Below are 84,247 nucleotides of genomic sequence, written 5' to 3' on the forward strand. Positions count from 1 at the left end.
CGACGTGACCGGCCCGGGCGAGGCCACCGGCAGGTTCCTGCCCGGCCACACCAGCTTCATGATCGCCCGCCCCCACGACCGGCCGCCCCGTCCGGCTCTTGCCCTGCTCCCCGGCGAGGAGCGCGCGAGCCGCATCGACCCCGCGAAGCTCGACACCTGGACCGGAAGCTGGGTCGCGCAGCTCGCGGCACCCTCAGCGGAACGGATGGGGGCGGGCGGTCGGCAGATCCTCTCGGACGTGGCCACCGGATCGCAGGCCCGGACCGTACCCGATCCGGCAGGCGGCTGGACCGTCGTCCAGCGCGGACCGCTCCACCTGTGGGACCAGGTGGAGACCGCCATCGAGGCTTGGCAGAGCGCGGGCGAGCCGCCCCAGGACGCCTTCGGCCTTACGGTCTCGGCAGCCGGCCAACGCGTCTGGCTCGGCAGCCACGACGGCCCGGGCTGGAACCTGCCGATCTGACCCGACCCCTTCGGATCGGACGCAGCCCGCCGCCCCAACCCGTGCGCGGGTTGGGGCGGTCCGCGCCGCCCGCTGTCACGGGGTGCGCTGCGGCCCCTGGGTGGACGCGCTGCCCGCGGTGACGAGGACGGGGCCGGCGGCGGTCCGCGGCGCCGGGGCCCCGGCGCCAGGACGGCCGGGCGCGGCGGGCGCGGCCGGGCGCAGGAGGACGGCGCAGGCGAGGGCCGCCAGCAGGGCGAGCGAGGCCGACACGACCAGGCAGAGCTGGAGGCCGTCGAGGAAGGAGCCGCTGAGCGCGCTCAGGGCCGGCCTGGTGGCGGGGCCGAGGTCGAGCCCGGCGACGGCGCCGAGGCCCTGTTCCCGGGCGACGGCGAGGACGTGGCCGCCGGTCTCCGTGGGCACGCCGGCGTCGGCGAGCCGGCCGGGCAGGGCGTCGAGGGCGCGGGTGGTGAGCAGGGTGCCGAGGACGGCGGGGCCGAGGGCGCCGCCGAGCTGGCGGAAGGCGTTGTTGCCCGCCGCGGCCATGCCGGCCAGGTGGTGCGGTACGGAGGAGACGGCGGAGGCCGTCATCGGGGTGAGGACGGCGCCGATGCCGAGGCCGAGCAGGACCAGGCGCCAGGCGAGCGACCCGTACGAGGTGGCCGCGTCGACGCCGGTCAGCGACAGCAGCGAGCCCGCCATCACCACCAGACCGGTGGTGATCATGACCCGGGGGGACACCCGGTGCATCAGCCGTCCGACGGGGATGCCCGCGACCAGGGACGTCCCGGACACCAGGACCATCCGCAGTCCGGCCTCCCACGTGCTCAGGTGCTGCACCAGGCCGAAGTACAGGCTCAGGACGAAGAAGAAGCCGATCAGCCCCAGGAAGCTGATCATGGCGACCAGTGACGTGGCGGCGAAGGCGGGGCTGCGGAACAGGGCCAGGTCGAGCATCGGGCTGTCGCTGCGGCGCTCCACGAGGACGAACGCGACGGCGCTCACGGCGCCGATCACCAGGGCCGCCACCACGGAGGGCGTGCCGAAGCCGTCGGCGCCGCCCTCGATCACGCCGTAGACGACGGCGGTGACCGTGACGGCCGCGCTGATCTGCCCGGGCCAGTCGAGCCGCCGGCCGTGCGGCGCCCGGGAGTCGGGCAGCAGGAAGGCCGCGACGACCAGTACGACCAGGGACACCGGGATCGGCAGGAGGAAGATCCAGCGCACCGCGACGTGCTGCTGCAGCAGCCCGGCGATCAGCGGTCCCATGGCCAGCGAGGCCAGCATGGACATCGCCCACAGGCCGATGAACCTCCCGCGCTCCCGATGGTCGGGGACGGCGTGGCTGATCAGGGCCAGCGTGGTGGGCAGCAGGGCCGCCGCACCCAGTCCGGAGGCCGCCTGCCCGACCCACAGCGACTGCACCGAGTCCGCGGTCAGCGAGACGGCCGCGCCCAGGGCGCAGAAGGCCATGCCCGCCTGGAACACCCGCTTGCGGCCGTGGACGTCGCCCCACACCCCGGTGGTCAGGATCAGCGCGGCCATCGGCAGCACGAACGCGTCCGAGACCCAGGACAGTTGGGAGGTCGAGGCGCCCAGCACCCGCTGGAGCGCCGGCAGGCTCACGGACACGGTGGTCACGGGGAGGTAGGCGACGAAGACGCCCAGGCAGGCCATGACGAGCGTGACGCCTCGTCCGGCCACGGGGCGCTGCACCGTTGCGGAGTTCACGGGGTGGTTCCTTCGACTGCGGGATGCCGCGCGGGCACCGGTTGCTGGGGGCACCGCAAAGCTTCGGCCCCACGGGCGGAGAATCCCCAAGCGATCCCGGCAGACGTACCGGAACCTCCGTTCCGGCCCGCTCCTGTGTCAGGATTCCTCCGTGCCTGACGATCTGGACCGCAAAATCATCCACGGGCTCTACAGTGCCCCCCGGGTCTCCTTCCGCCGCCTCGGCGAGGTCGTGGGGGTGTCCGAACAGACCGTGGCCCGCCGCTACAACGCGCTGCGGCGCGGCGGGATCCTGCGCGTCATCGGGCAGCGGAGCCCGTCCGCCCACGGGCAGGCGGAGTGGGTCGCGCGGCTGCGCTGCCGCCCGGAGGCCGTGGGGCCCGTCGCCGACTCCCTCGCCCGCAGGCCCGAGGTCGGCTACGCCAGCATCGCCTCCGGCGGGTCGGAGATCATCTGCACCATCCGCTCGGCCGCCGGCACCGGGCGCGACGACGTCCTGCTGCGGCAGCTCCCGCGCGCCGCCTCGGTCCTCGACATGAGCGTCGACCTCCTCCTGCACGCGTTCGGCGCCCCGGACGCGGTCGGCTGGGCCGGCGGGGAGCGCTCCCTGACCGACGAGCAGGTGCGGCTGCTGACGGCGGAGCGCCCCGTGGCCGCCGGGCCGCCGCTCGCCCCGGCCGACGAGGACCTCCCGCTCTTCGAGGCCCTGGCGGAGGACGGCCGCGCCTCCCACACCCGCCTGGCGGAGGTCACCGGCTGGTCCACGCCCCGGGTCGCCCGCCGGCTGGAGGCCCTGGAGGCCTCCGGCTCCCTCGCCTACGGCATCGACATCCTGCCGGAGCGCCTCGGCTACGAGCTCAACGCCGTCCTCTGGCTCCAGGTCGACCTGCCCGGACTCGACCGGATCGGCGAGGAGCTCGGCCGGCACGAGGAATGCGCCTTCGTCGCGGCGACCAGTGGCAGGCACAACCTCATGGCCGTCGTCATCTGCCGGGACACCCCCGACTTCTACCGCTACCTCAGCGGCCGCCTGGCCCGCATCGAGGGCATCAGGGGCTACGAGATCAGCATCCGCGTCCGCCGCCTCAAGCAGTCCGTGTCCCTGATCCACCACGGACGGCTGATCCACCCCCCGCTGGGCTGACGCGGGCGCACCGGAGAACGGGCCCGGACGCCTCGCGCGCCCGGACCCGCCCGAAGGCCACCCGTCAGTGCGCGGCTGCCTCCCAGTTCGGGCCGACACCGACCGAGACGTCCAGCGGGGCGCGCAGCGGGTAGGCGCCCGCCATCTGCTCGCGGACGACGGCCTCGACCCGCTCGCGCTCGCCGGGGGCCAGCTCCAGCACGATTTCGTCGTGCACCTGGAGCAGCATCCGGGAGGTGAGGCCGGCCGCGCGCAGCGCCTCGTCGACCCGGAGCATGGCGATCTTGACGATGTCGGCGGCCGAGCCCTGGATGGGGGCGTTGAGGGCCATCCGCTCGGCCATCTCGCGGCGCTGGCGGTTGTCGCTGTTGAGGTCCGGCAGGTAGCGGCGGCGGCCGAGGAGGGTCTCGGTGTAGCCGGTGGCCCGGGCCTCGTCGACGACCCGGCGCAGGTAGTCCCGGACGCCGCCGAAGCGCTCGAAGTAGGTGTCCATCAGGCCCTGGGCCTCGGTCGGCTTGATGCCGAGCTGCTGCGAGAGCCCGTACGCGGACAGCCCGTACGCCAGGCCGTAGGACATCGCCTTGATCTTGCGGCGCATCTCGGCGTCCACCGCGGCGCCCGGCACCTCGAAGACCTGGGAGGCGACGGTGGTGTGCAGGTCCTCGCCGGAGGCGAAGGCCTCCAGCAGCGCCTCGTCCTCGGACAGGTGCGCCATGATCCGCAGTTCGATCTGCGAGTAGTCGGCGGTGAGCAGCGACTCGTAGCCCTCGCCGACGATGAAGGCGCGGCGGATCGCCCGGCCCTCCTCGGTGCGGACCGGGATGTTCTGCAGGTTCGGGTCCTGCGAGGAGAGCCGGCCGGTGGCGGCGACCATCTGGTTGAAGGTGGTGTGGATCCGGCCCTTGGGCGAGACGGTCTTGAGCAGGCCCTCGACGGTGGTGCGCAGCTTGGCCTGGTCGCGGTGGCGCAGCAGGATGACCGGCAGTTCGTTGTCGGTCTGGGTGGCCAGCCAGGTGAGCGCGTCGGCGTCGGTGGTGTAGCCGGTCTTGATCTTCTTGGTCTTGGGGAGCGCGAGCTCGCCGAAGAGGATCTCCTGGAGCTGCTTGGGCGAGCCGAGATTGAACTCGCGGCCGGCGGCGGCGTGCGCCTCCTCCACCACGCGCTGGATCTCGGCGGCGAACTGCGCCTCCAGCCGGGTGAGCCAGTCGCGGTCGGCGGCGATGCCGTAGCGCTCCATGCGGGCGAGCAGGGCGGCGATGGGCAGTTCCATGTCGCGCGTCAGCTCGACGGCGCCGACCTCGGCGAGGCGGGTGTCGAAGAGCGCGGCGAGGTCGAGCACGGCGCGGGCCTGGAGCATCAGCGACCGGGCGGCGGCCGTCTCGTCCTCCTCCGGCGCGTCGAAGGAGAGTTGGCCGCTCTCGGTGGCGGGGGCCGGGGTGAGCGAGCGGCCCAGGTACTCCTCGGCGAGCACCTCCAGGGTGAAGGTGCGGCGGCCGGGCTTGATCAGGTAGGCGGCGAGCGCGGTGTCGGCGACGACGCCGTCGATCGTCCAGCCGCGCTCGGCGAAGGCGCGCATGACGTGCTTGGCGATGTGCAGGGCCTTGGGGGCGGCGGCGTCGGCGAGCCAGCCGGCGAAGGCCCGCTCGTCCTCCTCGGCGAGCAGCGCCGGGTCGAACCAGGCGGCCGTCTCCCCCGCGGCGAGGGCGACTTCGGTGACCTCGCCGGTGCCGAGCGCCCACTGGTAGACGGCGGCGAGGGCGACGGTGGTCTTGCCGTCGGAGGCGTGCTCGGCCAGCCAGGCGGCCAGGGTGCCCGGGTCGGTGAGGAGTTCGCCGTCCACCTCGATGCCGGGGGCGAGCTCGGCCTCGGCGGTGTCCGATCCGGTGGACGGGTCGATGCCGAAGACGCGGTCGCGGAAGTTGGCGTTGCGGAACTCCAGCGACTCCATCAGGGTGCCGACGGCGTCCTTGTCGAACGGCTTGCGGTCCAGGTCGGTGACGCCGAGCGGGAGTTCGACGTCGCGGACCAGCTCGGTGAGCACCCGGTTGCGCTTGACCGAGTCGAGGTGGTCGCGCAGCTTCTCGCCGATCTTGCCCTTGACCTCGTCGGCGCGGGCGACGAGTTCGTCGAAGGAGCCGAACTGGTTGACCCACTTGGCGGCCGTCTTCTCGCCGACGCCGGGGATGCCGGGCAGGTTGTCGGACGGGTCGCCGCGCAGGGCGGCGAGGTCCGGGTACTGGCGCGGGGTGACGCCGTACTTCTCGGCGACCTTCTCCGGGGTGTAACGGGTGAGCTCGGAGACGCCCTTGGTCGGGTAGAGCACGGTGACGTGGTCGGTGACCAGCTGGAGCGAGTCGCGGTCGCCGGTGACGATGTCGACGTCGTAGCCGGCCGCCTCGGCGGCGGTGGCCAGGGTGGCGATGATGTCGTCGGCCTCGAAGCCCTCGGCCGTCAGCCGGGGGACGTGCATGGCGTCGAGCAGTTCGCCGATCAGGCCGACCTGGCTCTTGAACTCGTCCGGCGTCTTGGCGCGGTTGGCCTTGTAGTCGGGGAACTCGACGGAGCGGAACGTCTGCCGGGAGAGGTCGAAGGCGACGGCGAGGTGGGTGGGCTGCTCGTCCCGGACGGTGTTGGCGAGCATCGAGGCGAAGCCGTAGACCGCGTTGGTGGGCTGGCCGGTGGAGGTGTTGAAGTTCTCCACGGGCAGGGCGTAGAAGGCCCGGTAGGCCATCGAGTGCCCGTCGAGCAGCATCAGCCGGGGCCGCGGGCCGGCCCCGCCGCCACCCGTCGCGCCCTTGTCCGTACTCTGCGTAGCCACGTCAACGTCCGTTCCTGCCGATTCCACTACCGGCCACCGATCCTATGGCCCGGCACCGACAAAAAGGACGCCGCGCCGGTCCGGCCACCGCTGCTACCTATGAGTAGGACGGTCGTACGATCACAGGCGGCACACCCCCGAGCGGCAGGAGTTCCCCCATGACCGACGCGGTCCCCGACACCGTCCCCGACACCGCCCCCGAGACCGTCCCCGACACCGCCCCCGACAGCGCGCACGACGGCACGCCCGTCCTGAACGTCCCGCAGGACGTGCTGGACCACTTCGCCAAGCTCGGCGTGAACGCGCAGACCTTCTCCGGCGGCCACCTCGGCGAGAAGCTCGGCATCCGGATCGTCGAGGCCTCCGGCGACCGCGTGGTCGGCACCATGCCGGTGGAGGGCAACCAGCAGCCGTACGGGCTGCTGCACGGCGGCGCGTCGGCGGCGCTGGCCGAGACGCTGGGCTCGATCGGGGCGATGCTGCACGCCGGTCCCGGCCGCTACGCGGTCGGCGTGGACCTCAACGCCACCCACCACCGCTCGGCCACCTCCGGGCTGGTGACCGGGGTGGCGACGGCCGTGTTCAAGGGCCGCACCGCCGCCACCTACGAGATCGCGATCACCGACGACACCGGCCGGCGGATCACCAGCTGCCGGCTGACCTGCATGCTGCGCGACCTCTGACCGAACTCCGAGGCGTGACAACGTCCGCACAGCGGACCGGAGTTCACTCCGGACAACATCAAGTCCCTTTTCCGCCCCCTTGTTTGACCTTCCGCCACCTTGGGCAGGCGTTGGTCTGGACAAGGGGGCGTTCACATGTCCGGGCGCGGTCGGCACACATCCCGCGCTCATAACGCTGCGTAACAAGTAGGAAATCCGATCAATTGCCGGTCCCGAGGCCTTCAGGCGCCCCGGGACCACTCGGCCGCGCCCCCGTTGTCCGTAATGCGGACGCTCAAGGTCGGAAGCAGGGCATCGGACACGAGCGTCCGATAATCGGCACTGCCAGCTGCAACCCCCATTTCTGGGCCTTACATCGCCCTACCAGCGCGTAAACGCCCGCCATCTCGGGATCGATCGAACCGGAACGACCACATGGTGAGACAAATACTCCGTGTGCTCATAACAAGAGAATCACAGCCTGCGCCCAGTACTGCCCGAGTCGCCCAAGGGCATCTAGAGTCACGGCCAGTCACCGCGCCATTCGATTGGGCCAGGCCCTCCGCGCACTCCGGCTCCCGCCACTCCGGCGCGGGCGCCTCCTGAACCGAAGGGGACCCTCGTGCGTCACCGTTCAGCAGTTGTCGTGAGCATTGCCGTTATCGGTGCCCTCAGCCTCAGCGCCTGCGGCTCCCGCGGAGAGAAGAAGGCCGACGGCGGCAACTCCAACTCCGGCTCCACCACCGTCGTCATCGGCGTCGACTCCCCGCTCACCGGCGACCTCTCCGCCCTCGGCCTCGGCATCCGCAACTCCGCCGACCTCGCGATCAAGAAGGCCAACGAGACCAACGAGGTCCCCGGCGTCAAGTTCGAGATCAAGGCCCTCGACGACACCGGCAAGCCCGCCCCCGGCCAGCAGAACGCCACCCAGCTGGTCGGCGACCCCAAGGTCCTCGGCGTCGTCGGCCCGCTCAACTCCAGTGTGTCGCAGTCGATGCAGCAGATCTTCGACGACGCCAGCCTGGTCCAGGTCTCCCCCGCCAACACCGGCGTCGCCCTCAGCCAGGGCGAGAAGTGGGCCAGCGGCGAGAAGAAGCGCCCGTTCACGTCCTACTTCCGCACCGCCACCACCGACGCCGTCCAGGGCCCGTTCGCCGCCCAGTTCCTCTACAACGACGCCAAGAAGACCAAGGTCTTCCTGATCGACGACCAGAAGACCTACGGCGCGGGCCTGGCCGGCACCTTCAAGGGCGAGTTCACCAAGCTCGGCGGCCAGCTCGTCGGCGAGGAGCACGTCAACCCCGACGACCGCGACTTCGCCGCCATCGTCACCAAGGTCAAGAGCTCCGGAGCCGAAGCCGTCTACTACGGCGGCGAGTACCCCGCGGCCGGCCCGCTCTCCCTCCAGCTCAAGGAGGCCAACGTCAACATCCCGCTGATGGGCGGCGACGGCATCCAGAGCGGCGACTTCATCAAGCTCAACCCCAAGAGCCAGGGCGACTACGCCACCGCCGTCGGCCTGCCGGTCGAGAGCCTGGACACCGCCAAGAAGTTCATCGCCGACTACAAGGCGGCCGGCTACAAGGACGCCTACGAGACCTACGGCGGCTACTCGTACGACAGCGCCTGGGCCATCATCCAGGGCGTCAAGCAGGCCGTGAAGGACAACAACGGCAAGGTCCCCGACCGCAAGGCCGTCCGCGACGCCGTCCAGAAGGTCAGCTTCGCCGGCGTGACCGGCACCGTCTCCTTCGACGAGTTCGGCGACACCACCAACAAGCAGCTCACCGTCTACACCGTCAAGGACGGCAAGTGGGCCGTGGAGAAGTCCGGCACCTTCAAGGGCTGATCCAGGGCCGGTTCAGGGACTGGCCGAAGAACCGCCCTACTGACTGACGCCCAGTCACCACCGGTACCGCCGACGCCACTTCACCACCACCACGCGCGGGGGCGCCACGAGTGCCCCCGCGCGCACCCACATCCACCACCCACGCGGACACCCCGAACGCACTACGGAGGCCCAGCGGTGCACGACCTACCGCAGCAGCTGGCCAACGGCCTGATCCTCGGAGCCCTCTACGGGCTCGTCGCGATCGGCTACACGATGGTCTACGGCATCGTCCAGCTCATCAACTTCGCCCACGGCGAGATCGTCATGGTCGGCGGCTTCGGCGCCCTGACCGCCTACCTCGCCCTCCCCGGCGGCACCACCCTGTGGCTGGCCCTGCCGCTCATGCTGATCGCCGGCATCCTGGTCTCCACCCTCACCGCCGTCGCCGCCGAGCGCTTCGCCTACCGCCCGCTGCGCAACGCCCCACGGCTCGCCCCGCTGATCACCGCGATCGGGCTGTCCATCCTGCTCCAGCAGCTCGTCTTCTCCTTCTACCCGGACGCCAAGAAGGCCCGGGTCTTCCCCAAGATCCCCGGCGACCCGTTCAGCCTCGGCTCCGTCACCATCCAGCGCAGCGACCTCTTCCTGATCATCGCCGCCCCGCTGTGCATGCTCGCCCTCGGCTGGTTCGTCACCCGCACCCGCTCCGGGCGCGCCATGCAGGCCACCAGCCAGGACCCGGACACCGCCAAGCTGATGGGCATCGACACCGACCGCATCATCGTCATGGCCTTCGCCATCGGCGCCGCGTTCGCCGCCGTCGCCGCCGTCGCCTACGGGCTGCGCAGCGGCCAGGTCGACTTCCGGATGGGCTTCATCCTCGGCCTCAAGGCCTTCACCGCCGCCGTCCTCGGCGGCATCGGCAACATCTACGGCGCCATGCTCGGCGGCCTCGCCCTCGGCCTCGCCGAAGCCCTCGCCACCGGCTACATTCAGCACCTGCCCGGCATGCACCTCTTCGGGGGCGGCGCCTGGAAGGACGTCTGGGCCTTCGTTCTCCTCATCCTCGTCCTCCTGATCCGGCCCCAGGGCCTGCTCGGCGAGCGCGTCGCGGACAGGGCGTGACCACCATGACCACCACCCACACCGAGACGACCCCGGTCATCCCGCTGCCGGCCCGCGCCGCCGCCGCCGTCACCGGACTCGGCGCCCTCGCCACCGCCGCCTCCGCCGCCATGTCCTGGACCTGGACCTCCGACTTCCCCGGCGACCTCACCTACTACGGCTCCCCGGCCGGCCTCCAGTGGCTCGCCCTCGCCGCCGGCCTGCTCACCCTGGTCCTGCTGCTCGCCGCCCAGGGCGTCCCCGGCCTGCGCTGGGCCGCCCCCACCCGCAGCAACAACGCCGTCCTGTACGCCGCCACCGGCGCCCTCACCGTCGCCGTCTACGCGGTCGCCGCCATCTCCTCCGAGCTCGGCGGCACCACCAACCTCGAACCCGGCGGCTGGGTGCTCGCCGCGGGCGGCCTGCTCGCCGTCCTCGGCGCCCTCGGCCTGCCCCTCGACCGCCGCACCGCCGTACCGCTGCGGATCCTCGACAGGCGCCTCTTCCTGCTCGTCCCGGTCGCCCCCGCCGCCTGGTTCGGCGCCCACGCCATCCCCGGCGACAAGCCGGTGGCCCCGGTCATGACCGCCCTGTCCGGCGGCCTCGCCATCGCGGCCGGCGTCGTCCTGCTGCTCCAGCTCGGCCACCTCGCCAACAGCGGGCTGCGGCTGGGCCGGATCGACCGCCCGCTGGCCGCGCCGCGGGCCCTCCCCTCCTGGGTCGAGGTGCTGCTGATCGTCCTCGCCTTCGGGACCGGACTGTTCGCGATCACCTTCGGCATCGACACCGAGTACGGCGAACTCTTCACCGGCTACCTGCTGTTCGTCGCCCTCGCCGTCCCCGCCCTGACCAGGTCCGGCCTGCTCGCCCGGCTGCGCGCGCTGACCGTCAAGCACCGCCCGGTCACCACCGGCGCCGCCTTCGCCGCCGCCGCCGGCTTCCCGTTCACCCAGACCAGCGACCAGTACACCTCGGTCGCCACCAACATCCTGATCTTCGCCACCGTCGCCCTCGGCCTCAACATCGTCGTCGGCCTGGCCGGCCTGCTCGACCTCGGGTACGTCGCCTTCCTCGGCGTCGGCGCCTACGCCGCCGCCTTGGTCTCCGGCTCCCCCGCCTCGCCCATCCACGTCCAGTTCCCGTTCTGGGCCGCGATGCTCACCGGCGCCGTCGTCTCGATGGTCTTCGGCGTCCTGATCGGCGCCCCCACCCTGCGGCTGCGCGGCGACTACCTCGCCATCGTCACCCTCGGGTTCGGCGAGATCTTCCGCATCACCATGCTCAACCTCAACGGCACCACCGGCCCCAAGGTCACCAACGGCTCCAACGGCATCCCGCGCATCCCGGACCTGCAGATCCTCGGCTTCGACCTCGGCAAACCGCACACCGTGGCCGGCGTCGAACTCGGCCGCTTCTCCAACTACTACCTGCTGATGCTGCTGGTCACCGCCCTGGTCGTGCTGGTCTTCGCCCGGGTCGGCAACTCCCGCATCGGCCGCGCCTGGGTCGCCATCCGCGAGGACGAGACCGCCGCCGAGGCCATGGGCATCAACGGCTTCCGGCTCAAGCTGCTCGCCTTCGCCCTCGGCGCCCTGCTGGCCGGCCTGGCCGGCACCGTCCAGGCCCACGTCAGCTACACCGTCACCCCCGACCAGTACACCTTCGCCGAGGCCCTCCCGCCGAACTCCGCCTTCCTGCTCGCCGCCGTCATCCTCGGCGGCATGGGCACCATCAGCGGCCCGCTGGCCGGCGCCACCCTGCTCTTCCTCATCCCGAAGAAGCTCGAGTTCCTCGCCGACTACCAGCTCCTCGCCTTCGGCGCCGCCCTCATCGTCCTGATGCGGGTCCGCCCCGAGGGCCTCATCCCCAACCGGCGCCGCCAGCTGGAGTTCCACGAGGCCGCCGTCCCGGCCCAGGCCTCCGGCGAGCCGACCGCACTCACCAAGTCAGGGGCGTGACCGACCCGATGACCACCACCACCGCCGCACCCCTGCTCGAAGTCACCGGCGTCACCATGCGCTTCGGCGGCCTCACCGCGGTCAACGACGTCTCCCTGACCGTCGGCGAGGGCGAGATCATCGGTCTGATCGGCCCCAACGGCGCCGGCAAGACCACCTTCTTCAACTGCCTCACCGGCCTGTACGTGCCTACCGAGGGCGCCGTCCGCTACCGCGACACCCTGCTGCCGCCCAAGCCCCACCTCGTCACCCAGGCCGGCATCGCCCGCACCTTCCAGAACATCCGGCTGTTCGCCAACATGACCGTCCTGGAGAACGTCCTGGTCGGCCGGCACACCCGCACCAAGGAGGGCATCTTCTCCGCCATCCTGCGCGGCCCCGGCTACCACCGCGCCGAGGCCGAGAGCCGCGAGAAGGCCATGGAACTCCTGATGTTCACCGGCCTCGCCGAGAAGGCCGACCACCTCGCCCGCAACCTCCCGTACGGCGAGCAGCGCAAGCTGGAGATCGCCCGCGCCCTCGCCTCCGAACCCGGCCTGCTGCTGCTCGACGAACCCACCGCCGGCATGAACCCCCAGGAGACCCGGGCCGCCGAGGAACTCGTCTTCGCGATCCGCGACAAGGGGATCTCCGTCCTCGTCATCGAGCACGACATGCGCTTCATCTTCAACCTCTGCGACCGCACCGCGGTGCTCGTCCAGGGCCAGAAGATCGTCGAGGGCGACCGCGAGACCGTCCAGAACGACGAACGCGTCATCACCGCCTACCTGGGCGCCCCGCTCGAAGGCACCACCCCCGCCGTTACGGAGTCCGACCAGTGACCGCACTTCTCGAGGTCGAGGACCTCCGCGTCGCCTACGGCAAGATCGAAGCCGTCAAGGGCATCAGCTTCACCGTCGAACAGGGCGAGGTCACCACCCTCATCGGCACCAACGGCGCCGGCAAGACCACCACCCTGCGCACCCTGTCCGGCCTGCTCAAGCCCACCGCCGGACGGATCACCTTCGACGGCCAGGACCTCTCGGCCGTCCCCGCCCACAGGATCGTCGCCCTCGGCCTCGCCCACTCCCCCGAGGGACGGCACATCTTCCCCCGGATGACCATCGAGGAGAACCTCCTCCTCGGCGCCTTCCTGCGCACCGACGCGGCCGGCATCACCGCGGACGTCGAACGGGCCTACACCCTGTTCCCGATCCTCGGCGAACGCCGCCGCCAGGCCGCCGGCACGCTCTCCGGCGGCGAGCAGCAGATGCTCGCGATGGGGCGGGCCCTGATGTCCCGGCCCAAGCTGCTCATGCTGGACGAGCCCTCCATGGGGCTCTCCCCGCTGATGATGCAGAAGATCATGTCCACCATCGTGGAACTGAAGTCCTCCGGTACGACCATCCTCCTGGTCGAGCAGAACGCCCAGGCGGCCCTCTCCCTCTCCGACCGCGGCTACGTCATGGAGACCGGCCGCATCGTCCTCTCCGGGACGGGCGCCGACCTCCTGCACGACGAGTCCGTCCGCAAGGCCTACCTCGGCGAGGACTGAGCCCCTGCACGCGAAAGGGCCCGGCAGAAACGTTCTTCTGCCGGGCCCTTCCCGCACGCCTACTCGGGCTTGGCCTCTTCCGCCTTCTTGCGGTCCTGGGCCTCGCCCTCCTCGATGACCGCCTCGGCCACCGCCGCCATCGTCATCCGACGGTCCATCGACGTCTTCTGGATCCACCGGAAGGCCGCCGGCTCGTTCAGCCCGAACTTGGTCTGCAGCACGCCCTTCGCCCGGTCCACCAGCTTCCGGGTCTCCAACCGCTGGCTGAGATCCCCGATCTCCTTCTCCAGCGCCCGCATCTCGGCGTACCGGGACACCGCCATCTCGATCGCCGGCACCAGGTCCGACTTCGAGAACGGCTTGACGATGTACGCCATCGCCCCCGCGTCCCGCGCCCGGTCCACCAGCTCCCGCTGCGAGAACGCCGTCAGCATCAGCACCGGCGCCAGGTGCTTGTCGTGGATCTGCTCGGCCGCGGACAACCCGTCCAGCACCGGCATCTTCACGTCGAAGATCGCCAGATCCGGCTTCAGCTCCTCCACGAGGCGCACCGCCGTCTCCCCGTCGCCGGCCTCACCGACGACGGTGTACCCCTCCTCCTCCAGCATCTCCTTCAGATCGAGACGGATCAGCGCCTCGTCCTCGGCGATCACGATCCGGGTGATCTGGGGCGTATCGGTCTCAAGCGGCTGCGCCTGCTCGTCGGCGGTGCTCACGGGGCTCCTAGTTCCGGCGGGGTACTGCATGCACGAGGGTACCTAGACACGGTATGTTTAGGGCATTCAGGGTCGGGGGCAACCTTCGATTCTGCGGTTGGCCCCGATAGCCCAGCGGTAGAGGCAGTGGTCTCAAACACCATCCAGCGTGGGTTCGAATCCCACTCGGGGTACCTCTCCTTCATTTCGAAGGATCGTCGACATGGCATGCCTTCACCAACTGTGGATGAAGAGCAGCTGATGTGACTCAGCTCGCCTTGTCCAACGGCTCCAGCTCGACAGTGAGCCTCATGCCGAGTGCTTCGGCGAACCTCTCCAGGACCACGATCGTGGGCATCGTCCCACCCGCCTCGAAGCGGGCCACGGCCGGCTGCTGCATGCCGAGGGCCGCCGCCAACTGAACCTGCGTCATTCCGAGGGCCTCGCGGCGCAGGCGGACGGCCTCACCGAGCTCGAAGCGGATCCGGGCAGCCTCGTACGCGGCACCGGCTCCGGGACGGTTCATGATCTCCTCGCGCATGGCCCGCCAGGACGTGCGTTCGCTCATCCCACCCACTCCTCGTCCTCGTCCACGGTGTGCTGCTCGACGACGCACCGACGCATCGCCCGCCTCGCCCGCTCGACCTCGCCGACCTCCCGCATACGCGTCTTGCGGAACACCGTCAGCAGGATGATCCTCCTACCGGTTGCGATCCAGTAGGTGATGCGCATCTCCAGTTCGTTCAAATGGAAGCGCAGTTCCCTCAGCTTTCCGTCCAACTGCCGGGTGTGCGGCTCTCCGAGCAGCGGCCCGCGGACGGCGAGCAGTTCGATGTAGAAGGCGACCGTTTCCTGGTCGTCCTGGCCCATCCCGAGGATCCAGTCCCGGACCTCCGGTTCGAGTTCCACCTCTCCCCAAGTCATAACACGAATGTTATGGACGCACCAGGCGCCTCCCCCGCCGTTCCGACGGCGGGCGGGCGACGTCCCGTCGAATGGGGGACGCCGCCCGCGGACAGCCGTACGAGGATCGCTCAGGCGTCCAACGTCCCCACGTGGTGGACGCGGACGAGGTTGGTGGAGCCGGCCAGGCCGGGGGGTGAGCCGGCGGTGATGACGACGATGTCGCCCTTCTGGCAGCGGCCGAGGGAGAGGAGGGCCGCGTCGACCTGTTCGACCATCTGGTCGGTGGTCGGGGCGAACGGGCCGAGGAAGGTCTCCACGCCCCAGGTGAGGGCGAGTTGGCTGCGTACGGCCGGTTCGTAGGTGAAGGCGAGGACGGGGATGGGCGAGCGGTAGCGGGTGAGCCGGCGGGCGGTGTCGCCGGACTGGGTGAAGGCGATCAGGTACTTGGCGTGCAGGAAGTCGCCGATCTCGGCGGCCGCGCGGGCGACGGCGCCGCCCTGGGTGCGCGGCTTGTTGCCGGTGGTGAGCGGCGGGAGGCCGGCGGCCAGGATGTCGTTCTCGGCGGCCTCGACGATCCGGGCCATGGTCTTGACCGTCTCGACGGGGTACTTGCCGACGGAGGTCTCGCCGGAGAGCATCACCGCGTCCGTCCCGTCGAGGACGGCGTTGGCGACGTCGGAGGCCTCGGCGCGGGTCGGCCGGGAGGTGTTGATCATCGAGTCGAGCATCTGGGTCGCGACGATGACCGGCTTGGCGTTGCGGCGGGCGAGCTTGATGGCGCGCTTCTGGACCAGCGGGACCTGTTCGAGGGGCATCTCCACGCCCAGGTCGCCGCGGGCCACCATGATCCCGTCGAAGGCGTCGACGACGGACTCCAGGTTGTCCACCGCCTGCGGCTTCTCGATCTTGGCGATGACCGGGACGTGCCGCCCCTCCTCCGCCATGATCCGGTGGACGTCCTCGATGTCCCGTCCGCTGCGGACGAACGAGAGCGCGATGAGGTCGGCCCCGGTCCGCAGTGCCCACCGCAGGTCGGCGACGTCCTTGTCGCTGAGTGCGGGGACGGAGACGGAGACGCCGGGGAGGTTGAGGCCCTTGTGGTCGGAGACCAGGCCGCCCTCGATGACGAGGCACCGTACGTGCGGCCCGTCGACGGCGACGACCTCCAGGGTGACCCGGCCGTCGTCGACCAGGATGCGCTCCCCGCGGCCGACGTCCCCGGCGAGCCCGGAGTAGGTGGTTCCGCAGCGGTCCTTGTCCCCCACGACGTCCTTGTCGGTGGAGATGGTGAACTCGTCGCCGCGTTCGAGAAGTACCGGCCCGTGGGCGAAGGTGTCGAGCCGGATCTTCGGGCCTTGAAGGTCGACGAGGACGCCGACGCTGCGGCCGGTCTCGTCGGCGGCCTTGCGGACGCGGCGGTAGCGTTCCTCGTGCTCGGCGTGCAGGCCGTGGCTGAGGTTCAGTCGGGCGATGTCCATCCCGGCGTCGACCAGGGATTTGATCTGGTCGTACGAGTCGGTGGCGGGCCCGAGGGTACAGACGATTTTTGCTCGGCGCATAGTGCTGAGACTAGGCATTACCGACGCGTAACCTCGACGCGGGTCCGGACTGCGGGATGACCGTTGCCGTAAGGGTAGTTGAACAATCTGACACATCCTCGGACCGCTGTGCGAGCGCCCCGCTCGACGCCGATCCCGCACGCCTCCCGCGCCGCCCCCGCGCCGCCCTTCGTCGGGATGCCGCCGCGATGCCGATGCGATTCCGTGAAGGCCTGTTCACCCCTGGTTCATCGCCGCTTCCGCCCCCGCTCCCCGCTCGGCGGGACGCTCGTCACCCCCGGGTCGCGGCCCGGGCGTCCGGGCCACCACCCGGACGAAGGAGCGGGCGAGGGGGAGGCGTTCGGTATGCGACGCGCACTGGGGGTGGTCGCGGCCCTGGTCCTGCTGGGCGGGGTCGGCTACGCGCTGATCGACCACAACGGACCGGACACCAAGACGGTCACCGTCACCGGCCTGATCGGCTCGGAGAAGCGCGCCTTCTTCGAGAACGACGAGGTCAAGGCCGAGTTGGCGAAGCAGGGCCTGCTGGTCCGGGCGGACTCGACCGGCTCCTGGACGATGAGCGACCAGGCGGCCAAGACCCCGGGGCTGGACTTCGCCTTCCCGGCGAGCGCGGCACCGGCCCGGGAGATCCAGCGCATCTGGAAGCTGCAGGACTCCCCGCTGGTGCCGTTCTACTCGCCGCTGGTGATCGTGGCCCACCCGTCGGTGGCCGAGGTCCTGCAGAACAACAAGCTGGCCGAGCTGGACCCCGTCAGCGGCGTCTGGACCTTCCGGATGGACGAGTACGTCAACGCCCTGAAGGGCGGCCGCAGATGGGAGGGCCTGTCCGGCGCCGACAAGCACCCCGAGCTGTCCGGCCAGCTCTTCGTGACCACCACCGACCCGGAAAGTTCGTCCTCCGGCGCGATGTACCTCGCGCTGCTCTCCTACGTCGCCAACAACCACCAGGTGGTGTCGGACGACGCCGGCGTCGCCGCCGTCAAGGACGTCCTGCACACCGCGAACGCGCTGCAGGGCATCCAGAAGAGCAGCAGCGACGAGCCGTTCCGGGACTTCGGCGCGGGGATCGGCAACCCGCTGATCTTCGCGTACGAGTCGCAGGCCGCCACCCTGGCGCTGCAGAACAAGCCGACCGGGGACATGGTGGTGCTGTACCCGGACACCACGGTCTACTCGGACCACACCCTCGTGGCCCACACCGACAGCGGCCGCAAGCTCGCCGACGTCCTCCAGAACGACGAGGTGCTGCGCAACCTGGAGGCCCGGTTCGGCCTGCGGCCGCAGGCCAAGCCGGAGGCCTTCGCGAACCTGATGCGGGAGAAGAAACCGACCTTCGCACCCGATCTGACCGCCGCCAGGATCAAGCAGGCGACCCTGCCCTCGCTGGACAACCTGCAGAAGCTGACCGCCGCGGCGAAGGGGACCAAGTGACCAACCCGACGAAACGCCGCGGCTGGCTCACGGCCGCGCTGGCCGCCGTGCTCGCCGCGGCCACCGCCTGCACCTCCACCGGCGGCGGCGACCCCGCCCCGAAGCCCACCGACCCGCCCGCCGAGACGGCCCGCCCCGGGGTGCTGCGCGTCCTGGCCGGCAGTGAACTCCAGGACCTGGCACCGGTCCTGGAGGACGCCCGGAAGGCCACCGGGGTGACGGTGCAGTTCTCCTGGACGGGCACCCTGGACGGCGCGGACACCGTCGCCTCGGGCCGGGCCGACGGCAAGTACGACGCCGTGTGGTTCCCGTCCAACCAGTACCTGCGGCTCGATCCGGCCGGGAAGTCCAAGCTGGTCTCGGAGACCCCGGTGATGGTGTCGCCGGTGGCGATCGGCGTGCGCTCCTCGGCGCTCGGCGAACTCGGCTGGGGCGACGGCTCGAAGGTCACCTGGGCGCAGGTCGGCGCCGCGGCCTCGGCCGGCAAGCTGCCGTACGGGATGGCCGACCCGTCCCGCTCCAACTCGGGCTTCTCCACCCTCGTCGCGGTGGCCTCGGCCTTCTCCGGCGCGGGCGCGGCGCTGACCGACGCGGACGTGCAGAAGGCCGCCCCGCAGCTGAAGGAGTTCTTCAAGGGCCAGAAGCTGACCTCGGGTTCGTCCGGCTGGCTGGCGCAGGCGTACACCCGGGCCGAGTCGGGCGTGGTGGGCGCGCTGGTGAACTACGAGTCGGTGCTGCTGTCGCTGAACCGGACGCTGTCGCCGCAGCAGCAGCTGACCGTGGTGCGGCCGGTGGACGGCGTGGTGTCGGCGGACTACCCGCTCTCGCTGATGTCCTCCGCCGCGCAGGAGCAGCGCGACTCCTTCCAGCGGCTGACCGCGTACCTGCTCAAGGAGGACGTGCAGAAGCGCATCTCCGAGCTGACGCTGCGCCGCCCGGTGACGGCGGGCGCGGCCCCGGCCGCCGGGCTGCCCGCGGACCGCCGCCGGGAGCTGCCGTTCCCGGGCACCAGGGCGGTCGCGGACGGCCTGCTGGCCTCGTACCAGAACGAGCTGCGCCGCCCGTCCCGGACGGTGTACGTGCTGGACACCTCGGGCTCGATGGAGGGCTCGCGGATCGCCGCGCTGAAGAGCGCGCTGGGCCGGCTGACCGGGTCGGACGACACCCGCGGGGTGCGCCGCTTCCGGGACCGCGAGGAGATCACGCTGCTCTCCTTCGCCTCCGCGGTGAAGTGGACCAGGACCCACGTGGTGCCGGCCACCGGCGGGACTCCGGGCCCGGAGGCGGAGCTGGCCTCGATCGACGCGGACGTGCAGTCGCTGGCCGCCTCCGGCGGGACGGCGGTGTACTCCTCGCTGGAGGAGGCGTACCGGGTGATCGAGCGCCAGCAGGCCGCGGCCGGCGACGACCGGTTCACCTCGATCGTGCTGATGACCGACGGGGAGAGCAACGCCGGTGCGACGGACGGCGACTTCAAGCGCTTCCACGACGCGCTGCCGGCCGGGGAGAAGGCGATCCCGGTGTTCCCGATCAGGTTCGGGGAGGCGGCGGTGAACCAGCTCCAGGGGATCGCGGACCTGAGCGGCGGCAAGCTGTTCGACGGGACGGGCTCACTGGACGGGGTGTTCGAGGAGATCCGTGGCTACCAGTAACGGGTTCGGCCCCCGGGCGCTGCGCTACCTGGAGTCGGCCCGCAACCTGGTCGGCTGCGCGGGCGGCGCGGTCGGCCTGGGGCTGCACTTCGCCGGGCTGGGCGGGGTCTGGTGGCCGGGGGTCGTGGCGGGGCTGTACGGGGTGGGCGCGCTGCTGACGCCCGCCCCGAAGCCCCGGCCGCCGCTCCCGCCGCGGCCGGAGCCGCAGCCGCTGCCGCCCGAGGTCTCCGCTCCTCCGGCCCCCAAGCCGGAGCCGGTCCCCGTACCGGAGCCCGCCCCCGCGCCCGACCCGGAGCTGGTGGCGCTGGCCGCCTACCTGGACACCGTGCCGCTGCCGCCCTCCGCCGGGGTGGACGGCCTGCTGGCGGCGCTGCGCGCGGCCGGCCCGGGCCCGGTGGCGGAGCGGATCGTCCGGCACCGGCTGCCGGTCGCGGTGGCCGGCTACCTGCGGGCGCGGACCTGGCAGCCCTGGGCGGGGCCGGACGATCCGGACCCGGCGGTCCAGCTGGGCCGCGAGGTCGACCGGTTGGCGGGCGAGCTGGCCTGACCCGGCATCGGCCGGCCCGCGCCGGCCACCCCGCACCTCCGTACCACCCCGCACCTCCGTACCACTCCGCACCTCCGTACCACCCCACGTCTCCCCCACGCCCGTCACGAACGAGTCGCCAAGATCTCACCTCCTGGACAGGTCAGGGGGCTATTCAGCACCCCGGCTCGCACGGCACACTTCTACGCGCGTCCCTCTACGCGCGTCGACGCGTGCACGCACACTTTTGTTCACGAACACCAGTTGACGGTCCATCCGCCGTCGTCCCACTCGGGAGAGTCGTCCATGACCCTGAACCGCCGTGACTTCGTCACCCGGTCCGCCGCCACCGCCGCCGGCGCAGCCCTGGCCGGCGGTGCCGCCCTGGCCGCCGCCCCCTCCGCCGCGGCCGCCCAGCCGGACGCGGCGGCCGCCAAGGGCCAGCAGCGCAAGCCGCGCACGCAGGCCTTCACCGTCATGGGCACCACCGACCTGCACGGCCGGGTGCTCAACTGGGACTACTTCACCGACGCCGAGTACACCGACAAGGCCCACAACGCGGTCGGCCTCGCCAAGATCTCCACGCTGGCCAACCAGGTGCGCGAGGAGAAGGGCTGGGACCGCTGCCTGCTCATCGACTCCGGCGACACCATCCAGGGCACCCAGCTGTCCTACTACTACGCCCGGATCGAGTCGATCGACACCGAGGCCAACACCGTGCCGGACCACCCGATGGCCGTCGCCATGAACCTCATGGAGTACGACGCCGCCGCGCTCGGCAACCACGAGTTCAACTACGGCATCCCGCTCCTGAAGGCCTACGAGGAGCAGCTGGAGTTCCCGCTGCTGGGCGCCAACGCGCTGAACGCGAAGAACGAGAAGCCGGCCTTCAAGCCGTACGTGATCAAGGAGCTGCGCCTGGGCGGCGGCCGTCCGGTGCGGGTCGGCATCCTCGGCCTGACCAACCCGGGCATCGCGATCTGGGACAAGGCCAACGTCAGCGGCAAGATGGTCTTCCCGGGCATCGTGGAGACCGCCGCCACCTGGGTGCCGAAGATGAAGGCCGCGGGCGCGGACGTCATCGTGGTCTCGGCGCACTCCGGCTGCGACGAGGCGACCACCTGGGGCGACCAGCTGCCGTGGGCCGAGAACGTCTCGGTCGCGCTGGCGGAGACCGTCCCGGACATCGACGCGGTGCTGGTGGGCCACGCCCACAAGGAGGTCCCGCAGCGCCTGGTCGTCAACAAGAAGACCGGCCGCACGGTCGTCCTCTCCGAGCCGCTCTGCTACGGCCAGCGGCTGACCTGCTTCGACTTCGAGGTCGAGTTCACCGGCGGCGCCTGGAAGGTCGCCTCGGTCTCCTCCCGGCTGCTGAACTCCAACACCGTGCCGGAGAACCCGGAGATCACCGAGGCGATCGCCGGGCAGCACAAGAAGGTCGTCGCGTACGTCAACCAGAACATCGGCACCAGCAAGATCGCGCTGTCGATCGCCGACGCCCCCTTCAAGGCCACCCCGATCATCGACCTGATCGGCCGGGTCCAGGCCGACGCCGTCAAGGCCGCGCTGGCGGGCGGGCAGTACGCCAACCTCCCGGTGCTGGCCCAGGCCGCCCCGTTCAACCGCACCGCCCTGATCCCGTCCGGCCAGGTGAAGCTGCGCGACGCCGCGGGCCTCTACATCTACGAGAACACCCTGGAGGCCCGCATCCTGACGGGCGCCCAGCTCAAGGACTACCTGGAGTACTCGGTCAAGTACTACAACCAGCTCGCCCCGGGCGCCCCGGTCGACAAGGACAAGCTGACCGGCGCCGAGGCCACCCCGGACTACAACTACGACTCGCTCTACGGCCTGAGCTACGACATCGACATCGCCCAGCCGAAGGGCTCGCGGATCGTCAACCTGTCCTTCCAGGGCAAGCCGATCGACCCGGCCGCGGAGTTCGTCCTGGCCGTCAACAACTACCGTGCCAACGGCGGCGGCAACTTCCCGCACGTCGCCAAGGCCAAGATGGTCTGGTCGAACTCCGACGAGATCCGCAACACCATGATCGCCTGGGTGAAGGCCAAGGGCGTCATCGACCCCGCCGACTTCTTCACCGACTCCTGGCGCCTGGTCCGCGCCGGCCAGCCGGTCTTCTGATCCGCACTCCCCGAGCGAAAGGCCGTCGCCCCGTCCGGCGACGGCCTTTCGGCCTGTCCGGTGGAAGAATGGCGCCATGAGCGAGTTCCAGATCCCCGAGCGCCACGCGAGGCTGCTGGCCTACGCGGAGAGCCTGACGCCTCCGGCCGGGTGGAAGATCGAGATCTCCGGCGACGAGATCATCATGACGGCCGGCCCCTCGGTGATCCACCAGCGCAACCTGCTGCTCGTCCGCGAGCAGTTCGACGCCCACCGCCCCGCCGAAACGATGCCGAGCGAGAACACCGACCTCGCCTCCCCGAACGTCGGCAAGCTCCGCAACCCCGACCTGACCTACATCCCCCTCTCGGCGCTGGAGGAGGGCGGCAACCAGGTCCCCGCCGAGCAGGCGGCCATCGCGGTGGAGATCGTCTCCCCGTCGAACCCGGAGAACGACCTGGTCGGCAAGGTCCGCGACTACCCACTGATGGCCATCCCGCTGTACCTGCTGATCGACCCGCGCGAGGGCGACCTGACGCTCTACGCCGAGCCGTCCGACAGCGGCTACCGCTGGCGCTGGAACGGCAAGTTCGGCGACCCGGTCCCGCTCCCGGCCCCCTTCGGCTTCGAGCTCGCCACCGACGCCCTGCTCCGCTACCCCGCCTGACGCCACGGGCCTCCCGGCGGCAGCCGCCGGGAGGCCCTCGCGTCCGAACCGCGGGTCAGAAGGGGAAGACCGCGCGCTCGTGCTGGACGGATATCCACTTCAGGGTGGTGAAGGCGTCCACCGTGGACTCGCCGTTGAGGCGGCCGACGCCGGAGTTCTTCTCGCCGCCGAAGGGCACGCCCGGCTCGTCGGCGATGGTGCCGCCGTTGACGTGGATCATGCCGGTCTCGATCCGCTGGGCGAGCTTCACGCCGCGCTCGGTGTTCCCGGTGTGCACCGCGCCGCTGAGTCCGAAGGGCGTGGCGTTGGCGAGCCGGACGGCCTCGTCCTCGCCGTCGAAGGGCACCAGCAGGACGACCGGGCCGAAGAGTTCGGTCCGCAGGATCGGCGCGTCCTCGGCCAGGCCGGTGAGGACCACCGGCTCCATCAGGCTGCCGACCGTGTCGCCGCGCAGCAGCGCGGTGGCGCCGGCCGCGACGGCCTGGTCGACCTGGGCGCGCAGGCCGTCGGCCTGGACGGGGTTGATCAGCGGGCCGATGTGGGTGGCCGGGTCCCGCGGGTCGCCGACGGTGAGCGAGGCGACCTTGGCGACGAACTTCTCGGTGAACTCGGCCTCGACGGACCGGTCCACCAGCACCCGGTTGGCGGCCATGCAGACCTGTCCCTGGTGGACGAAGCGGCTGAACACCGCGGCGTCGACGGCGTGGTCCACGTCGGCGTCGTCCAGCACGATCAGCGCGCTGTTGCCGCCGAGTTCCAGGACGGTGCGCTTGAAGTGCCCGGCGGCGACGGTGGCGACGTGCCGGCCGACCTTGTCGGAGCCGGTGAAGGAGATCACCTTGGGCACCGGGTGCTCCAGGAAGCTGTCGCCGATCTCGGCGATGTCGGTGATCACCACGTTCAGCAGGCCGGGCGGGAGCCCCGCGTCCTCGAAGAGCTTGGCGATCAGCCCGCCGCCGACCACCGGGGTCTCCTGGTGCGGCTTGAGGACGACGCCGTTGCCGAGCGCGAGCGCCGGGGCGACGGCCTTGAGCGCCAGGAACAGCGGGAAGTTGAACGGGCTGATCACGCCGACCACGCCGACCGGCAGCCGGTAGAGGCGGTTCTCCCGGCCCTGGGCGGGCGAGGTCAGCAGCCGGCCCTCGGGGGCCACCGACAGGTGCAGGCACTCCCGCAGCACGTCCTTGACCAGCGACAGTTCGAAGCCCGCCTTCAGCGCGGTGCCGCCGAGTTCCGCCATGACCGCCTGGACGATCTCCGGCTCGCGCTCCTCCAGCAGCCGCAGCGCGCGCTCGAAGACCAGCCGCCGCTGGTAGGGGTTGGTGGCGGCCCACTGCTTCTGGGCGCGCTCGGCGGCGCGGTAGGCCAGGTCGACCTCGGCGACGGTGGCGACGGTGATGGTGGCGAGCTTGTCACCGGTGTAGGGGTCGACGTCGACGATGTCCCAGGAGCCGCTGCCGCTGCGCCACTCACCATCGATGTACTGCAGGGCCAACTCGGAGAAGTACGACATCTGATCCCTCTCATGCACCCGACCTGATGGGGAATCATCGTACTGACGTATTACAGTTCCTGGCGCACGGAATGCAGCAGGTCGCGGGTCAGTGCCGGGCTCAGGCTGTCGGCGACCAGGTCGTCCATCGCGTGCCGGTACTCGGCCACCTCGGCGGGCTTGTCCAGGTAGAGCGCGGTGGTGAACTGCTCCAGGTACACCACGTCCGACAGTTCGGCCTCGGCGAAGCCCAGGACGGTGAACGCGCCGCTCTCGGCGCTCAGCCCGGCGTTGCCCAGCGGCAGCACCTGGAGCCGGACATTGGGCAGTTCGCTCAGCTCCAGCAGCCGGTCCAGCTGGCCGCGCATCAGCTCCGCGCCGCCCCAGGGCCGGCGCAGCGCGGCCTCGTCCAGTACCGCGACCAGCCGCGGCGCCCGCTCGCCGGTCAGCACCGCCTGCCGCTTGAGCCGTACGTCGACCCGGCGCTCGATCTCCTCCGGCCCGGTGGTGTGGCAGCCGGCGGTGACCACGGCCCGGGCGTAGTCGGCGGTCTGGAGCAGCCCGTGGACGAACTGGACCTCGTAGCTGCGGATCTCGGCCGCGGCCTCCTCCAGTCCCAGGTAGTTCTGGAACCAGCCGGGCAGGACGTCCCCGTACTCGTGCCACCAGGAGCTGGCGTTGGCGTCGCGCAGCAGTCCGAGGACGGTGGCCCGCTCCTGTTCGACCTCGACCCCGTACAGGGTGAGCAGGTCGGCGACGTCCCGTTCCTTGAAGCCGACCCGGCCGAGCTCCATCCGGCTGATCTTGGACTCGGAGGCCCGGATCGAGTACCCGGCCTCCTCCCGGCTGACGCCTCTGGCCTCGCGGAGCTTGCGCAGCTGGGTACCGAGCAGCAGGCGCCGTACCGTGGCGCCCCCGCCTGCCTGAGTCGTGCCCATCGACGTCATCCTCCGCGCTCGCCCAGCCCCCCGGCCGTCGGCCGCAGTCTGCCACCTGGCACCGACGAACAACAGCCCACTGTCCCGGAACCCGCCGGGCGCCGAACAACTCCGGCCGTTTGTCCGAGAGTTGCCGCGGCCCGGGGAGGGGTCAGGGGCCGCCGCGGGGGTACGCGACGGCGCCCGCCCTCCAACTGGTCGGGGAAGAGGGCAGGCGCCAGGAGACCGCGTTGGCCCGGCGACTCTGACGGGGGCAGCGGGTTGAGCTCCCGGCGATGCGGCGCCGGGGGTTCGGGGTGGGCCGGTCGGAGCGTCCGGGGCCCGTCAGACCACCAGGGGGCGGTCGGTGGGCCGGATCGGCGCGGGAAGCGGGGTCTTGCCGCCGAGGTACTTGTCCACCGCCGCGGCGGCCGAGCGGCCTTCCGCGATGGCCCAGACGATCAGCGACTGGCCACGGCCGGCGTCTCCGCAGACGTACACGCCATCGACATTGGTGGCGAACCGGCCATCGCGGGCAATGTTACCGCGCGCGTCGAGGTCCGCTCCCAGCTGCTCGACCAGCCCGTTGCGCACGTCCGTCCCGGTGAAGCCCATGGCCAGGGTGACCAGCTGGGCCGGGATGGCCCGCTCGGTGCCGGGGACCTGCTCGAAGCGGCCGTCCCTGAACTCGACCTCGACGAGGCGCAGCTCCTGGACGTTGCCGTCCTCGTCGCCGCTGAAGTGGGTGGTGCTGACCGAGTAGATCCGCTCGCCGCCCTCCTCGTGCGCGGAGGTGACCTTGTACGTCATCGGCATGGTCGGCCACGGCTGGTGCCCGGGCCGGTCCTCGCCGGGCCGCGGCATGATCTCCAGCTGGGTGACGGAGGCCGCCCCCTGCCGGTGGGCGGTGCCGACGCAGTCCGCGCCGGTGTCGCCGCCGCCGATCACGACCACGTGCTTGCCCTTGGCGCTGATCGGGGACTCCACGAAGTCGCCCTCCTGCACCTTGTTGGCCAGCGGCAGGTACTCCATGGCCTGGTGGACGCCCTTGAGCTCGCGCCCGGGCACCGGCAGGTCGCGGGCGGTGGTGGCGCCGGCCGCGACGACCACGGCGTCGAAGCGCTCGCGCAGCTGCTGCCCGGTGATGTCCTCGCCGACGTGCACGCCGGTGCGGAACCGGGTGCCCTCCGCCCGCATCTGCTCGATGCGGCGGTTGATGTGGCGCTTCTCCATCTTGAACTCGGGGATGCCGTAGCGCAGCAGTCCGCCGATCCGGTCGGCCCGCTCGTACACGACGACGGTGTGCCCGGCGCGGGTGAGCTGCTGGGCGGCGGCGAGGCCGGCCGGGCCGGAGCCGACGACGGCGACGGTCTTGCCGGAGAGCCGCTCCGGGACCTGCGGGGTGACCCCGCCGCGGTCCCAGGCCTTGTCGATGATGGTGACCTCGACGTTCTTGATGGTCACCGCGTCCTGGTTGATGCCGAGGACGCACGCGGACTCGCACGGGGCCGGGCACAGGCGGCCGGTGAACTCCGGGAAGTTGTTGGTGGCGTGCAGCCGCTCGATCGCGCCGACGAAGTCGTCCCGGTAGGCCAGGTCGTTCCACTCGGGGATGAGGTTCCCGAGCGGGCAGCCGTTGTGGCAGAACGGGATGCCGCAGTCCATGCAGCGGCCGGCCTGCTTGGTGATGATCGGCAGGAGGCTGCGCTCGACGTAGACCTCGTTCCAGTCCCGCAGACGGACGTCCACGGGGCGGCGCTCGGCCAGCTGCTTGGGCGTGGTCAGGAAGCCCTTGGGGTCAGCCATTAGCCGCCTCCATCATCTTGCGAGTGGTCTCGGCCTCGGAGAGGCCATCGCGCTCAGCGGCGTCCTTGGCGGCGAGCACTGCCTTGTAGTCGGTCGGCATGATCTTGGAGAAGCGGGAGACCCCGCTGCCCCAGTCCGCCAGGAGTTCGGCGGCGACGGTGGAGCCGGTCTCCTCGTAGTGCTGCTGCACGGTCTCGCGCAGCCAGTCGCGGTCGGCGGCGGTGGGGGCCTCGATGCCCACCATGCCGTCGTTGACGTTCGCGGGGCGCAGGTCCAGGACGTACGCGATGCCGCCGGACATGCCCGCCGCGAGGTTGCGCCCGGTCTCGCCGAGGACGACGACCCGGCCGCCGGTCATGTACTCCAGGCCGTGGTCGCCGACGCCCTCGACCACCAGGGTGGCCCCGGAGTTGCGGACGGCGAAGCGCTCGCCGGCCTTGCCGCGCAGGTGGACGCGGCCCGCGGTGGCGCCGTAGCCGATGGTGTTGCCGGCGATGACGTGGTTCTGCGCGTCGTTGCCGATGGCGGCCGCCTCGCGGGCCGGGCGGACGATCACCACGCCGCCGGAGAGGCCCTTGCCGACGTAGTCGTTGGCGTCGCCCTCCAGCCGCAGGGTCACGCCGCGCGGCAGGAACGCGCCGAAGGACTGCCCGGCGGAGCCGGTGAAGGTGACGTCGATGGTCCCCTCCGGCAGGCCCTCGCCGCGGTACCGCTTGGTCACCTCGTGGCCGAGCATGGTGCCGACGGTGCGGTTGACGTTGCGGATCGGCAGCTGGATCCGGACGGTCTCGCCGCGCTCCAGCGCGTCCTCGGCGAGGGCGATCAGCTGGTTGTCCAGGGCCTTGTCCAGCGCGTGGTCCTGGGTGGTGGTGCGGTGGCGGGCGGCCCCCTCGGGCAGCGCCGGCACGTGGAACAGCGGGGCGAGGTCCAGCCCGGCGGCCTTCCAGTGGTCGATCGCGGCCCGGGCGTCGATGTGCTCGGCGCGGCCGACGGCCTCCTCGATCGAGCGGAAGCCCAGCGAGGCCAGGATCTCCCGGACCTCCTCGGCGATGAACTCGAAGAAGTTGACCACGAACTCGGGCTTGCCGGAGAACCGCTCGCGCAGCACCGGGTTCTGGGTGGCGACGCCGACCGGGCAGGTGTCCAGGTGGCAGACCCGCATCATGATGCAGCCGGAGACCACCAGCGGGGCGGTCGCGAAGCCGAACTCCTCGGCGCCGAGCAGCGCGGCGATGACCACGTCGCGGCCGGTCTTCAGCTGGCCGTCGGTCTGGACGACGATGCGGTCGCGGAGCCCGTTGAGCAGCAGGGTCTGCTGGGTCTCGGCGAGGCCGAGCTCCCAGGGGCCGCCCGCGTGCTTCAGCGAGGTGAGCGGCGAGGCGCCCGTCCCGCCGTCGTGCCCGGAGACCAGGACGACGTCGGCGTGCGCCTTGGACACGCCGGCCGCGACCGTGCCGACGCCGACCTCGGAGACCAGCTTCACGTGGATGCGGGCCGCCGGGTTGGCGTTCTTGAGGTCGTGGATCAGCTGCGCCAGGTCCTCGATCGAGTAGATGTCGTGGTGCGGCGGCGGCGAGATCAGGCCGACGCCCGGGGTGGAGTGCCGGGTCCTGGCGACCCACGGGTAGACCTTGTGGCCGGGCAGCTGGCCGCCCTCGCCGGGCTTGGCGCCCTGGGCCATCTTGATCTGGATGTCGTCGGCGTTGACGAGGTACTCGGAGGTGACGCCGAACCGGCCGGAGGCGACCTGCTTGATCGCCGAGCGGCGCTCCGGGTCGTACAGGCGGTCCGGGTCCTCGCCGCCCTCGCCGGTGTTGGACTTGCCGCCGAGGCGGTTCATCGCGATGGCCAGGGTCTCGTGCGCCTCGCGGGAGATCGAGCCGTACGACATGGCGCCGGTGGAGAAGCGCCGGACGATCGCGGAGACCGGCTCGACCTCCTCGACCGGGATCGGCTCCCGCTCCAGGCCGTTCAGCCGGAACAGGCCGCGCAGCGTCATCAGCCGCTCGGACTGCTCGTTCACCCGGTCCGTGTACTGCTTGAAGATGTCGTACCGGCGGTTGCGGGTGGCGTGCTGGAGGCGGAAGACGGTGTCCGGGTCGAACAGGTGCGGCTCGCCCTCGCGGCGCCACTGGTACTCGCCGCCGATCTCCAGCGCGCGGTGCGCGGCCGGGATGCCGGAGGCCGGGTACGCCTTGGCGTGCCGGGCGGCGGTCTCGCGGGCGATCTCCTCCAGGCCGATGCCGCCGAGCTTGGTGGTGGTGCCGGAGAAGTAGCCGTCGACGAGGCCCTGGGAGAGGCCGATGGCCTCGAAGACCTGGGCGCCGCGGTAGGAGGCGACGGTCGAGATGCCCATCTTGGACATGACCTTGAGCACGCCCTTGCCGAGCGCCTTGATCAGGTTGCGGATCGCCTTCTCGGGCTCGACGCCCTCGATGAACACGCCCTGGGCGACCAGGTCCTCGACGGACTCCATCGCCAGGTACGGGTTGACTGCCCCGGCGCCGTAGCCGATCAGCAGCGCGACGTGGTGCACCTCGCGGACGTCGCCCGCCTCGACCAGCAGCGACACCCGGGTGCGCTGCTTGGTGCGGATCAGGTGGTGGTGCACGGCCGAGGTGAGCAGCAGCGAGGGGATCGGCGCGTGCTCGGCGTCGGAGTGCCGGTCGGAGAGCACGACGATCCGGGCGCCGTCGGCGATCGCCGCGTCGACCTCGGCGGCGATCTCGGCGAGCCGGGAGGCCAGGCCCTCGCCGCCGGAGGCGACCTTGTAGAGGCCGGAGAGCGTGACGGCCTTCAGGCCGGGCTGGTCGCCGTCGGCGTTGATGTGGACGAGCTTGGCGAGCTCGTCGTTGTCGATCACGGGGAAGGTGATCCCGACCGAGCGGCAGGACGCGGCCTCGGCGGCCAGCAGGTTGCCCTCCGGGCCGAGGTTGGACAGCAGCGAGGTGACGAGCTCCTCGCGGATGGCGTCCAGCGGCGGGTTGGTGACCTGCGCGAAGAGCTGCACGAAGTAGTCGAACAGCAGGCGCGGCTTCTCGCTCAGCGCGGCGATCGGCGAGTCGGTGCCCATCGAGCCGAGCGCCTCGGCGCCGGTGCGCGCCATCGGCGCGAGGATGACCCGCAGCTCCTCCTCGGTGTAGCCGAAGGTCTGCTGGCGGCGGGTGACGGAGGCGTGGGTGTGGAAGATGTGCTCGCGCTCGGGCAGCTTGGCGAGCTGGATCTGCCCGCCGTCGACCCACTCCTGGTAGGGGTGCTCGGCGGCGAGGGCGGACTTGACCTCCTCGTCCGGGACGATCCGGCCCTCGGCGGTGTCCACCAGGAACATCCGGCCGGGCTGGAGGCGGCCCTTCCGGACGACCTTCTCCTGCTCGATGTCGAGGACGCCGACCTCGGAGGAGAGGACGACCAGGCCGTCCTCGGTGATCCAGTACCGGGCCGGGCGCAGGCCGTTGCGGTCGAGCACGGCGCCGATCTGGTTGCCGTCGGTGAAGGTGACGCAGGCCGGGCCGTCCCAGGGCTCCATCAGGTTGGAGTGGTACTGGTAGAAGGCGCGGCGGTCCGGGCTCATGGTGGCGTGGTTCTCCCACGCCTCCGGGATCATCATCAGCACCGAGTGCGGCAGCGAGCGGCCGCCGAGGTGGAGCAGCTCCAGGACCTCGTCGAAGGAGGCGGAGTCGGAGTGCTCCGGCGTGCAGATCGGGAAGATCCGCTCCAGGCCCTGGCCCTTGCTGTTGGCGGGGATGAGGTCGGTCGCGAGCTGCGACTCCCGGGCGTGCATCCAGTTGCGGTTGCCCTTGACCGTGTTGATCTCGCCGTTGTGCGCGACGAAGCGGTACGGGTGGGCGAGCGGCCAGCTCGGGAAGGTGTTGGTGGAGAACCGCGAGTGCACCAGGCCGATCGCGGACGCGTAGCCGCGGTCCGACAGGTCGGGGAAGAAGGGCTCCAGCTGGCCGGTGGTCAGCATGCCCTTGTAGACGATGGTGCGCGCGGACAGCGACGGGAAGTACACCCCGGCCTCGCGCTCGGCCCGCTTGCGGACCACGAAGGCGGTCCGGTCGAGCTCGATGCCGGCCGTGCCGTCCTTCGCCAGGAAGAGCTGCCGGAACCGCGGCATCACGCTGCGCGCGGTGGCGCCGAGCAGGTCCGGGGTGACGGGGACGTCGCGCCAGCCGAGGACGGTCGTGCCCTCCTCGGCGGCGATGGCCTCGATCCGCGCGACGGCGGCGGCGTCCTTCTCGTCGTCCTCGGGGAGGAAGGCGATGCCGACGGCGTAGGAGCCGGCCGCCGGGAGCTCGAAGGGGACCTTCCCGCGCAGGAAGGCGTCCGGGACCTGGGTCAGGATGCCGGCGCCGTCGCCGGAGTCCGGCTCGGCGCCGGTGGCGCCGCGGTGCTCCAGGTTGCGCAGGACGTTCAGCGCCTGCTCGACGATGGTGTGGTCGGCGATGCCCGTCAGCGTGGCGACGAAACCGACGCCACAGGCGTCGTGCTCGTTCCGCGGGTCGTACAGGCCCTGGGCAGCAGGTCGCGCATCCGGCACGAGCGCGTACGGCTGGCGGGCGGCGCCGGCCTGGGGCTCGTTGGCGGAGTGCATGGATGCAGACAGCATCGGCTCTCCCGTCGTCGTCTTTCGGCAAGGTGGTGCAAGGAGGGACGACGTTGGCCCTGATGCGATGGTGCGGTGTCGTGCGAGTTACATGATGCCCACGATCCCGAGAAGCGGAATATCCCGTCCACATGGCGGGACGGCGCGCAGGTCGGGGGGCGTGTGAGAGGACGTGCCACAGTGCACGTCCCGACGATTGTGCCCAACCGTCCACCGCCTGAAACAGAGGCGAAACCGGGCCGCCACAGAAGCCGATCATGGACGCCTGGGAATCCATCCCGGGAGCCCGTCCGCGGATGCGAATCCGCGGCTCGGAGGCCCGAATGCTGAGACACTGCCAGGCGCCGCCCGAGGCCCATGTGTGAAACGTCACCCACTCACCAGCATAACCATGCACTCCATGGTCACCCCAGATGGCCGCCGATCAGCCACCCGAGCAGGTAGGTCACCCCGGCCGCCGCACCGCCCAGCACCAGCTGCCGCAGCCCGCTGAACCACCAGCTGCGCGCCGTCACCCGGGCCACCACCGCGCCGCACAGGAACAGCCCGGCCCCCGCCAGCAGCATCGCCGGCAGCAGCGCGGTCGCCCCCAGCAGGTACGGCAGCAGCGGCAGCAGCGCACCGAGCGCGAAGCACAGGAACGACGAGCCGGCCGCCACCAGCGGCGAGGGCAGGTCGGTCGGGTCGACGCCCAGCTCCTCGCGGGCGTGCACCTCCAGGGCCAGCTCCGGGTCCGCGGACAGCTGCCGGGCCACCTCGTGGGCCAGCTCCGGGTCCACCCCGCGCGAGACGTACAGCTGGGCCAGCTCGGCCAGCTCCCCGTGCGGGTTGCGGCTCAGCTCCAGCCGCTCGGCCTCGATCTCGGCCTGCACCAGCTCCCGCTGCGAGGCCACCGAGGTGTACTCCCCCGCCGCCATCGAGCAGGCACCGGCCGCCAGGCCCGCCAGCCCGGTCAGGATCACCGTCCCGTTGGACGCCGCCCCGCCGACCACGCCGGTCATCAGCGCGAAGTTGGACACCAGCCCGTCCACCGCGCCGAACACGGCCGGCCGCAGCCAGCCGCCGTTGACGTCCCGGTGGTGGTCCGCCGCGGGTATCCGGGGCTGGTGCCCGGCGTCGGCCTCCATCATGGTCGCACTCATCGTCGTTCCCCTCCGTCGTCGTTCGTCAGCCCTGAACGTAGCCCGTCTGACCTGGGCATTTCCAGCAAAGTAAGGCTGTCCGAACACCACTGAGGCCACCCTTCGCGAGCCTCGCGAAGGGTGGCCTCAGCCGGGGGAACTCCCAGGTCAGATCGGGTTCTTGACGTCCTCGCCGGCCGTCTCGGCGGCCGGCTTCCCGTCCACGGGCCCGGCCGGCTTCCGCAGAACCGGCTTCCCGTCGGCCTTTTCCTCGGCCTTCCCGGCCTTCTCCTCGGACTTCTCGGCCTTCTTGCCGCCCTTGCCCTCGCCCCGGGCGGCCTCCGTCGCGGCACCGCCCGTCGCGGCGGCCTCCGCCGCGGCGTCCCGCTCCTCCTGCGCGGCCGGATCGATGCTCGCCGGGTCCTCCCGCCCGGGCCGCTTCCTGCCCACGATCACGAAGTACGCCACCGCGCCCACGAACACCGCGATGGACACCCAGTCGTTCAGCCGCAGGCCGAAGTAGACGTGCGCGTCGTCGATCCGCAGCCACTCGATCCAGAACCGGCCCACCGTGTACGCGGCCACGTACAGCGCGAACGCCCGGCCGTGGCCCAGCGTGAAGCGGCGGTCCGCCCAGATCACCAGCAGCGCGACACCGACGCACCACAGCGACTCGTACAGGAAGGTCGGCTGGTAGACGCCCTTCACGACCTCGCCGTTGGGCAGCGTCTTGTCGATCTCCAGGCCCCACGGCAGGGTGGTCGACCGGCCGTACAGCTCCTGGTTGAAGTAGTTGCCCCAGCGGCCCAGCGCCTGCGCGAGGGCGATGCCCGGCGCGATGGCGTCGGCGTACGCGGGCAGCGGCACGCCCCGGCGGCGGGCGCCGATCCAGGCGCCGACCGCGCCCAGCGCGACCGCGCCCCAGATGCCGAGGCCGCCCTCCCAGATCTTGAGGGCGTCCCAGGGGTTCTTCCCCTCGGCGAAGTACAGGCGGCCGCCGTCGGTGATCACGTGGTAGAGGCGGCCGCCGACCAGGCCGAACGGCACGGCCCACACGGCGATGTCGCCGACGGTGTGCTTGGCACCGCCCCGGGCGACCCAGCGCTTGCTGCCGAGCCAGACGGCCACGACGACACCGAGGATGATGCAGAAGGCGTAGGCGCGCAGCGGGATCGGTCCGAGGTACAGGACGCCCCGCGACGGGCTGGGAATGTAGGCGATATCCATGGCAGTTCCGACGCTACAGGGTCCGAAGGCCCGCTCGGACACCCTTGGGGTCACAGAAACCGAACAACGGGCCGCGCCGCCGCCTCCGGACGGGGAGGGGCGGCGCGGCCCGGCGGGCTCAGCCGGCCGTCGGCGACGGGTTGTTGGCCTCCGAGGCGGTGCTGGTCGGCGCCGGGGTCTGCCCGTGCGAACCCGCCGTGCCCAGCTGCTTGCCCTGGTTCGCGGCGTCCACCCACTTCGCCAGGTTCGCCGGGGTGATCTCCTCGCTGCCGTTCTTCGGGTAGACCGGCTGGCCGTTGAGCAGCACCGTCGGCGTGGACTTGAAGCTGGACTTGTCGAAGTCCTGCTGCACCGCGGACACCCAGCCGCCGAACCTGCTGTCCTTGACGCAGGACTGGAACGCGGGCGTGTCCAGGCCGTTGACCTGCTTGGCCAGGCCGAACAGCACGGCCTTGTCGCCGAAGGCGTCGTTGGTCTCGTCCGGCTGGTTGCGGTACAGCACGTCGTGGAAGTCCCGGAAGTGCCCGGCGTCCTGGGCGCAGCCCAGCGCGTTGGCGCCGTTCCGGGAGCCCTTGCCCGCCACGGCCCGGTCGATGAACGACACGATGTGGTAGTTCGTGTAGATCTTCCCGGCGTCCTCCAGCTGGTCGATGGTCGACGAGAACTCGCGCTCGAAGGTGCCGCAGGCGGGGCAGCGCGGGTCCTCGTAGACGGTGAGGACGGAGGGCGCGTTGTCGGCGCCGACCGGGATGACCAGGTTCTTGTCGCCGATCGTCCCGGCCGGGGCGGCGACCGGCGTCTCCGGCTTGGAGCGCTGGTTCTGCACCACGACGCCGACGATCACCGCGGCGGCGATCACCGCGAGCACGGAGCCGCCCACGATCAGCTTCTTCTTGCGCCGGGAGGAGGCCTCGTCGGCCGCCCGCTGCTCCAGCATCCGCTCACGGGCGGTGCGCTTGCCTTCTCGGTTCTTCTCGCTCATTGCGTTGACATCCACGGTCGGGGCCTTCGTCGGGGTGCAGGGATGTGGGGGTCAGCTCGCCAGCCAGCCGTCCGCCGACAGCCGGGTGCGGGGCCGCCACAGCAGCCACCCGGCCAGCAGCAGGAACCCGGTGTCGCGCAGGATCTCCTGGAGGTACTCCGTCTGGGACGCGTCGACGTGCCCGCCGCCGCCGAAGCAGCCGCAGTCGATCGAGATGCCGCGCGCCCAGGCGGAGGCGATCCCGGCGATGAAGGCCAGCAGCAGGAGCGCGGAGACCCCGGCCACCAGCCGGACGCCGAGGCCCACCACCAGCAGCAGGGCCAGCGCCAGCTCCAGGAACGGCAGGCCGTAGCCGATCGGCTTGACCAGGCCCTCGGGGAGGATCTCGTAGGCCCGGACGGCCTGCGCGGCCTCCGCCGGGTCGGAGATCTTCGCCAGCCCGGCCCACCCCCAGACCACCGCGAGGCCGAGCCGGACGACCGTGCCGAGCCACTCGCTCCAGGCCGGCACCGGCCGTCCCGCCGTCGGCGTGGGCGCGGAGCCACCGGGCTGCGCGGTCATCAGGGAACCCCCCTCGGGAAACTCGTTCACTCCCTGAGGAACCGTCGGGGGCGGAGGGGGGTTTCTCGGCGGTCGGGAATGACGCCGGATGAGTGACGTTCCGTCCGAACAGTCCGAACACCCGAGCGTCAGCGGCACCCCGCCAACCACCCTGCCTCGAACAGGTCGGGGTGCCGGGCCGCCTCCGCGCACGCCACCGCCTCCCGCTCCGCCCGCTCGGCGCCCCGCTTCGCCAACGCGTGGCCCACCTCGACGTGCACCCCGACCGCGCCGACGAGCACCACCACGGCCGCCGCCGCCCGCAGCAGGACGGCCCGCTGGACACTCCGCACCGGCTCACCCCTTCCCGCTCGCCCCGGCAACCGTTCGTGCACTCCTCCCTCCACTCAACGTCCGCCAACCCCGCCTGATGCGTGTCCCCACCCCTTGTTCACCCGTTCGGGTCCGCACTCCGGTCGGCGCGCACGGCAAATGCCGCGCGCCCGGGGCCGCGCCCCTCAGGAGCGCGGCCCCGGAAACACACCCACGAAAGACCGGCGGCCCCCCACTCCCGAGGAGTGGAGGGCCGCCGGCCTGATGGTCCTACCGCGCGTCAGCTCCGCCGCACGCCCGAGGCCAGTTCCCCGGCCAGGGCCCGCACCGCGTCCAGCGCCGCTTCCTCGTCCTCGCCCGCGGCCAGGATCCGCTTCACGAACGCGGACCCCACGATGACCCCGTCCGCGAACCGGGCGACCTCCGCCGCCTGCACCGCGTCCGAGACCCCGAGCCCGACGCAGACCGGCAGGTCGGTGGTGGCCCGGGTCCGGGCGACCAGGTCCTCGGCCATCGAGCCGACGGCCGACCGCGTGCCGGTCACGCCCATCACCGCGGCCGCGTACACGAACCCGCTGCCCGCCGCCGTGACCTCCGCCAGCCGCGCGTCCTTGCTGCTGGGGGCGACCACGAACACGGTGTCCAGACCGTGCTCGTCCGCCGCCTTGCGCCACTCCTCGGACTCCTCCACCGGCAGGTCCGGCAGGATGCAGCCGGCCCCGCCCGCGGCCGCCAGGTCGGCGGCGAACCGCGCCACCCCGTAGCGGTCGACCGGGTTCCAGTACGTCATCACCAGCACCGCCGCCGCGGGGTGCGCGGAGGCGACCTCCTGGACGGTGCGCAGCACGTCCTTGATCCGCACGCCGCCCCGCAGCGCGATGTCGTCGGCGGTCTGGATGACGGCGCCGTCCAGCACCGGGTCGGAGTGCGGCAGCCCGACCTCGACCACGTCGCAGCCGCCCTCGATCAGCGCGTTGACCGCCCGGATGCCGCCGTCCACGGTCGGGAACCCGGCCGGCAGGTAGCCGATCAGCGCGGCCCGGTCCTCGGCCTTGGCCGCGGCCAGGATGTCGCTCAGCTTGGAAGCCATGATCACTTACCCCCCTCGGCGGAGTCGGCCGGCCCGGCGGACCCGGCCCCCGGCTCGTCGTACAGCCCGAAGTACTCGGCCGCGGTGTGCATGTCCTTGTCCCCGCGTCCCGACAGCGAGACCAGGATGGTCGCCTCCGGCCCGAGCTCGCGCCCCAGCTCCAGCGCCCCGGCGAGCGCGTGGGCGCTCTCGATGGCCGGGATGATCCCCTCGGTGCGGGACAGCAGCCGCAGCGCCTGCATCGCGGCGTCGTCGGTGACCGGACGGTACTCGGCCCGCCCGGTGTCCTTCAGCCAGGCGTGCTCCGGCCCGACGCCCGGGTAGTCCAGCCCGGCCGAGATCGAGTGCGACTCGATGGTCTGCCCGTCCTCGTCCTGGAGGACGTACGTCCGGGAGCCGTGCAGCACGCCCGGGTCCCCCTTGGTGAGGGTGGCCGCGTGCCGGGGCGTCTCGGCGCCCTCGCCGGCCGCCTCGCAGCCGATCAGCCGCACCCCGGCGTCCGGGATGAACTCGTGGAAGATCCCCATCGCGTTTGAGCCGCCGCCGACGCAGGCCACGACGGCGTCGGGCAGCCGGCCGGTCCGGTCGAGCACCTGCTGCCGCGCCTCGACGCCGATGACCCGGTGGAAGTCCCGGACCATCATCGGGAAGGGGTGCGGCCCGGCGACGGTGCCGAACAGGTAGTGGGTGGAGTCGACGTTGGCGACCCAGTCCCGGAACGCCTCGTTGATGGCGTCCTTGAGCGTCCGGCTGCCGGACTTGACGGCCACCACCTCGGCGCCGAGCATCCGCATCCGGGCGACGTTGAGCGCCTGGCGCTGGGTGTCGACCTCGCCCATGTAGATGGTGCAGTCGAAGCCGAACAGGGCGCAGGCGGTCGCGGTGGCCACGCCGTGCTGGCCGGCGCCGGTCTCGGCGATGATCCGGGTCTTGCCCATCCGCTTGGTGAGCAGCGCCTGGCCCAGCACGTTGTTGATCTTGTGCGAGCCGGTGTGGTTGAGGTCCTCGCGCTTGAGCAGGATGCGCGCGCCGCCCGCCTCGGCGGAGAAGCGGTGCACGTCGGTCAGCGGGCTCGGGCGCCCGGTGTAGTCCTTGAGCAGCGCGTCGAGCTCGGCGGTGAAGGCCGGGTCGGTCTTGGCCTTCTCGTACTCCTCGGCGACCTGCTCGACCGCGGCGACCAGCGCCTCGGGGATGAAGCGGCCGCCGTACGCGCCGAAGTAGCCGCGCGCGTCCGGCACCTGGGCGCCGGGCAGGTAGTCCTTTTCGGACATGGTGGTTTCCCTTGAACGGAGATGGACGACAACGACGTCTTCCCGGCTGGGCTTCAGCCGGACGTCACGCGCCATCGCCGTCCCGGCACCTGCCCGGGCTCGCACCCGATGACGTACCGCACCCGACGCCCCAGCACCCGGCGTGCGGGCGCGCGGCAGCCGCGCGGGCGGCAACCGGGGGCGAGTCGGGCGGCGATCTTCATGGGGTGGGGGTCAGTCCTTGTGCCGGACGGCGGGGTGGGCCCCGGCGGCGACCAGGTCGGCGACCGCGGCGCGCGGGTCCTTGCCGGTCACCAGGGACTCGCCGACCAGCACCGCGTCGGCGCCGAGGTTGGCGTAGTTGATCACGTCCAGCGGGCCGCGCACACCGGACTCGGCGATCTTGACGATGCCGTCCGGGATGGCGTGGGCGACGTTCTCGAAGGTGTTGCGGTCCACCTCGAGCGTCTTCAGGTTGCGGGCGTTGACGCCGATGATCCGGGCGCCGGCGTCCACCGCGCGCTTGATCTCCTCCTCGTCGTGCACCTCGACCAGCGGGGTGAGGCCGATCGACTCGGCGCGCTCGATCAGCGACACCAGGGCCGGCTGGTCGAGGGCCGCGACGATCAGCAGCGCGAGGTCGGCGCCGTGCGCACGGGCCTCCCACAGCTGGTAGGCGGTGACGATGAAGTCCTTGCGCAGCAGCGGGGTGTCCACCGCGGCGCGGACGGCGTCCAGGTCGGCCAGCGAACCGCCGAAGCGGCGCTGCTCGGTCAGCACGCTGATCGCGGCGGCACCGCCGGCCGCGTAGTCCACCGCCAGGGCGGCCGGATCGGCGATCGAGGCCAGGGCGCCCTTGGACGGGCTGGAGCGCTTCACCTCGCAGATCACCCGGACCCCGTCGCCCCGGAGGGCGGCGACGCCGTCCTTGGCCTCCGGAGCCTTGGCGGCCAGCGCCTTGAGCTCGTCCAGGGAGACCCGGGCCTGCCGCTCGGCGAGGTCCTCGCGGACCCCTTCGATGATCGAGTCGAGCACACTCACTCAGGAGCCCCCATCTTTTCTGCCAGTTGGCCGGCGTGAGCCGGCGGGCGACAGCCCACCGACTCTTCGATGGTATCGGCACCCGGGGGCGGGGGGCGCACCGGTTCGAACCGCGTCTCGCGGACCGGACTCCCGCTCCGGCGGTCCCCAGCTGCGGCTTCACCGGGCGTGCACCGGTTTTCGGACGGTCTTCGCACCGGTTTTCGGACGCTCTCCGAGCCGGCCTCGACCGGTGGCCGGGACGTGGCGTCAGGGCGTACGGGAAGCGGCGGCCGCGCGGTCGAGGACCACGGTCAGGGGCCGCGGTACGGCAGCAGGGACGCGGCGGTCGCGCGGCCCGGTCAGACCAGCGGCGGCGCCAGCCCGGCACCGACCCCCGAGTTGCGCACCACGGTGAACACCAGAACCAGCAGGGCGATCAGCGCCCACCGCCGGCCCCCGACGGTGATCCTGGGCGGCGGCCCGCCGGTCAGCGCGGCCCAGCCCCAGCGCAGCCACAGCACCGCCAGCACGCCGAACAGCAGGACCACGACGGCGTTGTCGTGCAGGGCGCCGGTGAGGTCCCCGTGGCTCAGCGCGTGGACGCAGCGCAGCCCCCCGCAGCCGGGGCACCACCAGCCGGTGGCGGTCAGGAACGGGCACTCGGGGTAGTGCCCGGGGGTGTTCGGGTCCACCACGGCGACGTACGCGGCGGGGACGGCCACCGCCGCCAGCGCGGTCAGCGGCGGGCTCAGCCGGCGCCGCACGGGCGGCGGGGCGGAGGCGGTGGAAGCGGTGGGGGCGGCGTTCACGCCCCGATTCTGCCCGGGTCGGGCCCGGACACGACGAAACGGCGGGCGTGGCGCGCCCGCCGTTCCGATGTACGACAAACGTGTGGTCGTGTGGTGCGACGAGCCCGTCGTCAGGCGGCGACGGCGGCGCGGGCCTCACGGGCCGCGAGCTGCTCCTCGGCCGACTTGTAGACGTTGGCGCTGGGCTGCTTGCCCATGCCCGCGAGGGACATGGCCTTGCCGACCACGCCACCGGCCAGGATGACCGCCAGGCCGACCCAGACGAGCAGAACCGACGGCAGGATCATGGCGACGCCCGCGACGCCGAAGCCGACGAAGGAGATGACGACGCCGGTCCAGGCGGCGGTGGTGTGGCCGTGTGCTGCTGCTGCCATCTGAGTGGTGCTCCTTGGCTCTCGGGGCCCGGCCGGGCCTGCGGGGCCGCCGGCGGGTTGACGGGTTCCATTGTGCCGGGCCACACACCGACGGCCCAAAGCGGGTGGCGGGTCTATCGCGTCACATGCGCGCGGGCCGCGTCACGTGCGCGCGGCTCACACCGCGGTCGGGTCCTCGCCCCGGTCCAGGGCCTTCCACAGGTCGCCCGGCGTCTCGGTCCGCGCCGGGGCCTTGCGGGTCGGCGCCTCGTAGCGGCTGCCCATGGCCGGCCAGCCCCGGCCGTAGCGCAGGGTGAGCAGTCCGGCCAGGGCCAGCAGGACCCCGCCGACCAGCGCGACCCAGGGCCAGGCGGTGTGCGAGACCTCGGTGGCCGCCGAACCGGTCAGCGCCAGCTTGCGGGCGGCCTCGGCGTCCAGCGCGGCGGTGTCGCCGGCCCCGGCCACCGAGGCGGCGGCCGCGCCGAGCCCGGCCAACAGGGTCAGCGCGCCGACCGCCAACCGGCCGGCGCCGCGCACCGCGAACACCGCGACGGCCGCGGCGAGGCCCACCAGGGCCAGCCCGCCGGGCAGTTCGGAGATCCTGCCGCCGGTGACGGACACGTCCAGGGTGCCGGCCCGGCCCTCGGCCCAGGTCCGCCCGACCGCGGTCAGCACCAGCACGGCGCTCAGCACGGTCAGCAGCAGCATGATGCCGAGGGTGCGGCGGCTGGGGGCGGCGGGGGCGGGGGTCTGCTCAGCGGTCACCCGTCCACTATCCCCCGACCGACGCCGGGGTCCGTACCCGGGGTGGGGAACGGGCCGTCGGGCGAGCCGTCGGGCGGGCGGCGGGCGGGGCGGGTTACGGCGTGGGGAGGCCGTCCGTCCGCAGCACCACCGTGCGGCCGCCGAGCGGCAGGAACAGGTCGTTGCCGAACGGCACCCGCTCCGCCTCCCGGTACACCCCCTCGGGGGACGGCGCGGTGTGCACGGTGCAGACCGCCGCCGCCGGATCGACCACCACGTACAGCGGCACGCCGCTCTCCGCGCAGGCCCGCGCGAAGACGTGGTCACGGCCCGGGTGCGCCACCTCCAGCACCGCCTCGGCGTCCGCGGCCCCGTACCGGCCCCGGGCGGTACGGGCGGCGCCGGGGGCGACCACCACCAGGTCCGGGGCGAGCGGGCCGTGCGCGGCCGGGAAGTCGATCAGGACCCCGGACAGCACCCGCCCCGCGCCCGCGAGCCCTTCCCGGATCTGGGAGGCCGTCCCGAAAACGGCCTCCCAGCGCAGCTCGTCGTACGGCGCCTCGGGCATCCCGGCCGCCTCCTCACACGTCAGGACAGTTCCGGCGTCCGCAGCGTATTGGCGGTGGCGACCGCCCGCAGCACGGCGGCCGCCTTGTTGCGGCACTCGGTGTCCTCGCCGTGCGGGTCGGAGTCGGCGACCACGCCCGCGCCGGCCTGCACGTACGCGGTGCCGTCGCGCAGCACCGCGGTGCGGATCGCGATCGCGGTGTCCGAGTCCCCGGCGAAGTCCAGGTAGCCGACGCAGCCGCCGTACAGGCCGCGGCGGGTGGGCTCCAGCTCCTCGATGATCCGCATCGCCCGCGGCTTGGGCGCGCCGGAGAGGGTGCCGGCCGGGAAGCAGGCGGTCAGCACGTCGAAGGCGGTCCGCCCCGGGGCGACCGTGCCGGTCACCGTCGACACGATGTGCATCACGTGGCTGTAGCGCTCGATGTGCATGAAGTCGACCACCTCGACGCTGCCCGGCTCGCAGACCCGGCCGAGGTCGTTGCGGCCGAGGTCCACCAGCATCAGGTGCTCGGCCCGCTCCTTGGGGTCGGCGAGCAGCTCGGCGGCCAGCTCCGCGTCCTCCTGCGGGGTGTCGCCGCGGTGCCGGGTGCCGGCGATCGGGTGCAGCATCGCCTCGCCGTCGGTGACCTTGACCAGCGCCTCCGGGCTGGAGCCGACCACGTCGAAGCCGCCCTCGGCCCCGCCGTCCGGCCCGGGGAAGCGGAACAGGTACATGTACGGGCTGGGGTTGGTGGTGCGCAGCACCCGGTAGACGTCCAGCGCGGAGGCGGGGCAGGGCGCCTCGAAGCGCTGCGAGGGCACCACCTGGAAGGCCTCGCCGGCCCGGATCCGCTCCTTGATCGTCTCCACCGCGGCCCGGTACGGCTCGCCGCCGAACGGCGAGTGCACCTCGCCCGGGCCGGCCGGGGTGAAGGTGGCCAGGCCCGGGTCGACCGGCTTGGACAGCTCGGCCTCCATCGCGTCCAGCCGGGCCACCGCGTCCGCCCAGGCCTCGTCCGCGCCGCTGGCCAGGTCGTTGTGGTTGACGGCGTTGGCGATCAGCAGCACCGTGCCGTCGACGTGGTCGAGCACCGCGAGGTCGGTGGCGAGCAGCATGGTCAGCTCGGGCAGGCCCAGGTCGTCCGGGTTGAGGTCGGGCAGCTTCTCCAGCCGGCGGACGATGTCGTAGCCGAGGTAGCCGACCAGGCCGCCGGTGAGCGGGGGCAGGCCGTCGTCCTCCAGCCGCGGGGTGTGCAGCGCCTGGAGGGTGGCGCGCAGCACCTCCAGCGGGTCGCCCGCGGTGGGGATGCCGACCGGCGGGGTGCCGAGCCAGCGGGCCCCGCCGTCCGGGCCGACGGTCAGCGCGGCGGCGCTGCGCACCCCGACGAAGGAGTAGCGCGACCAGCTGCGGCCCTGCTCGGCGGACTCCAGCAGGAAGGTGCCGGGCCGCTCCTCGGCGAGGGTGCGGTAGAGGCCGATCGGGGTGAGACCGTCCGCGAGGAGCCTGCGGGTGACCGGGATGACCCGGGTGTCGACGGCGAGCTTGCGGAAGGCTTCGAGATCCATGACGGGCGGCACCTTCTTGAGTTCTTGAGTTCTTCGAGTGGACTGGGGTCAGGAGAGCGGGAGCACGTCGGCGTCGAAGCAGGTGCGGTCGCCGGTGTGGCAGGCCGCGCCGCTCTGGTCGACCCTGACCAGCAGGGTGTCGCCGTCGCAGTCCAGGGCCACCGACTTGACCGCCTGGACGTGGCCCGAGGTGTCGCCCTTCACCCAGTACTCACGGCGGCTGCGGCTCCAGTAGGTGCAGCGGCCCGTGGTGAGGGTGCGGTGCAGCGCCTCGTCGTCCATCCACCCGAGCATCAGCACCTCGCCGGTGTCGTACTGCTGGGCGATGGCCGGGACCAGCCCGTCCTCGGAGCGCTTGAGCCGCGCGGCGATCTCGGGGGCGAGGGCGGTGCTGCCGGGAGCGGCGGGTGTGGTGGACATGCGCCCCATTGTGTCAGCCCGCCCCGCCGCACCCGCCTCGCTCCCCCGCCGGAGCCGCTACGGGTGCAGCTGCCCGGTGAGCTTGGGGCCGCCCTGCTTGTTGCTGGCGGCCAGGGTGCAGGTGTAGTCGCGCCAGCCCTGCTGGTAGTTGGCCATCGCCGGGCCGAACTGGCGGCCGTAGTAGGTCTTTCCGTCGCCCTGGCGGGCCTTGGCGGCGGCTTCGACCTCCTTGCAGCCGTCGCGCATGGCGAGCGCCAGCGGGATGTCGCCGGTGATCCCGTCCGCGAGCTTGAGGTCGGCGATCACCTCGCCGTCGTGGTCCCCGGCGCAGGGACGCTCCTCGGGCTTGGTGATCACCGGGCTCAGCTGCGGGTGATCGAAGCAGGCGCCGACCGGGAAGAACGCGTACGGCGGCTGCGGCGTGGGCGTGGGGGTGGGTGTCGGCGTCTGGGTGGCCGTGGGAGTCGGCGTGGGCGGCGGCGGCGCGGCGGCCGGCTTCTTGTCGTCCGGCCACAGCACCGCGGTGGCCACCACCGCGAGCAGGACGACCAGCACGGCGGCAACGGTGAGGACCAGGCCGCGGGACGGGCGGGAGCCGACTGCGGACGGCGGCTGCTCGGAGGTCATGGCCACGAGGATGGCCCACCCGGCCCCCACCTGGCAGCCGCTTCGCCAAACTCGCCCCGTACGGGCGGCCCGCCGGGACCTGAAGGTCGGTAGACCCGCCATCCGAGACGGGCTCACCAACCGGCTGCACCCTGAAGTGACGCCGCAGGAAACCTATCCTGGATAGAGAAAATTCAAATAAAAGAAAATTGTTTCTTCCGCCTCCTTCCCACACAGGGGAAGGAGGCGGAAGAAACAAAGAATCCCCGAGAGAAAAGCTTCCCGCGCCTCGCTGCCTCGCCCGGACGGCGAGGCGGCGAGGCCCTTGCCCCACGCGGCCGGATGGAGGGCGAACCCGATGGTCGCGGCCTGTTGTGGCTCGGTGGCCAGCCGCGCGTAGCCGATCAGCCGCTGTTCACCGCGCCGGGTGACGGCGAGGCAGTACTCGGTGCGCGGGGTGGCGCGCGCGGAGTCGATGGAGCGGGCGGTGATCGCTTCGACCTGTTCACGGGTGCGGGGTTCGAAGCTGAGGTGCCGGGTGGCCCCAGGTTGGGGGCAACCCCTCACGAGTTCGAATCTCGTATCCTCCGCCTTCACGAAGGCCCCGACCGGTTCGCCGGCCGGGGCCTTCGTCGTTCCGCGATTGCCGTGCCGGGGCCCGGGGTCACGCCTCCGCGACGGCTTCGAGCGGCTTCAGGGCGGCTGCCCGGCGGGCCGGTACGGCGGCGGCGAGAGCGCCGACCGCGAGGGACAGCAGGCAGACGAGGAGCAGGGTCCCCCAGGGCAGCGCCAGGGAGTACTGCCTCACCGCGCCGTTGGCCAACGCTCCGACGGCCCAAGCGCCGAACAGGCCGCCGGCCAGGCCGAGCAGGGTGCCGAAGCCCGCGACGGTCACCGCTTCCAGGCGGATCATCCGCCGGACGCCCGCGCGGTCCATGCCGATGGCGCGCAGTACACCGATCTCGCGGGTTCGTTCGGCGACCGAGATGGCCAGGGTGTTCACGATGCCGAGCCCCGCGATCACGACGCCGATGGCGAGCAGCCCGTACATCAGGGTGAGCAGGTTGCCCATGGTGCCCGCGGCCTCGCGGACGAGTGCGGGCCGGTCCTGCACCTTCAGCAGCGGGTTGTTGCCGACGGCGGCACGCAACCGGTCCTCGGTGGCGGGGGAGACCGAGCCGGGGTCGGTGCGGACCAGGATCCGCTGGACGGAGTCCGGCAGGAAGCCGTCCTGCTGCACCTCGGCGCGGGCGCCGAGGGCGTCGTGGGCGGTGGGATTGTCCTGGTAGACGCCCACGACGGTGTACTTGGCGAAGGTCCGGCTCCGGCCGATGGTGGCGTCGACCTGGCTGCCGGTGCTCAGGCCGCTCTCCCGGGCGATGGTGCTGGAGACGGCGATCCGGCCGGGCCCGAGGTCCTTCGCGGAGCCGCTGAGGAAGTCGAGCCTCATGACGTCGTCCACGGAGTCGGGGTCGACACCGGAGATGTCACGGACCCGGCCGCCGATGAACAGGACGGAGTCCGCGACGGCGCTCGCGGCCCGCACCCCGGCGGTGTGGGCGACTCGCTGGACGGCGGCCGGGTCGACGCCGGTCGTGGTGGTGCGGGTGCTGATCACGTATTCGGCGCCGAGGCCGGCCGCGGCCTGACGGTCGAGCGCCTGCCCGGTGGAGTTGCCGATGACGGCGAGGCCGGTCACCAGCGCGGTGCTGACCAGCAGGGTGGCGGCGGTGGCGGCGGTGCGCCGCGGGTCGCGCAGCGCGTTCTGCTGTGCGAGGTGACCGGTGATCCCGGAACGGCCGGTCAGGCGGCCGATCAGCCGGATCGCCGGGACCACGAGTAGCGGCGCCAGCACGATCAGGGCGAGGACGAGGACGCCGCAGCCGAGCATCGCGCCGCGCAGGTTCCCCTCCGAGGCGTCCTTCGCGCCGGTGAGCGGGACGAGCAGGCCGACGCCCAGGGCGAGGAGGGCGAGCCCCGCGACGGCGCGGACGCGGAACCGGCCGGCGGGCGGCTGCTGCGCCGTACGCAACGCCTCGACGGGCGCGACGCGTGCGGCCTTGCGAGCAGGCAGCCAGGCGGCGAGCACGGTGACCCCCACCCCGACGCCGAGCGCCGCCAGGACGGGGCGCGGGCCGATGACCAGCGGGCCGTCGGGCAGCAGGTCCCCGCCGGTGCTCAGCAGGCCGGGCAGGACGGCGGCGATGCCGAGGCCGAGGACGAACCCGGCCGCCGAGGCGGCGAGCCCGACCAGGACGGCCTCCACGAGGACGGAGCGGACCACCTGGCGGCGTGAGGCTCCGATCGCCCGGAGCAACGCGATCTCCCGGGTGCGCCGGGTGACGAGCATGGTGAAGGTGTTGATGACCAGGAAGGACCCGATGAACAGCGCGATTCCGGCGAAGACCGTCGGCATCTTCTGGTAGCCCCGCGTCAGGGTGCCGACGTAGACCGCCTGCTGGGCGGCCCGGGCGGCGGCGGTGGTGACCTCGGCCCTGTCGGGCGGGAGCACGGTGGCGACCCGCCGGGCGAGTTCGGACTGGCCGGTGCCGGCCGCGGCGGACAGGTCGATCGCGGTGTAGTGGCCCGAAGTGGCGAACAGCCGCTGGGCGGTCGCCCGGTCGAACAGGACCAGGGTGCCGCCCGCGAGCACCCGGGTGTCCGTGGTGGTGACGATGCCGACGAGCCGCATGGTCATGGCCGGGCCGTCGGTGGCCAGCGTGACCGAGTCACCGATGTGCAGGTGCCCGGCGGCAGCGGTGCCGCTGTCCACGGCGATCTCGTCGCCGCCCCCCGGGGCACGGCCTGCGGCGAGGGGGTGGCGGCGGTCCTCGCCGTCGGGGCCGGGTACGTAGGCGGCGGCCGGGTTCGCGCCCGGCCTGACCCGCAACGGGGTACCGTCCGCCGCGTTCAGGGCGGCCCGGCCGTCGACGGACGGCCGCACGGCGGCGACACCGGGGACGGCGGCCAGTCGCCGGGCGAGCGCGTCGTCGAGGACGCTGTCCGGCTGGTCCGCGGCGGCCCCGGCCGGGGCCTGTCGTGCGGTGACGGTGACCGCGATGTCGGCGAAGTTCCTCGACGCGGCGGCGCGGTAGGCGGCCGCGGCCGAGTCCGCGAAGACGAGGGTGCCGCTGGCGAATGCGACACCCAGGCAGACCGCGAGGACGGTCATGGCCAGTCGGGCCTTGTGCGCCAGGACGTTGCGCACGGCTGTTCTCAGCATGGGTTCGGCTTCCGGGGGCGTGGGAGGGACGGGGCATGGGAGCGGCGGGGCGTGGGAGCGGCGGGGCGTGGGAGCGACGGGGATGTGCGGGCGCGGGTCAGCTGGTGCGGGCGCGGGTGTCGAAGCGCTTCATGACGTCGAGGACCCGGTCCGGGGTGGGGCGGGTCATCTCGTCGACAAGCCGTCCGTCGGAGAGGAACACCACGCGGTCGGCGTAGCCGGCGGCGACGGGGTCGTGGGTGACCATGACCACGGTCTGGCCGAGTTCGCGCACCGAGTCGCGCAGGAAGCCGAGGACCTCGGCGCCGGAGCGGGAGTCGAGGTTGCCGGTGGGCTCGTCGCCGAAGACGATCGCGGGCCGCGAAGCGAGGGCGCGGGCGACCGCGACGCGCTGCTGCTGACCGCCGGACAGCTGCGCGGGCCGGTGGTCGAGGCGCCCGGAGAGGCCGACCATGGAGACCACGCGGTCCAGCCACTGCCGGTCGGGGTGGCGGCCGGCGATGCTCAGCGGCAGCGTGATGTTCTCCAGCGCGGTCAGCGTCGGCAGCAGGTTGAACGCCTGGAAGACGAAGCCGATCCGGTCGCGGCGCAGCCGGGTCAGCGGCCGGTCGCGCAAGGAGCCCAGCTCGGTGGTGCCGATGCGGACGCCGCCGGAGGTGGGGGTGTCGAGCCCGGCGGCGCAGTGCATCAGAGTGGACTTGCCGCAGCCGGAGGGGCCCATGATCGCGGTGAACTCGCTCTCCCGGAAGCCGATGCTGACCCGGTCCAGGGCCACGACCCGGGTGTCGCCGCTGCCGTAGACCTTCGTCAGGTCGGTGGTGGCGGCCGCGATCCCGGGGGCCGGGTTCGGCGGGTACGGGGTGAGGGGGACGGTGGTCACGGGGGACTCCTCTTCGGTGCGGACGGTGCACTTCGAAGGGTGTCCGGGCGACGTATCGGGACCCGCGCCGGCGTGTATCGGCGTCCGCTCCGCTTCGTAGCGGTTCCGCGGAGCCGGGCGGTCAGGCCGGCAGGCGCAGAGTGGCGACGGCCCCACCGTCCGGGGCGTTGTCCAGGTGAAGCTCGGCACCGAGCAGCCGAGCCTGTCCGAGGGCAATGGTCAGGCCCAGGCCGTGGCCCGAACCGCGCCCGGCGGCGCCGGTGTGAAAGCGACGCGGGCCGTGGAGCAGCAGGTCCGCCGGGAAGCCGAGGCCGTGGTCGCGCACCACGACGGTGCGGCCCTCGACGGTGACCCGCACCGGGGCCCGTCCGTGGCGGTGGGCGTTGACGACGAGGTTGCTGACGATCCGTTCCAGGCGGCGCGGGTCGGTCTCCACGGTCGTCGCGTCCTCCGAGCGGTGCGCGTCCTCCGGGCCGTGCGCGGCGGCCGGGCCGTGCGCGGCGGCGACGGTGACCTCGGCGTCGAGGCCGGTGCGCGCCACGGCATCGGCGACGACCTCGCCGAGCGGAACCCTGGCGCGGACCGGCTGCTCGGCCCCGGCGTCCAGGCGGGAGATCTCGAGGAGGTCCTCGACCAGGGCGCACAGGTCGCGCACCCTGGCGCGGAGCAGGTCCTCGGTCTCGCCGGGCGGCAGCAGGTCGACGGTGGCCAGCAGGCCGCCGACGGGTGTGCGCAGCTCGTGGGCCACGTCCGCGGTGAACTGGCGCTCGGTGCGCAGCCGCCGTCCGAGGCTGTCGGCCATGAGGTCGACGGTGGCCGCGATGTCGGCGACCTCGTCGTTGCCCCCGGTGGGCCCGGTCCGGGCATCGAGGTCACCGGCGGAGATCCGGACCGCGGTTTCGGAGACCTGCCGCAGCCGACGGGCGACCAGCCCGGCGCCGTAGACGGCCAGAGGCGTGGCCGCCGCGAGCGCGACCAGCGACGCGACGGTCATGGTCAGGTCGAGCCGGTGCAGTCCGTAGAGTTGCGGGCCCGTGTTGACCCGGACGGCGAGGACCGGGCTGCCGGGGCCGGCGGTTCGCTGGGCGGCCCAGACGCTCGGCCCGAGGGGTCCGTAGACCCGCCCGTCGTGGACCGTGTGCCGGGCGTCGTCGGCCGGGTGGCGCAGCTCGGCGGGCAGCTCAGCCGGGTCGAGTTCGGCTCCGTCCGCCAGAGTTCCGGTGCGTCGGTAGACGTCCATGGCCGAGTACACGGCGTTGAAGGCCTGCGCCTCGGCCCGGCTCCGGATGTCGCGGGCGGTCCACAGGTGCACGAGCACGCCCACCGCCGCCACGACCAGGCAGGCCGTGGCCGCCGCCAGCGCGGCGATCTTCCACCGCAGGGACGCCCGGGCCGGCCGCGGCCGGCGGAACCCGCGCACCGGGCTCAGCGCCTGAACTTGTAGCCGAAGCCGCGGACCGTCTCGATCCGCTCCCGCCCCAGCTTCCTGCGCAGCCGCTGCACGCACAGGTCCACGACCCGGCTGTCGCCGTCCCAGCCGTAGTCCCAGACGTTGCGCAGCAGGGTGTGCCGCTCCAGAACCACGCCCGGGTGTGCGGCGAACTCCAGGAGCAGCTTCAGCTCGGTCGGGGTGAGCGCCACCGGTTCTCCGGCGACGGCCACCTCCAGTCCGGCGGTGTCGAGGCGCAGGTCCCCGAACACCAGCACCTCCCCGTCGGCGGGCGGCGCCCCGGCAGTGACGCGCTCGGGCTGAGAGGCGGCGGACGGCGTGTAGGTGGCCCGCCGCAGCAACGAGCGGATGCGTGCGACCAGCACGTAGGTGTCCACGGGCTTGACCACGTAGTCGTCCGCCCCGGCCTCCAGGCCGGCGACGACGTCGAGCCCGTCGCCACGGGCGGACATCATCAGGACGGGTACCAGGCTGGTCTCCCGGACTCTCCTGCACAGGCCGATCCCGTCCAGCCCAGGCAACATCACGTCGAGGATCAGCAGGTCGAAACTCCCGTCACGGAAGATCTCCAGCCCGCTCAGACCGTCGGCGGCGGCCGCCATCTCGTAGCCGTAACGTTCCAGCGCGACCGTGAAGGACCGGCGCATCAGATCGTCGTCCTCCACCAGCAGCACGCGGACCGGGCGCGAGGAAGCCCCAGCCGGGGCGGAAGATGACACGGGCGGATGGCTCCTGTTCGAACGGTCCGGTGACCAGCCGACTGCCCACGGGACGGCAGCCACAAGGGGACGATACGGCAGGCACCGAACACGCCCCCGGCGCGCGGCAGGGCCTGCGACGCCATTCCCACCCCCTCTCCTACGCGAAACCCCAGGTCATCCCAGGTGCAATCGGCCCGACCACCGAGGGGGCCGCCGTATTCCCGCACCCTGTCCGCCCCTTCGCAGGGACCGGCGCGCCCATTCGATGGACAACCAAGCGCTCCCTGATACCCACCCGATACAGAACCCCCGTCGGCCCCGGCGACACTCTCCCGACCACTACCCGGGAGGAGTCGGCCGGCTGCCCGACCGACGGCTCCGTGGTCTCGGTTGGGGCTTCCGTCCCGTCAGGGCTTTGATCCGCCCCACTTGCGCGGGGCGGCCGCACGCGTGGTGTCGGGCCCGTCGCGGTTGCGGGGCCGGGCCCGGGGTGCCTCAATGGCCGCGGCGGCGACCGCCGCCTGCGGGCGAGGAGGGCGGACATGCCACGGGTCGCGGTGAACGGGGTCGAGCTCTTCTACGAGGTGGGCGGGGACGGTGAGCCGCTGGTCCTGGTGCACGGCTCGTGGGGCGACCACGGCAGCTGGGCGCCGGTCCTGCCCGCCCTCGCGCAGAAGTTCCGGGTCCTCGCGGGCGGAGCCGGCGGTACCAGGAGCACAGCGAGACCTGCTCCAAGCGGTTTTCGGAGGGCCCGCATCCGAACGGGTCGGCGCTGCGCCGCAACCGACCGGGCCCGGTGGGCAGATGAGCCCATAGGCTTCCACCATGTCGAACCATGCCCTCGCCGAACGCCACCGGCTCGCCCAACTCCTCACCGCTGCCGGGCCGGACGCCCCCACCCTCTGTGAGGGGTGGACGACCCGGGATCTGGCCGCGCATCTGGTGGTCCGGGAGCGGCGGCCCGATGCGGCGGCGGGGATCCGGGTCGGGGCGCTGGCCGGCTGGACGCAGCGGGTGCAGGACGGGTACGCCGAGCGGCCGTACGAGGAGCTGGTGCGGCTGTTCCGGGCCGGGCCTCCGGTCTACTCGCCGTTCGCCCTGCCCGGCGCCGACGAGGCGGCGAACACCGTCGAGTACTTCGTCCACGCCGAGGACGTGCTGCGCGCGGCCGACGACTGGACCCCGCAGCCGGTCCCACCCGGCCGCGCCGAGGCCCTCTGGCGCCGTCTCCCCATGATCGCCCGCCTGGAGGCCGGCCGCCGCTCCCCCGTCCGGCTGGCGCTCGTCCACCCCGACGGCCGTTCCCTCACCGTCGGCCCCGCCGGCTCCCCCACCGTCCGCCTCACCGGCGAACCCGCCGAACTCGTGCTCTTCACCTACGGCCGCGGCGCCCTGACCACCCTCACCGTCGACGGCGACCCCGACGCCCTCGAAGCCCTCCGCCACGTCCTGCCGCTGCCTCCGAAGTAGCAGAGCAGCGGAAGCCGGTGTGGCCTCTCGGCATGCCGAGGGGCGACGCTCGCGGGCGGGACCGCGGGCGCGGGCGGTCAGCTTCCGGGGCGGCCCTTGGAGATGAAGAGCTGGACGGGGGTGTCCGTCGCCGTGGTGTGCCCGGGCAGGGGCGCGGAGTTGATGACCGAGCCGGCGGGCAGCTTCCAGTCGGTGAGTTCGTGGACCTCGTAGTGCAGTCCGGCCGCGTCGAGCAGCCGGGTGGCGGCGTCCCGGGTCAGGCCGGCGACCGGGGGGACGGTCACGGTCGTGGCGCCGGGTGCGGGCGGGGCGACGGGGGACGGGGTGCCTTTGGTCGCGGAAAGGGAGGAAGGGGAGGCGGAGGGGGACGGGGGCGCGGAGTGGACGGCCGGGGCCGGCGCGGTCCCGGCCGGGCGGTCGCCGCCGCCCGGCGATCCGGGCAGGAGCAGGGCCGCGCCCGTGGCGATGGCGGCCACCGCCGCCACGGCCGCGGCCCCGGTGAGGGCGGTGCGCCGGCGGACCGTGCGCCGGATTCCGGCGGCGTCGATCACGGGGGTGGCGGTGGTGTCGGCGAACGCGGTCATGGCGGCGAGGAGTTCCTTGTCGAAGTCGGAGTCGGGGTCGGGGCCTGGGGTGGGGACGGGGTCCTGGGGCGGGAAGCGGATCATCACGCACCTTCACGCGGGGTCGACGACGCGGACGGGGCGTCCTGCCGGGGCAGCGCGGCCCGCAGTTTCGCGAGCCCGCGGGAGAGTTGCGAGCGCACGGCGCCCGGGGAGATGTCGAGGGTCTGCGCGATCTCCCGGTCCCCCAGGTCGTGGAGGTAGTACAGGACGACCACGGTGCGCATCCCCATCGGCAGGGTGTGCAGCGCCGCGACGAGTTCGGCGCGCAGTTCCACCGACCGGTAGGCGTCGCGGGGATCGGGGTGTTCGACGGCGGGCTCCGGCGCGGGGCGTTCGCCCAAGCGGTGCAGGCGCCGCCAGCGGTCGTTGGCCAGGTTCACGAGGATCCGGCGCACGTACGCCTCGGGCACCTCGGCGCGCGCGACCCGCCGCCAGTGCCGGCAGGCCCGTTCCAGGGCCTCCTGTACGAGGTCCTCCGCGGTGTGGGCGTCCCCGGTGAGCACGTACGCCGTGCGGAACAGCGCGCCCGAACGCTGTTCCACGAACTCGACGAAGTCGATCCCGGGACTGCCCCTGCGCAGCCTCACCCGTGGCCTCACTCTCTGCCGCCGTCTTTTCCACCCTCTTGACGGCGCCCGCCCGCCGACTGCTGCACGGCGGGCGGGGAAGTGACGCGGCTCACAGCGGGCCCCGGCGGCCTCCCCCGGCTGCGGATGTCAGACCCCGGGTGCAGACTCGCAGGTGGCCGGGGTCCGACCCGGGCACGCCCGGCCGTCCCTCCGTCGAAGGGCACCCCGCACATGCTCACCACCGACTTCCCCATCGGCTCGCCCTGCTGGATCGACCTGGGCAGCCCGGACATCCCCGCCACCGCCGGGTTCTACAACCAGGTGTTCGGCTGGACGTTCCTGGAGATCCCCGGGACCGGCGGCTACGGGTTCGTCCAGCTGGACGGCAGGACCGTCGGCGCCATCGGCCACCTCGACCAGGGCGCGCGGTCCGCGTGGACGACGTACTTCCGCACCGCCGACGCGGACGCCACCGCCAAGGCGGCCGAGCAGGCCGGCGCCGGCGTCCGGGTGCCGCCGTCGGACGTCATGCAGGAGGGTCGGTTCGCCGCGCTCACCGACCCGCAGGGCGCCGATTTCGCCGTCTGGCAGGCGGGGAGCACCAAGGGGCTGGACGCGGTGTCCGAGGAGGGCGCCCTGGTCTGGGCCGAGCTGCACACCTCCGCCCCGGACGTCGCCTTCGCCTTCTACGAGAAGCTGTTCGGCTGGCGGGTGGAGAACTTCGAGCCGTCGCCGGGCATGAGCTACCGGGTGGTCTCCACCGCCGAGGGCGACCAGCAGGCGACCAGCTTCGGCGGCATCGCGCCGACCATGGCCCCGGCGCAGCCGTCCGCCTGGACGCCGTACTTCGCGACCGCGGACGTGGACGCGCGGGTGGCCAAGGCGACGGCGGCCGGTGGCTCGGTGCTGATGGGGCCCGAGAACGTGAAGAACGTCGGCCGGATCGCGTGGGTCGCGGACCCGAACGGCGCCCCCTTCGCGCTGATCAAGGGCGACCCGAACCAGGCCTGAGCGAAGGAACAACGGACACGGTGCCTGTTCGCGTTCGCAAAACGCGCTCGCGAACAAGCACCGCGAAGAACTCACCGCACCGGGTGCCCGGCCTCCCGCAGCGCGCCCTTGACCTCGCCGATCCGCAGGTCCCCGAAGTGGAACACGCTGGCGGCCAGCACCGCGTCCGCGCCCGCGTCGACGGCCGGCGCGAAGTCCGCGAGCTTGCCCGCGCCGCCGGAGGCGATCACCGGCACCGAGACGCTCTTGCGCACGGCCCGGATCAGCTCCAGGTCGTAGCCGTCCTTGGTGCCGTCCGCGTCCATCGAGTTGAGCAGGATCTCGCCCGCGCCCAGCTCGGCGGCGCGGCCCGCCCAGGCGACGGCGTCGAGCCCGGTGCCCTGCCGCCCGCCGTGGGTGGTGACCTCGAAGCCGGACTCGGTCTCCGTCCCGGGCGGGCAGCGCCGGGCGTCCACCGAGAGCACCAGGACCTGCCGCCCGAACCGCTGGGCGATCTCGCGGACCAGCTCCGGCCGGGCGATGGCCGCGGTGTTGACGCCGACCTTGTCGGCGCCGGCCCGCAGCAGCTTGTCGACGTCCTCGACGGCACGGATGCCGCCGCCCACCGTGAGCGGGATGAAGACCTGTTCGGCGGTGCGGCGGACCACGTCGTAGGTGGTCTCCCGGTCGCCGGAGGAGGCGGTGATGTCGAGGAAGGTCAGCTCGTCGGCGCCTTCGGCGTCGTAGAGCTTGGCCATCTCGACCGGGTCGCCGGCGTCGCGCAGGTTCTGGAAGTTGACGCCCTTGACCACCCGCCCGGCGTCCACGTCCAGGCAGGGGATGACACGTACTGCGAGGGTCACGGCTGTTCGCCTTCCACAACTTCCAGGGCTTCCGAGGCTTCCGGGACGTCCGAAACTTCCGGGGCGTCCGGGATTTCCGGGGCTTCCAGGGTCTTTGCCAGTCCGGACCGGTACGCGTCGAGTTCGACCTCGACCAGCATCCGGGAGTCGATCAGCCCGTCGACCACCACCATGGTGGCCACCGGGCGTGCGGCGTCGAAGAGTTCGCGGTGGGCGCGGCCCACCTCCTCGGCGTCGCGGACGTGGGTGATGTACATCCGGGTGCGGACCACGTCGTCGGTGGTCAGACCGTACGCGGCCAGGGCGGTGAGCCCGACGCCGAACGCGGCGAGGGTCTGCCGGTACGGGTCGCCCTCGTGCTCGATCCGGCCGTCCACCCAGGCGGTGGAGCCGGCCACGTGCACGTGGTCGCCCGCGGCGACGGCCCGGGAGTAGCCGAACTCGTCCTCCCAGGGGGAGAATCCGCCGACCCGACCGGCGACGACCCGACCGGCCACGACCTGCCCGGTCTCGCCCCGACCGGCTACGACCTGCCCGCGTACGATCCGACCGTCCGTCATCCTGAAACCGCCTCCAGGGCCTCTTCGAGGGTGAACTTCTGCTCGTAGAGTGCCTTGCCCACGATGGCGCCCTCGACACCCTCGCCCACGAGCGAGGCGATCGCGCGCAGGTCGTCGAGCGAGGAGACGCCGCCGGAGGCGACCACGGGCCGGTCGGTCGCGGCGCAGACGTCGCGCAGCAGCTGGAGGTTGGGGCCGGTCAGGGTGCCGTCCCGGTTGACGTCGGTGACGACGTAGCGGGCGCAGCCCTCCGCGTTCAGCCGGGCCAGCACGTCGAAGAGCTGGCCGCCGTCGCGGGTCCAGCCGCGGCCGCGCAGGGTGGTGCCGACCACGTCCAGGCCGACGGCGATCTTGTCGCCGTGCTCGGCGATGGCCTTGGCGACCCACTCGGGGGCCTCCAGGGCGGCGGTGCCGAGGTTGACCCGGGTGCAGCCGGTGGCGAGCGCGCGGGCGAGCGACTCGTCGTCGCGGATGCCGCCGGACAGCTCGACCTTGACGTCCAGCTGTCCGGTGACCTCGCGCAGCAGCTCGTAGTTGCTGCCGGTGCCGAAGGCGGCGTCGAGGTCGACCAGGTGCAGCCACTCGGCGCCGGCGTTCTGCCAGGCGAGGGCGGCGGCGAGCGGCTCGCCGAAGGAGGTCTCGGTGCCGGAGGCGCCCTTGACCAGGCGGACGGCCTGGCCGTCACGGACGTCGACGGCGGGCAGCAGTTCGAGGCTCATCAGAGATCCAACTCTCAGAAAGTCAGAGGGTGTTGACCCAGTTGGTCAGCAGGGCGGCGCCGGCGTCGCCGGACTTCTCGGGGTGGAACTGGGTGGCCCACAGCGGGCCGTTCTCGACGGCCGCGACGAACGGCTGCCCGTGGGTGGCCCAGGTGACCAGCGGCGGGTTGATCCGCGCGCTGTGGGTCTCCAGCTCCCAGTGCCGCACCCCGTAGGAGTGCACGAAGTAGAAGCGGGTCTCCGGGTCGAGGCCGGCGAACATCCGGCTGCCCTCGGGGACGTCCACGGTGTTCCAGCCCATGTGCGGGACGACGGGGGCCTCCAGCGGCTCGACGACGCCCGGCCACTCGTCGCAGCCGGCCGTCTCCACGCCGTGCTCGACCCCCTTCTCGAAGAGGATCTGCATGCCGACGCAGATGCCCATGACCGGTCGGCCCCCGGCGAGCCGGCGGCCGATGATCCAGTCCCCGCGGACGGACTTGAGCCCGCGCATGCAGGCCTCGTAGGCGCCCACGCCGGGGACGAGCAGGCCGTCCGCGGCCATCGCGGTGTCGTAGTCGGAGCTGACCGTGACGTCCGCCCCGGTCCGCTCCAGGGCGCGCTGCGCGGAGCGGAGGTTGCCGGAGCCGTAGTCGAGGACGACGACGTTCTTGCCCATGTTCAGGTGTCCAGTCTCTCTACGGCGGGTGTTACAGGCGCATGAGGCCGGAGGCCAGGCACATCACGGCGCCGAAGGCCAGCACCAGGATGACGCTCTTCGACTGCTTCTGCTTCCAGAAGGAGATGACTCCGCCGGCCAGGAAGAGGCCGACGAAGATGAGGATCATCGCAGTATTGCTCACAGCGCACCCTTGGTGGACGGGAGGATTCCGGCCGCGCGCGGGTCGCGCTCGGCGGCGTAGCGCAGCGCCCGGGCCAGCGCCTTGAACTGGCACTCCACGATGTGGTGCGCGTTGCGCCCGTACGGCACGTGGACGTGCAGCGCGATCTGCGCCTGGGCCACGAAGGACTCCAGGATGTGCCGGGTCATCGTGGTGTCGTACGAGCCGATCATCGGGGCGATGCCCTCGGGCTCGGTGTGCACCAGGTACGGCCGGCCGGAGAGGTCCACGGTGACCTGGGCGAGCGACTCGTCCAGCGGCACCGTGCAGTTGCCGAAGCGGTAGATGCCCACCTTGTCGCCGAGCGCCTGCTTGAAGGCGGCGCCGAGCGCGAGGGCGGTGTCCTCGATGGTGTGGTGGGTGTCGATGTGCAGGTCGCCGTCGGTCTTGACGGTGAGGTCGAACAGGCCGTGCCGGCCGAGCTGGTCGAGCATGTGGTCGTAGAAGCCGACGCCGGTGGAGATGTCGGTCCTCCCGGTGCCGTCGAGGTCTATCTCGACCAGGACCGAGGTCTCCTTGGTGGTGCGCTCGACGCGTCCGATGCGGGACATGGGGTTAGAGCTCCTTGATCACAGAACGGACGGCGTCCAGGAAGGCGTCGTTCTCGGCGGGCGTGCCAGCGGTGACGCGCAGCCACCCGGGGACACCGTTGTCACGGACCAGGACGCCCTGGTCGAGGATGGCCTGCCACACCGCGTGGGTGTCGGCGAAGCGGCCGAACTGGACGAAGTTGGCGTCCGAGTCGGTGACCTCCAGGCCCATCCCCCGCAGCGCGTCGACCAGCCGGTCGCGCTCCTGCTTGAGCCGCCCGACGTACCCGAGCAGGGTGTCGGTGTGCTCCAGGCAGGCCAGCGCGGTGGCCTGGGTGACGGCCGACAGGTGGTACGGCAGGCGCACCAGCTGGACGGCGTCCACCACGGCCGGGTCGGCGGCCAGGTAGCCCAGGCGCAGCCCGGCCGCGCCGAAGGCCTTGGACATGGTGCGGCTGACCACCAGGTTGGGGCGGCCCTCGATCAGCGGCAGCAGCGAGGCGCGGTGCGAGAACTCGACGTACGCCTCGTCCACCACCACCAGGCTGGGCCGGGCGGCCTGCGCGGCCTCGTACAGCCGCAGCACGGTGTCGGCGTCCACGGCGGTGCCGGTCGGGTTGTTGGGCGAGCAGATGAACACCACGTTCGGCCGGTGCTCCGCGATGGCGGTGACGGCGGCGTCCACGTCGATGGTGAAGTCGTCGTTGCGCGGGCCGGAGATCCAGGCGGTGCCGGTGCCCCGGGAGATCAGCGCGTGCATCGAGTACGAGGGCTCGAAGCCGAGCGCGCTGCGGCCGGGGCCGCCGAAGGTCTGCAGCAGCTGCTGGAGCACCTCGTTGGAGCCGTTGGCGGCCCAGACCTGCTCCCGGGCGACCGGGAAGCCGGTGGTCTTCCCGAGGTACGCGGCGAGGCCCTCGCGCAGCTCGACCGCGTCCCGGTCGGGGTAGCGGTTCAGCCCGCGGGCGGCCTCGGCGACGCGCTCGGCGATCCGGGCGACCAGCTCCTCGGGCAGCGGGTACGGGTTCTCGTTGGTGTTCAGCTGGACGGGCACGTCCAGCTGCGGCGCGCCGTACGGGGACTGGCCGCGCAGCTCGTCCCGGATCGGGAGGTCGTCGATACGAGTCATGGCGGTCACGCTCCCGGCACCGTCCAATCGCTGTGCCAGTTCTGTTCGTCTCCGACAAAACGTGCCTTGATGGCGTCCCCGTGCCCCGGCAGGTCCTCGGCGTTCGCCAGGTTGACCACGTGCGCGGCGACGTCCGCCAGCGCCTCCCGGTCGTACTCGACGACCTGGACGCCGCGCAGGAAGGTCTGCACCGACAGCCCGGAGGAGTGGCAGGCGCAGCCGCCGGTCGGCAGCACGTGGTTGGAGCCGGCCGCGTAGTCGCCCAGCGAGACCGGGGTCCAGCGGCCGATGAAGATGGCGCCGGCGTTGACCACCCGGGCGGCCACCGCGTGGGCGTCGCGGGTCTGGATCTCCAGGTGCTCGGCCGCGTACGCGTTGACCACGGCGAGGCCCTGCTCCAGGTCGTCGACCAGGATGATGCCGGACTGCCGGCCGCCGAGCGCCTCGGCCACCCGCTCGCCGTGCTTGGTCCGCGCGACCTGTACGGCCAGCTCGGCCTCGACCGCGTCGGCGAGCGCCGGGGAGTCGGTGACCAGCACCGAGCCGGAGGTCGGGCCGTGCTCGGCCTGGCTGATCAGGTCGGCGGCGACGTCGGACGGCAGCGCGCTGTCGTCGGCGAGGACGGCGATCTCGGTCGGGCCGGCCTCGGAGTCGATGCCGATCCGGCCGGCGAAGTAGCGCTTGGCGGCGGCGACGTAGATGTTGCCGGGGCCGGTGACCACGTTCACCGGCGCGCACTCCTCGGTGCCGAGGGCGAACATCGCGACCGCCTGGGCGCCGCCGACGGAGTAGACCTCGTCCACGCCGAGCAGCGCGCAGGCCGCCAGGATGGCCGGGTGGACGCTCCCCCCGAACTCCTTCTGCGGCGGCGAGGTGACGGCGATGCCCCGGACGCCCGCCTCCTGGGCCGGCACCACGTTCATCACCACGGAGGACGGGTAGACCGCCAGCCCGCCCGGCACGTACAGGCCGACCCGCTCGACCGGCACCCAGCGCTGGGTGACCGTGCCGCCCGGCACCACCTGGGTGGTGTGCCCGGTGCGGCGCTGGTCGGCGTGCACGGCGCGGGCCCGGCGGATCGACTCCTCCAGGGCGGCCCGGACCTTCGGGTCCAGCGTCTCCAGGGCCTCGGTCAGCTGCTCGGCCGGGACCCGGGTCGACTCCAGCCGGACGCCGTCGAAGCGTTCGGTGATCTCGATCAGCGCCGCGACCCCGCGATGGCGTACGTCCTCGGCGATCGGCCGCACCTTCTCCAGGGCGGCCGCGACGTCGAACTCGGCACGGGGCAGCAGGTCACGCGGGTCGTCCAGCGAGCCGCGGAGGTCGATTCGAGAGATCACGCCACCCAGTGTAAGGAGTGGCCGGAACCGCTGGTCCCGCATTTCAGTCCGTGATACGAAAGGCGAGACGACCGGGGGGGACGGGGAAAACCATGGCGGAGCGCGCTCCAGAGGGCTGGACGGACACGGAACGCGCGCTCTGGGAGGCCTACCGCCAGGGCGAGATCCTGGACCTCCGCAGTGGCGAAGCCAACACCGACGACCCCTTCGGCGACGCCCCCTGGGGCCCCGACCGCACCGTCCGCGCCGAGGTGCTCGCCCACCTGCTGCTGGTAGGACCGGAGCCCGCCCCCGGGCGGGTCGCCTCGCTGCGGTTCAGCGGCGTCCTGGTCACCGGCGCGCTCAACCTGGCCGGGGGCGCCATCGACGACTACGTCGAGCTGCACGACTGCCGCTTCGCGCACAAGATCCTCATCTCCGAGGCGGCGGCCTCCACGCTGCGCTTCGTGAACTGCCTGATCCCCCGGCTGGAGGCCTCCCGGCTCTCCACCACCGGCGACCTCCACCTCGCCCGCTGCCGCGTCCCCGACGGCATCCGGCTCACCGACGCCCGGATCGGCACCGACCTGCTGCTCAACCAGACCGTCGTCGGCGGCGACCGCCACGGCCGTGCCGTCTCCGCCGACGGGATCACCGTCAACCAGGACTTCGAGGCCGAACGCCTGGAGACCCGGGGCGAGCTGAGCGTGCGCACCGCCCGGATAGGCGGCCGGCTCTCGCTGCGCGGCGCCCAGCTGCGCGCCGACCGGCGGCACAACCCCACCTGCCTCAACGCCGTGCGGGTCACCGTCGGCCACACCCTCTACCTGACCGGCTCCGCCGACCTCGGCTGGGTCGGCTCCCGCGGCTACTACGGCTCCGGCTACGGCGAGAACCCGCCGCCCGACGGGCCCGTCACCCCGTTCCGCGCCTTCGGCCGGGTACGGCTGTCCGACAGCCGCTTCGACGGCGCCTGCCTGGTCTCCGGCGAGTTCCACCTGGAGGACGAGGACGAGCTCTCACTGCGCCGCATCCACACCCCGGAGCTGCGCTTCACCTGCAAGGTCCGCCCGACCGGCACCGTCTCGCTCTCCCGGGCCCGGGTCGGCAACCTGGTCGACACCCCGGAGGCCTGGCCGCTCGGCAAGCACCTGGGCCTCACCGGCTTCGTCTACGAGAACCTGCGCCCGGTCGGCGCCTTCCCCGTCCAGCAGCGGATCGCCTGGCTGGAGGGCTCCTCGGTGGACTTCCAGCCCGAGTCCTACGAGCAGCTCGCGGCCGCCCTGCGCCGCGACGGCGCCGACGACGACGCCCGCGAGGTGCTGTACGCCAAGCAGCGCCGGCGCCGCCGCACCCTGCCGCTGCCGGCCCGGGTCTGGGGCGCCGTCCAGGACGCGACCGTCGGCTACGGCTACCGCCCGGGCCGGGCGGGCCTGTGGCTGCTGCTCGCCTGGATCCTCGGCAGCCTCTGGTTCGCCACCCACCCGCTGGATCCGCTCAAGGCCGACGAGCGCCCGCACTGGAACCCGGTGCTGTACACCCTCAACCAGCTGCTGCCGATCGTGGACCTCAACCAGGGCGGCTGGAACCCCGGCGGCCTCACCCAGTGGATCTCCGCCGGGCTGGTCGTGGTCGGCTGGCTGCTCGCCTCCACGGTCGTGGCCGGCGCCACGCGGATGCTCCAGCGCGGTTGAGCCCTCCGGTGGACGGGCCCGGCGAGCGGCTGGGCCCGTCAACCGTGCGACAAGGCCCCCGTCCGGGGAACTACGCTGTCCGCCGTGACAGAACGGCTGCCGCTCTTCCCGCTGAACACCGTGCTCTACCCGGGCCTGGTGCTGCCCCTGAACGTCTTCGAGGAGCGCTACCGCCGTCTCGTCGCCGATCTGCTCGAACAGCCCGAGGACACCCCCCGGCGGTTCGGCGTGCTCGCGATCAGGGACGGCCGGGAGGTCGCCCGGGTCAGGCCCGAGGAGGGCCCGGCCGGTCCGCTGGACGGCCTCGGCACCGTCACCGGGGACCCGCTGGAGGCGGTCTTCCAGGTCGGCTGCGTCGCCGACATCGCCTCCGTCCAGCACCAGCCGGACGGCCGCTACGAGCTGCTGGTCACCGGCACCACCCGGTTCCGGCTGCGCTCGGTGGACGTCTCCGGCCCGTACCTGACCGGGGAGACGGAGCTGATCGAGGAGCGCCCGGGCGAGGGCTCGGGCGCGCTGGCCTCCGAGGTCGAGCGGGCGTTCCGGGTCTACCAGAAGCGCCTGGCCGGCGCCCGCGAGGCGAGCACCGTCGGCCACCAGGAGCTCCCGGACGACCCCCAGGTGCTCTCCTACCTGGTCGCCGCCGCCTCGGTGTTCGAGACCCCGGTCAAGCAGCAGCTGCTCGCCTGCCCGGACACCGCCCAACGGCTGCGCGCCGAGCTCGACCTGCTGCGCCGCGAGTCGGCCGTCCTCAGCTGGCTGCCGTCGCTGCCCGCCGTCGACCTCACCCGCCAGTCCTTCAGCCCGAACTGACCGAGGACCCCAAGGACCTCAAGGACCCCGAGGACCCCGCATGGCCAAGAAGACCAGGAAGGGCGGCCAGGGCACACCCGCCACCGTCGCCCTGGAAACCGCAGCCGTCCCGTTCACCGTGCACGCCTACGACCACGACCCGGCCGCCGCCTCCTACGGCGGCGAGGCCGCCGAGGTCCTCGGCATCGCCCCCGAGCGGGTCTTCAAGACCCTCGTCGCCGACGTGGACGGCACCCTCACCGTCGGCGTGGTCCCGGTCTCCGGCCAGCTCGACCTCAAGGCCCTGGCGGCGGCCGTCGGCGGCAAGCGCGCCGCCATGGCCGACCCGGCCGCCGCCGAGCGCAGCAGCGGCTACGTCCTCGGCGGCATCTCCCCGCTGGGCCAGCGCCGGCCGCTGCGCACCGTCGTCGACGTCAGCGCGCTCGGCCACCCCACCGTCTACGTCTCGGCGGGCCGCCGCGGCCTCGAAGTCGAACTGGCCCCCACCGACCTCGTCGCCCTCACGAGGGCCGACACCGCCCCCATCGCCCGCTGAAGCACCGTCCCTGGGGGAAAGCCCGGGGGAAAAGCGAGGGCGCGGGGCCGGCGCGGGACGACCCGCACCACCCCGCGCCCGACCACGCTCAGCGCTCCGTACCGCTCCCCGGACCGTTTCCGGCGCCGCTCCCCGCACCCGGCCCGGCCCACGGCCCGGCCGGCGCCTCCGCGGAGGGCCCCACCGGAGGCACCACCGGGGGCCCCGCCAGCGGAGCCTGCGCCACCGGCGCCCAGTACGGCGGCGGGTCCTCCTCCCGCTTCCCGAACGCGGCCGAGAGCAGGAGCAGCACCACCATCGCCGTCATCGGCCAGACCAACAGCGCCCCCAGCGCCCCCAGATCGATGCCCGCGTCGAAGTGCCCGCCGTTGCCGACCCGCCGGGCCTCGCCGATCAGGTCGCCGCTCGGCCCGAGCCACCGCCCGATCCGCCAGGCCCCGATCGATCCGAGCAGCCCGCCGACGGCCAGTCCCAGCGCGACCGCGATGCCGCCGCCGCGCCGCCGGGTCACCAGGAAGGCGCCGAGCGCGGTCAGGATCCCGGCCCCCAGGCCGATCAGCACGAACACCGCGTCGGCCCCGGCCCGCTGCTCGCCCTCGGGGTCGGCGTAGAGGATGCGGTCGCCGTCCACCAGCAGCGGCACCTTCGGCGCCAGCCAGGCCCACAGCCCGGCCATCACCAGACCGGCCACCAGGCAGGCGACCACGACGCCCGCCCCGACCCGGACCTCCGGCAGCAGCCGCCGCCCCAGCGGAATCGTCCCCTGCCCGAGGGCGGTGGCCCCGTACGGCGGCGCGAACGGGTCGGGCGCTGCGTCCGGCACCGCCTGCACATCGGCGGGCGCGGGATCCGGAGGTGTGTTCGGTACGGTCACGCGCCCCATCGTTTCACGACGGCCACCCGGACGACCCACCCGTACCCGCCACCGTGCCCACCGGTCGTGGGCCCGCTACGCGACGCCCGGCCGCGGGACGCCCTACCGCGAGACCGCCCGCCGGTACGCCCAGGTGGCGACGGCCAGCGACACCACGCCCACCCCCGCGCAGACCGCCAGGTCCACGAGCACCAGCGCCCAGTCCGGGTCCGGCGCGAAGGTCCGCGCGAAGGCGTCCACCCCGTACGTGGACGGCAGCAGGTCCCGCAGCCACTGCACCGGCTGCGGCAGGTGGTCCACCGGCAGCACGCCCAGCAGCAGGGCGGCCGACATCCCGAGCTGCCCGAGCATCGTCGCGATCTCCTGCCGCGGCGCCAGCAGCCCGCAGGCCGCCCCCAGCCCCGACAGCGCGGCCCCGGCCAGCGGCACGACCGCCAGCAGCACCCACAGCTGCCCGAGCGGCAGCCCGAACATCACCGCCCCGAACGCCGCCGTGGCGAGCGTCCCGGGCAGCGTGAAGGAGGCGTACGCGGCGGCCGTCCCCAGCACCACCGAGGCGGCCGGCACCGGCAGCGTCGCGTAGTGGTCGAGCCCGCCGGTGGCCCGCAGCTTCCCGAAGTACTGGGCGAGCAGGTTCAGCGCGACGAACGCCACCACCAGCACGCTGGACCCGGCGACCACCGACCGCGCCGCCGAGGACTGCCCGGCGTCCACCACACCCCGCATCATCACCAGGATGCCGACGGACTGGAAGGTGGCCACGAACAGCAGCGGGATGCGCGCCACCCGCGCCCGGGCGAGCTGCGCCCGGTACACGGCCGCGAGCGCCGGCAGCAGCCTGGCCGCGGGGGCGAGCGGGGCGGGGGCGGCCGTGGACCGGTCGGTCCGCGGCGGCACCGAGAGCAGCGTCACTTGGCCAGTCCTCCGTGGCGGCCGCCCAGCTTGAGGTAGGCGTCCTCAAGGCTCGGGGTGGCGAGGGTGAAGTCGTCGAGCGCGGCGAAGGCCGGGCCGGTGGTGACGGCGGCGACCAGTTCGCGGGCCTGCTCGGGGGTGGTGCGGACGGTCCAGCGGCGCCCGGTGCACTCGGCCCGTTCGCGCAGCGCGGCGACGGCGGGCACGCCGAGCGGCGCCTCGTCCCGCCAGACCAGGTCGAGCCGGACGTCGCCGTCCACCAGCGCCTTGAGCCCGCCGGGCGTGTCGCAGGCGATCACCCGGCCGTCGTCGACCACGGCGACCCGGTCGAGCACCGTCTCGGCCTCGATCACGTTGTGGGTGACCAGCAGCACCGTCGTCCCGTGCTCGGCGCGCCGCCGGTCCACGGCGCTCCACACGGCCCGCCGGGCGACGGGGTCCATGCCGGTGGTGGGCTCGTCCAGGACGAGCAGCGGGCGCTCCCCCACCAGGGTGGCCGCGAAGCAGGCGAGCCGCCGCTGTCCGCCGGACAGCTTGGCGAGCGGCCGGGTGGCGATCGGCTCCAGCCCGAGTTCGGTCAGCACGTCGGCGGCAGCGCCGCGGGCCTGCGCCCTGGTGAGTCCGCGCAGCCGTCCGGTGGTCTCGGCGGCGAGCGCGACCGTCAGCTCGTCCAGCGCGGTGGATTCCTGCCCGAGGTAGCCGAGCAGCCGGGCGGCCCGCTCGGGGTGCCGCACGATGTCGTGGCCGAGGAGTTCGACGGAGCCCGAGTCGGGGCGCAGCAGTCCGGTGAGCTGGCGCACCAGCGTCGACTTGCCGGCTCCGTTCGGCCCGAGCAGCCCGAAGACCTCGCCCTGGCGGACGGTGAGGCTGATCCCGTCGTTGGCCCGGATCTCGGTGGCGGCCGCGCCGCGTCCGCTGCGGTAGGTCCTGACCAGGTCGCGCACGGCCACGCACGGCAGGGGTTCCTCGGGTGCTCGCCCCGCCGTCTCGCTCACGACCGAAGACTCTACGCGCTCATACGGGCGAACCGGACAACGGGGCCCCGCCCGCGCCCGGGCCGCCGACCTGGCGGGTCGTCCGCCGGGCCGCCGCGGCCCTCGGACCCCCTCGGTCGTCGCGCCGCCCCGGCCGTCGGGCCCGCTCGGTCCGCCGCCCGGCTCAGTCGTCGACGACCATCGACCCGCCCGGCACCCGCGCCGCCAGTTCCTTCCAGAACCCGGCCCGGATGGCGTAGCGGTCGTGCTCGTCGATCTGGTCGTCCTTGTGCGCCAGCAGCCCGAAGCGGGCGGCGTAGCGCAGCAGCTCGCCATCCACCCGGTGCGGGATGCGCGGGTAGTCGGGCCAGAGCATGGTCAGTCTTTCCGCGTCGCCGACGCGTTCGCTCCAGCGGCGGGCGAAGACCTGCCCGACCTCGTGGGCGTCGCCGCCGATGGAGGTGATGTCCTCCTCGCGGTCGGCCCAGCGCTGCTCGGCGGTGGTGAGCTGGGCGAGGGTGGGCAGGCTGTCGCCGGCGGTGACGGCGGGCTCCGGGACGGGCCGGTCCACCCAGCCGCGGTCGGAGGACCAGCGCAGCACCGGCCCGGTCTGCGCGACGGCCCCGTTCCCGTTCACGCCGTGGCCGTTGCTGCCGTTCGCCACCGGGGTGAGCGCCGTGACCGGGGTGACGGAGGAGGCCCGCCCGGCCAGGTCCTTCGGTGTCGGTACGACCTTGAGCGCGGCCGCGGCCGGCTGCGGCTGTCCGTCGGTGGCGGGGGCGTCCGCCGGGGCCGCGGCCGTGGCCGCCGGGCGGACCACCGGCGGCACCACGGTGGGCAGCGGGGCGGCCGGCGGGGCGGCGAGGATCTTGGCGATCTCCTGCCGGGCCCCCGGGGCCGGGAACATGCTGGAGTGCTCCCGCAGGGAGAAGGACCCCTCGATCCACTCCCGGTCGAGCACCCGCCGCTCGTCCGCCTCGCCGACCAGGTCCTCGGACTGGTTGAAGTCGCCGTCGGCGGCCTGGAGGGCCCACAGGTGGACGGCCACCCCGTGCTCCTTGGCGGTCATCATGCCGGGCAGCAGGTCCCCGTCGCCGGTGATCAGCACGACGTCGGCGCAGGCCCGGTTGCGGGCGAGCTCGGAGAGTTCGGCGTGCATCGCGGCGTCCACGCCCTTCTGCACCCAGCGCCCCTCGGCCCGGGTGAGGGCGCCGAGCCGTACGGTGACCCGGGGCAGTACCCGCAGCCGCCGGTGCTCGGGCATCGGGCGCCGGTCGGGCGCGGCGTCGAACCAGTAGATCCGCAGCAGCGGCAGGCCTGTCTCGGCCTCGGCGCGTTCGCGCAGTGCGGCGATCAGGGCCGTGTGGTTCACGGTGACCTTGGAGCGGGACGGATCCCCCGCGAGCAGGCTGGCGGCGGCGCCCAGCAGATATCCGGCGTCCACCAGGACGACACAGCGGTCCATCGCGCACCTCTTTTCGCTCGCCCTCGGAATCAGTCGGGTGGGTCGATTCGGGAATGGGCGGTCCGCCCGCCGTCCGGGCGTGCCGAGGTGAGGGGCCCCCGTCGTCGCCCGATCGTTGGGTCACCTTTTACCCGCGGTTCGCCTGCCGAACCTCGCCGGTTGTCCCGGTAGCGCAACGGCCGTCCCAACGAGGAGCAAACAAAAGCGAAGGCGGGCCCCGTACAACGACGGGGCCCGCCCGAGGTCACGCGGCGGTGGTCCGGCCAATGTCCCGGCCGGTGGTTCACCCCGGTGGCGCTCAGCCGATGGGGTTCACCCGGAGGTGCTCAGCCCTTGAGCTCAGGGGCGCTCAGCCCTTGAGCTCGGCGGCGACCAGCTCGGCCAGCTGGACGGCGTTCAGCGCGGCGCCCTTGCGCAGGTTGTCGTTCGAGACGAACAGCGACAGGCCGTTGTCCACCGTCTCGTCCACCCGGATGCGGCCGACGTAGCTCGGGTCCTGGCCGGCGGCCTGGAGCGGGGTGGGGATGTCGGACAGCTCGACGCCGGGGGCGGCGGCGAGCAGCTCGACGGCCCGCTCGGGGCTGATCGGGCGCTCGAAGCGGGCGTTGATCTGCAGCGAGTGGCCGGAGAAGACCGGGACGCGCACGCAGGTGCCGGAGACCTTCAGCTCCGGGATGCCGAGGATCTTGCGGCTCTCGTGGCGGAGCTTCTGCTCCTCGTCGGTCTCGTTGGAGCCGTCGTCCACGAGGGAGCCGGCCAGCGGCACCACGTTGAAGGCGATCGGCCGCTGGTAGACCTTGGGCTCCGGGAACTCGACGGCGGCGCCGTCGTGGGCGAGCGCGGCGGCGCCGAGCTCCACGACCTTGGCGGCCTGGTCCTGGAGCTCCGCGACGCCGGCCACACCGCTGCCGGAGACGGCCTGGTAGGTGGAGACGACGAGCGCGGCCAGGCCGGCCTCCTCGTGCAGCGGGCGCAGCACGGGCATGGCGGCCATGGTGGTGCAGTTCGGGTTGGCGATGATGCCCTTGGGGCGGTCCGCGATGGCCTCCGGGTTGACCTCGGAGACGACCAGCGGGACCTCGGGGTCGCGGCGCCAGGCGGAGGAGTTGTCGATCACGACGGCACCGGCCGCGGCGACCTTGGGGGCCAGGGCCTTGGAGGTCGAGCCGCCCGCCGAGAAGATCACGATGTCCAGGCCGGTGTAGTCGGCCGTGGCCGCGTCCTCGACGGTGACCTCGGTGCCCTGCCAGGGCAGCGTGCGCCCGGCCGAGCGGGCCGAGGCGAACAGCCGCAGCTGCTCCACCGGAACGTTGCGCTCCGCCAGGATCTCGCGGACCACGCCGCCGACCTGGCCGGTGGCACCGACAATGCCGATCTTCATCTCCGACTACTCCTCTGAAAGGTGCTGTTCACAGCCGCACTCCGCCCATCATGCCTTGTCACGGGCGTCGTACGACCTGGCGTTCCACGACGTGAGAGTGCGCTAGTGGTCCAGACCACTGGCGAGGGCCAGTGCCGCCTCCACCTCGGCCCGCCCGGCCGGCAGCAGCGGCAGCCGCACGTCCGGGGTCGGGATCCGGCCCTGGGCGTGCAGCACGCCCTTGGTCACCGTCGGGTTCGGCGCCGTGAAGGCGGACAGCGCCAGCCCGGTCAGCCGGTGCCCGAGCGCCCGGGCCCGCGCCACGTCCCCGGCCTGCCAGGCCTCCGTCAGCTCGACGAACCGGGCGGTCGCCAGGTGCGCGGAGGCGAGGATGCCGCCGGCCGCGCCGAGCGCCAGCATCGGCGAGAGGAAGGCGTCCTCGCCGGTGAGGAAGGCGAACCCCTCGGGGGCGTCGGCGAGCAGCTCGGCGGCCGTCTGGTCCAGCCCGCCGGTCGCGTACTTGACGCCCACCACGCCCTCGATCGCGGCGAGTTCGCGCAGCGCGGCGGTGGAGAGCTGCTGCCCGGTGCGGTACGGGATGTGGTAGACGACCAGCGGCAGCGGGCTGCTCGCGGCCAGTGCCCGGAAGTGCGCGACCGTCCCGGCCTCGCCGGCCCGGACGAAGGACGGCGTGGTGACCAGCGCCGCCGCCCCCGGCACCCGCGCGCCGAGCGCGGCCAGCGCCTCGCCGACGGTCCGGGTGTCGCCGCCGGAGGCGCCGACGGTCAGCTGCGCCCCCCGCGCGGCGCAGGCGGCCGCGGCGACGTCGACCACCGCGTCCCGCTCCCCCGCGGTCAGCGCGGCCGGCTCGCCGGTGGTGCCGAGGGCGACCAGCCCGGCCGCACCGGCGTCCAGGACCTCGTGCGCGAGCTTCTCCAGCGCGTCGAGGGCGACGGAGCCGTCGGCGGCGAACGGGGTGATCAGGGGGACGTGGATGCCCTTGAGTTCCATGCCCACGATCCTGCGGCCCCCTGATCGCCCAGGTCCAGTTCACATTTCCGACGCTTCTCGTAAGCTCAGCCGATGCTCGGCTAGCCTGGACGGATGCTGGACGTCCGACGCCTGCGCCTGCTGCGCGAACTCGCCCACCTCGGCACCATCGCGGCCGTCGCCGAGGCGCTCTCCTTCAGCCCCTCGGCGGTGTCCCAGCAGCTGTCCGTCCTGGAGAAGGAGGCGGGCGTCCCGCTGCTGGAGCGCACCGGGCGGCGGGTCACCCTCACCCCGGCGGGGCGCAACCTCGTCCGGCACGCCGAGGCGGTGCTCGCCCTGCTGGAGCAGGCCGGTGCCGAACTCGCCCACGCCAAGCGGGGGTTGGCCGGTCCGCTGCGGATCGGCACCTACCCCTCGGCGGCCCGGGCGATCATCCCGGCGGTGCTCGCGGAGCTGGCCGGCTGGCACCCGGGGCTGGAGCCGATGGTCACCGAGGTGGACCCGGCGGCCGTCGGCGCGGCGCTGCGGGCGGGCGAGCTGGACGTGGCGCTGGTGCACGAGTACGACCTCGTCCCGACCGACCCGGAGCCGGGCCTCGCGGTGACCCGCCCGGTCTTCACCGAGCCCATGTACCTGGCCGCCCGCGTCCCCGGCACCGTCGCCGAGCAGCGCGGCGCGCCGTGGATCATGTCCTCGCCCGGCACGCTCTGCCACACCATGGCCGTCCGCGCCTGCGAGGCGGCGGGCTTCGCACCCCGCATCCGGCACCAGATCGACGACTTCACCACCGTGCTGGCCCTGGTGGCGGCCGGCCAGGGCGTCGCCCTGGTCCCCCAGCTGGGCACGGCCGGCCTCCCGCCCGGCGTCGTCCTCACCCGCCTGCCGATGTACCGCCGCACCCGCGCCGCGTTCCGCGCCGGCGCCGGCTCCCACCCGGCCATCTCCGCCTTCGTCTCGGCGCTGCACACGGCGGTCCCCCCGGGCCTCGGCGGCGGCACCTGACGGGCCCTCCCCCCGGTACGCGAAAGGCCCGGGTGTCCTCCCGGGCCTTCCGTCTCCGTCCTAGCCCGCCAGGCAGCTCGGCCCGAGCAGCTGCTTCAGGTCCCCGAACAGCGCCGGGTCGGACTTCACCCGGTGCCGGTCGAGCCGCAGCACCGTGGTCTTGTCGCGGCCCTCCAGCCGTACCCGCACCTCGGTGGTGCCCCGGTGGCTCCCGAGCACCTCGCCGAGCCGGGCCACCAGCGGCGGGGTGACCTTGGCGCTCGGGATGAGGATGGTGATCGGCGCCTCGGCGTGCGCGTTCGACAGGTCGGGGACGGACAGCTCCATCCCCATCAGCCGCGGCACGTCCTCCCGCTTGTCCAGCTTGCCGCGCACGAAGACGACGGCGTCCTCGGCCAGCTGCGAGGAGACCAGCTGGTAGCTGGCCGGGAAGAACATGCAGTCGATGGAGCCGGCCAGGTCCTCGACGGTCGCGATCGCCCAGGCGTTGCCCTGCTTGGTCATCTTCCGCTGGAGGCCCGAGATGATGCCGCCGATGGTGACGATCGTCCCGTCCGGCCGCTCCGCGAGGTCGGCCACCGCGCAGTCCGCCTTGTCGGCGAGCACGTGCTCGATGCCGTGCAGCGGGTGCGAGGAGACGTACAGGCCGAGCATCTCCCGCTCCTGGGTGAGCAGGAAGGACTTCTCCCACTCCTCCTCGGAGAAGACGACGTCCAGTCCGAAGCTCGGCTCCTCGGAGGCGGTGTCGCCGCCGAAGAGGTCGTACTGTCCGACCGCCTGCTTGCGCTTCACGTCGACGACGTTGTCGATCATCGGCTCGAACTGGGCGCTCAGGCCCTTGCGGGTGTGGCCGAGCGAGTCGAAGGCGCCGGCCTTGATCAGCGATTCGACGGTCCGCTTGTTGCAGACCACCGACTCCACCTTGTCCAGGAAGTCGGGGAAGGACGCGAACTTCCCCTTCGCCTTCCGGGTCCGGATCATCGAGTCGACGACCGGCCCGCCGACGTTGCGGATGGCGGTCAGGCCGAACCGGACCAGGGTGTCACCGTGCGGGGTGAAGTCCGAGTCCGACTCGTTGACGTCCGGCGGCAGCACCTGGATGCCCATCTTGCGGCACTCGTTGAGGTAGACCGCGGACTTGTCCTTGTCGTCCTTGACGGAGGTGAGCAGCCCGGACATGTACTCGGCCGGGTAGTTGGCCTTGAGGTAGGCGGTCCAGTACGAGACCAGCCCGTAGCCGGCGGTGTGCGCTTTGTTGAACGCGTAGCCGGAGAAGGGGACGAGGACGTCCCACACGGCCTGGATGGCCGCGTCGGAGTAGCCGCGCTCGCGGCAGCCCTTCTGGAAGGGGACGAACTCCGCCTCCAGGATCTCCTTCTTCTTCTTGCCCATGGCGCGGCGCAGCAGGTCGGCCTGGCCGAGCGAGTAGCCGGCCAGGATCTGCGCGGCCTTCTGCACCTGCTCCTGGTAGACGATCAGGCCGTACGTCGGCCGGAGCACCTCCTCCAGGGGCTTCTCCAGCTCCGGGTGGATCGGGGTGATCTCCTGCTGGCCGTTCTTGCGCAGCGCGTAGTTGGTGTGGGAGTTGACGCCCATCGGGCCGGGCCGGTACAGCGCCAGGACGGCGGAGATGTCCTCGAAGTTGTCGGGCTTCATCAGGCGCAGCAGCGAGCGCATGGGGCCGCCGTCGAGCTGGAAGACGCCGAGCGTGTCGCCGCGGGCGAGGAGTTCGTAGGTCGGCTTGTCGTCCAGGGGCAGATCAAGCAGGTTGATCTTGACGCCCTTGTTCTTCTCGATCGCCTTGACGGCGTCGTCCATGATCGTCAGGTTGCGCAGGCCGAGGAAGTCCATCTTGAGGAGGCCGAGGCCCTCACAAGTCGGATAGTCGAACTGCGTGATGGTGACGCCGTCGGTGTGCCGGGTCCAGACCGGGATGTGGTCGGTCAGCGGCTCGGCGGACATGATGACGCCGGCGGCGTGCACGCCGGGCTGACGGATCAGGCCCTCGATGCCACGCGCGGTGTCGATGACCTTCCGGACGTCCGGGTCGTTCTCGTACAGCCCGCGGATCTCGCCGGCCTCGCTGTAGCGGGGGTGCGAGGAGTCGGTGATGCCGGAGAGCGGGATGCCCTTGCCCATCACGTCCGGCGGCATCGCCTTGGTGATCCGGTCGCCCATCGCGTACGGGTAGCCGAGGACCCGCGAGGAGTCCTTGATGGCGGCCTTCGCCTTGATGGTGCCGTACGTGACGATCATGGCGACCTTGTCGGATCCCCACTTCTCGGTCACGTAGCGGATCACGTCACCGCGCCGGCGCTCGTCGAAGTCGATGTCGACATCGGGCATCGAGATGCGCTCGGGGTTGAGGAAGCGCTCGAAGATCAGGCCGTGCGGGATCGGGTCGAGGTCGGTGATGCCCATCGCGTACGCGACCAGCGAACCGGCCGCCGAACCACGGCCCGGGCCGACCGCGATGCCCTGGCTCTTGGCCCACATGATGAAGTCGGCGACCACGAGGAAGTACGCCGGGAACCCCATCTGGATGATGGTGTCCATCTCGTACTCGGCGAGCTTCTTGTGCTCCTCGTCGTACCCGTTCGGGAAGCGCCAGTCCATGCCCTTCCACACCTGGGACTTGAAGAAGTCCGCCTCGGACTCGAAGCCCTCCGGGATCGGGAAGCGCGGCATGAGGTTCTTGAACTTGAACATGCCCTCGGTGTCGACCCGGGAGGCGACGAGGAGTTGGCTGTTGCGGCAGCCCTCCTGCCAGGCGTCCGAGGAGTCGAGGGCGTACATCTCGGCGGCCGACTTGATGTAGTAGCCGGTGCCGTCGAAGCGGAAGCGGTCCGGGTCCGAGAGGTTCTTGCCGGTCTGGACGCAGAGCAGCAGGTCGTGCGCCCCGGCGTCGGCCTCGGTGGTGTAGTGCGAGTCGTTGGTGACGACCGGCGGGATGCCCAGCTTCCTGCTGATCTCCAGCAGCCCGTCGCGGACCCGCTTCTCGATGTCGAGGCCGTGGTCCATCAGCTCCAGGAAGTAGTTCTCCTTGCCGAAGATGTCCTGGTAGTCGGCGGCGGACTTCAGCGCCTCGTCGAACTGGCCCAGGCGCAGCCGGGTCTGCACCTCGCCGGAGGGGCAGCCGGTGGTGGCCATCAGGCCGCCGGACAGCTCGGCGATCAGCTCCTTGTCCATCCGGGGCCACTTCACCAGCCAGCCCTCGGAGTACGAGCGCGAGGTCAGCTTGAAGAGGTTGTGCAGGCCCTCCTTGTTCCGGGCCCAGATGGTCTTGTGGGTGTACGCGCCGGACGCGGAGACGTCGTCCCGCTTCTGGTGCGGCTGGCCCCACAGGATGCGCTTGGTGTTCGAGCGGGACTCCGGGGCGACGTACGCCTCGATGCCGATGACGGGGGTGATGCCCGCGTCGGTCGCCTGCCGGTGGAACTCGGCGGCGCCGTACATGTTGCCGTGGTCGGTCATGGCCACATGGGTCTGACCGAGGCGCTCGACCTCCTTGAACATCTGCTTCAGCCGGGCGGCACCGTCCAGCATCGAGTACTCGGTGTGGACGTGCAGATGCGCGAACGGCTGGTCGCTCAAGGCGGGGCCTCCGGAGGCTCTGGTGCTGATCTGGCTGGCCGGTGAACGCGCAGGTCACAGGGGGTTCCCCTGGAAATGGATGTGGCCCGGAGCGCCTCGCGGGGCCCGGGCCATCACTCACACGTTCACGCGTCCACTCTAGCCCTCTTCGAACGGCTTCCCGGTCTCTGGCGAAGGTGCCTAGGCCGGCCCGGCGAGTCGCGCCCCGGCGGCCTCGCGGACCTCCGGCTCCTCCATCGGATCGTCCCGCAGACGGGCGAGACGGTCGCGCACCTCGGGCCGGTCGGGGGCGTACTCGACGGCGAGGAGCCGGGCTCGCGCCTCGCAGTCCCACAGCGACTCGGTGTACGCCTCGGCCATGCCGGCGGCCCCCATCGCCGCCAGCGCCTCCAGGTAGTCGGCACGCTCGTACGAGTGCGGGGTCCAGAGCCAGAAACGGCGCAGCAGCGAGACCGCGTCGGCAGCCTCCGGCCCGAAGCGGGCGAGACCGCGCGCGAGATCGTCCGGGCCGCACCAGGACCGGTCCACCCACCGCCGCTCCAGTTCGGCGATCAAGCTCGGCACGTCATTCTCGTCACCGTGGGCGGCCAGCACGCCGAAGCCGATCTCGGCGAGCCACGCCCGCTCCGAAGCCGCCCACTCCCGGGCCGCCGGCACGGCCTGCCCGGCCAGCCGGTCGACGGCCTTACCCAGCAGCGGCAGCGGTCGGATGCCGTCGGCGGCAGCGAGGGCGGGGACCAGCGGGATCAGCTCGGGCTCTGGCGGCCGGAGCGACAGCGCGAGGAGAGCGGTCGTCTTGGCACCGTCGGCGACTCCCGGGTCGCGCAGCAGGGCGAGTAGAGCCGCGTTGTCCCGGTCCGGGTACGGGTCCACGCGTTTCGCGGGGTGGCGCGGGGCCGGACCGTCCCCCTCGGAGATACGGTCCGGCAGCGCCCGCCGGGCTTCCTCCGAACCGCCGAGTGCCAGCAGCTCCAGCACGCCGGTGGCCCGGTCCCGGGTGTCCTCGTCACCGGACAGGAAGTCCACCACCGGGGCGACCGGGAGCTCCAGGTCCAGGATCAGCCGGGCCAAGTAGAGGTGTCGGTCGTCCACCTGCCGGTCCCAGCGCCAGTCCCAGCGGATGCAGCCGTGGACCAGGTCGGCGACCGCCGCCGGATCCTCGGCGGCTATCCGCGCGCCTTGGCCCCGGCCGCGCTGGAGGAGGCCGAGGAGGGTGGTCGGCGGCGCGTAGTGGTCGCTGTGCATGGGGTCCATCGTGCCGCAGCCCCCGGCGCGTGGGCGGCGGGGGCTGGCGGGGTCAGGCGTCCTGGTCGGGCGGCGGGGCCGCGCGGAGGGTGGTGACGATGCCCAGGGCGACGATGGCGGTCGCGAGGGCGAGGAGGACGGCGAAGGCCGTCCCGATCAGGTATCGCACGCGGTCCTGCGCTCGGCGTCGAGGAGCAGGGTGAGGAGGTTCAGGAGAGTTGACGCCGGCGCCGTGTTGAAGCGGACGAGGACGCGGCCGTCCATGGTCCGGTCGGTGCCGATCGAGGGGAAGATCAGGCCGAACTCGCGCCCCCGCTCCACGACTTCGTCCAGGAGGGCGCTGATGTGGTCCTCGGTGTAGTAGCGGATCCGGGGGTCGGTCGGCAGCATCGGGTGACGGCCGGGGCGGTAGATCATCAGACGGCGCCCTTCCGCAGCTCGAACCAGACGGATTTGGCACGCTCGTGGGGGTCGACGCCCCAGCCGTGGGTGAGGGCGGCGACGAGCTGGAGGCCCCGGCCGGACTCGGCGAGCAGGGACAGCGGCGGGCTGGAGGGCAGCACCGGGCTCTCGTCCGTGACGGAGACCCGGAGGACGTCCCCCTCGGAGATGATCTCGACCAGCGGCGCGGGGGTTTCGGTGTGCCGCCACGCGTTGACGAGGAGCTCGCAGAGCGCGAGCTGCGCGTCGAAGATCGGCGAGGCGGGCCAGCCGACGCGGGTCATGGTGTTGCGGAGGGTCTGTCGCGCGACGGCGATGGTGGGGGTGTTGATGTGACGCATGGGAGTTCTCCCGAGGCGTGAGTGAGGGGGAACCGGCGGAACATGTGTCGCCGTGAGCCAGGCCGTGGAGAAGGACATGGCTGCTCTGCGGTGCTTGCTAGCAGGCGTTACTGACGATCCGTCGGATCGATGTGAGACCGACCATAACGCAGGAACTACTTAATTTTAGGTTGTTCTGCCGAAGTTCCCTCTCCCGAGGGACAGATGGCCCCACCACGTGCTGGCGAGGCAGACTGTCACCATGCCTGGTCGCCAGAACCCAACCCTTCGTCAGCGCCGTCTGGGCGCCGAGCTACGGAAGATGCGCGAGCAATCCGGCCTCGGTGGCAGCCAGCTCGCTCGTGCACTTGGCGTGAGCGCTGCCCAAGTGACACAGATGGAGAACGGAAAGACCAGCGTAAACGTGGACCGACTCCGGTCCTTCGCGGCAGCCTGCAAGTGCATAAACCCGCCCTTGATCGAGGCTCTGGAAGCCATGGTTCGGGACCGCTCCAAGGGCTGGTGGGAGAAGCATCGAGGCGCTGTCCCGGACGGCGTCCTTGAGAACGCAGAGTTTGAGAAGACCTCCCGTGAACTCATGCTGTGGCTTCTCACCCACATGCCCGGCCCTTGCCAGACCTTCAACTACGCCTCAGCTGTCTTTGGACGCGTCTTTCCTCCGCTGCCTCAGCACGAGCTGGAGGCCCGCACCGCGTTCAGGATGCAGCGCAAGGCCGAACTGCGTCGCAGTCCGAAGCCCCTGACCTTCTTCATCTACGAATCAGTACTGTGGACGCGGTTCGGCGGCACGGCGGTCCTCAAGGAACAGCTTTCCTCCTTGCTCGAAGACTCCGAGTTGCCTTGGATGACCATTCGCGTGGTGCCGTTCGACATCGAGACCTTTCCCGGGCCCGCCGAGAACCTCACGTACTCGTTCGGTGCGGTCCCTGAGCTCGACACCGTTGAACGGGAGTCCTCCCACGGTCCCGAATACCTCGATGCCGTCAGCGAGCTGGCCAGCTACCGGGCCATCTTCGAACGCACCGAAGCATCGGCACTGAGCGAGGATGACTCCCGCGACTTGATTCGCAAGATCGCGCGAAACCTGTGAAAGGGCCCAACATGACCGACACCGAGTGGCAGAAGTCCTCCTTCAGCGGCAACGTCGAGAACTGCGTGGAGGTCCGTACGGTGGGTTGGGCAGTCGAACTCCGCGAATCCGACGAAGGCCACCTCACCATCCGCAGCACCCCCACTGCCCTCGCCGCCCTCCTCCTCGGCGTCAAGGCCGGCGAATTCGACCACCACGCCTGACACTCCACACCATCCACGCCCCCTCGCCTGCCCCGGCGAGGGGGCGTAGCTCGTTCAGGTGACGGCACGCCGAGGCCCCTCCCTCGTCTTCCTCCGAGCACGTACAACTGTCCTGCACCTCGCCCGTATCGCGAAGGAATGACAGCCATGGCCCAGTTGGAGTCCGGCCTCTACACCATCCAGAGCGGCGACGCCCGGATCGGCCGAGCCCGTCACGAAGCCCTGGACCTCTCCCCCAAAGCCGTCTTCGCCAACACCGACGACCAGGACGCCGTCTGGCTCGTCGAGGCCTATCCCAACAACCACTACCGGCTCTACGCCAAAGGCGCCCCGACCGCCGTGGAGGACCTCCAGCCCGCTGGCCCGCTGGTCTCCCTCCTCCTCGACCAGGGCGACGCCCCGGAGTGGGAGCTGATCCCCGTCGACGGCGTCCCGGACACGTACCGGATCAAGTCCCCCCAGGGCTCCTCGTGGACCGTCCTCGAACCCGGCCGGCAGAGCCGGATCGAGGTCATCCCCGTCCTCGAAGGCTCCACCGCCTTCACCTTCGCCCGCATCGGCCGCTGACTCCTAAGCGACGTGACGCCCCCTCGCTCTCCCCAGGCGCGGGGCGTACCATCAGCAGCCCAACCCAGGAGGCCGACATGCCCAACTGCGACTGGCAGAAGTCCTCTTTCAGCGGCAATGCCGAGTACTGCGTCGAGGTCCGCACGACCAACGGCTCGGTCGAACTCCGCGAGTCCGACGAGGGCCACCTCACCCTCCACACCACCCCCACCACCTTCGCCGCCTTCCTCCGAGCCGCCCAGGCCGGCGAGTTCGACCACCACGCCTGACCCCCTCCAGCACAGGAAGTCGGCCCGCCCGACTTCCTGTGCACCGGCCCCAACACCCCCACCACGCCCGGTACATGCCCGGCGTCTCGCGTACGATCCCTGGTGATCGTCAACGGGGGCACGAAAGGTGGCGCACAGGTGCGCAAGTGGGGGATTCCGGCAGCGGCCCTGGTTCTGGGCGTGCTGGTCGCAGGGTGTGGGTCGAACGAGGGGAACGGCGGCAAGCCGGCCTCGGCGCCGAAGGCGGAGCAGCTCGGGCCCGACACCGGGACGCGGTACTCGCGGGTCGTCGTCCCCCAACTGGACGGACTGACCTGCTCCGAGGGCAAGGGCGGCTTCAAGTTCGGCAGCGACCTGGACATGCTCGTCGCCGGGGTAGACGACCTCCCCGCCCTCAAGGATGGCGGGGACGAGGTCAAAGGCACGGCGTCGTGCTTCGGGAACCCCCGGATCACGCTGAGCAAGGGGGCGCACAGCGCGACGGCGCCTCACTTCACGGCGAGGACCAGCCTCTTCACCACGGTCGACGACCCCCAGGGCGCGCTCGACAAGTCCTTCGAGCACACCATGAAGCTGATTCAGGACTACGGCCGCTCGCCCGTCGGCGAGCCGAAGGCGTACTCCTCGAAGACCATGGTGATGAAGTGCCGGCAGAACGTCGCGGACGGCTTCCCGATGACGACCTGCTTCTGGGCGAACTACAGCGCGGTCGGCGAGGTCGACTTCTACCCGCCGAACAACCAGCACGTCCCCCTGGACCAGGCCGCGGAACGAACCCGCTCCTTCGCTACCGCCACCCTCTCCACCCAGTCCGCCACCGGCTCCCCGTAACGCCTGCGCCCGATCGCTCACCGCCCAGGTGTCGACAAGCACCACAAGCACGTTGACCGTCGACGCACGAGAAGTCGGCCCGCCCGACTTCCTGCGCTCCGCGCCCCTCGCCGCCAGTCCCGGGCGCGGGGCGGGCGCAGGGGCGTCACATCGCCCCGGGCCGGCTGCGCGCCCGGGTGAGCCAGCGGTACGCGAGGTGGACCGCGAGGCCCACCAGGATCATGACCACCGACGCGACCAGCGCGACCACGTCGAGCGCGTTCCGGACCAGCGAGTCCCAGAAGCCGATGCTCGAAGCGAGGGCGGCGACGTCGGTGTGCCGGGGGTCGTACACCACCGTCACGGTGTCACGGGCCTTGACGGTGCCGGTGACGTAGGCGAGTCGGGTCTCGACGGCCGCCCCCTCGGCCGTCGTGAACCGCACCCGGCACTCGGAGTTGCCCGCCGGGTTGTCCTGCGGCCCGCTCACCTCCACGCACTCGGTGACGACCGCCGGGACGTGGACGCCGCGGCTGCGCAGCTCCGACGTCACCCCCATGTCGTGCGGTATCAGGTAGACCAGGCTGAGGACGAACAGCAGGACCCCCAGGCCGATCATCGCCAGCGAACCGTTCCGCACGGTCCGGCCGTGGTCCGGCGCGTTCTCCATCGATCCCCCCGGTGTCAGCCCAGCTGCCCACGCGCGCCCGCGCCAGCCCCGTACTTCGCAGGTCACTGATTCAGTTCGGGCGGATGCCGCCCAGTACCTGACCGCCACCGACTGACGCGGCGTCAGCTCAGCTCAGTGCGGCCTCGCCCGAGTGGACGGCGCGGATGGCGCGTTCGACGGTCTCTTGGTTCTCACCGACCGGGGCGACGTAGCCGATGACGTCGCGCGCGGCGTCTTCCCCGAGCACTCGGGTGATGACCCAGGTGGCGAGGTACTGGGATGCCAGGCAGCCGCCCGCCGTGGCGATGTTCCCCTCGGCGTGAAACGGTGCGTCCAGCACGGTGACGCCGCAGGCTTCGACGAAAGGGCGGCTCTTGATGTCCGTGCAAGCGGGCATGTCCTTCAGGAGCCCGAGCCGGGCGAGCACCAGCGCGCCCGAGCACTGCGAGCCGATCAGCTGTCGCGACGGGTCGAGCCGCAGCCTGGAGATCAGCTGGTCGTCTGCGACCACGTCTTGTGTCTTCACTCCGCTGCCGATCAGCACGACGTCGGCCTCGGTCACGAACTCCATCGGGCGCTGCCCGGTCACCTTGACGCCGTTCATGGACGTGACCACCGGCGTCGGCGTTGTGATGAAGGCCTCCAGCCCGTCCTTGCGGCACCGGTTGATCAACGCGGAGGCGATGAAGCTGTCGAGTTCGTTGAAACCGTCGAAGGTGACCACGGCTACCTGCATCACAACTCCTTCAGGACGAGGTGTCCCAGTCTCTCCTGGCGCGCCGTTCCGCGTCGAGATCCTTTCAGCGGCGGGTGGATCGTGCCGGCCTTCGTCACTCATCGACTGGCTCCATGTTCTCGCACGTCGCTGGTTCAGGTCTGTGGCCGGCGGGTTTGCCCGATGTCGACGTCGAGGAGGTCGGGGAGGCGGAGTTGGACGCCGCGGTGATCCGGATGGTCGGCGGGTCGGTGATGTGACCGATGCGGAGGGCGAGTGTCCTCCAGGGCGCGGTAGACCTCCCGCTCGTGCGGGTTCGAGGAAGCGGCCCTACACCCGGACCCGCCGGCGCACCAGTTCCTTGATCTCCTCCGGGAGCGCCTCCGCCGCCAACAGGCCCGGCAGCAGCTCCGGTTCGGTCGTCACCGCGCGGAACGACCGGGCCACCGTGACGTCGTGGTCCGGGCGGTGCACCACCTCCACCGCGTCCCCCGCGCGCAGCTCGCCCGGTTCGACCACCCGCAGGTAGGCGCCGGGCAGGGCCGCCTCGGTGAAGCGCCGGATCCAGCCCTTCCTCGCCAGCCAGCCCTGGAAGGTCCCGCAGGGGATGCGCGAGCAGGACACCTCCAGGACGACGTCCGGGCCGATCCGCCAGCGCTCCCCGATCAGAGCGCCGCTCACGTCCAGGCCGGTGGTGGTCAGGTTCTCGCCGAAGGAGCCGTTGGCCAGGTCCCGGCCGAGCTCCGTCTGCCAGCTGTCCAGGTCCTCCCGGGCGTAGGCGTACACCGCCTGGTCGTCGCCGCCGTGGTTCTTCACGTCGTACACCCGGTCCCCGGCCAGGGCGACGGCGCCCGTCCCCTTGGGGCCCGGCGCGGCCACCGCGACCGGGCCGTCCACCGGGCGCTTGTCGATGCCGGTGAGACCGAGGTCTTCCTTCCACGGGTTCGGCCGGGGCCTGCCGACGTTGACCGAGAGCAGTCGCGCACGTACGTCCATACGTCGACCGTACGCCGAACGGGCCGCCCGAGGGGCCGCTCCAGCCTCTTCCCCCCGACATAGGAGGCCCACCCGACCTCCCGCACAGCGAGGCCCCTCGCGCCCGAACCGGCGCGAGGGGCCGCATCCCCTCCGTTCCCGCGCCCCGCCCCCACGACGGGCCGGCGACCGGAGGGGCCGGACGGTGTGGCTACGGGGTGACGATCGGGAACTTCGGGTTGGGGAGGGTCAGGGTGCCGAAGACGGCGTCGGCCGACTCCTTGGCCCGCTCGCCCGCCAGCGTGATCGTCCCGTCCTGCACCGCCTCGTCGAAGTTGCGCTGGAAGCCCGGGACCATGGCCAGCTCGTTGAGCGTCTGACGGGTGAGCGTGATGGTGGCGTCCGGCACGTCGACGAGGCGGTCGCCGCCGGGCACGAAGACCAGCACCCCGTTGCGCAGGGTGGTGGTGCACTTCTCGCCGGTGTCCGTGAACACCCAGTCGAGCACGATCGGGATCCGGTGCTGCTCGGCGGCCGTCGGCCCGTCCACGCTCCGCGCGAGGGCCGAGAAGTACTGGTAGAGGGTCGTGCTGCGGATCAGGTCGGCGGAGCTCTGGCTGGTGATCAGCGGCTGCGGGCCGTTGACGACCTCCTGGGCGCCGGTGAGGTAGGCGTTGCGCCAGGTGCCGTTCTCGGCACCGTAGCCGAGCTGGGTGAAGACCTTGGCCTGGAGCTGCTTGGCCTCGGTCAGCGACGCCTCGGTGATCGGGCTGCCCTCGGCGGCGGCCCCGAAGACGACGTGGTTGAGGAGTTCGGCCGCCCAGCGGAAGCCGTCCGGGGTGTCGGTCTCGTACGCGGTCCGGGCCGCGCCGATCACGGCCTCGGCGCCGCCCATCGCCGCCACGTAGCCCGCGCCCGCCTGGACGGGCGGCAGCTCCCACAGGTGGGCCGGGTTGGCGTCGTACCAGCCCATGTACCGCTGGTAGACGGCCTTGAGGTTGTGGCTCATCGAGCCGTAGTAACCCTGGTTGTACCAGTGGTCGTTGAGGCCGCTCGGGAGGGTCTTCAGCTCCTCGGCGATCTCGATGCCGGTGCGGCCGGCGTTGATCAGCCGCAGCGACTGGTCGTTGAGGTAGCCGTACATGTCGCGCTGCTTGTTGAGGAATTCGAGGATGCGCGCGTTGCTGACCTTCTCGCCCGAGTCCGCCTCGGCCCACATCGGCCAGTGATGGGAGGCGAACAGGACGTCGGTCTCCTTGCCGAAGGTCTGGATCGCCTCGGTGAGGTACTTCGACCACGCGTGCGCGTCCCGGACCTGCGCGCCGCGCAGGCTGAGGATGTTGTGCATGGTGTGGGTGGCGTTCTCGGCGATGCACAGCGTCCGGGCGTTCGGGAGGTAGATGTTCATCTCCGCCGGGGCCTCGGTGCCCGGGGTGAGCTGGAACAGCATCTGGACGCCGGCCAGCTTGAACTGGTACAGCCCCGGGCGCCACGGGATGACGTACGCGCCCTGCCAGTCCTTCTCGGGGACGGCCGGGTGCTCCGGTCCGCCGATGTAGACGGTCGGCGGGACGAGGGTCACCTCGCCGGTGGAGATGGTCAGTCCGAGGCCCGCGCCGACCTGCCCCGTCGGGCCCTTGTCCAGCTGCGCCGCGTACATGTACTGGGCGCGCCGGGCCATCGCGGGGCCCGCGTAGATGTTCTCGCTGACGGCGTGCTCCAGGAAGCCCTCCGGCGCGACGACGGGGACACCCGGCTCCAGCGGGTCGCCGAGCTCGTGGAACAGGCCGCGGGAACCGCCGAAGTGGTCGACGTGGCAGTGGGTGTAGACGACGCCCTTGACCGGCCGCTGCTCCTTGGTGAGCTCGGTCCTGTCGCGGAACAGCCGGAGCGCGGCCTGCGCGGTCTCGTAGCAGGCCAGCGGGTCGATGACGACGAGGCCCTCGTCGGACTCGATGATCGTCATGTTGGACAGGTCGTAGCCGCGCACCTGGTAGACCCGGTACTCCGGACAGCTGGTGACGTGGAACAGCCCGGCGATGGCGGTCAGTTCGCCCTGCCGGTGGAGGCTGCCGTTGACGGTCGGCATCTCGGAGCGCAGGTCGGGCTCCAGGAAGTCGTACGCGGTGAAGTCCCAGACCACCTCGCTCCCGCCCTTGCGGGACATGATGACGGGGACGTCCGGCGGGGCGATCTGGAACCGGCTGGCGTCGGCGAAGTCCCGGCCGTCCTTCTCGTCGGCGATCCGGGACTCCTCGGCGGCCTTCCGGTTCGCCGCGGCGACGGCGGGCGTGGGCTCGATGGGCTCGGCGTAGTCGAAGTTTTCGGGCATGGCGAAGCCACCTCTCTCATCGGGCTGGCAGGAACCGCGATGCGGCAGGCCGTCACGCTATGCGTCCGATCAACTACCCACAAGGGTCGCTTTCAAGCCACCGTCCGCTCTCCGACCACCCCCGGCCGGACGCGCCGTGGGGCCCCCCCCCCCCCCCCCCCCCCGGGGCCCCCCCGCCCCCCCCCCCCGCCCCCCCCCCCCCCCCCCCCCCCGGGGGGGGGCCCCCCCCCCCCCCCCGCGCCGGCGGGGGGCCC

80 protein-coding genes and 1 tRNA gene (1 of these 81 running past the window's edge) are annotated in these 84,247 nt (G+C 72.2%); 26 read left to right on the forward strand and 55 right to left on the reverse strand.

What is annotated here, in order from left to right:
- On the forward strand, nt 1–463 hold the 3' portion of the coding sequence (gene tgmC / locus ACFCY1_RS08095; protein ID WP_375873960.1) for an ATP-grasp peptide maturase system methyltransferase. It extends 680 nt beyond the left edge of the window; only the last 463 of its 1,143 coding nucleotides appear in the window; the start codon falls outside the window, past its left edge; its stop codon occupies nt 461–463.
- Between the two features lie 75 nt (nt 464–538).
- On the opposite strand, the gene ACFCY1_RS08100 is transcribed toward tgmC, so the two are convergent.
- Entirely contained in the window at nt 539–2,119 is a 1,581-nt protein-coding gene (locus ACFCY1_RS08100; protein WP_375874010.1) for an MFS transporter, read from the reverse strand.
- A 205-nt stretch (nt 2,120–2,324) separates the two neighbouring features.
- Here ACFCY1_RS08100 and ACFCY1_RS08105 point away from each other — a divergent pair, with 205 nt between their 5' ends.
- Nucleotides 2,325–3,317: an Lrp/AsnC family transcriptional regulator gene (locus ACFCY1_RS08105; protein WP_049651562.1), complete on the forward strand. Its 993-nt coding sequence runs from the start codon at nt 2,325–2,327 to the stop codon at nt 3,315–3,317.
- A 64-nt stretch (nt 3,318–3,381) separates the two neighbouring features.
- On the opposite strand, the gene polA is transcribed toward ACFCY1_RS08105, so the two are convergent.
- On the reverse strand, nt 3,382–6,069 hold the full coding sequence (gene polA / locus ACFCY1_RS08110; RefSeq protein WP_375874011.1) for a DNA polymerase I: 2,688 nt from the start codon (nt 6,067–6,069) through the stop codon (nt 3,382–3,384).
- 224 nt (nt 6,070–6,293) lie between these two features.
- On the opposite strand from polA, the gene ACFCY1_RS08115 reads away from it, so the two are divergent.
- The 6 genes from ACFCY1_RS08115 to ACFCY1_RS08140 all read left to right on the forward strand — a co-directional run bounded on the left by ACFCY1_RS08115 (nt 6,294) and on the right by ACFCY1_RS08140 (nt 13,224).
- Complete coding sequence (locus tag ACFCY1_RS08115; protein ID WP_375873961.1) at nt 6,294–6,818, forward strand: PaaI family thioesterase; 525 nt, start codon at nt 6,294–6,296, stop codon at nt 6,816–6,818.
- A gap of 601 nt (nt 6,819–7,419) precedes the next feature.
- On the forward strand, nt 7,420–8,646 hold the full coding sequence (locus ACFCY1_RS08120) for a branched-chain amino acid ABC transporter substrate-binding protein (RefSeq protein WP_049651560.1): 1,227 nt from the start codon (nt 7,420–7,422) through the stop codon (nt 8,644–8,646).
- Between the two features lie 177 nt (nt 8,647–8,823).
- Complete coding sequence (locus ACFCY1_RS08125; protein ID WP_049651559.1) at nt 8,824–9,753, forward strand: branched-chain amino acid ABC transporter permease; 930 nt, start codon at nt 8,824–8,826, stop codon at nt 9,751–9,753.
- 5 nt (nt 9,754–9,758) lie between these two features.
- Nucleotides 9,759–11,690, forward strand: coding sequence for a branched-chain amino acid ABC transporter permease (locus ACFCY1_RS08130; protein ID WP_375874012.1), 1,932 nt, complete (start codon nt 9,759–9,761; stop codon nt 11,688–11,690).
- Nucleotides 11,691–11,698: 8 nt separating this feature from the next.
- Nucleotides 11,699–12,511: an ABC transporter ATP-binding protein gene (locus ACFCY1_RS08135; protein ID WP_049651563.1), complete on the forward strand. Its 813-nt coding sequence runs from the start codon at nt 11,699–11,701 to the stop codon at nt 12,509–12,511.
- Entirely contained in the window at nt 12,508–13,224 is a 717-nt protein-coding gene (locus tag ACFCY1_RS08140; protein ID WP_049651557.1) for an ABC transporter ATP-binding protein, read from the forward strand. The genes ACFCY1_RS08135 and ACFCY1_RS08140 overlap by 4 nt, the downstream gene beginning before the upstream one ends.
- 59 nt (nt 13,225–13,283) lie before the next feature.
- Here the strand turns inward: ACFCY1_RS08140 and ACFCY1_RS08145 are convergent, their stop codons facing one another.
- Complete coding sequence (locus ACFCY1_RS08145; protein ID WP_049651556.1) at nt 13,284–13,940, reverse strand: ANTAR domain-containing response regulator; 657 nt, start codon at nt 13,938–13,940, stop codon at nt 13,284–13,286.
- 100 nt (nt 13,941–14,040) lie between these two features.
- Between ACFCY1_RS08145 and ACFCY1_RS08150 the strand changes: the two genes are divergently transcribed.
- A tRNA-Leu gene (locus tag ACFCY1_RS08150) sits at nt 14,041–14,113 on the forward strand.
- Nucleotides 14,114–14,187: 74 nt separating this feature from the next.
- Here the strand turns inward: ACFCY1_RS08150 and ACFCY1_RS08155 are convergent.
- From ACFCY1_RS08155 to pyk, 3 genes are all read right to left on the reverse strand, one after another.
- Nucleotides 14,188–14,487, reverse strand: a complete 300-nt coding sequence (locus ACFCY1_RS08155) for a helix-turn-helix domain-containing protein (protein WP_375873962.1) — start codon at nt 14,485–14,487, stop codon at nt 14,188–14,190.
- Nucleotides 14,484–14,843, reverse strand: coding sequence for a type II toxin-antitoxin system RelE/ParE family toxin (locus ACFCY1_RS08160; RefSeq protein ID WP_117487393.1), 360 nt, complete (start codon nt 14,841–14,843; stop codon nt 14,484–14,486). The genes ACFCY1_RS08155 and ACFCY1_RS08160 overlap by 4 nt, the downstream gene beginning before the upstream one ends.
- Before the next feature lie 110 nt (nt 14,844–14,953).
- Nucleotides 14,954–16,384 carry a pyruvate kinase gene (gene pyk, locus ACFCY1_RS08165; protein WP_049651553.1) on the reverse strand — a complete coding sequence of 477 codons (1,431 nt, stop codon included), beginning with the start codon at nt 16,382–16,384 and terminating at the stop codon, nt 14,954–14,956.
- Nucleotides 16,385–16,729: 345 nt separating this feature from the next.
- On the opposite strand from pyk, the gene ACFCY1_RS08170 reads away from it, so the two are divergent.
- From ACFCY1_RS08170 to ACFCY1_RS08190, 5 genes are all read left to right on the forward strand, one after another.
- A complete protein-coding gene (locus ACFCY1_RS08170) occupies nt 16,730–17,818 on the forward strand; it encodes a substrate-binding domain-containing protein (RefSeq protein ID WP_049651552.1) in 1,089 nt (362 codons plus the stop codon).
- A complete protein-coding gene (locus tag ACFCY1_RS08175; RefSeq protein WP_375873963.1) occupies nt 17,815–19,470 on the forward strand; it encodes a VWA domain-containing protein in 1,656 nt (551 codons plus the stop codon). Before ACFCY1_RS08170 ends, ACFCY1_RS08175 begins: the two co-directional genes overlap by 4 nt.
- The gene (locus ACFCY1_RS08180; RefSeq protein ID WP_375873964.1) at nt 19,457–20,017 is read left to right on the forward strand and encodes a hypothetical protein; all 561 of its coding nucleotides are present in this window, start codon (nt 19,457–19,459) and stop codon (nt 20,015–20,017) included. Before ACFCY1_RS08175 ends, ACFCY1_RS08180 begins: the two co-directional genes overlap by 14 nt.
- Nucleotides 20,018–20,302: 285 nt before the next feature.
- Nucleotides 20,303–22,138, forward strand: coding sequence for a bifunctional metallophosphatase/5'-nucleotidase (locus ACFCY1_RS08185; RefSeq protein WP_375873965.1), 1,836 nt, complete (start codon nt 20,303–20,305; stop codon nt 22,136–22,138).
- A 76-nt stretch (nt 22,139–22,214) separates the two neighbouring features.
- Entirely contained in the window at nt 22,215–22,784 is a 570-nt protein-coding gene (locus ACFCY1_RS08190; RefSeq protein WP_375873966.1) for a Uma2 family endonuclease, read from the forward strand.
- Nucleotides 22,785–22,839: 55 nt separating this feature from the next.
- Here ACFCY1_RS08190 and ACFCY1_RS08195 read toward each other — a convergent pair whose 3' ends face one another.
- The 25 genes from ACFCY1_RS08195 to cseB form a co-directional block, all read right to left on the reverse strand.
- Nucleotides 22,840–24,297, reverse strand: coding sequence for an aldehyde dehydrogenase family protein (locus ACFCY1_RS08195; protein ID WP_049651207.1), 1,458 nt, complete (start codon nt 24,295–24,297; stop codon nt 22,840–22,842).
- Nucleotides 24,298–24,347: 50 nt separating this feature from the next.
- The gene (locus tag ACFCY1_RS08200; protein WP_074000955.1) at nt 24,348–25,214 is read right to left on the reverse strand and encodes a helix-turn-helix transcriptional regulator; all 867 of its coding nucleotides are present in this window, start codon (nt 25,212–25,214) and stop codon (nt 24,348–24,350) included.
- A 324-nt stretch (nt 25,215–25,538) separates the two neighbouring features.
- A complete protein-coding gene (locus tag ACFCY1_RS08205) occupies nt 25,539–26,999 on the reverse strand; it encodes a glutamate synthase subunit beta (protein WP_375873967.1) in 1,461 nt (486 codons plus the stop codon).
- Nucleotides 26,992–31,593: a glutamate synthase large subunit gene (gene gltB / locus ACFCY1_RS08210; protein ID WP_375874013.1), complete on the reverse strand. Its 4,602-nt coding sequence runs from the start codon at nt 31,591–31,593 to the stop codon at nt 26,992–26,994. The genes ACFCY1_RS08205 and gltB overlap by 8 nt, the downstream gene beginning before the upstream one ends.
- Before the next feature lie 416 nt (nt 31,594–32,009).
- A complete protein-coding gene (locus ACFCY1_RS08215; RefSeq protein WP_107418648.1) occupies nt 32,010–32,735 on the reverse strand; it encodes a VIT1/CCC1 transporter family protein in 726 nt (241 codons plus the stop codon).
- Between the two features lie 159 nt (nt 32,736–32,894).
- Complete coding sequence (lgt, locus tag ACFCY1_RS08220; RefSeq protein ID WP_375873968.1) at nt 32,895–33,953, reverse strand: prolipoprotein diacylglyceryl transferase; 1,059 nt, start codon at nt 33,951–33,953, stop codon at nt 32,895–32,897.
- 118 nt (nt 33,954–34,071) lie between these two features.
- Nucleotides 34,072–34,935: a DsbA family protein gene (locus ACFCY1_RS08225; RefSeq protein ID WP_375873969.1), complete on the reverse strand. Its 864-nt coding sequence runs from the start codon at nt 34,933–34,935 to the stop codon at nt 34,072–34,074.
- Nucleotides 34,936–34,986: 51 nt separating this feature from the next.
- A complete protein-coding gene (locus tag ACFCY1_RS08230; protein ID WP_053112044.1) occupies nt 34,987–35,496 on the reverse strand; it encodes a MauE/DoxX family redox-associated membrane protein in 510 nt (169 codons plus the stop codon).
- Between the two features lie 128 nt (nt 35,497–35,624).
- Nucleotides 35,625–35,828, reverse strand: a complete 204-nt coding sequence (locus tag ACFCY1_RS08235) for a hypothetical protein (protein ID WP_049651214.1) — start codon at nt 35,826–35,828, stop codon at nt 35,625–35,627.
- Between the two features lie 260 nt (nt 35,829–36,088).
- Nucleotides 36,089–36,898, reverse strand: coding sequence for a tryptophan synthase subunit alpha (gene trpA / locus ACFCY1_RS08240; RefSeq protein WP_375873970.1), 810 nt, complete (start codon nt 36,896–36,898; stop codon nt 36,089–36,091).
- A 2-nt stretch (nt 36,899–36,900) separates the two neighbouring features.
- On the reverse strand, nt 36,901–38,169 hold the full coding sequence (gene trpB / locus ACFCY1_RS08245) for a tryptophan synthase subunit beta (protein ID WP_074000949.1): 1,269 nt from the start codon (nt 38,167–38,169) through the stop codon (nt 36,901–36,903).
- A 53-nt stretch (nt 38,170–38,222) separates the two neighbouring features.
- Complete coding sequence (gene trpM, locus ACFCY1_RS08250; protein ID WP_188296911.1) at nt 38,223–38,372, reverse strand: tryptophan biosynthesis modulator TrpM; 150 nt, start codon at nt 38,370–38,372, stop codon at nt 38,223–38,225.
- A 10-nt stretch (nt 38,373–38,382) separates the two neighbouring features.
- A complete protein-coding gene (trpC, locus tag ACFCY1_RS08255; RefSeq protein WP_049651216.1) occupies nt 38,383–39,189 on the reverse strand; it encodes an indole-3-glycerol phosphate synthase TrpC in 807 nt (268 codons plus the stop codon).
- 341 nt (nt 39,190–39,530) lie between these two features.
- Nucleotides 39,531–39,980 (reverse strand): DUF2752 domain-containing protein, encoded by a 450-nt coding sequence (locus ACFCY1_RS08260; RefSeq protein WP_049651217.1) that lies wholly within the window; start codon nt 39,978–39,980, stop codon nt 39,531–39,533.
- 110 nt (nt 39,981–40,090) lie between these two features.
- The gene (locus ACFCY1_RS08265; protein WP_049651218.1) at nt 40,091–40,354 is read right to left on the reverse strand and encodes an HGxxPAAW family protein; all 264 of its coding nucleotides are present in this window, start codon (nt 40,352–40,354) and stop codon (nt 40,091–40,093) included.
- Between the two features lie 156 nt (nt 40,355–40,510).
- The gene (locus ACFCY1_RS08270) at nt 40,511–41,041 is read right to left on the reverse strand and encodes a TIGR02234 family membrane protein (protein WP_241852746.1); all 531 of its coding nucleotides are present in this window, start codon (nt 41,039–41,041) and stop codon (nt 40,511–40,513) included.
- Nucleotides 41,042–41,192: 151 nt separating this feature from the next.
- On the reverse strand, nt 41,193–41,645 hold the full coding sequence (locus ACFCY1_RS08275; protein ID WP_375873971.1) for a Uma2 family endonuclease: 453 nt from the start codon (nt 41,643–41,645) through the stop codon (nt 41,193–41,195).
- Between the two features lie 20 nt (nt 41,646–41,665).
- Nucleotides 41,666–43,189, reverse strand: coding sequence for an anthranilate synthase component I (locus ACFCY1_RS08280; protein WP_049650355.1), 1,524 nt, complete (start codon nt 43,187–43,189; stop codon nt 41,666–41,668).
- Nucleotides 43,190–43,237: 48 nt separating this feature from the next.
- Nucleotides 43,238–43,609, reverse strand: coding sequence for a phosphoribosyl-AMP cyclohydrolase (gene hisI / locus ACFCY1_RS08285; protein WP_074000946.1), 372 nt, complete (start codon nt 43,607–43,609; stop codon nt 43,238–43,240).
- Nucleotides 43,610–43,666: 57 nt separating this feature from the next.
- The gene (locus tag ACFCY1_RS08290; protein WP_375873972.1) at nt 43,667–44,236 is read right to left on the reverse strand and encodes a hypothetical protein; all 570 of its coding nucleotides are present in this window, start codon (nt 44,234–44,236) and stop codon (nt 43,667–43,669) included.
- Nucleotides 44,237–44,389: 153 nt separating this feature from the next.
- Nucleotides 44,390–44,812: a GNAT family N-acetyltransferase gene (locus ACFCY1_RS08295; RefSeq protein ID WP_375873973.1), complete on the reverse strand. Its 423-nt coding sequence runs from the start codon at nt 44,810–44,812 to the stop codon at nt 44,390–44,392.
- 67 nt (nt 44,813–44,879) lie between these two features.
- Entirely contained in the window at nt 44,880–47,438 is a 2,559-nt protein-coding gene (locus ACFCY1_RS08300; RefSeq protein WP_375873974.1) for an ABC transporter permease, read from the reverse strand.
- 97 nt (nt 47,439–47,535) lie between these two features.
- Complete coding sequence (locus tag ACFCY1_RS08305; RefSeq protein WP_241852722.1) at nt 47,536–48,318, reverse strand: ABC transporter ATP-binding protein; 783 nt, start codon at nt 48,316–48,318, stop codon at nt 47,536–47,538.
- A 121-nt stretch (nt 48,319–48,439) separates the two neighbouring features.
- Entirely contained in the window at nt 48,440–49,738 is a 1,299-nt protein-coding gene (locus tag ACFCY1_RS08310) for an ATP-binding protein (protein WP_375873975.1), read from the reverse strand.
- Nucleotides 49,739–49,743: 5 nt separating this feature from the next.
- Entirely contained in the window at nt 49,744–50,415 is a 672-nt protein-coding gene (gene cseB, locus ACFCY1_RS08315; RefSeq protein WP_234348271.1) for a two-component system response regulator CseB, read from the reverse strand.
- An 879-nt stretch (nt 50,416–51,294) separates the two neighbouring features.
- On the opposite strand from cseB, the gene ACFCY1_RS08320 reads away from it, so the two are divergent.
- Nucleotides 51,295–51,939, forward strand: a complete 645-nt coding sequence (locus tag ACFCY1_RS08320) for a TIGR03085 family metal-binding protein (RefSeq protein ID WP_375873976.1) — start codon at nt 51,295–51,297, stop codon at nt 51,937–51,939.
- 77 nt (nt 51,940–52,016) lie between these two features.
- On the opposite strand, the gene ACFCY1_RS08325 is transcribed toward ACFCY1_RS08320, so the two are convergent.
- Nucleotides 52,017–52,607, reverse strand: a complete 591-nt coding sequence (locus ACFCY1_RS08325; protein WP_375873977.1) for a PASTA domain-containing protein — start codon at nt 52,605–52,607, stop codon at nt 52,017–52,019.
- On the reverse strand, nt 52,607–53,146 hold the full coding sequence (locus ACFCY1_RS08330) for a SigE family RNA polymerase sigma factor (RefSeq protein ID WP_375874014.1): 540 nt from the start codon (nt 53,144–53,146) through the stop codon (nt 52,607–52,609). Before ACFCY1_RS08330 ends, ACFCY1_RS08325 begins: the two co-directional genes overlap by 1 nt.
- 219 nt (nt 53,147–53,365) lie before the next feature.
- Here ACFCY1_RS08330 and ACFCY1_RS08335 point away from each other — a divergent pair, with 219 nt between their 5' ends.
- A complete protein-coding gene (locus ACFCY1_RS08335; protein ID WP_375873978.1) occupies nt 53,366–54,145 on the forward strand; it encodes a VOC family protein in 780 nt (259 codons plus the stop codon).
- A gap of 71 nt (nt 54,146–54,216) precedes the next feature.
- On the opposite strand, the gene hisF is transcribed toward ACFCY1_RS08335, so the two are convergent.
- Genes hisF through hisD form a run of 8 tightly spaced genes read right to left on the reverse strand, consistent with a single transcriptional unit; the run spans nt 54,217 to nt 60,143 of the window.
- Nucleotides 54,217–54,987, reverse strand: coding sequence for an imidazole glycerol phosphate synthase subunit HisF (hisF, locus tag ACFCY1_RS08340; protein WP_049650364.1), 771 nt, complete (start codon nt 54,985–54,987; stop codon nt 54,217–54,219).
- Nucleotides 54,984–55,547: a RidA family protein gene (locus ACFCY1_RS08345; RefSeq protein ID WP_375873979.1), complete on the reverse strand. Its 564-nt coding sequence runs from the start codon at nt 55,545–55,547 to the stop codon at nt 54,984–54,986. Before ACFCY1_RS08345 ends, hisF begins: the two co-directional genes overlap by 4 nt.
- Complete coding sequence (gene priA / locus ACFCY1_RS08350) at nt 55,544–56,269, reverse strand: bifunctional 1-(5-phosphoribosyl)-5-((5-phosphoribosylamino)methylideneamino)imidazole-4-carboxamide isomerase/phosphoribosylanthranilate isomerase PriA (protein ID WP_107086387.1); 726 nt, start codon at nt 56,267–56,269, stop codon at nt 55,544–55,546. The genes ACFCY1_RS08345 and priA overlap by 4 nt, the downstream gene beginning before the upstream one ends.
- 19 nt (nt 56,270–56,288) lie before the next feature.
- Nucleotides 56,289–56,924, reverse strand: coding sequence for an imidazole glycerol phosphate synthase subunit HisH (gene hisH / locus ACFCY1_RS08355; protein ID WP_049650366.1), 636 nt, complete (start codon nt 56,922–56,924; stop codon nt 56,289–56,291).
- Nucleotides 56,925–56,955: 31 nt separating this feature from the next.
- Nucleotides 56,956–57,093 carry a hypothetical protein gene (locus tag ACFCY1_RS08360; protein ID WP_049650367.1) on the reverse strand — a complete coding sequence of 46 codons (138 nt, stop codon included), beginning with the start codon at nt 57,091–57,093 and terminating at the stop codon, nt 56,956–56,958.
- 11 nt (nt 57,094–57,104) lie between these two features.
- Nucleotides 57,105–57,698: an imidazoleglycerol-phosphate dehydratase HisB gene (gene hisB, locus ACFCY1_RS08365; RefSeq protein WP_049650368.1), complete on the reverse strand. Its 594-nt coding sequence runs from the start codon at nt 57,696–57,698 to the stop codon at nt 57,105–57,107.
- A gap of 4 nt (nt 57,699–57,702) precedes the next feature.
- Nucleotides 57,703–58,803: a histidinol-phosphate transaminase gene (locus tag ACFCY1_RS08370; protein ID WP_049650381.1), complete on the reverse strand. Its 1,101-nt coding sequence runs from the start codon at nt 58,801–58,803 to the stop codon at nt 57,703–57,705.
- Between the two features lie 5 nt (nt 58,804–58,808).
- Nucleotides 58,809–60,143 (reverse strand): histidinol dehydrogenase, encoded by a 1,335-nt coding sequence (hisD, locus tag ACFCY1_RS08375; RefSeq protein WP_375873980.1) that lies wholly within the window; start codon nt 60,141–60,143, stop codon nt 58,809–58,811.
- A gap of 92 nt (nt 60,144–60,235) precedes the next feature.
- Between hisD and ACFCY1_RS08380 the strand changes: the two genes are divergently transcribed.
- The 3 genes from ACFCY1_RS08380 to ybaK all read left to right on the forward strand — a co-directional run bounded on the left by ACFCY1_RS08380 (nt 60,236) and on the right by ybaK (nt 63,164).
- Complete coding sequence (locus ACFCY1_RS08380) at nt 60,236–61,816, forward strand: hypothetical protein (RefSeq protein ID WP_049650370.1); 1,581 nt, start codon at nt 60,236–60,238, stop codon at nt 61,814–61,816.
- 75 nt (nt 61,817–61,891) lie between these two features.
- On the forward strand, nt 61,892–62,629 hold the full coding sequence (locus ACFCY1_RS08385; RefSeq protein ID WP_181970799.1) for an LON peptidase substrate-binding domain-containing protein: 738 nt from the start codon (nt 61,892–61,894) through the stop codon (nt 62,627–62,629).
- A 40-nt stretch (nt 62,630–62,669) separates the two neighbouring features.
- Nucleotides 62,670–63,164 (forward strand): Cys-tRNA(Pro) deacylase, encoded by a 495-nt coding sequence (gene ybaK / locus ACFCY1_RS08390; RefSeq protein WP_375873981.1) that lies wholly within the window; start codon nt 62,670–62,672, stop codon nt 63,162–63,164.
- 88 nt (nt 63,165–63,252) lie between these two features.
- On the opposite strand, the gene ACFCY1_RS08395 is transcribed toward ybaK, so the two are convergent.
- The 6 genes from ACFCY1_RS08395 to ACFCY1_RS08420 all read right to left on the reverse strand — a co-directional run bounded on the left by ACFCY1_RS08395 (nt 63,253) and on the right by ACFCY1_RS08420 (nt 69,760).
- Nucleotides 63,253–64,038, reverse strand: a complete 786-nt coding sequence (locus ACFCY1_RS08395) for a hypothetical protein (RefSeq protein ID WP_375873982.1) — start codon at nt 64,036–64,038, stop codon at nt 63,253–63,255.
- 102 nt (nt 64,039–64,140) lie between these two features.
- Nucleotides 64,141–64,950: an ABC transporter permease gene (locus tag ACFCY1_RS08400; RefSeq protein ID WP_375873983.1), complete on the reverse strand. Its 810-nt coding sequence runs from the start codon at nt 64,948–64,950 to the stop codon at nt 64,141–64,143.
- Nucleotides 64,947–65,945: an ABC transporter ATP-binding protein gene (locus tag ACFCY1_RS08405; protein ID WP_375873984.1), complete on the reverse strand. Its 999-nt coding sequence runs from the start codon at nt 65,943–65,945 to the stop codon at nt 64,947–64,949. Before ACFCY1_RS08405 ends, ACFCY1_RS08400 begins: the two co-directional genes overlap by 4 nt.
- 163 nt (nt 65,946–66,108) lie before the next feature.
- Nucleotides 66,109–67,389 (reverse strand): NYN domain-containing protein, encoded by a 1,281-nt coding sequence (locus ACFCY1_RS08410; protein ID WP_049650375.1) that lies wholly within the window; start codon nt 67,387–67,389, stop codon nt 66,109–66,111.
- Between the two features lie 349 nt (nt 67,390–67,738).
- Nucleotides 67,739–68,770 (reverse strand): aspartate-semialdehyde dehydrogenase, encoded by a 1,032-nt coding sequence (locus ACFCY1_RS08415; protein ID WP_049650376.1) that lies wholly within the window; start codon nt 68,768–68,770, stop codon nt 67,739–67,741.
- A 102-nt stretch (nt 68,771–68,872) separates the two neighbouring features.
- Nucleotides 68,873–69,760: a dihydrodipicolinate synthase family protein gene (locus tag ACFCY1_RS08420; protein WP_117487416.1), complete on the reverse strand. Its 888-nt coding sequence runs from the start codon at nt 69,758–69,760 to the stop codon at nt 68,873–68,875.
- A gap of 93 nt (nt 69,761–69,853) precedes the next feature.
- On the opposite strand from ACFCY1_RS08420, the gene ACFCY1_RS08425 reads away from it, so the two are divergent.
- Nucleotides 69,854–70,741: a LysR family transcriptional regulator gene (locus ACFCY1_RS08425; RefSeq protein WP_049649550.1), complete on the forward strand. Its 888-nt coding sequence runs from the start codon at nt 69,854–69,856 to the stop codon at nt 70,739–70,741.
- Between the two features lie 60 nt (nt 70,742–70,801).
- Here ACFCY1_RS08425 and dnaE read toward each other — a convergent pair whose 3' ends face one another.
- The 4 genes from dnaE to ACFCY1_RS08445 form a co-directional block, all read right to left on the reverse strand.
- Nucleotides 70,802–74,335, reverse strand: a complete 3,534-nt coding sequence (dnaE, locus tag ACFCY1_RS08430; protein WP_375873985.1) for a DNA polymerase III subunit alpha — start codon at nt 74,333–74,335, stop codon at nt 70,802–70,804.
- A gap of 180 nt (nt 74,336–74,515) precedes the next feature.
- Nucleotides 74,516–75,580 carry a hypothetical protein gene (locus ACFCY1_RS08435; protein ID WP_375873986.1) on the reverse strand — a complete coding sequence of 355 codons (1,065 nt, stop codon included), beginning with the start codon at nt 75,578–75,580 and terminating at the stop codon, nt 74,516–74,518.
- Nucleotides 75,581–75,736: 156 nt separating this feature from the next.
- Nucleotides 75,737–75,997 carry a hypothetical protein gene (locus tag ACFCY1_RS08440; protein ID WP_375873987.1) on the reverse strand — a complete coding sequence of 87 codons (261 nt, stop codon included), beginning with the start codon at nt 75,995–75,997 and terminating at the stop codon, nt 75,737–75,739.
- On the reverse strand, nt 75,997–76,362 hold the full coding sequence (locus ACFCY1_RS08445; RefSeq protein ID WP_117484996.1) for an ATP-binding protein: 366 nt from the start codon (nt 76,360–76,362) through the stop codon (nt 75,997–75,999). Before ACFCY1_RS08445 ends, ACFCY1_RS08440 begins: the two co-directional genes overlap by 1 nt.
- A gap of 241 nt (nt 76,363–76,603) precedes the next feature.
- Between ACFCY1_RS08445 and ACFCY1_RS08450 the strand changes: the two genes are divergently transcribed.
- The 5 genes from ACFCY1_RS08450 (at nt 76,604) to ACFCY1_RS08470 (ending at nt 79,322) form a co-directional block, all read left to right on the forward strand.
- Complete coding sequence (locus ACFCY1_RS08450) at nt 76,604–77,452, forward strand: helix-turn-helix transcriptional regulator (protein WP_074001194.1); 849 nt, start codon at nt 76,604–76,606, stop codon at nt 77,450–77,452.
- An 11-nt stretch (nt 77,453–77,463) separates the two neighbouring features.
- A complete protein-coding gene (locus ACFCY1_RS08455; protein WP_074000925.1) occupies nt 77,464–77,655 on the forward strand; it encodes a DUF397 domain-containing protein in 192 nt (63 codons plus the stop codon).
- 147 nt (nt 77,656–77,802) lie between these two features.
- Nucleotides 77,803–78,222: an I66 family serine proteinase inhibitor gene (locus ACFCY1_RS08460; RefSeq protein WP_181970545.1), complete on the forward strand. Its 420-nt coding sequence runs from the start codon at nt 77,803–77,805 to the stop codon at nt 78,220–78,222.
- 77 nt (nt 78,223–78,299) lie between these two features.
- Nucleotides 78,300–78,491, forward strand: a complete 192-nt coding sequence (locus ACFCY1_RS08465) for a DUF397 domain-containing protein (protein ID WP_375873988.1) — start codon at nt 78,300–78,302, stop codon at nt 78,489–78,491.
- Nucleotides 78,492–78,629: 138 nt separating this feature from the next.
- Entirely contained in the window at nt 78,630–79,322 is a 693-nt protein-coding gene (locus tag ACFCY1_RS08470) for a hypothetical protein (protein WP_375873989.1), read from the forward strand.
- Between the two features lie 145 nt (nt 79,323–79,467).
- On the opposite strand, the gene ACFCY1_RS08475 is transcribed toward ACFCY1_RS08470, so the two are convergent.
- Nucleotides 79,468–79,971 carry a DUF3592 domain-containing protein gene (locus ACFCY1_RS08475; protein WP_375873990.1) on the reverse strand — a complete coding sequence of 168 codons (504 nt, stop codon included), beginning with the start codon at nt 79,969–79,971 and terminating at the stop codon, nt 79,468–79,470.
- Between the two features lie 127 nt (nt 79,972–80,098).
- A complete protein-coding gene (locus ACFCY1_RS08480; RefSeq protein ID WP_375873991.1) occupies nt 80,099–80,707 on the reverse strand; it encodes a DJ-1/PfpI family protein in 609 nt (202 codons plus the stop codon).
- Between the two features lie 113 nt (nt 80,708–80,820).
- Between ACFCY1_RS08480 and ACFCY1_RS08485 the strand changes: the two genes are divergently transcribed.
- Nucleotides 80,821–80,946, forward strand: a complete 126-nt coding sequence (locus ACFCY1_RS08485; RefSeq protein ID WP_375873992.1) for a hypothetical protein — start codon at nt 80,821–80,823, stop codon at nt 80,944–80,946.
- Between the two features lie 70 nt (nt 80,947–81,016).
- Here the strand turns inward: ACFCY1_RS08485 and ACFCY1_RS08490 are convergent, their stop codons facing one another.
- Nucleotides 81,017–81,682 carry an MOSC domain-containing protein gene (locus ACFCY1_RS08490; protein ID WP_375873993.1) on the reverse strand — a complete coding sequence of 222 codons (666 nt, stop codon included), beginning with the start codon at nt 81,680–81,682 and terminating at the stop codon, nt 81,017–81,019.
- 190 nt (nt 81,683–81,872) lie between these two features.
- Nucleotides 81,873–83,993 carry an alkyl/aryl-sulfatase gene (locus tag ACFCY1_RS08495; protein WP_375873994.1) on the reverse strand — a complete coding sequence of 707 codons (2,121 nt, stop codon included), beginning with the start codon at nt 83,991–83,993 and terminating at the stop codon, nt 81,873–81,875.
- Nucleotides 83,994–84,247 lie beyond the last annotated feature (254 nt).

This window comes from Kitasatospora sp. NPDC056273 (assembly GCF_042268845.1).
Lineage (GTDB): Bacteria > Actinomycetota > Actinomycetes > Streptomycetales > Streptomycetaceae > Kitasatospora.

Coding starts and splice junctions, on each gene's coding strand:
- ACFCY1_RS08100 (WP_375874010.1), bottom strand. CDS start 2,119: ATGGCCTGCCTGGGCGTCTTCGTCGCCTACCTCCCCGTGACCACCGTG.
- polA (WP_375874011.1), bottom strand. CDS start 6,069: ATGCTGCTCGACGGGCACTCGATGGCCTACCGGGCCTTCTACGCCCTG.
- ACFCY1_RS08115 (WP_375873961.1), top strand. CDS start 6,294: ATGACCGACGCGGTCCCCGACACCGTCCCCGACACCGCCCCCGAGACC.
- ACFCY1_RS08130 (WP_375874012.1), top strand. CDS start 9,759: ATGACCACCACCCACACCGAGACGACCCCGGTCATCCCGCTGCCGGCC.
- ACFCY1_RS08135 (WP_049651563.1), top strand. CDS start 11,699: ATGACCACCACCACCGCCGCACCCCTGCTCGAAGTCACCGGCGTCACC.
- ACFCY1_RS08155 (WP_375873962.1), bottom strand. CDS start 14,487: ATGAGCGAACGCACGTCCTGGCGGGCCATGCGCGAGGAGATCATGAAC.
- ACFCY1_RS08160 (WP_117487393.1), bottom strand. CDS start 14,843: ATGACTTGGGGAGAGGTGGAACTCGAACCGGAGGTCCGGGACTGGATC.
- pyk (WP_049651553.1), bottom strand. CDS start 16,384: ATGCGCCGAGCAAAAATCGTCTGTACCCTCGGGCCCGCCACCGACTCG.
- ACFCY1_RS08170 (WP_049651552.1), top strand. CDS start 16,730: ATGCGACGCGCACTGGGGGTGGTCGCGGCCCTGGTCCTGCTGGGCGGG.
- ACFCY1_RS08185 (WP_375873965.1), top strand. CDS start 20,303: ATGACCCTGAACCGCCGTGACTTCGTCACCCGGTCCGCCGCCACCGCC.
- ACFCY1_RS08190 (WP_375873966.1), top strand. CDS start 22,215: ATGAGCGAGTTCCAGATCCCCGAGCGCCACGCGAGGCTGCTGGCCTAC.
- ACFCY1_RS08195 (WP_049651207.1), bottom strand. CDS start 24,297: ATGTCGTACTTCTCCGAGTTGGCCCTGCAGTACATCGATGGTGAGTGG.
- ACFCY1_RS08200 (WP_074000955.1), bottom strand. CDS start 25,214: ATGGGCACGACTCAGGCAGGCGGGGGCGCCACGGTACGGCGCCTGCTG.
- ACFCY1_RS08205 (WP_375873967.1), bottom strand. CDS start 26,999: ATGGCTGACCCCAAGGGCTTCCTGACCACGCCCAAGCAGCTGGCCGAG.
- gltB (WP_375874013.1), bottom strand. CDS start 31,593: ATGCACTCCGCCAACGAGCCCCAGGCCGGCGCCGCCCGCCAGCCGTAC.
- ACFCY1_RS08215 (WP_107418648.1), bottom strand. CDS start 32,735: ATGATGGAGGCCGACGCCGGGCACCAGCCCCGGATACCCGCGGCGGAC.
- lgt (WP_375873968.1), bottom strand. CDS start 33,953: ATGGATATCGCCTACATTCCCAGCCCGTCGCGGGGCGTCCTGTACCTC.
- ACFCY1_RS08225 (WP_375873969.1), bottom strand. CDS start 34,935: ATGAGCGAGAAGAACCGAGAAGGCAAGCGCACCGCCCGTGAGCGGATG.
- ACFCY1_RS08230 (WP_053112044.1), bottom strand. CDS start 35,496: ATGACCGCGCAGCCCGGTGGCTCCGCGCCCACGCCGACGGCGGGACGG.
- trpA (WP_375873970.1), bottom strand. CDS start 36,898: ATGGCTTCCAAGCTGAGCGACATCCTGGCCGCGGCCAAGGCCGAGGAC.
- trpB (WP_074000949.1), bottom strand. CDS start 38,169: ATGTCCGAAAAGGACTACCTGCCCGGCGCCCAGGTGCCGGACGCGCGC.
- trpM (WP_188296911.1), bottom strand. CDS start 38,372: ATGAAGATCGCCGCCCGACTCGCCCCCGGTTGCCGCCCGCGCGGCTGC.
- ACFCY1_RS08265 (WP_049651218.1), bottom strand. CDS start 40,354: ATGGCAGCAGCAGCACACGGCCACACCACCGCCGCCTGGACCGGCGTC.
- ACFCY1_RS08270 (WP_241852746.1), bottom strand. CDS start 41,041: ATGCTGCTGCTGACCGTGCTGAGCGCCGTGCTGGTGCTGACCGCGGTC.
- ACFCY1_RS08275 (WP_375873971.1), bottom strand. CDS start 41,645: ATGCCCGAGGCGCCGTACGACGAGCTGCGCTGGGAGGCCGTTTTCGGG.
- ACFCY1_RS08280 (WP_049650355.1), bottom strand. CDS start 43,189: ATGGATCTCGAAGCCTTCCGCAAGCTCGCCGTCGACACCCGGGTCATC.
- hisI (WP_074000946.1), bottom strand. CDS start 43,609: ATGTCCACCACACCCGCCGCTCCCGGCAGCACCGCCCTCGCCCCCGAG.
- ACFCY1_RS08290 (WP_375873972.1), bottom strand. CDS start 44,236: ATGACCTCCGAGCAGCCGCCGTCCGCAGTCGGCTCCCGCCCGTCCCGC.
- ACFCY1_RS08300 (WP_375873974.1), bottom strand. CDS start 47,438: ATGCTGAGAACAGCCGTGCGCAACGTCCTGGCGCACAAGGCCCGACTG.
- cseB (WP_234348271.1), bottom strand. CDS start 50,415: ATGCGCCGGTCCTTCACGGTCGCGCTGGAACGTTACGGCTACGAGATG.
- ACFCY1_RS08320 (WP_375873976.1), top strand. CDS start 51,295: ATGTCGAACCATGCCCTCGCCGAACGCCACCGGCTCGCCCAACTCCTC.
- ACFCY1_RS08325 (WP_375873977.1), bottom strand. CDS start 52,607: ATGATCCGCTTCCCGCCCCAGGACCCCGTCCCCACCCCAGGCCCCGAC.
- ACFCY1_RS08335 (WP_375873978.1), top strand. CDS start 53,366: ATGCTCACCACCGACTTCCCCATCGGCTCGCCCTGCTGGATCGACCTG.
- ACFCY1_RS08345 (WP_375873979.1), bottom strand. CDS start 55,547: ATGACGGACGGTCGGATCGTACGCGGGCAGGTCGTAGCCGGTCGGGGC.
- hisH (WP_049650366.1), bottom strand. CDS start 56,924: ATGGGCAAGAACGTCGTCGTCCTCGACTACGGCTCCGGCAACCTCCGC.
- ACFCY1_RS08360 (WP_049650367.1), bottom strand. CDS start 57,093: ATGATCCTCATCTTCGTCGGCCTCTTCCTGGCCGGCGGAGTCATCTCC.
- hisB (WP_049650368.1), bottom strand. CDS start 57,698: ATGTCCCGCATCGGACGCGTCGAGCGCACCACCAAGGAGACCTCGGTC.
- ACFCY1_RS08370 (WP_049650381.1), bottom strand. CDS start 58,803: ATGACTCGTATCGACGACCTCCCGATCCGGGACGAGCTGCGCGGCCAG.
- ACFCY1_RS08380 (WP_049650370.1), top strand. CDS start 60,236: ATGGCGGAGCGCGCTCCAGAGGGCTGGACGGACACGGAACGCGCGCTC.
- ybaK (WP_375873981.1), top strand. CDS start 62,670: ATGGCCAAGAAGACCAGGAAGGGCGGCCAGGGCACACCCGCCACCGTC.
- ACFCY1_RS08410 (WP_049650375.1), bottom strand. CDS start 67,389: ATGGACCGCTGTGTCGTCCTGGTGGACGCCGGATATCTGCTGGGCGCC.
- ACFCY1_RS08415 (WP_049650376.1), bottom strand. CDS start 68,770: ATGAAGATCGGCATTGTCGGTGCCACCGGCCAGGTCGGCGGCGTGGTC.
- ACFCY1_RS08420 (WP_117487416.1), bottom strand. CDS start 69,760: ATGGAACTCAAGGGCATCCACGTCCCCCTGATCACCCCGTTCGCCGCC.
- ACFCY1_RS08425 (WP_049649550.1), top strand. CDS start 69,854: ATGCTGGACGTCCGACGCCTGCGCCTGCTGCGCGAACTCGCCCACCTC.
- ACFCY1_RS08435 (WP_375873986.1), bottom strand. CDS start 75,580: ATGCACAGCGACCACTACGCGCCGCCGACCACCCTCCTCGGCCTCCTC.
- ACFCY1_RS08440 (WP_375873987.1), bottom strand. CDS start 75,997: ATGATCTACCGCCCCGGCCGTCACCCGATGCTGCCGACCGACCCCCGG.
- ACFCY1_RS08445 (WP_117484996.1), bottom strand. CDS start 76,362: ATGCGTCACATCAACACCCCCACCATCGCCGTCGCGCGACAGACCCTC.
- ACFCY1_RS08450 (WP_074001194.1), top strand. CDS start 76,604: ATGCCTGGTCGCCAGAACCCAACCCTTCGTCAGCGCCGTCTGGGCGCC.
- ACFCY1_RS08455 (WP_074000925.1), top strand. CDS start 77,464: ATGACCGACACCGAGTGGCAGAAGTCCTCCTTCAGCGGCAACGTCGAG.
- ACFCY1_RS08460 (WP_181970545.1), top strand. CDS start 77,803: ATGGCCCAGTTGGAGTCCGGCCTCTACACCATCCAGAGCGGCGACGCC.
- ACFCY1_RS08465 (WP_375873988.1), top strand. CDS start 78,300: ATGCCCAACTGCGACTGGCAGAAGTCCTCTTTCAGCGGCAATGCCGAG.
- ACFCY1_RS08475 (WP_375873990.1), bottom strand. CDS start 79,971: ATGGAGAACGCGCCGGACCACGGCCGGACCGTGCGGAACGGTTCGCTG.
- ACFCY1_RS08480 (WP_375873991.1), bottom strand. CDS start 80,707: ATGCAGGTAGCCGTGGTCACCTTCGACGGTTTCAACGAACTCGACAGC.
- ACFCY1_RS08485 (WP_375873992.1), top strand. CDS start 80,821: ATGTTCTCGCACGTCGCTGGTTCAGGTCTGTGGCCGGCGGGTTTGCCC.
- ACFCY1_RS08490 (WP_375873993.1), bottom strand. CDS start 81,682: ATGGACGTACGTGCGCGACTGCTCTCGGTCAACGTCGGCAGGCCCCGG.
- ACFCY1_RS08495 (WP_375873994.1), bottom strand. CDS start 83,993: ATGCCCGAAAACTTCGACTACGCCGAGCCCATCGAGCCCACGCCCGCC.